This window comes from Paenibacillus sp. FSL M7-0420, from assembly GCF_038002345.1.
Classification (GTDB): Bacteria; Bacillota; Bacilli; order Paenibacillales; family Paenibacillaceae; genus Paenibacillus_AQ.
On record NZ_JBBOCJ010000001.1, the window covers coordinates 1,902,773 to 2,018,115 of the forward strand.

95 protein-coding genes (2 of these 95 running past the window's edge) are annotated in these 115,343 nt (G+C 51.1%); 78 read left to right on the plus strand and 17 right to left on the minus strand.

Annotated features, from left to right (window positions below; genetic code table 11):
• The 6 genes from MKX51_RS08005 to MKX51_RS08030 all read left to right on the plus strand — a co-directional run.
• Positions 1 to 169, plus strand: partial view of a sugar ABC transporter permease gene (locus MKX51_RS08005; protein ID WP_340942434.1) — the 3' end only. 680 nt of this gene lie to the left of the window's left edge; only the last 169 of its 849 coding nucleotides appear in the window; the start codon falls outside the window, past its left edge; its stop codon occupies positions 167 to 169.
• Between the two features lie 134 nt (positions 170 to 303).
• A complete protein-coding gene (locus MKX51_RS08010) occupies positions 304 to 2,472 on the plus strand; it encodes a methyl-accepting chemotaxis protein (protein WP_340991984.1) in 2,169 nt (722 codons plus the stop codon).
• Between the two features lie 120 nt (positions 2,473 to 2,592).
• Complete coding sequence (locus tag MKX51_RS08015; protein ID WP_340991985.1) at positions 2,593 to 3,246, plus strand: Type 1 glutamine amidotransferase-like domain-containing protein; 654 nt, start codon at positions 2,593 to 2,595, stop codon at positions 3,244 to 3,246.
• A gap of 483 nt (positions 3,247 to 3,729) precedes the next feature.
• Positions 3,730 to 4,626 carry an AraC family transcriptional regulator gene (locus tag MKX51_RS08020; protein WP_340995555.1) on the plus strand — a complete coding sequence of 299 codons (897 nt, stop codon included), beginning with the start codon at positions 3,730 to 3,732 and terminating at the stop codon, positions 4,624 to 4,626.
• A 152-nt stretch (positions 4,627 to 4,778) separates the two neighbouring features.
• Positions 4,779 to 6,284 carry an alpha-glucosidase/alpha-galactosidase gene (locus MKX51_RS08025; protein ID WP_340991986.1) on the plus strand — a complete coding sequence of 502 codons (1,506 nt, stop codon included), beginning with the start codon at positions 4,779 to 4,781 and terminating at the stop codon, positions 6,282 to 6,284.
• A 474-nt stretch (positions 6,285 to 6,758) separates the two neighbouring features.
• Positions 6,759 to 7,904: a stalk domain-containing protein gene (locus tag MKX51_RS08030; protein WP_340991987.1), complete on the plus strand. Its 1,146-nt coding sequence runs from the start codon at positions 6,759 to 6,761 to the stop codon at positions 7,902 to 7,904.
• 85 nt (positions 7,905 to 7,989) lie between these two features.
• On the opposite strand, the gene MKX51_RS08035 is transcribed toward MKX51_RS08030, so the two are convergent.
• From MKX51_RS08035 to MKX51_RS08060, 6 genes are all read right to left on the minus strand, one after another.
• Entirely contained in the window at positions 7,990 to 8,565 is a 576-nt protein-coding gene (locus tag MKX51_RS08035) for a DUF2812 domain-containing protein (RefSeq protein ID WP_340991988.1), read from the minus strand.
• Entirely contained in the window at positions 8,565 to 8,897 is a 333-nt protein-coding gene (locus tag MKX51_RS08040; RefSeq protein WP_340944645.1) for a PadR family transcriptional regulator, read from the minus strand. Before MKX51_RS08040 ends, MKX51_RS08035 begins: the two co-directional genes overlap by 1 nt.
• Positions 8,898 to 9,183: 286 nt before the next feature.
• Positions 9,184 to 10,344, minus strand: a complete 1,161-nt coding sequence (gene yhbH / locus MKX51_RS08045) for a sporulation protein YhbH (RefSeq protein WP_209872814.1) — start codon at positions 10,342 to 10,344, stop codon at positions 9,184 to 9,186.
• A gap of 114 nt (positions 10,345 to 10,458) precedes the next feature.
• Positions 10,459 to 12,144 carry a hypothetical protein gene (locus MKX51_RS08050; RefSeq protein WP_340991989.1) on the minus strand — a complete coding sequence of 562 codons (1,686 nt, stop codon included), beginning with the start codon at positions 12,142 to 12,144 and terminating at the stop codon, positions 10,459 to 10,461.
• Positions 12,141 to 18,860: a DUF7507 domain-containing protein gene (locus tag MKX51_RS08055; RefSeq protein WP_340991990.1), complete on the minus strand. Its 6,720-nt coding sequence runs from the start codon at positions 18,858 to 18,860 to the stop codon at positions 12,141 to 12,143. Before MKX51_RS08055 ends, MKX51_RS08050 begins: the two co-directional genes overlap by 4 nt.
• Positions 18,861 to 18,991: 131 nt before the next feature.
• Entirely contained in the window at positions 18,992 to 19,636 is a 645-nt protein-coding gene (locus MKX51_RS08060) for a methyltransferase domain-containing protein (protein WP_340942421.1), read from the minus strand.
• A 171-nt stretch (positions 19,637 to 19,807) separates the two neighbouring features.
• Here MKX51_RS08060 and MKX51_RS08065 point away from each other — a divergent pair, with 171 nt between their 5' ends.
• Entirely contained in the window at positions 19,808 to 20,236 is a 429-nt protein-coding gene (locus MKX51_RS08065; protein WP_340991991.1) for a hypothetical protein, read from the plus strand.
• 203 nt (positions 20,237 to 20,439) lie between these two features.
• Positions 20,440 to 22,716 carry a copper amine oxidase N-terminal domain-containing protein gene (locus MKX51_RS08070; protein WP_340991992.1) on the plus strand — a complete coding sequence of 759 codons (2,277 nt, stop codon included), beginning with the start codon at positions 20,440 to 20,442 and terminating at the stop codon, positions 22,714 to 22,716.
• A gap of 86 nt (positions 22,717 to 22,802) precedes the next feature.
• Here the strand turns inward: MKX51_RS08070 and MKX51_RS08075 are convergent, their stop codons facing one another.
• Positions 22,803 to 23,258: a hypothetical protein gene (locus tag MKX51_RS08075; protein ID WP_340991993.1), complete on the minus strand. Its 456-nt coding sequence runs from the start codon at positions 23,256 to 23,258 to the stop codon at positions 22,803 to 22,805.
• A gap of 167 nt (positions 23,259 to 23,425) precedes the next feature.
• Between MKX51_RS08075 and MKX51_RS08080 the strand changes: the two genes are divergently transcribed.
• Positions 23,426 to 23,803 (plus strand): DUF423 domain-containing protein, encoded by a 378-nt coding sequence (locus MKX51_RS08080; protein WP_036721421.1) that lies wholly within the window; start codon positions 23,426 to 23,428, stop codon positions 23,801 to 23,803.
• Positions 23,804 to 23,890: 87 nt separating this feature from the next.
• Here the strand turns inward: MKX51_RS08080 and MKX51_RS08085 are convergent, their stop codons facing one another.
• Complete coding sequence (locus MKX51_RS08085) at positions 23,891 to 24,424, minus strand: hypothetical protein (protein WP_339313361.1); 534 nt, start codon at positions 24,422 to 24,424, stop codon at positions 23,891 to 23,893.
• A 213-nt stretch (positions 24,425 to 24,637) separates the two neighbouring features.
• On the opposite strand from MKX51_RS08085, the gene MKX51_RS08090 reads away from it, so the two are divergent.
• Both MKX51_RS08090 and MKX51_RS08095 read left to right on the plus strand, forming a co-directional pair.
• On the plus strand, positions 24,638 to 24,940 hold the full coding sequence (locus MKX51_RS08090; protein WP_340942412.1) for a YunC family protein: 303 nt from the start codon (positions 24,638 to 24,640) through the stop codon (positions 24,938 to 24,940).
• A gap of 276 nt (positions 24,941 to 25,216) precedes the next feature.
• Complete coding sequence (locus tag MKX51_RS08095; protein WP_036692784.1) at positions 25,217 to 25,678, plus strand: Dps family protein; 462 nt, start codon at positions 25,217 to 25,219, stop codon at positions 25,676 to 25,678.
• Positions 25,679 to 25,809: 131 nt separating this feature from the next.
• On the opposite strand, the gene MKX51_RS08100 is transcribed toward MKX51_RS08095, so the two are convergent.
• Positions 25,810 to 26,319: a MarR family transcriptional regulator gene (locus tag MKX51_RS08100; protein WP_340991994.1), complete on the minus strand. Its 510-nt coding sequence runs from the start codon at positions 26,317 to 26,319 to the stop codon at positions 25,810 to 25,812.
• A 209-nt stretch (positions 26,320 to 26,528) separates the two neighbouring features.
• On the opposite strand from MKX51_RS08100, the gene MKX51_RS08105 reads away from it, so the two are divergent.
• The 8 genes from MKX51_RS08105 (at position 26,529) to MKX51_RS08140 (ending at position 37,053) form a co-directional block, all read left to right on the plus strand.
• Positions 26,529 to 27,557, plus strand: coding sequence for a nitroreductase family protein (locus MKX51_RS08105; protein WP_340991995.1), 1,029 nt, complete (start codon positions 26,529 to 26,531; stop codon positions 27,555 to 27,557).
• A gap of 173 nt (positions 27,558 to 27,730) precedes the next feature.
• On the plus strand, positions 27,731 to 28,513 hold the full coding sequence (sufC, locus tag MKX51_RS08110; protein ID WP_340942409.1) for a Fe-S cluster assembly ATPase SufC: 783 nt from the start codon (positions 27,731 to 27,733) through the stop codon (positions 28,511 to 28,513).
• A 25-nt stretch (positions 28,514 to 28,538) separates the two neighbouring features.
• The gene (gene sufD, locus MKX51_RS08115) at positions 28,539 to 29,840 is read left to right on the plus strand and encodes a Fe-S cluster assembly protein SufD (RefSeq protein WP_340991996.1); all 1,302 of its coding nucleotides are present in this window, start codon (positions 28,539 to 28,541) and stop codon (positions 29,838 to 29,840) included.
• A complete protein-coding gene (locus MKX51_RS08120) occupies positions 29,837 to 31,063 on the plus strand; it encodes a cysteine desulfurase (protein ID WP_340942405.1) in 1,227 nt (408 codons plus the stop codon). The genes sufD and MKX51_RS08120 overlap by 4 nt, the downstream gene beginning before the upstream one ends.
• Positions 31,050 to 31,478: a Fe-S cluster assembly sulfur transfer protein SufU gene (gene sufU, locus MKX51_RS08125; protein WP_036721441.1), complete on the plus strand. Its 429-nt coding sequence runs from the start codon at positions 31,050 to 31,052 to the stop codon at positions 31,476 to 31,478. Before MKX51_RS08120 ends, sufU begins: the two co-directional genes overlap by 14 nt.
• Positions 31,479 to 31,508: 30 nt before the next feature.
• On the plus strand, positions 31,509 to 32,906 hold the full coding sequence (sufB, locus tag MKX51_RS08130; protein WP_340942403.1) for a Fe-S cluster assembly protein SufB: 1,398 nt from the start codon (positions 31,509 to 31,511) through the stop codon (positions 32,904 to 32,906).
• Between the two features lie 512 nt (positions 32,907 to 33,418).
• Positions 33,419 to 35,188, plus strand: a complete 1,770-nt coding sequence (locus MKX51_RS08135) for an ABC transporter ATP-binding protein (RefSeq protein ID WP_340991997.1) — start codon at positions 33,419 to 33,421, stop codon at positions 35,186 to 35,188.
• The gene (locus MKX51_RS08140; RefSeq protein ID WP_340991998.1) at positions 35,185 to 37,053 is read left to right on the plus strand and encodes an ABC transporter ATP-binding protein; all 1,869 of its coding nucleotides are present in this window, start codon (positions 35,185 to 35,187) and stop codon (positions 37,051 to 37,053) included. The genes MKX51_RS08135 and MKX51_RS08140 overlap by 4 nt, the downstream gene beginning before the upstream one ends.
• Positions 37,054 to 37,146: 93 nt before the next feature.
• Here the strand turns inward: MKX51_RS08140 and MKX51_RS08145 are convergent, their stop codons facing one another.
• Complete coding sequence (locus MKX51_RS08145; RefSeq protein WP_340991999.1) at positions 37,147 to 37,392, minus strand: DUF7667 family protein; 246 nt, start codon at positions 37,390 to 37,392, stop codon at positions 37,147 to 37,149.
• A gap of 269 nt (positions 37,393 to 37,661) precedes the next feature.
• Between MKX51_RS08145 and licT the strand changes: the two genes are divergently transcribed.
• Both licT and MKX51_RS08155 read left to right on the plus strand, forming a co-directional pair.
• Positions 37,662 to 38,507 (plus strand): BglG family transcription antiterminator LicT, encoded by an 846-nt coding sequence (gene licT, locus MKX51_RS08150; protein WP_340992000.1) that lies wholly within the window; start codon positions 37,662 to 37,664, stop codon positions 38,505 to 38,507.
• Positions 38,508 to 38,736: 229 nt separating this feature from the next.
• Positions 38,737 to 40,599: a beta-glucoside-specific PTS transporter subunit IIABC gene (locus MKX51_RS08155; RefSeq protein ID WP_340992001.1), complete on the plus strand. Its 1,863-nt coding sequence runs from the start codon at positions 38,737 to 38,739 to the stop codon at positions 40,597 to 40,599.
• 113 nt (positions 40,600 to 40,712) lie between these two features.
• Here the strand turns inward: MKX51_RS08155 and MKX51_RS08160 are convergent, their stop codons facing one another.
• Positions 40,713 to 41,753, minus strand: a complete 1,041-nt coding sequence (locus MKX51_RS08160; RefSeq protein ID WP_340992002.1) for an HD-GYP domain-containing protein — start codon at positions 41,751 to 41,753, stop codon at positions 40,713 to 40,715.
• 159 nt (positions 41,754 to 41,912) lie between these two features.
• The gene (locus MKX51_RS08165; protein ID WP_036692939.1) at positions 41,913 to 42,161 is read right to left on the minus strand and encodes a MoaD/ThiS family protein; all 249 of its coding nucleotides are present in this window, start codon (positions 42,159 to 42,161) and stop codon (positions 41,913 to 41,915) included.
• 153 nt (positions 42,162 to 42,314) lie between these two features.
• Here MKX51_RS08165 and MKX51_RS08170 point away from each other — a divergent pair, with 153 nt between their 5' ends.
• From MKX51_RS08170 to MKX51_RS08240, 15 genes are all read left to right on the plus strand, one after another.
• Entirely contained in the window at positions 42,315 to 43,754 is a 1,440-nt protein-coding gene (locus MKX51_RS08170; protein WP_340992003.1) for a bifunctional metallophosphatase/5'-nucleotidase, read from the plus strand.
• A gap of 75 nt (positions 43,755 to 43,829) precedes the next feature.
• Positions 43,830 to 44,651, plus strand: coding sequence for an undecaprenyl-diphosphate phosphatase (locus MKX51_RS08175; RefSeq protein ID WP_036721455.1), 822 nt, complete (start codon positions 43,830 to 43,832; stop codon positions 44,649 to 44,651).
• Positions 44,652 to 44,709: 58 nt separating this feature from the next.
• The gene (locus MKX51_RS08180; protein WP_036721458.1) at positions 44,710 to 45,816 is read left to right on the plus strand and encodes an HD-GYP domain-containing protein; all 1,107 of its coding nucleotides are present in this window, start codon (positions 44,710 to 44,712) and stop codon (positions 45,814 to 45,816) included.
• Positions 45,817 to 45,985: 169 nt separating this feature from the next.
• Positions 45,986 to 47,125 carry a radical SAM/CxCxxxxC motif protein YfkAB gene (yfkAB, locus tag MKX51_RS08185; protein WP_340992004.1) on the plus strand — a complete coding sequence of 380 codons (1,140 nt, stop codon included), beginning with the start codon at positions 45,986 to 45,988 and terminating at the stop codon, positions 47,123 to 47,125.
• 18 nt (positions 47,126 to 47,143) lie between these two features.
• The gene (locus tag MKX51_RS08190) at positions 47,144 to 48,502 is read left to right on the plus strand and encodes a hemolysin family protein (RefSeq protein WP_445321990.1); all 1,359 of its coding nucleotides are present in this window, start codon (positions 47,144 to 47,146) and stop codon (positions 48,500 to 48,502) included.
• A gap of 289 nt (positions 48,503 to 48,791) precedes the next feature.
• Positions 48,792 to 49,007: a spore coat associated protein CotJA gene (locus MKX51_RS08195; RefSeq protein ID WP_036692819.1), complete on the plus strand. Its 216-nt coding sequence runs from the start codon at positions 48,792 to 48,794 to the stop codon at positions 49,005 to 49,007.
• Positions 49,008 to 49,010: 3 nt separating this feature from the next.
• Entirely contained in the window at positions 49,011 to 49,277 is a 267-nt protein-coding gene (locus tag MKX51_RS08200) for a spore coat protein CotJB (protein WP_036721463.1), read from the plus strand.
• 49 nt (positions 49,278 to 49,326) lie between these two features.
• The gene (locus MKX51_RS08205; RefSeq protein WP_036692823.1) at positions 49,327 to 49,896 is read left to right on the plus strand and encodes a manganese catalase family protein; all 570 of its coding nucleotides are present in this window, start codon (positions 49,327 to 49,329) and stop codon (positions 49,894 to 49,896) included.
• Between the two features lie 164 nt (positions 49,897 to 50,060).
• On the plus strand, positions 50,061 to 50,954 hold the full coding sequence (locus MKX51_RS08210) for an Rpn family recombination-promoting nuclease/putative transposase (protein WP_340995558.1): 894 nt from the start codon (positions 50,061 to 50,063) through the stop codon (positions 50,952 to 50,954).
• Between the two features lie 439 nt (positions 50,955 to 51,393).
• Complete coding sequence (locus MKX51_RS08215) at positions 51,394 to 52,578, plus strand: acetyl-CoA C-acetyltransferase (RefSeq protein WP_340992005.1); 1,185 nt, start codon at positions 51,394 to 51,396, stop codon at positions 52,576 to 52,578.
• 34 nt (positions 52,579 to 52,612) lie between these two features.
• The gene (locus MKX51_RS08220; protein ID WP_340992006.1) at positions 52,613 to 53,356 is read left to right on the plus strand and encodes an acetoacetate decarboxylase; all 744 of its coding nucleotides are present in this window, start codon (positions 52,613 to 52,615) and stop codon (positions 53,354 to 53,356) included.
• Positions 53,357 to 53,395: 39 nt separating this feature from the next.
• A complete protein-coding gene (locus tag MKX51_RS08225) occupies positions 53,396 to 54,064 on the plus strand; it encodes a CoA transferase subunit A (protein ID WP_340992007.1) in 669 nt (222 codons plus the stop codon).
• Complete coding sequence (locus MKX51_RS08230) at positions 54,057 to 54,713, plus strand: 3-oxoacid CoA-transferase subunit B (RefSeq protein ID WP_340992008.1); 657 nt, start codon at positions 54,057 to 54,059, stop codon at positions 54,711 to 54,713. Before MKX51_RS08225 ends, MKX51_RS08230 begins: the two co-directional genes overlap by 8 nt.
• 98 nt (positions 54,714 to 54,811) lie before the next feature.
• Positions 54,812 to 59,137 (plus strand): S-layer homology domain-containing protein, encoded by a 4,326-nt coding sequence (locus tag MKX51_RS08235; protein WP_340992009.1) that lies wholly within the window; start codon positions 54,812 to 54,814, stop codon positions 59,135 to 59,137.
• A 206-nt stretch (positions 59,138 to 59,343) separates the two neighbouring features.
• A complete protein-coding gene (locus MKX51_RS08240) occupies positions 59,344 to 60,261 on the plus strand; it encodes an Rpn family recombination-promoting nuclease/putative transposase (RefSeq protein ID WP_340995560.1) in 918 nt (305 codons plus the stop codon).
• 85 nt (positions 60,262 to 60,346) lie between these two features.
• Here the strand turns inward: MKX51_RS08240 and MKX51_RS08245 are convergent, their stop codons facing one another.
• Both MKX51_RS08245 and MKX51_RS08250 read right to left on the minus strand, forming a co-directional pair.
• Positions 60,347 to 61,108, minus strand: a complete 762-nt coding sequence (locus MKX51_RS08245; protein ID WP_340992010.1) for an SDR family oxidoreductase — start codon at positions 61,106 to 61,108, stop codon at positions 60,347 to 60,349.
• Positions 61,105 to 61,491: a MerR family transcriptional regulator gene (locus MKX51_RS08250; protein WP_340992011.1), complete on the minus strand. Its 387-nt coding sequence runs from the start codon at positions 61,489 to 61,491 to the stop codon at positions 61,105 to 61,107. Before MKX51_RS08250 ends, MKX51_RS08245 begins: the two co-directional genes overlap by 4 nt.
• Before the next feature lie 389 nt (positions 61,492 to 61,880).
• On the opposite strand from MKX51_RS08250, the gene essC reads away from it, so the two are divergent.
• The 24 genes from essC to MKX51_RS08370 all read left to right on the plus strand — a co-directional run bounded on the left by essC (position 61,881) and on the right by MKX51_RS08370 (position 88,339).
• Positions 61,881 to 65,870 (plus strand): type VII secretion protein EssC, encoded by a 3,990-nt coding sequence (gene essC, locus MKX51_RS08255; RefSeq protein WP_340992012.1) that lies wholly within the window; start codon positions 61,881 to 61,883, stop codon positions 65,868 to 65,870.
• Positions 65,871 to 65,889: 19 nt separating this feature from the next.
• On the plus strand, positions 65,890 to 66,600 hold the full coding sequence (locus tag MKX51_RS08260) for a hypothetical protein (protein WP_340992013.1): 711 nt from the start codon (positions 65,890 to 65,892) through the stop codon (positions 66,598 to 66,600).
• A 19-nt stretch (positions 66,601 to 66,619) separates the two neighbouring features.
• The gene (locus MKX51_RS08265; protein WP_340992014.1) at positions 66,620 to 66,871 is read left to right on the plus strand and encodes a hypothetical protein; all 252 of its coding nucleotides are present in this window, start codon (positions 66,620 to 66,622) and stop codon (positions 66,869 to 66,871) included.
• 27 nt (positions 66,872 to 66,898) lie between these two features.
• A complete protein-coding gene (locus tag MKX51_RS08270; protein WP_340992015.1) occupies positions 66,899 to 68,356 on the plus strand; it encodes a hypothetical protein in 1,458 nt (485 codons plus the stop codon).
• A gap of 45 nt (positions 68,357 to 68,401) precedes the next feature.
• Positions 68,402 to 68,707 (plus strand): hypothetical protein, encoded by a 306-nt coding sequence (locus tag MKX51_RS08275; protein WP_340942368.1) that lies wholly within the window; start codon positions 68,402 to 68,404, stop codon positions 68,705 to 68,707.
• Positions 68,708 to 68,728: 21 nt separating this feature from the next.
• Complete coding sequence (locus MKX51_RS08280) at positions 68,729 to 69,775, plus strand: SAF domain-containing protein (protein ID WP_340992016.1); 1,047 nt, start codon at positions 68,729 to 68,731, stop codon at positions 69,773 to 69,775.
• 5 nt (positions 69,776 to 69,780) lie between these two features.
• Positions 69,781 to 70,350: a hypothetical protein gene (locus MKX51_RS08285; RefSeq protein ID WP_340992017.1), complete on the plus strand. Its 570-nt coding sequence runs from the start codon at positions 69,781 to 69,783 to the stop codon at positions 70,348 to 70,350.
• Positions 70,351 to 70,356: 6 nt separating this feature from the next.
• The gene (locus tag MKX51_RS08290) at positions 70,357 to 71,190 is read left to right on the plus strand and encodes a hypothetical protein (protein WP_340992018.1); all 834 of its coding nucleotides are present in this window, start codon (positions 70,357 to 70,359) and stop codon (positions 71,188 to 71,190) included.
• Positions 71,183 to 73,030, plus strand: coding sequence for an ATPase, T2SS/T4P/T4SS family (locus MKX51_RS08295; protein WP_340992019.1), 1,848 nt, complete (start codon positions 71,183 to 71,185; stop codon positions 73,028 to 73,030). The genes MKX51_RS08290 and MKX51_RS08295 overlap by 8 nt, the downstream gene beginning before the upstream one ends.
• Positions 73,027 to 75,108 carry a hypothetical protein gene (locus MKX51_RS08300; RefSeq protein WP_340992020.1) on the plus strand — a complete coding sequence of 694 codons (2,082 nt, stop codon included), beginning with the start codon at positions 73,027 to 73,029 and terminating at the stop codon, positions 75,106 to 75,108. The genes MKX51_RS08295 and MKX51_RS08300 overlap by 4 nt, the downstream gene beginning before the upstream one ends.
• 13 nt (positions 75,109 to 75,121) lie before the next feature.
• Positions 75,122 to 75,634, plus strand: coding sequence for a hypothetical protein (locus tag MKX51_RS08305; RefSeq protein WP_340992021.1), 513 nt, complete (start codon positions 75,122 to 75,124; stop codon positions 75,632 to 75,634).
• Between the two features lie 11 nt (positions 75,635 to 75,645).
• Positions 75,646 to 76,140, plus strand: a complete 495-nt coding sequence (locus MKX51_RS08310) for a hypothetical protein (protein ID WP_340992022.1) — start codon at positions 75,646 to 75,648, stop codon at positions 76,138 to 76,140.
• 23 nt (positions 76,141 to 76,163) lie between these two features.
• Positions 76,164 to 76,691, plus strand: coding sequence for a hypothetical protein (locus MKX51_RS08315; protein ID WP_340942356.1), 528 nt, complete (start codon positions 76,164 to 76,166; stop codon positions 76,689 to 76,691).
• Entirely contained in the window at positions 76,688 to 77,053 is a 366-nt protein-coding gene (locus MKX51_RS08320; RefSeq protein ID WP_340992023.1) for a hypothetical protein, read from the plus strand. Before MKX51_RS08315 ends, MKX51_RS08320 begins: the two co-directional genes overlap by 4 nt.
• A gap of 15 nt (positions 77,054 to 77,068) precedes the next feature.
• Positions 77,069 to 77,620, plus strand: a complete 552-nt coding sequence (locus tag MKX51_RS08325; protein ID WP_340992024.1) for a hypothetical protein — start codon at positions 77,069 to 77,071, stop codon at positions 77,618 to 77,620.
• The gene (locus MKX51_RS08330) at positions 77,607 to 78,587 is read left to right on the plus strand and encodes a hypothetical protein (protein ID WP_340992025.1); all 981 of its coding nucleotides are present in this window, start codon (positions 77,607 to 77,609) and stop codon (positions 78,585 to 78,587) included. Before MKX51_RS08325 ends, MKX51_RS08330 begins: the two co-directional genes overlap by 14 nt.
• A gap of 34 nt (positions 78,588 to 78,621) precedes the next feature.
• Positions 78,622 to 79,842 carry an S-layer homology domain-containing protein gene (locus MKX51_RS08335; protein WP_340992026.1) on the plus strand — a complete coding sequence of 407 codons (1,221 nt, stop codon included), beginning with the start codon at positions 78,622 to 78,624 and terminating at the stop codon, positions 79,840 to 79,842.
• 19 nt (positions 79,843 to 79,861) lie between these two features.
• Positions 79,862 to 83,242: a DUF5704 domain-containing protein gene (locus MKX51_RS08340; protein WP_340992027.1), complete on the plus strand. Its 3,381-nt coding sequence runs from the start codon at positions 79,862 to 79,864 to the stop codon at positions 83,240 to 83,242.
• Positions 83,243 to 83,435: 193 nt separating this feature from the next.
• The gene (locus MKX51_RS08345; protein WP_076079049.1) at positions 83,436 to 83,735 is read left to right on the plus strand and encodes a WXG100 family type VII secretion target; all 300 of its coding nucleotides are present in this window, start codon (positions 83,436 to 83,438) and stop codon (positions 83,733 to 83,735) included.
• Between the two features lie 110 nt (positions 83,736 to 83,845).
• On the plus strand, positions 83,846 to 85,594 hold the full coding sequence (locus MKX51_RS08350; protein ID WP_340992028.1) for a deaminase domain-containing protein: 1,749 nt from the start codon (positions 83,846 to 83,848) through the stop codon (positions 85,592 to 85,594).
• A 16-nt stretch (positions 85,595 to 85,610) separates the two neighbouring features.
• Positions 85,611 to 85,943, plus strand: coding sequence for a hypothetical protein (locus MKX51_RS08355; RefSeq protein ID WP_340992029.1), 333 nt, complete (start codon positions 85,611 to 85,613; stop codon positions 85,941 to 85,943).
• A gap of 168 nt (positions 85,944 to 86,111) precedes the next feature.
• Entirely contained in the window at positions 86,112 to 86,525 is a 414-nt protein-coding gene (locus MKX51_RS08360; protein WP_340992030.1) for a hypothetical protein, read from the plus strand.
• A 256-nt stretch (positions 86,526 to 86,781) separates the two neighbouring features.
• On the plus strand, positions 86,782 to 87,630 hold the full coding sequence (locus MKX51_RS08365) for an Imm3 family immunity protein (RefSeq protein ID WP_340992031.1): 849 nt from the start codon (positions 86,782 to 86,784) through the stop codon (positions 87,628 to 87,630).
• A 103-nt stretch (positions 87,631 to 87,733) separates the two neighbouring features.
• Positions 87,734 to 88,339: a DUF1349 domain-containing protein gene (locus tag MKX51_RS08370; RefSeq protein WP_340992032.1), complete on the plus strand. Its 606-nt coding sequence runs from the start codon at positions 87,734 to 87,736 to the stop codon at positions 88,337 to 88,339.
• 40 nt (positions 88,340 to 88,379) lie between these two features.
• On the opposite strand, the gene MKX51_RS08375 is transcribed toward MKX51_RS08370, so the two are convergent.
• Entirely contained in the window at positions 88,380 to 88,925 is a 546-nt protein-coding gene (locus MKX51_RS08375) for a hypothetical protein (RefSeq protein ID WP_340992033.1), read from the minus strand.
• A 122-nt stretch (positions 88,926 to 89,047) separates the two neighbouring features.
• Between MKX51_RS08375 and MKX51_RS08380 the strand changes: the two genes are divergently transcribed.
• The 14 genes from MKX51_RS08380 (at position 89,048) to MKX51_RS08445 (ending at position 105,414) form a co-directional block, all read left to right on the plus strand.
• Positions 89,048 to 89,647 carry a TetR/AcrR family transcriptional regulator gene (locus MKX51_RS08380; RefSeq protein WP_340992034.1) on the plus strand — a complete coding sequence of 200 codons (600 nt, stop codon included), beginning with the start codon at positions 89,048 to 89,050 and terminating at the stop codon, positions 89,645 to 89,647.
• Positions 89,648 to 89,754: 107 nt separating this feature from the next.
• Positions 89,755 to 90,693, plus strand: a complete 939-nt coding sequence (locus MKX51_RS08385; protein WP_340992035.1) for an aldo/keto reductase family protein — start codon at positions 89,755 to 89,757, stop codon at positions 90,691 to 90,693.
• An 18-nt stretch (positions 90,694 to 90,711) separates the two neighbouring features.
• Positions 90,712 to 91,734, plus strand: coding sequence for an SDR family oxidoreductase (locus MKX51_RS08390; RefSeq protein ID WP_340992036.1), 1,023 nt, complete (start codon positions 90,712 to 90,714; stop codon positions 91,732 to 91,734).
• A 186-nt stretch (positions 91,735 to 91,920) separates the two neighbouring features.
• Positions 91,921 to 92,661 carry a MerR family transcriptional regulator gene (locus MKX51_RS08395; protein ID WP_340992037.1) on the plus strand — a complete coding sequence of 247 codons (741 nt, stop codon included), beginning with the start codon at positions 91,921 to 91,923 and terminating at the stop codon, positions 92,659 to 92,661.
• A 3-nt stretch (positions 92,662 to 92,664) separates the two neighbouring features.
• A complete protein-coding gene (locus tag MKX51_RS08400; RefSeq protein ID WP_340992038.1) occupies positions 92,665 to 93,273 on the plus strand; it encodes a CPBP family intramembrane glutamic endopeptidase in 609 nt (202 codons plus the stop codon).
• Between the two features lie 96 nt (positions 93,274 to 93,369).
• Positions 93,370 to 94,029, plus strand: coding sequence for a class I SAM-dependent methyltransferase (locus MKX51_RS08405; RefSeq protein WP_340942326.1), 660 nt, complete (start codon positions 93,370 to 93,372; stop codon positions 94,027 to 94,029).
• An 80-nt stretch (positions 94,030 to 94,109) separates the two neighbouring features.
• Entirely contained in the window at positions 94,110 to 94,574 is a 465-nt protein-coding gene (locus tag MKX51_RS08410; RefSeq protein ID WP_340992039.1) for a DUF1877 family protein, read from the plus strand.
• A 69-nt stretch (positions 94,575 to 94,643) separates the two neighbouring features.
• The gene (locus MKX51_RS08415; RefSeq protein ID WP_445322063.1) at positions 94,644 to 95,648 is read left to right on the plus strand and encodes a CapA family protein; all 1,005 of its coding nucleotides are present in this window, start codon (positions 94,644 to 94,646) and stop codon (positions 95,646 to 95,648) included.
• Between the two features lie 274 nt (positions 95,649 to 95,922).
• Positions 95,923 to 97,644 (plus strand): sensor histidine kinase, encoded by a 1,722-nt coding sequence (locus tag MKX51_RS08420; protein ID WP_340992041.1) that lies wholly within the window; start codon positions 95,923 to 95,925, stop codon positions 97,642 to 97,644.
• 37 nt (positions 97,645 to 97,681) lie between these two features.
• Positions 97,682 to 99,241 carry a response regulator gene (locus MKX51_RS08425; RefSeq protein WP_340942316.1) on the plus strand — a complete coding sequence of 520 codons (1,560 nt, stop codon included), beginning with the start codon at positions 97,682 to 97,684 and terminating at the stop codon, positions 99,239 to 99,241.
• 192 nt (positions 99,242 to 99,433) lie between these two features.
• On the plus strand, positions 99,434 to 100,360 hold the full coding sequence (locus tag MKX51_RS08430) for an ABC transporter permease (RefSeq protein WP_340942315.1): 927 nt from the start codon (positions 99,434 to 99,436) through the stop codon (positions 100,358 to 100,360).
• A gap of 19 nt (positions 100,361 to 100,379) precedes the next feature.
• Positions 100,380 to 101,309, plus strand: a complete 930-nt coding sequence (locus tag MKX51_RS08435) for a carbohydrate ABC transporter permease (protein WP_340942314.1) — start codon at positions 100,380 to 100,382, stop codon at positions 101,307 to 101,309.
• Positions 101,310 to 101,378: 69 nt separating this feature from the next.
• Positions 101,379 to 102,950, plus strand: a complete 1,572-nt coding sequence (locus MKX51_RS08440; RefSeq protein WP_445322064.1) for a DUF3502 domain-containing protein — start codon at positions 101,379 to 101,381, stop codon at positions 102,948 to 102,950.
• A 109-nt stretch (positions 102,951 to 103,059) separates the two neighbouring features.
• Positions 103,060 to 105,414 (plus strand): beta-galactosidase, encoded by a 2,355-nt coding sequence (locus tag MKX51_RS08445; protein ID WP_340992043.1) that lies wholly within the window; start codon positions 103,060 to 103,062, stop codon positions 105,412 to 105,414.
• Between the two features lie 712 nt (positions 105,415 to 106,126).
• Here MKX51_RS08445 and MKX51_RS08450 read toward each other — a convergent pair.
• Both MKX51_RS08450 and MKX51_RS08455 read right to left on the minus strand, forming a co-directional pair.
• Positions 106,127 to 106,963 (minus strand): carbohydrate ABC transporter permease, encoded by an 837-nt coding sequence (locus tag MKX51_RS08450; protein ID WP_076079033.1) that lies wholly within the window; start codon positions 106,961 to 106,963, stop codon positions 106,127 to 106,129.
• Entirely contained in the window at positions 106,963 to 107,853 is an 891-nt protein-coding gene (locus MKX51_RS08455; RefSeq protein ID WP_340992044.1) for a carbohydrate ABC transporter permease, read from the minus strand. Before MKX51_RS08455 ends, MKX51_RS08450 begins: the two co-directional genes overlap by 1 nt.
• A gap of 206 nt (positions 107,854 to 108,059) precedes the next feature.
• Here MKX51_RS08455 and MKX51_RS08460 point away from each other — a divergent pair, with 206 nt between their 5' ends.
• From MKX51_RS08460 to MKX51_RS08475, 4 genes are all read left to right on the plus strand, one after another.
• Positions 108,060 to 109,922 (plus strand): cache domain-containing sensor histidine kinase, encoded by a 1,863-nt coding sequence (locus tag MKX51_RS08460; RefSeq protein WP_340992045.1) that lies wholly within the window; start codon positions 108,060 to 108,062, stop codon positions 109,920 to 109,922.
• Positions 109,915 to 111,561, plus strand: coding sequence for a response regulator transcription factor (locus MKX51_RS08465; protein ID WP_340992046.1), 1,647 nt, complete (start codon positions 109,915 to 109,917; stop codon positions 111,559 to 111,561). Before MKX51_RS08460 ends, MKX51_RS08465 begins: the two co-directional genes overlap by 8 nt.
• A gap of 122 nt (positions 111,562 to 111,683) precedes the next feature.
• Positions 111,684 to 113,009, plus strand: coding sequence for an ABC transporter substrate-binding protein (locus MKX51_RS08470; protein ID WP_076079030.1), 1,326 nt, complete (start codon positions 111,684 to 111,686; stop codon positions 113,007 to 113,009).
• A 383-nt stretch (positions 113,010 to 113,392) separates the two neighbouring features.
• Positions 113,393 to 115,343, plus strand: partial view of a glycoside hydrolase family 36 protein gene (locus tag MKX51_RS08475; protein ID WP_340992047.1) — the 5' portion only. Its footprint extends 146 nt past the window's final position; only the first 1,951 of its 2,097 coding nucleotides appear in the window; it begins with the start codon at positions 113,393 to 113,395; its stop codon lies beyond the right edge, outside the window.

Consider the following 115,343-nt stretch of genomic DNA (forward strand, 5'->3'; position numbering starts at 1 on the left):
CTGGACGGTCGCCGTGGGGATGTGGGATATGGTCAATACGATGCAGAATTCCAACTTCACCCTGTTCGCGGCGGGAGCCGTGCTGATCTCTGTACCAATTATGATTCTCTTCGCCTTCCTGCAGCGTCTGCTGGTTGACGGTCTGACGGCGGGGGCAAGTAAGGGTTAGGAATTCAGGAAGTTAGAAATATAGGAAGTTGTCCATGTTTGTACGAATAACAGGTGCGGCCTTGAAGCAGTTCTGAGGGGCTGCACCTTTCTTTTGTCGGGAAATCGTGATCTGGATGATAAGGGGAGAATGTAATGCAACGGTGGCGATTCATTAATTTCAGCTCGGTTGGCGTCAAGTTATTCGTAATTCTGTTCTGTACTATTGTCCTGTTGTCCTCAGTTCTAGGCTTAACCTCCTATTATGCGGCAAAAGCGATCATTACCGATGAGGTGGCAGCAGCCTCCTCACAGTCTATTGTCCAGGCGGCAGACAAGCTGGATTTCCTGTTCGCTGAATATGAAGCGCTCTCCAGGCAATTCGCTGTAGATCCGGCGCTAAAGGCTGATATGGAGACGGTCAATCTTCCAACCGCCGGTACGGTTGCGCGGGCAGCCGCAGAGGACCGGATACGCCGCAAGCTGGACTCCGTCAGAGGATCGGATGAGCGGCTGCTTGGTGTCCGGCTGGTCTCAAGAAGCATGGTGGACGCCGAATCCTACAAATCGACGGGCATTAGCGGTGTGCGCAGTGATGAGGGCATCCTTGCCCGGATGAAGGAGATCGATAACGGTAAAGGCAATCCCGTCTGGTTCCCCGTCCGGGCTAAAGGTTTCTTCGACGCGTACAGCGAGTCCGCTATGACGATGGGCCGTCTGCTGCGGAATATTCAGAATCCGGCTGCCGAGTATTACATGCTGATTGAGGTGAAGGGCCAGGCGCTAACGGATGTGCTGTCCAACCTGCATATCGGGCTGGGTGGGGAGATCCGCATCCTCGATTCTTCGGGCCGGGTTGCATACAGTGCTGACGATGCACTGCTCGGGCAGGCTTCTTACATACATACCGGAGAGTTGAAGTCCGGAACGCAGAAGAGTGAGGAGCAGAAGCTGCCGGGGGCAGGGAAGAGTGAGGAGCGGGAAATGACCGGGCAACGGGAGAATGAGGGACAAGAGCCGGCCGGAGCACCGCAGGGGGAGAGCGGGAAGCGGTCCTTCACGGCCGGGGATGAGCAGGGGAGTCCGCAGCTGGTAGTCTACCAGCCGCTGAGCACAGCGGACTGGACGCTGCTGGGCTATGCGCCGGTGAGTGATTTTACCAAATCTGCCGACAGGCTGCTCTACATAACCTTGCTGGTAGTCTTGGCTGCAGCCTTGATTGCTCTCATCATCGGCTATGTTCTGGTGCGGCTGATCGGCCGTCCGCTTGGCAAGCTGGCCCGGCTGATGGAAGAGGGCGAGCGGGGCAATCTGCAGGTGCGGACCAACTTCAAGGGCCGGGATGAGATCGGGCGGGTGGGTCACAGCTTCAACCGGATGATGGAGCAGATCTCCCGGATGGCCGGGCAGAGCAGCAGTTCGGCTGCGGAGGTGCTGGCAACCTCGGAGCAGCTCGTTGCCGCTTCCGGCGCGATTAGCGGCCAGGCCAGTGAGGTCGCAACTGCCACCGGTGAAATTGCCGGGGGAGCCGCCAGTCTGGCGGCGGAGGCCGAGAGCAGCAATACCAAGGTGGAGCTGATGGGCGGCAAGACCAGCGAAGTGGCTGAGAAGAATGCAGTTATGGCAGCATCCGCAGAGAAGGTCATGGAGGTCAGTGACCAGGGAGCGGAGCGGATGAAGAAGCTGGTATCGCAGAGTGAGGGTGTGCTGAAGCTGATGGACCTGATTCAGGAGAATTCAGCCATGCTGCGGGATAGCACAGTGCTGATCCGCAGCATCCTCTCCCCGATGATTGCGATGAACAAGCAGACGAATATTCTGGCGCTGAATGCTTCAATTGAAGCCGTGCGCGCTGGCGCCGCCGGGAGAGGCTTCATTGTCATTGCCAATGAGATCAGAGGGCTGGCCAATCAGTCGAGCGAGTCGATTGCCTCCGTTTCCCGAATTACCGAGGAGATCAGCGGTCATATCGAGAACACGGTTAAGGTTGTGAGTGAGGCTGCGCCGATGTTTGGCAGCCAGCTGGCCTCGGTCCGGGAATCCTCGCTCATCTTCGGGAGTGTAAGGGCCGAGATGGAGGTGTTCAGCGGATACCTGGGCCAGTCTTCGGCGGCTGTCTCCGAGCTGGCCGAATACCAGCAGCAGCTGGGACAATCCATGGCAAGTGTGATCTCGGTAGTGCAGCAGACCAGCGCCTCTACGGAAGAGGTGGCGTCCATGTCCTCGCAGCAATTCACGGTCAGCAGGGAGCTGGTCGCCCTCTCTGGCAAGCTGGAGGAGCTGGCGGAGCAGCTGAAGCAGTCGATGATTTCTTTTCAGGGTTAGGGCTGAAGGGATAAAAGGATGAAGGGAGAGCGGTTGTGGAAGCGTATTGCGGGAACCTGCGCTTTTCTATAAGATGGATGAGGTTAGATGCAGGATATCTTGAATACTGAAGGTGATGTCATGGACAAGCATTTATTTCTGAACGGCGGCGGTCCGCCGTTTACCCGTGGTCTGGCACGGAGATTCGTAAGCGTAATGGCAGCAGGACCAGTCGCTGTGTTATTTGAAGAAAGGGAAGACTGGCCGGACTATATGCCTGCCTATATGCAGCCGCTGGCTGACGCGGGAATATCCGAATTCTGTTATCTGCCGCTGAAGTCTACTGAGGTGCATACTGCTATAGAGAGCCTCCAGGCCTGCGGCGGGATCATCATCGGGGGCGGGGATACGGATCTGTATGCCGACCTCATTGTGGATACCCCTATCGGTGAGGTGATCCGGCAGCGTTATGAGGCGGGAATACCGGTTGCGGGATTCTCGGCAGGAGCGTTGATTAGCCCGGAGCGGTGTGTAATTTCCGCCAAGGATAATGAGAGCAGACAATTCAAACACCGCAAGGGTCTCCATCTGATTCCTGATCTGCTGCTATCCGTCCATTTCACCCAGTGGCATGAGGAGGAGCATTTACGGACAGCGGTCCGTACCCTCGGCGAGCTGCCGAATTACGGAATAGACGAAGAGACCGGCATCTACCTGCTGAACGGACAGCCCGAAGAGATAGAGGGCGGCGGGGTGTATAGTCTGGTGAATGGAATATTGACAAGAATCCACTGAGGATGATGAACGGGAGCAGAGGGCGCGGGCCTTCTGCTCTTGTTTTTTGCGCCAGGATAAAATGGATAGGTCAGGGGTGTGTGCCGAATGTAATCGGAAACCGATCACAATCGGCTGGCGAGGGGTGCGTGGGCGGAATGTAATCGAAAAACCGATCACAATCGGCTGGTGAGGGGAGTGGTGGCAAAATGTAATCGAAAAACCGATCACATTTTGCTGGTGAGGGGAGCGTGGGCGAAATGTAATCGAAAAACCGATCACATTTTGCTGGTGAGGGGAGCGTGGGCGAAATGTAATCGAAAAACCGATCACATTTTGCTGGTGAGGGGAGCGTAGGCGGAATGTAATCGGAAAACCGATCACAATGTGTTGGGAGGAGGCATCCGGGCCGGAGGGGTTAACCCGCTGCTTGTCCTGCCTGCGCTCAAGCGATACACTTGTGCTATCGATACTGGCAGAGGGGAGGCGGGCGATGTGGCAGAGATGAACGGGAGTCTTTTTGAGCAGGGATTGCTGGAGAGGGATTACAGTCCGCACTTTCTGGCTTATTACTATAGGCAATGGAGCAATTACGCGATGCCTTACCATCATCACAACTCCACGGAGATCATGTATCTCATCTCAGGCAGCTGTGTGGTGGAGGTGCGGGATGAAGCGGGCGGTGATACGCCTTTCCGGCTGAAGCGGGGAGAGATGATTCTGCTGGATGCGGAGGTGCCGCACCGGCTGATTGTGGAAGAGGGCTCCTCCTGCCGGATGCTAAACGTGGAATTTGCTTTTACCGAATATGGGGGCGTAGTTCCGTCCATTGGCAGCTTGGCCCGGGAGGAAGAGGTGCTGGCAGAGCTGCTTCGGCATCCGTTCGATAGTCTGGTGTTGTCCGATCAGGAGGAGGTCTTCCATGTGTTGAAGGCGCTGGTGCTGGAGCTGGATCAACGCGGGCGGAAGGGGAGCAGCATGGTGCATCTGCTCTTTGCGGAGCTGCTGCTGCGTCTGGCCCGGCTGCGCATGGAGTCGCTCCCGTCCAGCCAGCAGCCCTCACAGCTCTATGTGCGGCGGGCGATCGAGTTCCTGCATCAGAATTATGACCGGAGCATTCAGGTTAAGGAGGTTGCGCTCTCCGTGAATGTTCACCCGGGTTATCTGCACCGCATCTTCCGGATGCACACGGGGCAGACCCTGACGGACTACTTGAACCAGCTGCGTATGGAGAAGGCCCGGATGCTGCTGGGTCAGGGGGAGATTCCGGTAGCGGAGATTGCCGACTATGTGGGGATCAGCAGCAGGCAGTATTTTCATCTGCTATTCAAGAAGTATTCAGGCTGTACTCCTATCGAATACCGCAACTCTATCGAACGCCACTACTGGAGTGAAGGATAGTTTCGTGTTCAACCCGGGAGGGGTATGGTATGCAGAAAGTTAGGATTGTTGACAGGTTACCCGCAAAATGGTCATGATATTGGTTACGCTTCCGGCAGTCCCCTTGTTACAATGGACAGGAGTCAATAATTCATTGCCGGAGGATGATTATTATGTCTTTTAAAGTAACTTTTGTCGGGGCAGGCAGTATCGGATTCACCCGCGGACTGCTGCGTGACCTGCTGACTGTGCCGGAATTCCGTAATATCGAAGTTTCGTTCATGGATATAAACAGCCATAACCTGGACATGGTCACTGAGCTGTGCCAGCGGGATATTAAGGAGAACGGTCTGGATATCACTATCTCTTCCACGACGGACCGCAGGGAAGCGCTCAAGGATGCCAAGTACGTATTTTGTACTATCCGTATGGGGGGCTTGGAGGCCTTCGCTGCCGATGTGGATATTCCACTTAAGTATGGCGTGGATCAGTGTGTAGGAGATACGCTGTGTGCAGGCGGGATTATGTACGGGCAGCGCGGGATTGCGGAGATGCTGGAGATCTGCCGTGATATCCGTGAGACAGCTGCTCCGGATGTGCTTCTGCTGAATTACTCGAATCCGATGGCTATGCTGACCTGGGCCTGCAATAAATACGGCGGTGTGCAGACCATCGGGCTGTGCCATGGCGTGCAGCATGGGCATTCGCAGATCGCTCAGGTGTACGGCCTGGAGAAGTCGCAGGTGGATATTATCTGTGCCGGAATCAATCACCAGACCTGGTACATCTCTGCGAAGCATGAGGGCAAGGATCTGACGGCGGGTCTGCTTGAGGCCTTCGAGAAGCATCCCGAGTACAGCCGCACCGAGAAGGTGCGGATCGATATGCTCCGCCGCTTCGGCTATTACAGCACGGAATCGAACGGACACCTGAGCGAATATGTGCCCTGGTACCGCAAGCGCCCGAGCGAGATCATGGACTGGATCGATCTGGGCGTGTGGATCAACGGGGAGACGGGCGGTTACCTGCGGGTCTGTACGGAAGGCCGCAACTGGTTCGAGACGGATTTCCCGAACTGGATGAAGGACCCGGCGATGGAGTATATCCCGGAGAAGCGGGGCGAGGAGCATGGCTCGTTCATCATCGAAGGGCTGGAGACAGGACGCGTCTACAGAGGTCACTTCAACATGGTGAATAACGGCGTAATCTCCAATCTGCCGGCTGATGCCATTATTGAAGCGCCGGGCTACGTGGACCGTAACGGCATCTCGATGCCGCTGGTCGGCGACCTGCCGCTCGGCCTGGCGGCCGTCTGCAACGTCAGCATTTCCGTGCAGCGCCTGGCGGTGGAAGCGGCTGTGCATGGCGACGATAAGCTGCTGCGCCAGGCGTTCATGATGGACCCGCTGGTCGGCGCCGTCTGCAATCCGAAGGAAATCTGGCAGATGGTTGACGAGATGCTGGTGGCCGGAGAACAGTGGCTGCCGCAGTACAGCGCAGCTATTGCAGAAGCGAAGGAACGCCTCGCCTCCGGTGATCTGATCCCGACGAATGCCGGCAACGAAGGTGCGGCCCGACTGAAGGTGAAGACGGTAGACGAGATGATGCAGGACCGCGAGGCCGCGAACAAGAACGCCGGGGAATCCGACAAGGGCAAGGACAGGGAGAAGGTGCAGTAAGCGGGCGTTAGCCTGATGTGAAGCGAGTGAATCATTGTAACAAGCCTCTCCCAATTCCGGGAGAGGCTTGTTTTTGCGATAGAGTATGAGCTTAGTCTGGTGGGGGAAAGGGAGGTGGCAGACAGCCGCTTCGGCTTTGGTGATGAGGGAATAGTTGGAATTTAGGCACCTGCTAATCAAACGTTGGGCAATTCTGCGTCAAGAGTTGGATAAACAACACTTAAATCTTCGAATATTCGCCAATAGTGTGGATTCCGGCATTAGCAGATGCTGTTTTTCCAATTGTTTCTCTATAACCGTCAGGAATTGAAGAATTAAGCTGCATTATTCCACTTGTTGCTACTGTGGTTGCGTTTATTCCCCATAGGATGATGTTGTTATGCGATAGATTGCAAATAAAGGGAATACAATGGAACGGAGCGAAATATAAACTTGGGAAATACAAACTATATCTATCGAAGGGGAATAAGGAAATTGAAGAAAAAAATACATATGGCTAATGTGTTGTTACTCCTGCTGATTACTCTGCTTGGGGTTGCAACGACTGCGAATACAGTATCCGCTGCAACAGCGGCGCAGACTGCAAAGGGAATGCGTGTATATGTGCAAAATAAGGAAATTCATCCGCGTGCGGCTACGGTAGTTCAAGGAGGAAGTGTGTATGTCGAATTCCGCAGTGTGGTGCAGGCTTTGGGCTTTAAGTTCAAGTATGATGCTGACAGCAAGCAAATTACAGCTACCTCAGAGGATGCTTCTTTTAAAGTTGATCTCAAAACGAAAAAAACATTCGTAAACGGTTCTCTGTACACCCATAATTCGAAAATTCCGATGGTCATTGGTTCGGGTGCGGATGCCCTGGTTGCGCTCTCTTTGTTCGAGGAGACTAACTATATCAATGCTGACTATGATAAGACCAATAAATTAGTTAAAGTATACGAGGATCTGCAAGGCAAGCCTAAAAAGGCGGATCTGAATAAAATACAGGCACTAATTAAAGCCCATTATCAGACTTTGGATGGCTTTAAGTCGATCGACAAATTTGAAATGAAATCGTGGGGAGAGTATACAGTAATGCTTGCTGATGTCTCCTTTCGTAAGACAGAAACTGAGCTCCTGGACCGGGTTGACCATGTAACCTTAGAAATGGAGCATAAGCCCGATGCCAGTTGGATGATACATAATATAGAAATCAATGATACAGACTATCTAAACTATACTTCATTGATTAATAAAGAGGTAAGTGTTTCGGCCGCAGATAAAATGGCCATTCGCGAGTTGCTCGCTGCGTATAGTAAAGCTATAAATGACAAAGATGTGGAGGCGGAACTGGCGCTGCAGGACCCTGCCAACAAGACTGCTGACTACGAACAGGAGATCAGAAAGCTCCGGGAATGGTCGAATCGAAAATATGATATAGAATATACGCAAGAACAGGTGGTCATTGTCTCTTTTTCGGCAAAGAAAGCAGTTGTCTATTCTATCTATACACTTCAAGCTAACAACGATCCATCGAAGTTTAAGGAGCGGTTCTACTCACTTACCTCTGTAGTTAAAAGTAAGGATAAATGGTATATTGATTCAAATGAAGGAGTTGCGCTTGGTAGAGAGGTTGTCAAGTAGCGTCTGAATCATAAAGAGGAGACCTTGCAGGAGCTATTACATGACCTGCGGGTCTCCTTTTGTATATTTATTCCTCGCTCCCGCCTCACTCCCGAATCAGCTTCTCCTGCTGCAGACGGAGGATCTTGCGGCGGACGGGTATGCTGAGCCAGACGAAGAACAGGCCCAGAATGATAACAGACACTCCCACGATGAGGTTGATTTTGTAGATGTTAGATGAAGTATTCAGCGTAATCAGCATGATATTTAAGGAGCCGATGATCAGCTCCATGAACGCGAGGGACAGATAGACTTTATAGATTCTCTGATAGTGCTTGATCTTGGAATCTGCATCGGTATAGATCTGGAAGGGGCCTTCCGAGGCCTTCCTTCTGAAGAACACCCAGCGTTGGTTCATAAAGGCACGATTGGCCTTGTTAGGGGTCCCGGACGGCACCCGCTCGGCTCCGGTCTCCTCCATGAATTGCAAGTAGCCTGCCGCCTCCTTCGGGTCCTTCTCCAGCAGCTCAATCCGGTAAATATACTCCCCCTTAGCGCTCTCTTCGAACACATAACGGGCCCAGGAATGCTCCACCAGGGCCAATCCCTTGGCCGACATTTCATTCAGCCACGCTTCTTCCTTCTCGTAATCCATGAAAAATTTGCGCACCACCTTACTCATTACGCTTCGCCTCCCATTAGCTTTCTTCCATTGGTGAGCAGCTCGTCAAGCCGGGTCATTTCATTCCGGACTATCGATTTGCCCAGCTCTGTAATCTGATACTCCTTCTTGCGGGAATCTTCTCCGCCAGCCAGCAGCGTGATCCATCCTCGTTCCACAAGTGTGCTTAACGCCCCGTATAACGTGCCTGCACCCAGCTCCACACGCTGATTGCTCAGCAGCTTCACGTTCTGCATAATCCCGTAGCCGTGCATTGGGGTGAGCAGTGACAAGAGGATATAATAGACGCCTTCGGTCAGCGCCCCGTATTCATTGTTGCCGGACAATGCCATCACCTTCCTTATCGCGCATCTTTAAATCTCATTTCACAGACCGGAAATTTCCTTTGTATCATTCGGCGTTATAGCATCTGACGTTATACCATCCATCGTTATATCGTTAACCGATACATTTAGTATATCGGCTGACGATATAATAGTCAATAGACTTTTGCGGCACAATTGGATTCCACGCATCAAAAATCCCCCGCCCGCCGTTCGCACGGTTTGCAGGGGATCGTCATTACAATATGAATCTGCGCGTAACGCTCGCTCTACGGTCAGTCCGGAGAGCAGGCGCTCAGGCTTCGATTGCCTTTTTGCCGAAAAAAGCCTTCAGCGCCAGATACACTTCCTTCTTATCCTTAATCACATAATGCATGAACTGCTCCTGCTTCAGGTGGCGGTAGGCGGACATCAGGGTGCTGCTGCGGTTGTACTGGTTCACCTCGCCGTAGCCGAACATGTTGCTGCGCTTCAGCAGCTCGCCGATCAGCTTGACGCAGCGCTCATTGTCGGAGGTCAGATTGTCGCCATCCGAGAAGTGGAAGGGATAGATGTTGTACTTGGCAGGCGGATAGCGGCTGTCGATAATCTCCAGTGCTTTCTGATACGCCGAGGAGCAGATCGTCCCCCCGCTCTCCCCCCGGGTGAAGAAGTCATGCTCGCTGACCTCCTTAGCTTCCGTATGATGGGCCAGGAACACAATATCCACCTTCTCATACTGGCGGCGCAGGAAGCGGGTCATCCAGAAGAAGAAGCTGCGGGCGCAGTATTTTTCAAAAGTGCCCATACTGCCCGAGGTGTCCATCATGGCAATAATCACGGCATTCGAGTGGGGGACCGTGATGTCATCCCAGGTTTTGTAACGCAGATCATCGGGGCTGATGCTGTGTATTCCAGGGTTGCCGCTGCTGGCATTGCGCCGCAGATTCTCAAGTAACGTACGTTTTTTGTCGATGTTCGACATCATGCCTTTTTTGCGGATATCGTTGAAGACAATCGATTTGACCTCAATCTCTTCCTTATCCTTCGGCTTCAGATGGGGAAGCTCCATGTCCTGGAACAGTATATCCTCCAGATCCTCCAGATCGACTTCGGCCTCAACGGTATCTGCGCCGGGCTGATCTCCCGCTTTATCCCCTTTGCCCGGCTGGGCCGACTGGGAATCGCGGCCAAGTACATCCCCCACCTGGCTGTCCCCGTCCCCCTGGCCGACATGCTTCTGCTTGCGGAAATTATAGATAATCCGGTATTCATCCAGACTGCGGATCGGCACCTTCACAATCTGCTTGCCGCCCGACAAAATAATATTCTCTTCAGTAACCAGATCGGGCAGGTTGCCCTTGATGGCTTCTCTGACCTTTTGCTGGTGACGCTCCTGATCCTGATGGCCTTTGCGGTGAAGGGACCAGTCTTCTTTGGATACGACAAATGCGTATGGACCGGACGGCTGGGACAAGGATGACCACCTCCCATGGACTGTATTCTTCGGTATTGTCACTACGGAGACTGAGACGAAGCAGCAGGTTGTAACTAAAGTATATTCAGGGAGATGGGGGATATGTGAGCAGTATTATTCACTGATTTCTTCAATGAGCAGCCGATAGCTGTTAGAACGGGCTTCACCGGAGTACCGGCGTCCGTCGATGGTGAACAGATATAGGGCGGCCGTAGAGCCTTGAAGATCCTTGCCCATATAATCCGCATTTATTCTGACAAAATAAGTGAGTGTGACGGTCTGCCCCGCTTCCAGCGTTCCCAGAGCAACTGTTCCGCTATACGGCGTACCGGGCACGGCGATAGCGCTTATGGTAACGATATCGGGATCAATGACGGTACCCTGCGGTACAATTCGGATCACCGAGACCTCAGCCGGATAATTCCCGCTGTTGGACACGTAAATGTTGAATTCAGCTATGCCTCCAGCCTCGACAACGGGCGGCTCTCCCTGAATCTGAATGGAAATGATGGGCGTGAACAGCAACGTGGTCACCGCATTGGAGCGGGAGAGCTGCCCGACATTGCGCCCGTCCGGCAGGGAGAACGTATACTGGACCACTCCCTGATTCTGAATGGCCGGCGTCTGGCGGATATCGGTGGCACCTGGAATAGATACGAGAAAATCTACTGCCACAACAGCACCTGCCCGTAAGGTGCCCAGCGGAATTCCGTCCCCGGGGCGAACGCCCCTCTGGGGAACCCCGTCAATACGGACGCTGTCCCAGACGAACAGTACGCTTGGCGGAATGGCGTCCGTCAGCAGCGCGTTCACCGCCAGATTGCCGCTGTTCTGTACAGTGAACTCGTACCGCAGGTTGTCGCCGGGCGCTGCGCTGTAGAGATCAACCTTCAGCGTTACCGATAATCCGGGCTGGATGACCGTAATCTGAACCGTGTTGCTTGTGGTGGAGGTTCTGTTGTCGTTAGCCTCATAAGAGATCTGTGCATTCGCCAGAATCACCGATCCTGGAGGATTCGAGGTCACCCTAGCGCGGTAGGAGACCTCGGCGGCTGCGCCTGCTGGGAGCGAACCCAGCCCGATGCCTGAAGCCGGGTCGGCCTCAGGCTGATAAATCCCGGCTGCGGTAACACTTCCGGGAAGGAATGAGGTGCCTTCCGGCAGGGGAAGCACAGCAAGGACTCCGGTCAGCGGCAGGGTGCCTTCATTCCTGAGCTGAAGGGTATAGGTGACGACATCCCCAATGAAGGTAGTGGGAGTGCTGGTCGAGAGCAGTGAGGATAACTGGTAAGACAGCAGGGAGACACTGACCGGATTGGAGCGGATCTCCCCGTTCACCGTTCTTCCTTCAGGTGTACTGAAGGAATACGTGCCAACCGCCCTGTTATGCAGCGCGAGTGAAGGCGGAAGCGAGATGACAATGACCTGGAAGGCGATACTGACTCCCGAATGGGGGGCGAGTATGCCCAGAGGAATGCCGGAAGACGGAGTGACCCCCGGAAGGGGGACTCCGTCTCTAAGCACACTATTGGCAATGAACGAGACGCCTGGGGGAAGCACATCCGTGATGGTGACAACCGCCCCGGTATTGCCGCTATTCCTGGCGGTCACAGTGTAGACGAGCGTCTCTCCCAGGGAGGCGCTCAGGCGGTCTGCTTGCTTCTGCAGCGATAGTACCGGACCTACGACAAGCGTATTGACGGTATTGGAATAGGTAACCGATTCAGTGCCCTCTGCCGAGCTGTACAGAACCATGGACTGATTACTTACGACAGGCTGGAGCTGTGAGCCGTCTGTCATATGACGATGACCTGAACCTGGAAGGTTACCGTTGTGGTCGCTCCCGGGGCGATCGTTCCGATCACGATACCGGTGCCCGGATTGGCTCCGGGACGCGGAGTACCGTCCACAGTTACGCTGCCAGCAACGAACTGGCTGCCGGCCGGGATCGGGTCAACAAGGACCACATTGTTGACGGGAACAATGCCGTTGTTGGTTACGGCAATCGTGTAGGTGATGATATCGCCGACAACCGCGTCGACAGCCGGTGTGCTCTTCACTGCTGTTACATCCGGTGAGGAGACCGGGATGACGAGTGTATTCGATAGTGTAGAGCCTGAGAGCAGACGTCCATCAGGCGGCGTGAAGGTGAAGGTTGCCGCCGCCTGGTTCACCAGCTGCTGCGGTGAAGGCAGGGAAGCGACAGTTACCTGCAGGGTGACTGTCATGGTGACGGTAGCTCCGGCAGCAACGGTGCCAAGATTGATGCCGGTAGTCGGATCTGCACCCGGAACAGGCTGGCCGTTGATCAGGACGCTGTTCGGAATGAATACAGCTCCTGCCGGAATGGAGTCTGTTAAGGTAACAACCGCTGCAAGATTGCCCGTATTCGTCACACTGAGGAAATAAGTGACGGTATCTCCAACCGTGGCATTAGTAGTATCCGCAGATTTCAGGACACCGATAATCGGCTGGAATACCGGGGTAATCAGATTATTGGAATAAGAGGCGCCGGAGAATGCCCCGGAGGTGAAGCTGACCGAAGCCTGATTGTTGAGTGTAGCCGGATTAGGAAGACTATTGACGAGAATATTGAAGGTGACCTGGACCACTGCGCCAGGGGCGATAGTGCCGAGCGAGATCCCGTTCGCAGGGTTCCCTCCCGGCAGCGGAGTGCCGTCCACGACCACGCTGCCGGCTACAAAGGAAGAACCAGCCGGAATCGGATCACTCAGCACCACATTGCTGACCGGGGCAATGCCGCTGTTGGTAACTGTAATACTATACGGAACGGTATCGGTCACTACGGCATCGGTAACAGTGGTGCTCTTGACCACAAGTACATTCGGCGAAGATACAGAAATCTGGTTGATGTTCGAGCTGGCCGACTGGTTGAAGACGCGTCCGTCAGGCAGCGTATAGTTGAAGGCGATAATGGCCTGATTGCTGAGCTGCTGGCTGGCTGGCAGCGTGTCGATCACCACAGAGAATAGTACGGTCAGTGATGCACCGGCTGGAACACTGCCCAGAGGGATTCCGGTAGCGGGATCTGCACCCGGAGCAGGGAAGCCGTTAATCAGCACACTGTTCGGAACCAGAGTTGTACCTGCGGGAATGGTATCAGTCAGCGTGGCCGATGCCGCATAGTTCCCTGAATTGCTGACATTGACGGTATAGACAATGGTATCGCCTACCGTTGCATTCTGAGAGCTGGAGCTCTTGGCTGCAGCGATAACGGGCTGGAAGACCGGAGTGGTCACAATGTTCGAGAAGGCTACACTGGACAGGGCGCCGGAAGTGAAGCTGACGGATGACTGATTGTTCAGTACTCCTGAAGACGGCAGAGACGTAACCGTTACGTTAAAGGCCACCGTTACAGAAGCGCCCGGAGCGATGCTGCCTATGGTCACCCCGGTAGCCGGTGAAGAAGCAGGGCGGGACACGCCGTCTACGAGCACACTGCCCGGAACAAAGGCGGTACCGGCAGGCAGAGCATCTGTGAATACCACATTATTAACCGTAGCAATACCGTTATTGGTCAGGGTCACGGAATAAGTGATGGTGTCGCCCACATGGGTTGCGGTGGTTGCGGTGGTTTTGACGACAGCCAGATTCGGGTTCGAGACAGGGATGGTCAGGGTGTTGGTGAGCACCGACCCTCCCAGGGTTCTTCCGTCAGGCAAGGTGGAGCTGTAAGCAACCGTTCCCTGATTCACCAGCAGCTGCGGCGATGGCAGTGAAGTGATCACCACCGAGAACGAGACAGCTACAGTCGCCCCCGGAGCGATAGTTCCGGCAGCAATTCCTGTGGAAGGATTAGCCTGCGGCAGAGGCAGCCCGCCAATCAGCACGCTATTGTCTACAAAGGTGGTGCCGGCCGGAATATTGTCCGTAACCGTCAGGCTTGCTCCATAGTTGCCTGTATTGGTGACATTTATGGTGTAGGTTACGGTATCGCCGACCGTTGCATTTGCAGTATTTGCCGTTTTGGAAGCAGCGATATTCGGCTGGAAGACGGGGACTGCGACCGGATTCGAGAAGGTGGAGCCGGTAAAGACGCCGGAGGTGTAAGTGACAGTCGCCTGATTATCGATCGCGGCATCCAGAGGCACCGAGGTTACCGTAACGCTGTAGGAGACCACCGTAGAGGCGCCGGAGGCAAGTGTGCCGATAGTGATCCCCGAGGCCGGATTGGCACCCGGGAACAGCACACCGTTCACCGATACACTGCCCGGTACGAAGGTAGCCCCGTCCGGTGTTGGATCACTGAGCACGACATTGTTGACAGGGTCCATCCCGTTATTAGTGATGTTCACGGAGTAGGAAATCGTATCCCCAAGGGCAACGGAAGTGGAAGTTGTGCTCTTCACCACCGCCAGATTGGGGGCGGAGACTGCGATGGTTACGGTGTTGGAGACGGCGCTGCCGCTCAGCAGCCGTCCGTCGGGCGGAGTGAAGGTATAGGTGGAAGTGGCCTGATTGACAAGCTGCTGCGGTGAAGGCAGAGATACGATGAAGACGGTGAAGCTGACGGATACACTTGCCCCGGGAGCGACGGTTCCGACTGTGATTCCGGTATCCGGTGCAGCCCCCGGCTGAGGAAAACCGCCGACAATGACGCTGTTGGGGTCAAAGGTGGTACCGGCCGGAATATTGTCGGTTAACGTGACATTGGCCGCAACATTACCGGTATTGCTGACCAGAATGGTATATATGACCGTATCACCGACTGTAGCGTTCAGGTCATTGGCGCTTTTGACAAGGGAGATCTGCGGCTGTGTGACCGGAGTGGTGGTGACGTTGGACGATGAAGAGCCGGAGAAGACCCCGGAGGTGAAGCTGACGGTGGACTGGTTATTCACCTGTGAAGGAATCGGCATGGTTATTCTCACCTCGAATGTGACGGCAACGGAGGCTCCAGGCCCCAGGCTGCCGATTGGGATGCCGGCGGACGGAACTGACAACGGCTGGGAGACGCCGCCGACAATTACGGTTCCGGGAAGGAAAGCTGTATTCTCTGGCAAGGGATCGCTGAGAATGATGTTGCTGACAGAAGTAATACTGTTATTCGTCAGCACAGAGGTGAAGGTAAGAATGTCTCCGGTGACCGCATCAATGGCATTGACGCTTTTGACAACACTGACATTCGGAGCCGAGACGGGAACCGTAAGTGTGTTCGACACTGTGTTACCGCCGAGCTGACGGCCATCCGGCAGTGTGAAGGTGAATGAGGCGGCGGCCGAATTAAGCAGCTGCTGGTTTGGGGGAAGCGAAGTAACCGTAACAAGGAAGCTGACTACGACGCTGTCTCCGGGAGCAAGCGGCCCCACCGGAATGCCAGTTAATGGGCTATACCCGGGCAGGGGGGTCCCGCCTATACTTACGCTGTTGGTCTCGAATACCGTCTGCGGCGGCAGGGCATCGGTCAGATTCAGCATTGCCGCGATATTGCCAGTGTTGCTGGCCAGGATGGAGAAGGAGAGCAGACTGCCGACAGAGGCCTGCGCAGGGCTAGAGCTTTTGACAAGTCCAATGACTGGAATGAAGACCGGGGTAGACACTGTATTGGACAGGGCTGCTCCGCTGAATGATCCGGCCGTAAAGGATGCGCTGGCCCGGTTGCTCAGTTGAGGCGGGCTTGGAATAGAGTTCGCATTAACCTGAAAGGCAACGATGCTTGTGGCGCCCGCAGCAAGTGTTCCGAGAGCAATTCCGGCATTTGGATTGGCAGAGGGTACGGCCGTTCCGTTCACCGTAACAGTTCCTGCTACAAAGGCACTGCCTGCCGGAGCCGGATCAGACAGCACTACATTGTTAACAGCTACGCCGCTGGGGTTGGATACAGAGACGGTGTAGGTAAGATATTCGCCTACAGCCACTGAGGTGAGATTGGCGTTTTTGAGAATCGTGATGTTGGGGGCAGAGACTGGAATAGTTACCGTATTGGATACACTTCCGCCGGACAGAGAGCGTCCGCTGGGCAACTGATAGGTATAGCTGCTGCTGCCCTGGTCCGTCAAGGTTGCCGGAGACGGAAGGGATTGGACAGCGGTCAGGAAGGTTACGGTCAAGGCGGCTCCCGGTGCTGCGGACCCGAGCGGGATTCCGCTTACCGGAGAATCTGACGGACGGACCACACCGTTTACTGTGACGCTTCCGGCGACGAAGGCAGACCCGGCAGGGATCGTGTCAGTTAAGGTCACCGTTGCTGCGAGGTTGCCAGTATTTTGTACTTGCAGGGTATACAGAACATTTCCTCCAACCGTGGCGCTGCTTGGGCTGGAGCTTTTGACGATACCGATTATTGGCTGGTACACAGGAGTGAGGATTGTATTGGACTGTGTGATGGCGTTAAATGTCCCCGAGCTGTAAGAGGCTGATGACTGGTTGGCAAGCTGGCCGTTTCCCGGCACAGAGGTGACACTAACCTGGAAGGTTACCGTTACGCTGGTGCCCGGAGCGATAGTACCCACAGATATCCCTGAAGCCGGATCAGCCGAAGGCCGGGCGGTACCCGCCACCACCACGCTTCCGGGCACTAGAGTGCTGCCTGCGGGTATCGGATCAGAGAGCACAACGTTCGTGATGGCGACGATTCCGTTATTAGTAACCACAGACGTATACTGCAGGGTATCGCCTACGGCGACATCCGGGAAGCTGGCGCTTTTGACAAGGGCAACATTCGGCAGTCTGACCGGTATGGTGAGCGTATTGGAGGCAGCCGTACCGTTCACGGTCCGCCCGTCAGGAACCTGGAAGGTATAGGCGGCTGTAGCCTGGTCCACCAGCTGCGGGGGAGAAGGCAGACTGTTCACCAGTACACGGAACTGGACCGTAGAGCTTCCTCCCGCCGCGATGGTGCCGATGGCGATCCCGGCGGCGGGATTACCCGCCACAGGCGTGCCGTTTACCGTGAAGCTTCCCGGAATATAGGAGCTGCCGGCAGGAATGTTATCCGTGAGCGTAGTAGTGGCGCCGATATTGCCGGTGTTGGAGATTTGCAGGGTGTAGAGAATCTGGTCTCCGACAGTTGCGTTGGTCGTATTGGCGCTTTTGACAATGCCGAGAACGGGAGAATATACCGGCAGTGATTGTGTATTGGATGGAATGACTCCGCTGACAATCGGGCCTCCGGCTACACTCTGGAAGGTGAAGGCAGCGTTAGCCGTGTTGGGCACAAATTGCGGATTCGGCAAGGAAGTCACCCTGGCTTGATAAGTCACCGTTATGGAAGTGCCCAGAGCAAGTGAACCCAGCGGGATGCCGGAGGTTATATCATAAGTCGGTCTGGCAACACCGGCTACCACCACGCTTCCTGTGACAAAAGTAAGGCCTGCCGGTAATGCGTCCGACAATACAACACTGGCTGCGCTTGCCGTACCGGTATTGTTGACCGTTACAGTGTAGGTGACCAGATCACCAACGATGGTACCGGCGACATTTGCGCTTTTGGTCAAGGAGATCTTGGGCGCATTAATATCTATTTGCAGCCCGTTGGCGTTAACGACATACGCATCGCCCGATGTAGTCAAGGTCAGGAGAGCCGAGGACTGGTTATTGACCAGACGTGCAGAGACATCCACATTTGTAATATCCCAGCCCTGCCGCCCGCCGATAATGTTGGAGCCCGGACTGCCGTTGGTCTGGTTACGGGTGCCGAACGTGCCGGTCGTATTCAGATTGCCGGTATCATTGTTAATCTGCGAGGCGAAGAAGTTGCCCGCAAAATTGTTAGGCCCGGAGAGGGCGACTTGAGTGGTGGAGGTAGGGCCGAATAGTGCCTGGTCGCCCGAGCGGTTGGCATCTCCTTCCTGGGCGCTGAACTGGATACGTCCGCCCAGCGCACCGGTGACGGGGGTGGCGAACCCGGTAATCGTCGTAACTACCGGTGCCGAGGAGGCTTGGACAAGGACAGCACCTGCGCGCAGAGACATGTTGCGGAAGGGCAGCGACGGATTCTGGTAGATAACGGCAAGTGTCCAGCCGGCATGGTTGGCAGTGGAATCACCGGGAATTACGATAGTCCCAACTACACCGCCAGTGACATAGGTTCCGGCACCGGAGGCTTGAATGGTGCTGGTGACATTGGCGGAACGGACATATGCGAGTGCACCGCCGCCCAGATCCACCGAATTGGCTGTGGCTGAATCGGGGGTTACACTGACCGTGTTCCCGAGCGGTGTAGTGAAGGATACAGGGTTGTTGATTGCCGCAGTGAGATTGACGGTACCGTTAACATAGGAGCCGCCCCAGATCAGCTCGGCATACAGAACTGTGCTTCCGGCAGGGAGAACCAGAATGGCTGCTGAACTATTGTTCTGATATAGACTGGTAGTGCCGGCAGGGTAAGTGCCGTATACAGAAGCTGTATTAATCGTAGAGAAGCCTCCGATACTGTCCTGTGTACCCGGTACACCGGCAGTTTCAGAGCGGCTTAGTCCCAGCGTGTTGCCAGTGAAAGTGATGGCGCCTGTTGCATTAACCGTAGACCTAACGACTAGAGGAATAATTTTCACCTCCTTTTGAGTAGAAGCTCAGACAGTCAAAAAAAAGCAGACCGGCTCCTGTGTGAGCCGATATGCCATCTTGCTTGTGTTGTATTAGCCTATGTTCCGTTTTGGGCAATCTTGTATGTCCACCCCGAATTTTATAACATATATTTCCTGTTCTGCAGCCGGAGCCGGCGCTCTAGCAGTGCCTGTGGTTCAGGCAGCACCTTCCGGCTCATCGCCTCCAGTTCCTCATCGGTAATCTCCCGCTTAATGACGGCGAAGTGGTACATAATTTCGTGAATGACATTGGACTGCAGCGTCTTCAGAACCTCGAGCTCTTCCGCATCATACAGATTGTCGTCATACGGATATTGATAGAACAGCTCCATCCGGAGCAGTCTGAAGTCAAACGGCGGCAGCGGCACGGGATAATCCGGGATCTCCGGGCACAGCGGGCTTTGATAGGGCTGGAAGAAGCAGCCGGTGAAATACCGTGGGGTATACTCATCGAACTTTTGCTTAAACATAGGGTTGGAGGCATGCGGGAAGCTATGGGCATAGGGTGAGAGAATACACACGACCGCTTGGTGCGTGCTTATTCTATAAATCTCTGACATCGCTGCAAACAGATCGTTCACGTAAGGCATCACCCGGCTGGCCATAACGAATTCAGCCGTATTGTCGGGCAGGGGGATTCCTTCGCAAATATCGCAGACGATATCCACTCCGGGGTACTGGGTGCGGTCGATTCCCAGATACCCGGACTCTTTGCCGGGGCCGCAGCCGATATCGATTCTCAAGGATACCACTCCTTCAAATGCTGAATAAGGCTCTTCATGTATTGTATTAGTCTGGCGCTTCTGTGCGTACGGCTGATGCCCAGCCCGTAACGGCAAGTTTACACTACCCGGCTTGCTGGGTAATCCTTAGGTAAGGTAAGCAGCACACAACCAACAGAGGAGGTACACATCATGAGACTAGAGCGTACGCTACCCGCTATGACAGCAATCGCTGTATTAATGCTCACCCTGACGGCTTGCGGCGGAAACAGCCCTGCGGAAGCCCCCGGACAATCATCCTCAGCAGGCTCATCGGGAATCCCTGTACAGACAGCGGCGGTACCTCTCGCCAGTCCGGTGCTGAAGCCTGGTCCTTCCGCAGCCGCAGAATCCGAGAAGATTCAGGGCTCCGGCACCTATGTCGGGCAGATGGATCCCCATTCCGTGGAGATTGTGACAGAAGAAGGGCCGACGGCCTTTGAACTCGGTGCAGGCACAGCGGATGCGCCGGAAGGGCTTGAGATGGATGATCCTGTAGTATTTACTTTTGTGGAAAAAATAGTCGGAAAAGATCCTCTAGTGATTCAGCGGGTATTGTCCAGTCTGACAAAAGCGGACTGATTCGGCAGAGTGCCCTGAACCGGACCCGGGCTGCAATGGAGGAATATCCCATGGGTATCCGCCATTGCAGTTCTTTTTGCCGCCTTTGGAATCGGCTCCAAAGGTTATTTTTTTGTAACCGGTTCAGAGAGAAACTTTTTCCGCCCGGCTTGCGTCAAAGAGATAGAAATTGAGAATGGTTTCCTATCCGGGAGGGTGAGCTTGTGAAAAAGTTATGGATTTCGATTGTAGCAGGATTATTGGTGTTCCCGATGTTGTTTCAGGCTCCGGCACAGGCAGCAGCAAAACCCATCAGAGTTATTATTGACGGGGTGACCTTGTCCACAGATCAGCCGCCGATAATGGTGAACGGACGGACTATGGTTCCCCTGCGGGCTATCTTTGAAGCCTTCAATGCCGACATCAAGTGGAATCAGAAGACACAGACAGTAACAGCTTCCCAGAACGATACAACGATTGTACTGAAGATTGGCTCCAAGATCGCAACCATCAACAACAAGGCAGTCAGCCTGGATGTGCCGGGCCAGAATCTGAAGGGCCGCACAATGGTGCCTACCCGCTTCGTAAGTGAAGCGCTCGGCCGCGAGGTCGGCTGGAATCCAGCTGCGCAGATTGTCACGATCACCACTCCGGTTCCGGTAGGCGGGAATGCGGCTCCGGTATCGGGAGTAACCGCCCAGGATATCAGCGATTATGGAGACGGCCGGGATCTGCAGATTAGCTTCAACCGTGCGGCTGACGAATCGCTGGTGGATCAATACCGAGTGCTTGTCGCCAAGACCGGTACTTCACTGAATCTGTCGTCTGCACTGGCAGTAGGTTCCTCTAACTATTCCGTTGCTCTGGTAACAGGAGCCAATCCTGTTGTGAAGCTGAACGCTGCCGCCAGAACGATCGACGGTGACCTGATTAAGAATAATCAGGGATATAGCGTATATGTAGTGACAGTCGGCAAAGGCAATAATACCAGTGCCCTCTCCAGTGCAGCTGCCGTTATTACATTGCAGAATAAGGCAGTTCCGGCACTGGGCACCGTCCAGGCAACGGATACCAGTGATTACGGGGATGGCCGGGATCTCTCCGTCAGCTTCAACAAGCTGGCCGATGAGAGTAAGATAAGCTCTTACCGGATCTTCGTAGTCAAAGCGTCCAATTCCACGGTGTTTGACCTGGGCAGAGCCAATGCGGTCTCCAGCAGCAATTACACGCAGATCAACAAGACGGGGAACAACATCAGTATGAACCTCTCCTCCGGCTCCAGAGATACAGATGGAGCGCTGATCAAGACGGGTGTCAGCTACCGGGTATACGTACTGGCGGTTGACAGCAGCAATGCTGCGAATAATGTGCTGTCACCTGCTTCGGCGGCCCTTACACTGGCCAATGCAGGGGTATCCAACCTGAATGTGACCGATGTGAACGATTATAATGACGGGCGGGACTTGAAGGTTACCTTCAACCATGCCTCAGACGAGACCAATATCAGCCAGTACCGCATTCTGGTTGTGCCAACGAACTTTTACAGCAGCTTCAGCTTAAATGATGCGAATAATGTATCCAGTGCGAATTATACGGCGGTAAACACATCAGGAACCTATACCGAGCAGATCCTGAATTCCTCCAGCAGAGATGTGCGCGGTTCCCTGATCAGGAACGGAACCAGCTACAAAGTGTATGTGCTCGCGGCAGGCAACTGGAACAATTCGGGCTCGAATGTGCTTTCCGCTGCTTCTCCGGCGATTACGCTGGTGAATACCTCCGGTCTCAGTGCTATATCGAATCTAAGTGTGAGTGATGTGAACGATTATGGAGACGGCCGTGATCTGAGAGTATCGTTCAATCATGCCGGAGACGAATCCTACATCAGCCATTACCGGATTCTGGTGGTGCCTATGAATTATTACAACAGCTTCAGCTTGTCGGATGCGAATAATGCGGGGAATTATACAACCGCAGGTACATCCGGGGACAGCACCAATCAGGTGCTCGATGCTTCAGCCAAAGACGTACGCGGTGCAGCCATCAAGCCGGGAGTCAGCTACCGGGTATATGTATTGACGGTTAGAAACGGCAGCTACCAGGGAGCTAATGTATTATCGGAGGGATCGGCAGCCATTACCTTATCGGCTAAGCTTCCCGTCACCTCCGTGACGAATGTGACCTACGGCATGGATAACGGCAAACTTGCGGTTAACTTCACCAAGTCTGCCCGTGAGTCGAATATTTCCGAATACCGGGTATTCGTTGTCCCTTCCAAGCAGAGCTTCGGTACTGCAGAAGCCCTTAGCGTGCAATCGTCTTACTACAGATCAGCAGTCCCTAACGGAAGCAATCTCTCGATAGCGGCTGCAGCCAGAGATATTAACGGTAACCCGATAGTAAAAGGAACCAAGTATAAGGTATACGTGCTTGCGGTAGCCAACAGCTCTGGAGTGCAGAACGGCGGACTGTCCGATTCAAGCGAAGAGTTCGAGATCTAAGCGTCCAGCTCTGTATATAAGGCTCCACAACAAAACACAGCATGTCCCGGTTAGGGGATATGCTGTGTTTGCTGTAGAGCGGGCTATCAGGACGCTCCGGCATTCACCAGAACAACGGATAGCAGAAGCATGAACAGAAGCAGGAAGCCGGCGTTGATGATGGTGCCAACGACAGCAAAAACCTTGCGCCTTCTTCGCAGGGTCAGACCGATAATACCGGTAACCGCCCCGATGATATTCACTGCGACCAGGATCAGCATCGTCAGGCCCAGATACATGATCGTTTCTGCCGAACCGGCAATCAGCATTTTATTCTCATTCATTAGAGAAGCTGCTTGGGCTCCTACATACACGAAAGTAATGGCGTAACAGACCAAGGTAATCAGAGCGATTACGAACGAAGCGATACCGGGGCCCGAGTGTTTATAATCGCGTTTGTTCTCCTGGTAAGCATAATCCGGGTTCATGTCTTGTTCCGAAGAGCCCCATCTTGCAGGCTCGGTTGCGGCGGTGTCCGGTTTGGGAGGTGAATGATAGTCCATTTGGCTGCACTCCTTGGGGTGTAATAGGTTATTACTACCACTTCATCATAACAGCGCTCTAAATGCAAGTCCTCAGGACATACAGCTACAGAATGATGCGGCTGGCAAAAGGCGAAGCTGATTGTTAAGATAGGAGAAGTTCAACTCAGGGAAGGAGCTGTATATCCATGCAACGAAGATTGGTAGGCTGGGGAGCCTTGCTGGGTATGCTGTCTGTTGCCATTGGCGCGTTCGGATCGCATATCCTTAAGCCTGTAATCAGTGAGCACTATCTGCAGGTGTACGAGACGGGCGTACAGTATCATATGTTTCATGCGCTGGCCCTGATACTTATCGGGCTTACCGCTGGGCAGTGGGGCGAAAGTGTCCGTCTGCGCTGGGCAGGGCGGCTGATGGTTGCCGGGGTTGTCCTGTTCTCGGGCAGCCTGTACATCCTTAGTATATCCGGTGTCAAGGTTCTCGGAGCAATCACTCCGCTGGGAGGCGTATGCTTCATTGCGGGCTGGATCTGCCTGGCCTTGGAGGCCTTCTCGCGCAAGAAGTGAAGTGAGGCAAGAGCTGCGTATTCGCCAAAATAATCGTAAGAGAAAGAAGCACCCGCCCCCGGAACCCGGAGCGGGTGCTTCTGTGTCTTACAGAAATTCATCGATTTCATTAAGCTTGAACGTGTAGACCTGCTTCTCGTCTACATGGTATACACTCAGCGAATTCTCCGTTTCGTCTAAGTTCAGAATACGGCAGGGCATGGATACCTGTTTGCCATGCCGGTTCGCACGCAGCCGGACGAGCTGGTTATTCTGAATGTACTGTCTGATTTTGCCGAATACATCTGCTGGAGTTTCTGCCGGTGCTGCTGCAGGCTTCTTAGCTGCGGGCTTCTCCGCAGGCTTCGCTGCCTGAGGGTCTGCCGGCTTCTCCGGCAATTTCACTGGCACCGGAGCAGGTGTGAAGCTGTCATTCTTCAGAGCCATTTTTGCGGACTTCAGCAGATGATCAATGGCTCTTCCAAGCTCCAGCCCGGAGTTGATGTTGAAATCAGTGACTTTGTCGCTTGAATTCAACATTTCAAGCAGGAACTGCAGCGCAAGCGGGTTGGTGCGGGCATTAATCAGGATGTCGACATTGAAAAGATAATTGCCGTCGGTGTGTTGTAGTTTCTTATCCATTAATCCCCCAGCTTAATCGTTAGTCACGATTTCTTTAATTTAAATTAGTGTATAAACTATACCACTAAATAAGCGGAAATTATATACCCTCCTGCATAGAAATAAGGACTTCTGACCCTCCGATTTCTCCATGAACTAGGACCATCGTCCACACGCGCTCCGAAATGAAAGCATAACCTACAACGTGAGTGTGAAAAGAAGGAGGTGCTGCAAATGGTAACGTTAGAGCCAATGCAGGTCGGCGGTCATGTCCTGGTGGGAGTTGAGGTGAAGCTGCCCAAAACTACGCTGCTCAGCATAAGTACAGACAAGGGGTATATCATGTGCGGGGCGCTGGATATAGGACTGCTGAACGAGGTGCTGAGCGACCGGCAGATTATTGCGGCAAGGGCTGTCGGGGTGCGCACGCTTCAACAGCTGCTGGCCGCGCCGCTGGAGTCTGTAACTATAGAAGCAGAGAAGCTGGGAATCGTTCCGGGCATGTCCGGTGCAGAGGCCCTGCTGCTAATGATGTAAGGCACATAGCGATGTGTAGTCAGCCAAGGAGCTTCCCGGCCCCTTGGCTGACTTTATTCTGTCTTGAACCGCCTCATTTAGCATAACCGGCGCTTGCTTGGTTCATCCTACGGGTGAAGACACAAGCTTGCAGCCAGCGGGCGGGGAAGAGGGCTTGTCCGGGGTCAGACTTGTTTCGCTCTCCAGGCAAAAGGGTAAATGGAGAATAGACAACTGCAAGGCCGGACAATGGACAAGCAGCCGGCTAAATTCAATGGATAAGGAAGGGATCATCTCATGGCTAAAGCATCAAACAAAGTGAACACCGCTTCATTGGAACAGGTACTGAACCGTCAGGTTGCCAACCTGAACGTATTGTATGTGAAGGTGCATAACTATCACTGGTATGTGAAGGGTGAGCAGTTCTTCGCCTTGCATGTGAAGTTCGAAGAGCTGTACGATGATATTACACTCAAAATGGACGAGGTGGCTGAGCGCCTGCTGAGCATCAAAGGCAGTCCTGCAGCAACTATGAAAGAATATCTGGAGCTGGCTACCATTCAGGAAGCCACAGGCAAAGAAGATGCCCGCGGTATGGTTCAGGCGCTGATTGAAGACTTCGCTACAGTGGCTGAAGAACTGACAGAGGGCATCGAGCTGGCGGAAGAAATCAGCGACCAGCCGACAGCAGACCTTTTCATCAAGATCCGCACGGATCTGGAGAAGAACCAGTGGATGCTGCGCGCTTTCCTGGGCTGATTGCCGGATAAATAGCACAATGAATTGAATATAGGAATAAAGTCTCCCTTCGGGAGGCTTTATTTATTTTTCAAAATATAAGGATTCATGTGCTTCATACACACCCCTTTAAAAAGACAGCGTAGCCGTTTTTACTTGTCGAATTGACTAAGATTTAAGGGAAGCATTGTATTCTCATCAATCATCGTTTGAATGAATTTCAGTGAAGCCTGCAGCTCCGGTTCCGAGAATTCACCCATTTTCTCGATGAATTTCTCCTCCAGGTTCTCGTGCATCCGCGCGTGGAGTTCAAAGAGCTGTCTGCCTTTAGGAGTAAGGCTGAAGTAGATTTCTTTCTTGTTGTCATTCATCCGGCTCCGCTTAATGCAGCCATCCTGGAGAAGCTTGGTGCTGATCTTAGTGATGCTCGCCTTGGACAATTTCATGGCCTCCGCGATGGTGGTGCTGTTGACAGGCTCGTGATGGCCGATGCAGTCGATGACATGAATACTGGTCAAGCTGGTTGAAGTGAGAGTAATCCCGTATTTCCGTGTGAGATCAGTAAATACATCCATTTCGGTTACAAAAGTCTCTTCAACTAAATGGGATAGATGGAGAAAACGGTCATACAGCAGCCGCTTAAGTCCTTCAGAGGAATGCATAGGGGTTAGCATCTCCTTTCTGCAAAGTACCTTTATTCTAACTTAAAATTATTAACGTGTAAACTAACTGTTCAGATAAGTTATTTATAATATATTAAATGATATTAAATTTAATAATACAGATTGACATCGTGTTTCTTTCAAAATATAGTTAACTGGTAAACAATATTAATTATTGATTGCCAAACGATATTTTGGGGGGGATGAAGATGAAGGATGTGTTCACAACGGTTAGAGAACGGCGGACCATTCGGAGATTCAGCGCTGCACCGGTTGAACAAGAACGGATTATTTCGTTGGTGAATGAGGCGGCTGGCTTATACGAAGCCAAAGGAACGCCGCACTGGCGCTGTCTTTACTTTGGCACTCCCGAGTCCCGTGAAGAGCTGGCTGAATCCATGATGGCGAAGGTGACGGGCACACGGCTCGGGAAGCTCCTTCCTGCTCCAATGACAGATCTTCTAAAAAAGCAAATCACGGGTACTCCCGCTCATATGATCTTCATTGCCGAGTCTGCCGGTACGGAGCTGGAGCGGGACGAGAATTACGCCGCGGTCTGCAGCATCATGCAAACGGTACAGCTTCTGGGCTGGGAACAAGGGCTGGGGATGCTGTGGTTCTCAGATCCCATAATTCTGAGCGAATCGTTCTATGAGCTTATCGGTTGGCGTGAAGGTGAGAGGTTTGCCGGAATGCTGGAAATCGGCTACTTTGACAAAGCGCCGCGAGGACGAAAAAGAACACCGGCAGAACGAAAATGGACGATTATCGGCGAAGACAGCAGCCAGCTTGCGGATGCCGCCCCTTTCTCCGCATACAATGTCCTGAGGCTGCTGAACGAGGCGGTCTGGGCGCCGAATGACGGCATGCGGGAGCCTTGGCGGTTCATCTATGTGACGGGCGATCAGACAGAGGCCTCAGGCAAACGTCGGTTCTCTGAAGAGGCACCTTCTCCGCCGTTCCTTCTAGTCGTAGCCAGAGAAGAGACAGATCCGCACAAGCAGAACGAGGATTATGCCGCGGTGTGCAGCTTGATACAGAATTTTCAACTGCTGGCCCAGTCCGAAGGGCGGCACATTCGCCGCAGGATTCCGGGATGGGTCTATGACCGGAAGCAGTGTGAGTCCTTCGGGCTTCGTCCGCTGGAGAGGATCGTCGCAGTGCTTGAAGCGGGGGAACCTAAGCGATATTCAAATTCCGGGTTTCGTTCTCCCGCAGTGAAGATAACCATTAATTAATTTGATAAAAAAGGGCCGTTGTAATAAAATTAGTGAGAATCATTGATAATCATCCTGATTCACTTTATAATAATTATAATGTGATATAAAATCTAATTGCTTGTAATCAGGGTTAACCTGTGACAATACAACTTTCTGATTTCGCAAATCGATCAATGGAGGGAATATTAATTATGGCAGCAGAATTTGTCATTGAGGGACTGAAAGCGACGATTGAAGGAAAAGAAATTCTGAAGGGGATCAACCTTCAGATGAAGGGCGGGGAAATTCACGCCGTAATGGGACCGAACGGTACTGGTAAAAGTACTCTGGCCTCCGCGTTGATGGGTCACCCGAAATATGTTGTTACAGAAGGCACAGCTGTGCTTGAAGGTGAGGATCTGCTGGAGATGGCCGTGGATGAACGTGCCCGTGCCGGACTATTCCTGGGGATGCAATATCCAAGCGAAATCAGCGGAGTGACCAACTCCGACTTCCTGCGCAGTGCGATTAATTCCCGCCGTGAAGAGGGCAGTGAAATCTCGCTGATCAAGTTCATCCGTCTGATGGAAGCCAAGATGAAGGAGCTGGATATGAACCCTGAATTCCTGCACCGTTATCTGAATGAAGGCTTCTCCGGCGGGGAAAAGAAACGTAATGAAATCCTGCAAATGATGATGCTGGACCCTAAGATCGTCATCCTTGACGAGATTGACTCGGGCCTTGACATCGATGCGCTCAAAATTGTCGCCGATGGTGTGAACTCCATGCGCAGCCCGGAACGCGGCTTCCTGGTTATTACCCACTATCAGCGTTTGTTGAATTATATCAAGCCTGACTATGTTCATGTCATGATGCAGGGACGGATTGTGAAATCGGGCGGTCCTGAGCTGGCACAGAAACTGGAAGCAGAAGGCTACGAATGGATCAAGGAAGAGCTCGGCATTGAAGACGAAACCGTAGGACAAGACGCTTAGAAACGCTGGAAGGAGGAAACCACTTATGACGACGCAAACCATACTTCCCGTGGACGCCCAGCAGCTCAGCGCACAGTCGCAGAGTAGCGGCGAACCGGGCTGGCTGAAGGACAGCCGCTTGAAGGCACTGGAGCTTGCTGCTGAGCTTGAACTGCCGAAGCTGGAGAAGACACGGATCGACCGCTGGAATATCAACAACTATGGCGAATTTAAGGCGAGCCAGGCGCTGGCCTCCCTTAACGAGGCTCCTGCCTCTATCGCCGGACTGATCAAGGGCCAGGAGGAAGGCAGCCTGATTATTCAACGGAATTCAGGGGCTGTATATGCCCGCCTGGCTCCGGAGCTGGCTGCGCAAGGCGTAATCTTCACCGATTTGCAGAGTGCTGTCAAAGAGCATGGAGACCTGGTCCAGCGTTATCTGCACAAGGCAGTCCTGCCGCAAGAGCACTCGATTGCAGCACTGCATGCAGCGCTGTGGAACGGCGGGGTGTTCCTCTATGTTCCGAAGAATGTGGTCATTGAGACTCCGTTGCAGGCGGTGCTGCTCGCTGATGACGCCGAAGCTGCTTTTGCTCCGCATATTCTGATTGTGGCTGATTCTAATAGCTCTGTAACCTATGTAGACAACTATGTATCTGATAAATCCGAAGCGGGGCTGCACAACGGAGCCGCTGAAGTATTCGTCGGCGCTGGTGCGACGGTGCGTTACGCCACTGTACATCAACTGGGACAGGATACAACGGATGTGACTTACCGCCGTGCCGTTGTGGAGAATGACGGTACTATCGAATGGATCATCGGTGAGATGAACTATGGAGATACAGCCAGCGATACCAAATCAGTGCTCAAAGGCAACGGTTCAAGCTCAGATGCGAAGGTCATTGCTGTAGGCTCCGGCTCGCAGAAGCTGAGCTACACTACACAGGCGCAGCATTTCGGACGGAATACACCGAGTGACATGATCACCCGTGCTGTTATGCGGGATTCAGCAACCTCGATTATTAACGGAATTACGAAGATTGAGAAGGGCGCTACCAGAGCTGACGGACAGCAGACAGAGAAGGTTCTGATGCTAAGCCCCAAAGCACGCGGAGACGCCAACCCGATCCTCCTTATAGATGAAGATGATGTAACCGCAGGCCATGCCGCTTCCGTAGGACAGGTCAATTACGAGCAGGTCTATTACCTGATGTCCCGGGGATTATCGCGGCATGACGCAGAAACACTGATCATATACGGCTTCCTTGCACCTGTTGTGTCGCAAATTCCACTGGAGGGACTGCGCAATCAGCTCCAATCTCTTGTGGAAAGGAAGTTAGGCCAATGATTAGCAGTCAGATCCGGGAGCAGTTTCCCATCCTGAACCAGAAGATCAACGGCCATCCGCTGGTCTACCTGGACAGTGCGGCAACTTCCCAGAAGCCGCGTCAAGTCATTGAGGCGGTCAAGTCTTACTACGAATGGGATAATGCCAATGTACACCGCGGGGTGCATACCCTGGGGAGCCGGGCAACCGATGCGTATGAAGGCGCCCGCGAGAAGCTGAAGAACTTCATTAATGCCCGCAGTGTGAAGGAAATTATCTTCACACGCGGGACAACGACCGCGCTCAATATTGTAGCTTCCTCTTACGGTCCTTCCGTCCTGAAGGAAGGGGATGAGATCGTGATTACCCAGATGGAGCATCACAGCAATTTCATTCCCTGGCAGCAGCTGGCCAAGAACACCGGGGCTACCCTGAAATTCCTGCCGCTGCAGAAGGACGGTACGATCACGCTGGAGGATGCTGAGCAGACGATTACTGCACGGACCAAGATCGTAGCCATAGCGTATGTATCTAATGTCATGGGCGTTACTCATCCTATCAAAGAGCTTGCAGCGATTGCCCACCGGAACGGTGCAGTAATCGTGGTGGACGGTGCACAGAGCACACCGCATCTGAAGGTGGATGTGCAAGACCTGGATTGCGATTTCTACGCCTTGTCCGGGCACAAGATGCTTGCGCCTACTGGTATCGGTGCTCTCTACGGCAAGAAGGCGCTGCTGGAAGCTATGGAGCCGGTTGAATTCGGCGGCGAGATGATCGATGACGTCGGGCTGTATGAGTCTACCTGGAAGGAGCTGCCATGGAAGTTCGAAGGCGGAACACCGATTATTGCTGGTGCCGTCGGCTTAGGAGCAGCGATTGATTTCCTGCAGGAGGTCGGGATGGATGAGATCCACCGCCACGAAATGCAGCTTGCAGCATATGCGGAACAGCGGCTGTCGGAGGTCAGTGATCTGACGATCTATGGTCCCCGCAACCGTCAGGTGGGGGTAGTCACCTTCAACCTGGGTGATGTTCATCCGCATGATGTGGCCACCGTGCTGGATGCGGAAGGCGTAGCTGTCCGCGCGGGGCATCATTGCTGCCAGCCGCTCATGCGCTGGCTGGAGGTTAGCTCCACCGCCCGGGCGAGCTTCTACCTGTACAACACTGAACAGGATGTAGATGCGCTGGTTCAAGCCTTAATTAAGGCAAAGGAGTATTTCAGCTATGAACTTGGATGATTTATATAGACGCGTAATTATGGATCATTACAAAAATCCCCGGAATCGCGGCTCATTTGAAGATGATGCACTTAAGATTGAGCTCAATAACCCTACCTGCGGCGACCGCATTACGCTTCAGCTTAAGGTGGAGGATGGCGTCGTCCAGGACGCCCGTTTCAGCGGCGAAGGGTGTTCAATCAGCATGTCGTCGGCTTCGATGATGACGGAAGCGGTCAAAGGCCAATCGATAGCGCATGCGCTTGAGATGGCCGACAGCTTCTCCTCTCTAATGAAGGGTGAGGAAGCAGATTTCGGTGACTACGAAGATATTGAAGCCCTGTCCGGTGTTAATAAATTTCCGGCGCGGATCAAATGTGCCACTCTGGCCTGGAACGCGCTGCGCAAAGGCATAGATACGCAAAGAAGCTTGTAAAATAATATTACACTCAAGGAGGCTGACACCATGGCTAAGAAAGCGCCTGATATGGAGGAATACCAGTACGGATTCCGTGACGAGCACAAGTCGATATTTCAGTCTGGTAAAGGACTCACGGAAGAAATCGTCCGGGAAATCTCCGCAATTAAAAACGAGCCGGATTGGATGCTGGAATTCCGGCTGAAATCCCTGGAGCAGTTCCGTAAGATGCCAATGCCGAAGTGGGGCGGCAATCTGGATGATCTGGATTTCGAGGATATCCAATATTATGTTAGACCTTCCGAGAAGCAGGGCAAGACTTGGGAGGAGGTTCCTTCCGAGATCAAAGAGACCTTCGACAAGCTGGGAATTCCGGAAGCGGAGCAGAAGTTCCTTGCCGGTGTCTCTGCACAGTATGAATCTGAGGTAGTCTATCACAGCATGCAGCAGAACCTGGAGGATCAGGGTGTAATCTTCACAGATACGGATTCCGCACTGCGTGATCATCCTGAGCTGTTCAAGAAGTTCTTCGGCACAATCATTCCGCCTGCTGACAACAAGTTCGCCGCACTTAACAGTGCCGTTTGGTCAGGAGGCAGCTTCATCTATGTTCCGAAGGGTGTGAAGTGTGAAGTTCCTTTGCAGGCATACTTCCGCATCAACTCCGAGAATATGGGACAATTCGAGCGTACGCTGATTCTGGCAGACGAAGACAGCTTCGTGCATTACGTTGAAGGCTGTACTGCCCCGATCTACAGCACGAACTCTCTGCATAGTGCAGTAGTTGAGATTCTCTGCATGAAGAACGCCCGTGTCCGTTATACCACCATTCAGAACTGGGCACCGAACATCTATAACCTCGTTACCAAACGTGCGGTTGCCGAAGAGAATGCTACGATGGAATGGGTAGACGGCAACATCGGCTCCAAGCTGACTATGAAATATCCAGCGGTTGTTCTTAAAGGCCGTGGAGCCAAGGGTTCGGTCTTGTCCATCGCGGTAGCGGGCAAGAATCAGCATCAGGATGCAGGCGCCAAAATGATCCACTTGGCACCGGATACCACCTCAACCATCGTATCCAAGTCGATCAGCAAGCACGGCGGCAAGGTCACTTACCGTGGACTCGCTTCCTTCGGCCGCAAGGCAGAAGGCGCGAAATCCAATATCAAATGCGATACGCTCATTCTGGATAACGAGTCCACCTCGGACACGATTCCTTACAATGAGATCATGAACGATAACATTGTGCTTGAGCACGAAGCGACGGTCTCCAAGGTATCTGAGGAGCAGCTATTCTACCTCATGAGCCGCGGTCTCTCCGAAGCTGATGCCACGCAGATGATTATCATGGGCTTCATCGAGCCGTTCACCAAGGAGCTGCCGATGGAATATGCGGTCGAGATGAATCGTCTCATTAAGTTTGAAATGGAAGGGTCAATCGGTTAACCGAAACCTCATCCATGAGCCAGGCAATAACCTAGACGTGTTCCTTGAATCTTAATGGCCTAAGGCCGGAGATTCGGGGGCACGTTTTTTTGTATGGGGACTCAGAAGCGCTTATTTCATCATAAGAGCTGCAATTGGTGTTGGGAATAATACATAAAATTCCTATTATCAGGCTGGCAAAAAGCCCCTTCGCCCAGTTGAATCTTGCTATATCTTAATTGAGCAGTATTTGCGAGGAAATAGCAGCATTTAAAACGACGGGCGTCCTTTAGCCCCTGCTTAAGCCCGGTTTATTCCGGAAAAAGAGGGAAAACGGTGGTTTCTCCCCTTTGCCGCATTAAATTAGGGATGATAAACTGCTTAAAGTCACTAAATTGGAAGCGCTAAAAAAGCTAGCTTACGGTGCGATATTTAGAGACCAAGTTCTTGCTTACGGAGGCAAGTTACTTCGTAAAGCTAAGTTTATGCTTACGGAGCCAGCTTTACTTCGTAAAGCTTTAAGGAGGAGAGATATGGATGTTCTCAGGCAACTGCGGGGCTTTTATCGGGAGAAGCTGCACTATCTGATTCTGTCGATTGTATGTTTGGCGGCCGCAACTGCAGTGGGGCTTATTACCCCCAATTTGTTAAGGAGATTGATCGATGATGTTATTGTTCCCCTAAAGTTTACTGAGGTGCCCGTACTCGCTCTCAGTGTGCTTGCTGTCATTATTGTTAAGGCGTGCCTGCAGTTTGCCCATGGATTTTTCGGCGGACGGCTGGGGAATTTCCTGGCCTACCGGCTGCGCAATGCCTGCTATGAGAAGCTGCAATTTCTGTCCTTCCGTTATTATGATACGGCGAAGACAGGTGACCTGATGTCCCGGCTGACCGGGGATTTGGAAGCAATCCGGATGTTCATTGGCTTCGGATTCGCCCAATTGCTGAATGTGTTCTTCATGGTTCTGTTCGGCTCCATTATGATGTTCACCATCAATTGGCAGCTGACGCTGGTTACTCTGATCACAATGCCGTTTCTGGCGGTAGTCGCACTCAGATTTGAATCCAAGATTCATCCGGCCTTTCAGGAGATGCGCCTGGCGTTAAGTTCCCTGACAACGGCTGTACAGGAGAATGTCACCGGGGTAAGAACGGTCAAATCGTTTGCCAGAGAGGCCTACGAAGTTGATAAATTCTCACACCGTAATGAACGTTATAAAGATAATCAGATTTTTGCAGCTGAGCTGTGGAGTAAATTCTTCCCGTTCATGGAGCTGCTGGCTTCGGTCAGTGTAGCGATCCTGCTGGGTGTAGGCGGTACGCTGGTAATCAACGGGAAGATGTCGCTGGGTGAGCTGGTTGCCTTCTTCAGCCTGATCTGGTACATCATCGGTCCGGTATGGGGGCTAGGGTTCCACATCAACAACTATACCCAGTCGAAGGCCTCCGGCGAACGTGTGCTGGAAGTGCTGAATCAGCAGATTGATGTCCGGGATAAAGAGAATGCCCGCGAGCTTGTTGCAGCTGAAGTGAAGGGAGAGGTGGAGTTCGACCATGTTACCTTCGCTTACGGCAACAAAATGCCGGCAGTCAAGGATATTCATTTCCATGCCGAGCCCGGCGCGGTCATTGGCTTCCTTGGCGGAACGGGGTCCGGTAAATCCACGATTACCCAGCTGATGATGCGTGCTTATGATGTGAATCAGGGCAGTATTAAGCTCGACGGTGTGGATATCCGTGAGTTCCAGGTCCGCAGTCTGCGCTCGCAAATATCGACGGTGTTCCAGGAGACCTTCCTGTTCTCCTCATCGATCCGCAATAATATCTCTTATGGACTGAAGAATGTCAGCATGGATGAGATTATCCGTGCCGCCGAGCTGGCGAAGGCGCATGACTTCATTATGGAGATGCCGGAAGGCTATGATACCGTAGTCGGTGAGCGGGGAATGGGTCTCTCGGGCGGCCAAAAGCAGCGGATTGCCATTGCCCGCGCACTGCTCAAGAATCCGCGGATTCTTATTCTGGATGATGCCACCAGTGCGGTGGACATGGAGACGGAGCATGAGATTCAGGCCGGGTTCCAGGAGGTTATGCGCGGACGGACCACCCTGATTATTGCCCACCGGATCTCCTCCCTGCGTCATGCCGATCAGATCATTGTCATGAATGAAGGGAGAATGGTCCAGCAAGGAACCCATCAGGAATTGATTGCGGTCCCGGGACCTTACCAGGATGTGTACCGGATTCAGTACGCCGATTATTTAGCCAGGGATAACAAGCGAGAGGCGGGTGATCCGGCATGAGTCTTGAGACCTCCAAGCAGACCGCTGAAGGCGTATTAAATACCGACAACAGTAAGGTTGAAGAACAGACGCTTGAAGAACGTTTTATCTATAAAGACGATGATGTGATCGACAAGGCTTTTGACTGGAAGCAGTTCACCCGCTTATTCGGCTATATGAAGCCATATGCGAAGCAGATGCTGCCGCTGGTCTCGATCATGATGATTCTGGGCACGATTACCAAGCTGACGGTTCCATTCCTGACCAGTATGGCGATTGATAAAGCGATTGCTCCAAAAGAGGGAAGCACCAGCTTGACGCTGCTCTACACGCTCACAGCCAGTGTAATCGTGCTGTATCTGATTCAATGGATCGCCGGCGTATACCGGATCAAATATACGAATGTGATCGGCCAACGGGTGATCTATGACCTGCGCTCGGACCTGTTCCGGCATATCCAGAAGCTGTCCTTCAACTTCTTCGATAAACGTCCGGCCGGATCAGTCCTTGTCCGGGTGACCAATGATATCAACTCGCTGCAGGATTTGTTCACCAACGGGGTGGTCAATCTGATGATTGACTGTGTGCAGCTGCTGGGCATTATGATTATTCTGCTGCTGATCAACTGGAAGCTGGGGCTGGCGGTGATGATTACCGTTCCAATCATGTTCCTGATCTCTACCAAGCTGCGGCAGAGAATCCGCATCGCCTGGCAGGATGTGCGCATGAAGAATTCCCGGATCAACTCCCATCTAAATGAGTCGATACAGGGGATTCGCGTCACCCAGGCCTACACACAGGAAGAAGAGAACATGCATTATTTCGATGCCATGAATATGGACAGCCGGAAGTCGTGGAACAAGGCCTCAGCCATGAACCAGGCATTCGGTCCGATCATTGAAGTCACCGGCGGCTTCGGGACGATGATTCTCTTCTGGTTCGGGGCATACCTGATCCAGTCTGGAGAGCTTACGGTCGGCTTCCTGGTCGCCTTCAGCAGTTATGTCAGCAACTTCTGGGACCCGATTAACCGGCTGGGGCAGATGTACAATCAGCTGCTGGTGGCGATGGCTTCCTCCGAGCGGATCTTCGAGTATCTCGACGAACAGCCTGCGGTTCAGGATAAGCCGGGAGCAACGCCGCTGTCCAAGATTCAAGGGGATATTCACTTTAATAACGTAGTGTTTGAATATGAGAAAGGCCGTGCGGCACTCAAAGGCATCAATCTGGATGTCAAAGCAGGCCAGTCCATCGCCCTTGTAGGACATACCGGCTCCGGCAAAAGCACGATCATCAACCTGATTGGCCGGTTCTATGATATTAAGAGTGGTCACATCACCATTGATGGCCGGGATATCCGCGAGGTTACACTCCAGAGTCTGCGCGAACAGATCGGGATTGTACTGCAGGATACCTTCATCTTCTCGGGAACGATCCGCGACAACATCCGCTTCGGGCGGCTGGACGCCACGGACGAAGAGATTGAAGCGGCTGCCAAGGCCGTAGACGCCCATGATTTCATCATCAAGCTGCCTGCCGGCTATGATACCGAGGTGGAGGAGCGGGGAAGCGCACTGTCCATGGGACAGCGCCAGCTGCTGTCCTTCGCCCGGGCGCTGCTGGCCGATCCGCGGATTCTGATTCTGGATGAAGCGACCGCCAGCATTGATACGGAGACGGAGATCAAGATTCAGGAAGCGCTGAAGCTGCTGCTTCAGGGCCGGACCTCCTTCATCGTCGCCCACCGCCTCTCGACCATCCGCCATGCGGATAAGATCGTGGTGCTGGATCACGGCGAGATCAAGGAAGAAGGCAACCATGCCGAGCTGACCAAGCACGACGGTATTTATAACGGATTAATAGAAGCACAGTTCCGCTTCTTATAGAAGCACATGCAGCAGCCTGGCCCCGATGTGGGGGAGGGGCTGCTGTTTTTTTGCGTCTGGAATAATAAGGGGAAAGTGTAGAGTTCCTTCCCGTTAAGGCCGTTTCCCCGGCTTCCCGCTTACCCGGACCTCCAGCAGCTGCACACTGATCTCCTGCTGCCATCCGGTATCTTGAGTATCCTCTGCCAACAGAGCTTCGATATGGAGGCGGGCCATTTCCCAGCAGTAGACGGTGTTGACATGCAGGCAGTGCTGAAGCTCGTCTTGCTCCGCCGGAGCCAGCGGACGCTTCAGACTAAGGGTATATAGCTCAGCAAGGCGCTGATGAACCGCAAGCATCCTATCTCCTCCTTGTATTACTGTCTTCTATTAGCGTGACCCTGGAAATACAGTTTCAAACCGGAATGAAGCCTAATATAAATATTCAGATCTTTAGGATAAAAAAAGTTCTTGAAATCGCTTTTATTTATGCTACAATAACAGTAATACAGGATTGTGACCGGTAACGCGGGCAATGCCTAAGCTGATGCGAGTATCATTTTATGAATGATATTGGGATCAACTTAGGCTTTTTTTGTACAAACTATGCGTCAGGAGGTGAATTTGAGATGATTATCGAGAAGGTGCTGAACAATAATGTGCTCCTGACCAAGAACCAGAAGGGCAAGGAGGTTATTGTGATGGGCAGAGGAATTTCCTTCAATAAGGTGGCGGGTGATTATGTGGACCCTGCCAAGGTGGATAAGATTTTTCTGCTGAACGAGAATGAATTCACTGCCCGGCTGACTGAACTGCTGAATGATATTCCGGTAGCTCACCTGGAGCTGGCCAGCGGCATCGTCACCTACGCGAGTGGAGTGCTGCACACAGAGCTGAACGATAATCTCTATCTGACGCTGACGGATCATATTCATTTCGCGCTGGAGCGTTTTGAGAAGGGGATTCAGCTGAAGAATGCGATGCTGTTTGAGATCAAGCGCTTTTACCAGAAGGAATTCGGAATCGGGCTGGATGCCCTGAAGATGATTGAACAGACCACCGGCCTCTCGCTGGGTGAGGATGAAGCCGGCTTCATTGCCCTTCACCTGGTCAACGCCAGAATGGATGGCACGGAGGTAAGATCTACGATCAAGATGACGGAGATCGTTCAGAATATCCTGAACATCGTTACCTATCATTATAAGGTTGTGCTGGACGAGACCTCGCTTAATTATTCGCGGTTCCTGACCCATCTGCAGTATTTTTCCATGCGGGTGCTGAAGAAGGAGACCAACAACAGCGGGGAAGAGTTCCTGTACAATCAGGTGAGGCTAACCTATGTCAAGGCTTTCGAATGCGTAGGCAAGATTAATGAATATCTGGAGAAATCCCATGGCCAGAGCCTCAGCAAGGATGAATATGTCTATTTGACGATTCACATTCAGCGTGTAACTGAACGCAATAACCTGGAGTAACACGTAACTACGTAAGACTACAATATTTCATATATTTTCATATCATCTGTCAGGGTGTAACTGGTCATGCAGGCAAAACCTGAGCTGATGGCAAAATAGCGTGTGTTCTACGCCTTTTTTGCCTTGAGTTCAGGTTTTTCTTGTTTGCAGAGGGGAAAGATAGAAGGGCTGGCACAACTCCCCTCTGCAGCGATGCTTATATTACAGATTTCAAAAGGAGCAAACCCAAATGAGCAATAAAGACTTATCCAAACAAATTATCACACTCGTTGGCGGAGAAGAGAATGTGAATTCCGTCTTCCATTGTGCCACGCGCTTAAGATTCAAGCTGAAGGATAACAGCAAAGCCAATAAAGCAGCGCTGGAGAAGACTCCGGGAGTCATCACAGTTGTTGAGAACAGCGGACAATTTCAGGTGGTCATCGGCAACAATGTCAGCCAGGTGTTCGAGCAGATTATGAAGGAAACCTCGCTTCAGGATGCGGAGAAAAGCGGCAGTGACGAAAGCTCGGAAAGCACCGGAGTTCTGGGTAAAGCGGTGGACATCATTTCGAGTATTTTCTCGCCGATTCTGGGTGCACTGGCTGGGGCCGGGATTCTCAAGGGCTTGCTGGCCCTGATTCTGTCACTGGACTGGATTAGTGCTGCCAGCGGCACCTACATGATCCTCAATGCGGCTGCCGACAGCGTGTTCTATTTCCTGCCTGTCTTCCTGGCGGTTACGGCAGCGCGCAAATTCAAGGCAAATCAATTTGTGTCCATTGCCATAGCTGGAGCCTTGATCTATCCCGCAGTCATTGCGGCTGTAGGCTCACCTGACCCGCTGCACTTCCTGGGGATCAAGATCGTACTGATCAACTATTCCTCCAGCGTGATCCCGATTATTCTGGCGGTATGGGTGCAGTCGTATGTGGAACGCTGGTTCCGTTCCTTCATTCATGAGTCCGTGCGGAATATTCTTGTTCCCATGTTCGCACTGCTCATTGTTATTCCGCTTACGTTCCTGGCCTTCGGACCTGTCGGCTCCCTGATCAGTGACGGCTTGGCCTCTGGCTATACCTGGCTCTACAATCTAAGTCCGCTTGTGGCCGGAGCCATAGCCGGGGCGTTCTGGCAAGTGTTCGTAATCTTCGGTGTACACTGGGGCTTCGTACCGATCATGCTCAGCAATATTGCTACACTGGGACAGGATACCATGCTGCCTATTCTCAGTGCAGCCGTTCTGTCGCAGGCCGGGGCTGTATTCGGTGTATTCCTGAAATCGCGGAACCCTCAGCTTAAGGCACTCGCCGGTTCTTCTACACTATCTGCGGTCTTCGGGATTACTGAACCAACCATTTATGGAGTCACCCTGAAGCTCAAAAAACCGTTCATCTATGCGTGTATCTCCGGCGCTATCGGCGGTGCAATTATTGCAACAGGCGGCGCAAGAGCATTATCCTTCTCACTGCCGGGTCTGCTGGCGCTGCCGACCTATTTCGGCACCGGATTTGTCTGGGTAGTCATTGGTATACTGGTAGCATTTGTACTGGCCGCCGTACTGGTGCTGGTGTTTGGCTACGAGGAGCCTGAGACAGATGCTGCGGCATCAGTTAACTTAAGTGCAACCTCGGGTACGACTACACCGACGCTGATTGATAAAGAACTGGTTGTAAGCCCGCTGGCAGGAACGCTGCAGCCGCTTGACACCCTGCCTGACGAAGCTTTTGCTTCCGGCGCGATGGGCAAGGGCATTGTAATCGAGCCTTCTTCCGGCATCTTAACCAGCCCTGTGAACGGAACGGTAACTACTGTATTCCCCACAGGACATGCCATCGGCATTACTTCGGAGGGCGGTGCGGAGCTGCTGATTCATGTCGGTGTCAATACCGTGAAGCTTAAGGGTCAGCATTTTACCAAAAAAGTGAAGGAAGGCGAGAAGGTGGTCAAGGGTCAGCTATTGCTTGAATTTGACCTCGAAGCCATCCGTGCAGCCGGATTTGTAACCGCGACACCGGTGATTGTCACCAACTCGTCACAATACCTTGATGTGCTTAAGAGCACAGGGACAGAAGTGCCTAGCGGCGAGATACTGTTTACACTTATTCGATAAAAGGATAGCCTCCCCCGGCCGGGGGAGGCTATCTAGTTGGTATTCAACTTCAAGCAGCACTTCTGCGGCAACGCAGGGGGCTGCTTGATTTATTTTGCGTAGAGGAAATCTCTCTACTCCATGTAAATCTCAACGACGGCAATTGTGCGTTCGCGGGACAGGTCAAGGAACTTGCCTTCGCTCTGTACAAGCGGACGGAAGACATCCAGCGGGTTGTTCATCACGATAACACCCATATCACCGGTGCTCAGCAGAACGCGCTTGCCGATAAAGTTCGGCATCAGGTGATTGATGAAGGCCTGAACCGGTTTGCCGTTCAGCTTCCCGAAGCTGAGGGAGTTGATCTCACGCAGAACGGAAATCAGCTCCTGCTTGGACTGGTAGACCCGGTGAGTGGTCATGGCGCTGTAAATATCCGCAACGGCTGCAATCTGGGCGTAAGGATGAATGTCTGTCTTGGTCAGCTGCTTGGGATAACCGGAGCCGTCCTCGCGTTCATGATGCTGCAGGGCAACCAGAGCTGTGAAAGGATCGTTCATGGAATTCTGTATGATTTCGTACCCGTAAACCGTATGTAATTTGATCTCTTCGTATTCATCAGGGGTTAACTTGCCGGGCTTGTTCAGAATCGCGGGGGAGATGCGGCATTTGCCGATATCGATCAGGTATCCCGCACGCCCGATCTCATAGCATTCTGTCTTGGAATATCCAAGCCAAGAGGCAAGATAATAGGAGAGCATGCCTACCTGCAGGGAATGGTTGTAGGTATAATTATCTTCCCGGTCCAGCAGCAGCAGGAGTGTTACTACGTCCTTATGTTTGTCCAGCGTGGACAAGGTCGGCTGCAGAATATCGTCCACTACGGACTGATTGAAGCTGCCTTTGCTGAGCGCTTCCATATATAGAGACTCAAAACCGTCAATCGTGGTATCGAAGCTGCTGGCTGCTGCCTGAATGATTGAGGTGCGGCTGGAAGGGGCAGGCTCTTCCTGTACCGTTTCAATATCTACATAATCAACGCCGTGCTGTATCAGCTTGGCGATTTCCTCCAGTTGCAGCCGTGATCCCTTAGGGAGTACATGCAGCCCGCGGGAGCTGAAGGTATCCATCCGCAGATGATCACCCGGTTTAAGATCCATCACGTGTACTCTCAATGAATAGGCCACCTTACTATAGCAATTTTTTACAGCATAGCAACAAAGTCTGCAATATTCAATGGTGTAAGAGTACTGATTGTAGCTTGCAGATTGTGCAAACCGCTGGTCCTACCCTGTTGTGTATCTGTGCAGATTCGCGGAAGGGAAACGGTCCGGTTAACCGCCGGACACGGGCGGAATGAAGGCCACCTCTGAGCCTTCGGTAATATCCGTATCATCGGGCGCATATTCCTGATCAACGGCTACCAGGGATACACCGATCTGCGGCGCGGCGTCAGGATAGGAGGCGGAGAGGAGTTCCTTCAGCCGGCCTGCTGTCACAGGGGACTCATGGGCGTGGAAGACCAGCGTGGAGGAGCCGATGATTTCGGCCAGACCGGCGAACAGCCGGATGGAGATATGCATGCTTTCTTCACCCTTTCTGGACTTAAGCTTAGGACAGCTTATAATGATTACAATATACCATATTGAGTCTGAAAATGTTATGCTAACTCTAGAACTGAACAAGCCTGCCGCTTACTTTATAAACGGCTGTACAAGTGGGAGGGAAGCCAGCTTATGAAGCCTGGGCCGCAAAGATTAACCATTATTCATACCAATGATATACATAGCCACTTTGAAATGATGAGTCCGCTCGCGGCAGTGATATCCGTGATGAAGGCAGAGGCGGGCGGGGAGCCGGTACTGCTGCTTGATATCGGCGATCATATGGACCGCGCTGCTGTAGAGACGGAAGGCACGATGGGTCAGGCCAACATAGACATTATGAATCTGACCGGATACGATGCGGTTACCATCGGCAACAACGAGGGTCTCACCTTCTCCAAGGAGATGCTCTCAGCCATATTTACAGGTATCCAGTGTCCTGTGGTATGCTGCAATTTCCTGGAGTCCGCCACCGGTGAGCCGCCGCACTGGATGCAGCGCCGCGCGGTTCTGGAGAAGGATGGCATCAAGATTGGGCTGACCGGTGCGACGGCGGCATTCACCTCCTTCTATTCCTTGCTCGGCTGGGATGTGCTGGACCCGGAAGAGGCGCTGCGCGAGCAGGTTCAGCTGCTTGCCCCGCAGGTGGATATCGTGATCATTCTGTCTCATCTGGGGCTGCCCGCAGACCAGAGGCTGGCAGAGAAGCTGGAAGGCGTGCATGCCATTCTGGGCGGGCATACCCACCATATGCTGGAGCAGCCGCAGATGATTAACGGGACAGCCGTATGCGGCGCCGGCAAATTCGGCCGGTACGCAGGACGGCTGGTCTTCGAGCGGGAGCAGCCGGACGGAGGGTTTCACTTGGCCGAAGGAGGCTGCACGGAAGTTGATCCTGCCTTGACAGAGGAGCTTATTGCTCCGGCGGCAGCGATCCATCTGCAGCGCGGGCGTGAGGCCCTGGAGGAGACGGTTGCCATCAGCGACCGCATGCTGCCGCTGGATCTGCAGGGGGAGTCTCCTTTTGGCAACCTGCTGGCACAAGCGGTCCGCCAGTTCACAGGCAGTCCCATCTCGCTCGTTAATACAGGCCAGCTGCTCGGCCCGCTGCCGGAGGGTAACATTACCGCAGGCATGCTGCATGCCTTATGTCCTTCTCCGATTAATCCCTGTATTGTACAGCTGACAGGCAAGGATATCCGCACTGCACTGGAACAGAGTCTGATGGCAGAGTTCCGGAATAAGGTCATCTACGGATATGGCTTCCGGGGAGAGGTACTGGGCACCCTGGCCGTGGACGGATTAAAAATCTTGTACGATCCAAGGGTCATGCCTTATGATAACGGTATTGCGATTTTTGCCGGCGGGGAGCAGCTGGAGGATACCAAGGTATATAGTGTCGGCACGCTGGATATGTTTACATTCCGTACAGGCTACGAGAGTATAGCCAATGGCCGGGAGGCGGTATATTTGCTGCCTCATTTCCTCCGCGATCTGCTGCGGATGGAGCTGCAGCGGCCGGGGAGTCTGGATGAGTGTGAAGCGGTTCGCTGGGAGAGGCAATCCACCTGATGATCCACACCATTTTTTGTAAAATTGATAGTTCACGCAGTACCAGGTTTCATTGACTAGATCAGGAGGAGTAATATGGATACAATTACAGCCATTATTCTGGCAATTGTGGAAGGAATTACGGAGTTCATTCCGGTTTCTTCGACGGGACACATGATTCTAACGACTAAGCTTCTGGGATTCAATGAGCAGGATTCGATTATGAAGACGTATGAAATTGTGATTCAGCTGGGGGCTATACTGGCGATTGCGCTGGTCTACCGCCAGCGGATTGTGGATCTGCTCGGATTCGGCCGCAGAGACAGAGGGGGCGTAATGCCGGCAGCCCGATTGAACCTGATTCATGTGCTGCTGGGTATCGTGCCTGCGCTCGCTGTAGCTTTTTTTGCCCGGGACTTCATCAAAAGCCTCTTCGGGGCATCCACCGTCCTCTGGGCGCTGGTCGCAGGCGGTATTCTGATGATCATTGCCGAATGGGTTAACAAACGCAAGATCCGCGTGACCGCGCATGATCTGGATGATCTCTCCTACGGGCAGGCACTCTCGATCGGACTGTTCCAGATTATTTCCGTCCTCTGGCCCGGGTTCTCCCGCTCCGGCTCGACGATTTCCGGGGGGATGCTGAGCGGGGTGAGCTACAAGGCCTCGGCCGACTTCTCCTTCCTCATCGCAATTCCGATTATGTGCGCGGCCTCGGGGTATGAGCTGCTGGATTCCTACAAGAATTTCACGAGTGAGACGATCGGATATTTTGTCATCGGCTTCATTATTTCCTTCATCGTGGCTTATGTGGTGGTGGTTCTGTTCATGAGAATGATCCAGAAGATCAGACCGACGCATTTTGCTATCTACCGCTTTATCCTTGCAGCCGTCTTCTGGCTGTTTATTATGCGTTGATTCTCAGCTTGGCATCACAGCAAAGCAATTTTACCGTTAAAGGCAGGAGTGAGCCAAGGTGCGTCTAGTATCCGTTAACCGGCTTCAGGCGGGAATGAAGCTGGGTAAAAAAATATATAATGATGAAGGGCTGGTTCTGCTTGCGGACGGAGTGGAGCTTACCGATTCCCTGATCAAGCGGCTCGCCAGAATCGATATCGGCTATATCTATATTGAGGATTCGCTCACGGAGGATATTGTGATCCCCGGAATGCTGCAGGATGAGACGCGTAATCAGGCGCTCAAGGTGATCCGGAACCAGTTCCAGCAGATGTCCGGTGCCTCGGGGATCACCAAAGGCTTTTATCATCTGGATAAGAAGTTCTCCAAGGTGATGGACTCCATCCTCGACGACATGTCCCTGCAGGAGGACCCGATGATCATGCTGCTTGACATGCACACGGCTGACAATTACCTGTACGTCCATTCCCTGAACGTATGCCTGTATACGCTGGTGCTGGGCATTGCCCATGGCTACAGCAAAGAAGAGCTGCGGGTCATCGGGCTTGGTGCGCTGCTGCATGATATCGGCAAGACGCAGATTCCTGTCAAAATTGTTCAAAAGCCCGGCATGCTCAGCGAGGAGGAGTTCCGGCATATGCAGGCGCATACCGAGATCGGATACCGCATTCTTAAGGAAGAGCCGAATATTCCTCTGCTGGCGGCCCACTGTGCCCTGCAGCATCATGAACGGATTGACGGCTCCGGCTATCCGCGCGGACTGACCGGCCCGCAGATCCATGAATATGCGAAATGGCTGGGGGTCGCAGATTCCTATGATGCGATGACCTCCAACCGGATCTACAAAAAAGCCATGCTGCCCCATCAGGCGGTAGAAGCGCTGTATGTCGGCTCTGGAACCCTGTACGAGCAGAAGCAGCTGGAGTTATTCAGAGACCGTGTGGCCATCTATCCGCTGGGGCTTACGGTGAAGCTCAGCTCCGGCGAGAGCGGTGTGGTGGTCAAGATTGATCCCAGCACACCGCATCGGCCTGTTGTCCGGGTGCTGAATGGACCTGAAGGCGAAACGGTTACCCCCTATGAGCGTGATCTCAGCAAAGCCCTCTCTGTAGTCATTGTGGATGTGACGGATGGGGGAGAACCTGTAGTGAAAAGTACCGGATAGGTGTTCTGCGCAGCGAGGAGAGAATAGGGTATCTGCAGGAATTGCGGAGCTGTATTCTCCGCCTTGCTGTTTTTTTGAGTAGTCGTGGTATGATATAGCTTAAGTTATCGTTCTTTTTCTTTTGTTTTGGGTTAATAATAAGGAATAAGCATTAAAGGAGCATTAAGAAATGAGTATATTAGAGCCATCATCTATAATTCCTGTAAAAGAGCTGTCGCCGGAGTATGATCCGTGGGACCCGATTACTTCACTCCGCGAGTACGGACAGCATGTGCTGACCAGTGTAGAGATGACGGTGACGAATCTATGCAATATGCGCTGCGAGCATTGCGCCGTCGGCGACAGTCTTACGATGAAAGAGGGAGAACTGCTGCCTTTAACCAAGATGCTGAAGCGTCTGGACGAGGTAGAGCACCTGCAGACTATCAGCATTACGGGCGGGGAGCCGATGTTCCGTGCCGGGACGGTGGAGAATACCATCGTACCGCTGCTGAAATATGCACGGGAGCGCGGCATCCGTTCACAGATCAACTCGAATCTGACCATGCCGTATTCCCGTTATGAGCAGCTGCTCCCTTACCTGGACGTCATGCATATCTCGTTCAATTATGTGAACGGCGATGATTTCCACGAGGTGGGCTTCGCGAACAGCGGGCACCCGGTCTCGAAGGAGGCCGCCTACCGGCTCTACGACACGATGCTGGAGAATTCCCGCCGGCTGAGCAGCGATGGTATGCTGATCTCTGCCGAGTCGATGATCAACTACCGTACACACACCAAGCTTCCCGAGATTCACCGGCTGATTGGGGACATGGGGGCAAGACGGCATGAGGTACACCCGATGTACGCATCCAGCTTCGCCTCGAAGCTGCCTGTGCTGTCGCTCCGGGAGATGAATACTGCCATTCATTCCCTGCTGGATCATCGTGACCCGGAGATGTGGATGCTGTTCGGCACGCTGCCGTTCTTCGCCTGCAGCTTCCTGGAGGAAGACCAGAAGCTGCTGAGCAGACTGCGCAGCGAGAAGAATGTAACGCTGCGCAATGATCCGGACGGAAGAAACCGGGTCAATGTCAATCTGTTCACGGGCGATGTCTTTGTAACGGACTTCGCCGATATATCCGCCTTTGGCAATATCAGCGACGCGAAGCTGGATGACATTTTCACTGAGTGGCAGACTAAGCATCCCTTGAATCAGCAAGTGAACTGTTATTGTGATGCAGCAGGCTGCTGCGGGCCTAACCTGCTCGTGGCCGATATGTATTATCCCGGGGTCGATTTCAAAACCAGAAAAGCGATCACCTTGTAGAAATGGGGCGTTATTATAGTGCATACGGAATTTGAAATAGGAAGATTAGTGCTTAATCTTTTGCTCGTTCTGGTGCTCGTATTATTAAATGGTGTATTTGTTGCGGCGGAATTCTCGCTGGTTAAGGTCAGACAGTCCCGTCTGACCCAGCTGGTCAGCGAAGGGAATAAAATGGCGGGATATGCGCTAAAGGTCAACAAGCGGCTGGATTCGTATCTGTCGGCCACCCAGTTCGGGATCACACTCGCTTCCCTTGGACTCGGCTGGGTCGGGGAACCGGCGATCTCGGAGCTGCTGGTGGAGCCTCTGATGTACCAGATCGGTGTTACTGACCAGACGCTAATCTCAACGGTATCTGTGATTATCGGCTTCTCGATTATTACCTTTTTACATATTGTGCTGGGGGAACTGGCACCGAAATCTCTGGCTATTCAAAAAACAGAAGGCTCAGCACTGCTGCTGTCCGCTCCGCTGATGTTCTTCTATAATCTGTTTCTGCCCTTCATCTGGGTGCTGAATGCATCAGCGAACGCTCTGCTGAGACTGTTCGGCGTGGAGCCGGCCAGTGAAGCCGAGGCTGCCCATTCGGAGGAAGAAATCCGCATTCTGATGAATCAGAGCGCGAAGAGCGGGGTAATCGATCAGGATGAGATGAAGCTGATGGATAACATCTTCGAATTCTCGGACCTGCTGGCCCGTGAAGTCATGCTGCCGCGTACGGATATGGATGTACTCTACAGCAATCTTCCGCTGGAGGAGAACATGCGGATCATCACGGAAACGAAGCATTCGCGTTATCCGGTGGCCTTCGAGGACAAGGACCGGATTATCGGCTTCATCCATATCACGGATCTGCTGTTCGCCCCGCCGGAGCAGCAGAATGATCTGGCTTCCCTGGTCCGGCCGATTCTGAACGTGCCGGAATCGATGGAGATCAGCCATGCGCTGCGGCTGATGCAGAAGAACAAGGCCCAGCTGACGCTGGTCGTTGACGAGTACGGCGGAACGGCGGGGCTGCTGACCGCTGAAGAGATTCTGGAAGAGATCGTCGGCGATCTGCATGACGAGTTCGAGGATGAACGCCCCAGCGTAGAGCGTAACGGCGATTACATCTCCGTAGAGGGCCGGATGCTGATTGAAGACGTTAACGATCTCACAGGCGTCGTGATTGAGGATGACGAGGTGGATTCCATCGGCGGCTGGCTGTTCAAGGAGCTGGAGGGCAACCCGTCCAAGGGCAAGAAAGTTGTGGTTGGCGATGTCACCTTCGAGGTGGAGGAGTCCACCCGGCTGCGGATTACCCGGATTAATATCCACCGCGAGCCTGCGCCAGAGCCTGAAGAGGATGCGGAAGGCGGGGAAGAGGAGAAGGAGTAAATGTAGTGAGTGGAAGGGGAAGCGTAAGATAAGCGGGATGCTTAAGCGAATGCGGCTATCCCCCGCCCTTATATTTTCCAATATAGCAGGGTACTTCAGAAGCCGGTTTACAAGGTTTTTGGGGTCCCTGTTTTTTTGTTGTGCAGGAATGATGATTATCGGCGGCGATTTTATTGGGCAGTTGTTCTTTTCCACCCTTGGACCGTCATAAGTTAGTTACGAAGGTAATGATCAGAGATCTGGACATCCATCAGGCAATACTGTCAAACCCAAAGAGGAGGAATGATCATTGAACTCCCAGGATCGCGTATGGACACCGTACAGGGGACCGTTTGATCCTTGTCCGCCGGTGCCGTTCAAGACGTATGTTGTGCCGCCGAATCAATTCGTCACGTTTCAGCCCCCGAATCTGCCGCAGTTCTCCCTGCCGGAGGCGCTCAAGCATGGAACGTTATGGCCATCGCTATACAGCCCTTATGAATCCAAGTTCAAAGGAGGGAAGTAGGCTATGGAAGCTAATCCTTGCGAGCCCCGTTATTACGAGATGCTGGAGCAGCTGCAGGTACTTGATTTTGCACTCGTAGAGCTGAATCTGTACCTGGACACTCATCCGCAGGATGTGAAGGCGATTGAGCAGTTCAATCAGCTGACGTATGAGCGCACCAAGCTGGCGAACCAGTTCCAGGAGCTATACGGACCGCTGCAGAATTTCGGCCGCGCCTATTCCAAGGCTCCATGGCAATGGAGCGAGAGTCCCTGGCCTTGGCAAGTCTAAGGCATGAAGCCGGGAATGAAATAAGTCTTAAGGAGGGGGAAGTTCACGAATGTGGATCTATGAGAAAAAGCTGCAATACCCGGTGCGTGTCGGCAAATGTGATGTGCGGATGGCCCGGTATCTGATGGAGCAATACGGCGGTGCGGACGGCGAGCTGGCTGCGGCGCTGCGCTATATGAACCAGCGGTATGCAATACCGGATAAAGTGATAGGGGTGCTGACAGATATTTCGACTGAGGAATTTGCCCATCTCGAGATGATTGCCACCATGATCTACAAGCTGACCAAGGACGCCTCGGTGCAGGAGCTGGAAGCCGCAGGCTTAGGCCCGAACTATGCGCAGCGGGATCATGCGTTGTTCTATAACAACTCTGCCGGTGTTCCGTTCACAGCTGCCTACATCGCTGCGAAGGGAGATCCGATCGCTGACCTGTATGAAGACATTGCCGCAGAAGAGAAGGCCCGGGCTACATACCAGTGGCTGATTGACATGACCGACGATGTGGATCTGCAGGACAGCCTCAAGTTCCTGCGCGAGCGGGAGATCATTCATGCGATCCGGTTCAAGGAATCGGTGCAGATTTTGATTGAGGAGAAGGATAAGAAGCGGGTGTTTTGAGCGCTGATGCATATACAAATAGTTTAAAAAGAAGAGCCACAGGAGCAACATCTGCGGCTCTTCTTGCATCAAATGCGAACGTGTGTGCTTTTTGTTATATTGAATTCCACTAAAATGGAATATACTCACAAGAAACAGGCAGGATATAACAGGAGGCGACTAAAATACCCTTACCACATGATGAGGCTTTTAAGAAGCTGCTGGAGACGTTTTTTCAGGAATTTATTGAGTTGTTTTTTCCTGAGCTTGATTCCATGCTGGACTATAGTGAAACCCGGTTCCTCATGCAGGAATTGCTGGTGGATATTGTTGGCGAGGAAGCGCGGGAGCTGGATCTGCTGCTAGAAATCCGTTACAGAGGGTTGGACGGTTATATTCTGATACACCTGGAGCCGCAGTCGTATAGAGATACACGGTTCCATGAACGGATGTTTATTTACTTCAGCCGTCTGTTTGAACGCTACCGTAAAGAGCATAAGTTGATTATTCCGATTGCCATCTTCACTTCAGATGAGATCAGGGAAGAGCAGGACACCTTGGAGATGGTTATTCCTGAGCATCAGATCCTGCGCTTTCAGTTTCTCAAGGTAGAATTGCGTAAGCAGAACTGGCGAAGATTTATTGATTCAGACAATGCAGTGGCTGCTGCGTTACTGGCCAAGATGGGGTATACTACAAGAGAAGCGAGAGATGTGCGCCGGGAGTTCCTGCGCATGTTCATGAAGCTGAAGACACGACTGGATCAAGGTCGGCTGGCGCTTGTGATGTCAGTGGCAGATTTATATTTCAAGCCGGACCGGGCCCAGGATGAAGAGATTATAAAAGAATTAATGATACAATATCCGGAGGAGGGTGAAGCGATTATGGAACTCATGCCAGCCTGGAAGCGTTGGGGATATGAAGAAGGTATAGCTGAAGGAATAGAACAAGGAATAGAACAAGGCATAGAAAAGGGCCAAGCCGAGATTATCCGTAAGTTACTGCTTCATGGATTTACCCCGGAAGAGGTGTCCAAAGCTGTGGAGTTACCGGTGGACGAGATTAAGAAGCTGGTGTAAGCAGGGCTGCTTCAAATAACGGAATAATATGCTAAGAGAGCTGCAAAAAACGCCTCCAGACCCAAGTAAGGGCCGGAGGCGTTTTAAATATGAACTCTTTTGGTATGTTTTCATGGGTTTTTCTGAAATAATCATTAATAACTAGAATATCAAAGGAAATGATAGCATGACCTTGTTGGGGGAGTGTACAAGGGCCTAGAGGTATTCGTATGTAAAATTATGTATATTTTTGAGTGTTGAGGAAAGCGAAGTTTAGGCTTACACTGAATATGTAAATAAATACCAAATATTCAGATGGAGGAAGGCGATCAAGGCGGCATAGCAGATCAAGCTAATCAAGCTGATTAAGCCGATCTAAGCCGTAACGCATACTCTCTCATACATCGTGATCATACCCGCACGTAAGTCCCAATACCATCAGAAAGGAATGTGAGATTTTGTGAACAGAGTTGCATTGGTAAGTCCTTTACGGACTGCAGTTGGTTCATTTAACAACGGACTTTCGACACTTAGTGCTACAGAATTAGGAGCAAATGTGATGACGGCCTGTCTTCAGCAAAGTCATGTAGAGCCTGCGCTAGTGGAGCAGATTTATTTGGGCAATGTTCTACAGGCGGGTGAGGGTCAGAATCCTGCCAGACAGGCGGCACTGCAAGCCGGTATCCCGATTGAAGTGCCTGCAACAACCATTAACACCGTTTGTGGTTCAGGGCTTCATGCCGTCGCTTTAGCTTACAACTCTATTCGGGCTGAACAAGGGAGTGTCCTTCTGGCCGGGGGGATGGAGAGTATGTCGAACGCCCCATATGTGCTGAGGAATGCAAGAAACGGCTACAAGCTTGGGAACAGCGAGCTGATTGATACCGTGGTAGCTGACGGCCTGACCTGTCCTATTAATAAATATCATATGGGCATTACTGCCGAGAATATTGCCGAGAAATATCATATTTCACGACTGGAGCAGGATGAATTTGCCTATGACAGCCAGATCAAGGCCGCCGAAGCTAAACGGAACCAGGTTTTTGCAGAGCAGATTGTGCCCGTGATGACTAAAATCAAAAAAGAGACAGTCTGGTTTGCGGAGGACGAGCATGTAAGAGGAGAGGTCAGCAAAGAGAAGCTTGCTCATCTTAAGCCTGCTTTTAAAGAAAACGGGTCGGTTACTGCCGGAAATGCCTCGGGGATCAATGATGGAGCGGCGGCTGTGCTGGTCATGTCGGAAGATAAATGCAAGGCGCTTGAGGTAGAGCCTTTAGCCTATATTAAGGGTTATTCACTGGTTGGCGTAGATCCTGCCTACATGGGAATGGGTCCGGTAAGAGCTATTAAGTCGCTGCTTAAGAACCAGGATATCCCTCTAGAAGCTATCGATCTGTTCGAGATTAATGAAGCCTTCGCGGCACAGGCCATAGCGGTATTGCATGAGCTGGAGATTAACCCGGAGAAGGTGAATGTCAATGGCGGCGCGATTGCGATTGGACATCCTGTCGGGGCAAGCGGAGCCAGGGTACTTGTTACGCTGGTCCATGAAATGGTCCGAAGCTCTAAGCATTACGGTATAGCCAGCTTGTGCATCGGAACGGGGATGGGCATTGCCATGCTGGTTGAGAACGCACACTATTAACACAACGCTGACAGAAAGGGAGTTTAAGATCATTATGAATGCAAAAGAGGTTCTAGCGCTGCAATCCATGCCTGCGGCCAGTCCGGGTTACGGACGTCCGCCTTACCGCTTCATCAACCGTGAATTTATGGTCATCACTTATGAATCTGACCCTGCTGCGATCAGACAGGCGGTCCCGGAACCCTTACAGCCGGATGGAAGCAATACCGTGTCTTATGAATGGATCAAGATGCCCGATTCGTCGGGCCTGGGAAGTTATGAGGAGAGCGGGATCGTGATTCCGTGTACCTTTCAGGGGGAGCCGTGCAATTTTGTAGCCCAGATGTATCTGGATAATGCGCCTGCCATTCTGGGGGGACGGGAAATCTGGGGGTTCCCCAAAAAGTGGGCCTCTCCCCGCCTGACCGTTGCAGGCACAGAGACGCTGACCGGTACGCTGCATTATAACGATGTCCTGGTAGCCGTGGGAACCATGCTTTACAAGCATAATGTGATGGATACAGAGGACACTGCTAGAGCTATCGCCAAAACCCAAGTGAATCTGAAGCTGATTCCCGATGTGGATGGGACCCCTAAGATTGCGCAGCTGGTTGCCTACACTCTTGAAGATGTTCATGTGAAAGGCGCCTGGACCGGGCCAGCCCGCTTAAGCCTGATTCCCCATGTGAATGCCCCTGTGGCCGATTTGCCGGTGAAGACGTACCTCGGGGGAAAGCATTTCATTGCCGATCTAACGCTGCCTTATGGCAAAGTCATTCATGACTATATCATCCAGTAGCCAGCTTTTCTCCAATAATAAACAAGGAGCCTGAAATCTATGATAAACAAATTAATCTCCGCCGAAGACGTCGTGAAGAGGGTGAAGGATGGAGATACCGTGATGGTCGGCGGTTTTCTGGCTGGAGGCCACCCCGAAGAGCTGGTGCGTGCGCTTGTCGAGACGCAGTCAGCCGGTCAGCTCACGCTTATTTCCAATGATACGGGCACCCCGGAATTATCTATCTATAAGCTGGTCAAAAGCGGCCGGGTCAAGCGGATCTATGCTTCTTACATCGGTGCAAACCCGGAAACCGGAAGACTGCTGATGACCAGAGAAGCTGAGGTGAACCTCTATCCGCAAGGCACATTAGCTGAGAAAATCCGGGCCGGTGGAGCGGGGCTGGGCGGTGTGTTAACCCCTGTAGGAGTAGGAACGATTGTAGAGGAGGGCAAAAGGAAGCTTGATATCGACGGAAAAGAATATCTGTTAGAGCTGCCTCTCCATGCAAATGTGGCGCTGATCCGGGCCCATAAGGCGGACGAGGCGGGGAATCTGGTGATCGACGGCTCTTCCCGGAACTTTAATTTCGTCATGGCGATGGCGGCGAATTATGTAATCGCTGAGGTAGATGACTATGTGAAGCTCGGGGAGATTGATCCCAATCATGTCAACGTCCCGGGAATTTTGATCGATGCCATTGTAAAGGGGGGGAATACGCATGAATAACCGGGAATTCATTGTGAGAAGAATCGCCCAGGAGTTCAAGGACGGCGATGTGGTGAATCTGGGGATTGGTATGCCGACCCTGGCGGTAGACTATATTCCTGATCATGTCCAGATTATGCTACAGGCGGAGAACGGAATACTCGGAGTAGGCCCCAAGGCGGCGAAGTCAGAGGAAAACATCGACTGTATCGATTCTGGCGGGAGCTTCGTGACCACGATGGCCGGAGCCTGCTATTTTGACAGTGCGGTCTCCTTCTCGATCATCCGTGGCGGGCATGTGGACATCACCGTGCTGGGCGCGCTTGAAGTCGATGAGCAGGGCAATCTGGCCAGCTGGATGATTCCGGGGAAAAAGGTGCCGGGCATGGGCGGAGCCATGGATCTGGTGGTCGGGGCTAAGCGGGTCATTATCGCCATGGATCATGTGAGCAAGGACGGGCAGCCGAAAATAGTGAAAGACTGCAAGCTCCCCCTGACGGCGGTACATGTCGTAAATACGATTGTCACTGAAATGGCGGTCATCGAGGTGATCCCGGGCCAGGGGCTGATGCTGATGGAAATCGCACCGGGTCTGACGGTGGAAGAGGTTCAGCAGGCAACGGGGGCCGAGCTATGGATCTCCCCGGACCTTAAGGCGATTGCTGTCTAATACAATAAAATTTAATATGCTTACATTGCGATGATTCTACGAACATATTACGCCGTTATGCTGTCTACTAGAACAGACAACAAGGAGCGTGAAAGTTCGTGAGTAATCATCCATTTGTAAAGAGAGTCTTGAGCGGAATTCTGGCAGTAACAGTTCTGCTTCCGCTCATGCCACCCTCTCTATCCCAGTCACCCACCGTCTATGGAGAAGCAGGGGAACCTAGCGGGGTCGTGAAGGTAGAGGATTTTGAACAGGTACGCTTAGCGGATCTAACCTTTGACAGTGCCCGCATTCATAGCGGCAGTATGGCGCTTGAGACGAATCCGAAATACGTACATAGCGGAGCGAAGTCCCTGCGGATTGATTATGACTTCATTGGCATCACCGATAACCCCTCTCAGGTTGCCGTGGGTCCGGCGACTCAGCTCCCCTTGACAGACCGAACCCCTAAAAGAATCGGGATGTGGGTATATGCCAATCAGGAAGGCCATGGCCTGACCTCCAAGTTCTATGTGTCTTCCAACGGTAAATCCAAAACGTATGAAATCCGGAGTGAAGAGACCGGGATCGACTGGAGCGGCTGGAAGTATGTGGAGGCTGAAATAGGGTCAGATCTGACCATGCCGGGTACACTGGCCTTCTACTTCCAGATGAAAGAAAGACAAATGAGCAAAAAGAATAAAGGCTCGATCTGGATTGATGACGTCAGGCTGATCTATGATGAGCCGGTTAATGAAGATATGGATGTACCTGTGCTGACTCCAGCGGCACCGGCTTCGAATCAAACCTTGAGCTCTCCTGTCTCTGACATTATTCTGTCAGCGGAGGATGCCCAGTCGGGCATTGATCCGGATTCCATCCGGTTAACGGTGGATGGTCAGCCTGCGGCACCGTCAACTTATGTCTATGATCTGAATCATAAGCAGATTACCTATCACCCGGCGCTTCCGCTGGCTGGAGGTTATCATCAAGTGCTGGCAAAAGTGAAGGATAGGGCCGGCAATCCGGCAGCGGCAGAATATGCTTTTCAGATTGAGCATGGAGCCAGATTTACCTTGGAAGCCCCGGAGGAGGCTGTCAGTAATGAGACCTACCGGCTGCAGCTGAAGGCGACGGACGTAGGCGAAGCCAAGAGCTTCCATGCCAGAATCAAGTTCGATCCAGAGACATTGCAGGCCAATGTGATTACTGCACGCTCCGGCTTGAGCCAGGTAGAGACCCAACTTGATAATACAGGCGGCTATGTTGAAGTCAGTGCCGAGGGATTGCAAGGGGATCAGGCGGATGCGCTGGCAAGTATTGATTTTGAGGTGAACCGGTCTGCGAAAATGGAGCGCGGCGAGACAGCTAAGCATATAGAGATGGTGGAGGGCGGATTCGGGTATGAAAGCGGGACGCCAGTTCCTTCCTTAGCCTCCCCGCTTAGGTATAAGATCGGGTTTCCTTACAAGCTCAGCATCAAGGGATCAGGCCTGCACACTCAAAGTATCATCACGGTTACCTCTCGCGCAGGAGCGCCGGTTGAAGGAGCCGGGATTGATTTTACCGATACCAGCGGTCCTCAGACTTATGTGCGTGTAACCGCCGACGGGTCCAAAGTATATGCCAAAGCCGATCCATCGTCCGCAGTGTTGCTTGCTGTAGAGAAGAACGCGCGAATGTTCGCTACCGCAGGCAGTGCCAGCGGATTCATCAAGGTGTATTTGCCGGATGGCAGTAAGGCAGGGTACATCTCATCCGCAGATGTGGAGCAGAGTGATCTTAGCAAAGGAATGGGCTTGACGGATGCCAAGGGAGAGATTCATACGACCCTGACTAACCTTGCCATTGGCACCTGGAGCGTGCAGGCTGTCAAGGATGGCGGTACCAGTGAGAGTATCCGTATGAATGTTGTAGCTCCGTTTGGCGGGGCAGATCCGCAATATGTGCAGACCTTTGTGACCGAAGATATGAAGACGATGATGAGTGTAGGGTGGCAGAGCGCGCCAAGTGTTCAAGAAGCTTACATCCAGTATATGAAAGATAGTGATTGGGTGGATAGTGATCTGACGAATGCTCCGGCAAAAGCAGCTATGCAGCGTGCACTCTCCGAGGTGGAGGTTATTCCTGAGGTGGCAGGCGGACCTATGGGCGAAATCAAGCTTCATAACGCATTAGTCACGGGTCTTGAGCCAGGTACGGGCTATCATTACAGAGTTGGCTACGAAGGCCATTGGAGCGATTGGTCCAATTATAAGACGGTGGAGGCTGCGCCGGACAAGCCCGTTTCTTTTGTATTTGTAACCGATTCGCATACCAAAGGGGATAACGGGCTGGAGACCTATCAACAATTGATCAAGAATGCGCTCACTAATTATCCCGGTACCCAGTTCGTTATGCATGGCGGTGATATGGTCGATGATGGGGCGGTTTTGAATGAATGGAACCAATTCTGGCAAGCCTCGTCGGTCTATTCCTCCTCGATTCCTTCAGCGTATGCCATGGGGAATCATGATGTAAAAGGGGGAGGGAAGTACATTTTCGCCAAAGGCCTGGGACTTCCTGTTAATGGGCCTGAGATTCAGAAGGAATATGCCTATTCGTTCGATTCAGGAGAGGTGCATTTCGTGGTGCTGAACTCTGAAGCAGACGAAGTCACGATGGGCAAGCAAGCGGAGTGGCTTCGGCAGGATCTTCAAGCCAGCAATAAAAAATGGAAGATTGTCATGTTCCACAAACCTGCTTATCATACCGAAGATGGACGCGGCAATCTGATTGAATACACTCAGACTTATTTTGCCCCTATTCTCGAAGAATTGAAGGTAGATCTGGTGCTGGAAGGCCATGACCATGTATATGCGCGCACCTATCCGATGAGCAAAGGCAAGCCACTGCCAAGCGGAGAGCAAGGAACAGTCTATCTGGACGGCGGGGCGTCGGGCTGGAAGTTCTACGATGGAAGCAAATACGAGTATATTGATTTCATGTTTGACGAGGATGTTCCCGTCTATTCTGCCATTCAGGTAAGCCATGATAAGATCATCATCCAAGCCCGCACTACGCAGAGCGCCGAATTAATTGACAACTATACGATTATGAAAAAGGATGAGCGGACAGTGACTTCCGTGGCCGTAGCCCCGGCCGAATTGAAGCTGAATGTCGGCGACACGCACGCGACGGTGCTTACGGCTACCTATAGCGATAACTCCACTGCCGATGTCACGAATCAAGCGGTATGGACATCTTCTAATGAGCGGGCAGCTACGGTAGACGCCCAGGGTATCATTCATGCCGTTGAAGTGGGAGAAGCTACCATCCAGGCGAACTACGGTAACATGCCGCCGGTGAAGCTATCGGTAACGGTTCAGACAGAAGGTACGGTGCCTAAGCTGCTGAAGCTGACCGCCGAGCCTGGCACACACACCTTACAGGTGAACAAGCAAGCGGCTTCCGTGATTACAGCGGTATATGACAATGGAGCAAATATAGTGGTTACGGATCAGGCTCGTTGGACAACTTCAGATCCTGCGGTCGCCTCGGTGTCGGACAAGGGGATCATTACGGGTATTGCAGCGGGGGACGGGGTAACGATTACTGCTTCCTTCGGCGGCTTAACCATTGCGATTCCCATCGTGGTTGAGGGCGGAACGGTACCGGTGGCAACGCCGACGCCGACACCAACGCCAACGCCACAATCGGGAGGAACACCGGCAGCAACGCCAACACCAAAGCCGGCGGTAACACCGACAGCAACACCGTCACCAACAGCAACGTCGACACCGGCACCGGCACCAACACCAGCTATAACTGCCGGTCCCGCAAAGCCAACGGTAACCAGGCCTGTCCTGAAAGACACCTTGGACTTAGATGTGCTTAAATCTATCGTTGCAAAAGGCCGGACGGCTGCAGTTGTCAAGTTCCAGGATGTACCTGCCGTTCTGTGGAGTGCATCGTTCATTGAACGTGCAGCCCGGATGGGGATCATAACGGGTTATGCGGATGGTTCATTCCATCCTGCGGCCAAAGTCACACGCGCTGAGTTTGCTGCCATGCTTGCAAAAGCTTTTGGCCTGACGGGCTCGCAAGGGGCCGGATTCTCCGATACACAGGGGCATTGGGCTTCGGAGGCACTTGCGGCGCTTAAAGAGCATGGTGTGATCCAGGGTTACGCCGATGGTTCATTCCGCCCCAAACAGCAGGTCACCCGTGCGGAAGCTGTAGCTATGCTGGCGCGTCTTACGAACTATGTTCCCGGTGCACCGGCGCCATTCTCTGACCTCACAGCAAGCTGGGCTGCGGAGCCGATCAATGCCTTCGCTAATGCGGGGATTATCTCAGGGAAAGGCAACGGAGCCTTTAAACCGGAGGAATCTGCTTCCCGCGCTGAAGCCGTAGTGATGATCATCCGGCTCATGGATAAGCTTGTTGAACCGGGTGAGGAGTAGGATAAGTAGACAAAGCTAAAGCTGCTGAGCAGACAAGGGCAGCCCCATTTAATCGGGGCTGCTATTTTTTTTAGCAAGGTAAAGCGGAGGGTAAGGCAGTTGTCTACGACTAAAATGAGAACGCATGTGCTTTTTATTATATTATATTCCATTGAAATGGAATATAATCACAAGAAATAAGCAGGATATAACAGGAGGCGACTAAAATACCCTTACCACATGATGAGGCTTTTAAGAAGCTGCTGGAGACGTTTTTTCAGGAATTTATTGAGTTGTTTTTTCCTGAGCTTGATTCCATGCTGGATTATAGTGAGACCCGGTTTCTGATGCAGGAATTGCTGGTGGATATTGTTGGCGAGGAAGCGCGGGAGCTGGATCTGCTGCTGGAAATCCGCTATAAAGGACTGGACGGTTATATTTTGATTCACCTGGAACCGCAGTCGTATAGAGATACACGGTTCCATGAACGGATGTTTATTTACTTCAGCCGTCTGTTTGAGCGCTACCGCAAAGAGCATAAGCTGATTATTCCGATTGCCATCTTCACTTCAGATGAGATCAGGGAAGAGCAGGACACCTTGGAGATGGTTATTCCTGAGCATCAGATCCTGCGCTTCCAGTTTCTCAAGGTAGAATTGCGTAAGCAGAACTGGCGCCGGTTTATTGATTCGGATAATGCAGTAGCTGCTGCGTTACTAGCCAAGATGGGGTATACTACAAGAGAAGCGAGAGATGTGCGCCGGGAGTTTCTGCGCATGTTCATGAAGCTGAAGACACGTCTCGATCAAGGTCGGCTGGCACTTGTGATGTCTGTGGCAGATTTATATTTCAAGCCGGACCGGGCCCAGGATGAAGAGATTATAAAAGAATTGATGATACAATACCCGGAGGAGGGTGAAGCGATTATGGAACTCATGCCAGCCTGGAAGCGTTGGGGATATGAAGAGGGCATAGCTGAAGGAATAGAACAGGGAATTGAGAAAGGGATAGAGCAAGGAATAGAACAAGGGATAGAAAAAGGCCAGGCGGAGATTATTCGCAAGTTACTGCTTCACGGATTCACTCCGGAAGAGGTGTCCAAAGCCGTGGAGTTACCGGTGGAAAAGATTAAGAAGCTGATGTAAGCAGGCTTTCTTCAAATAACGCATACGCCCAAAGTAGACCGTCTACCCTAAGACGGTCTCTTTGGTGCGTTCTGATCCAAATCTTTTATTCAATATAGCCCTTCGTCGCCTCATACATCTGGGCTGCATATTCGTCAATCCGGTCCCGTGACATGCGCAGCCGTTCCGCCGAACTGCCGTATCCGATCTCCTGGAGTCCCTCAGCGAATCCCTGGAAAATTCCATCCGTGAACGCATCTAACGGCTCGCCATGTACATGCAGCCCTGATCCGCCGAGATCTGTATTTACGGCCGGCGGGGCCACCTCGATGACCTCAACGCGGGTCCCGGAGAGCTGGAGTCTCAGACTCATGGTGAACGAATGAAGGGCAGCTTTTGTTGCTGAATAGATGGGTGCGATGGCAAACGGAGTAAAGGCCAGACCTGAAGTCACATTCATGATCGTTGCAGCCTCCTGCGCTGTGAAGAATGGGGCAAACAGCATAGCCAGATGAAGAGGGGCTTCAAGGTTGGTGGTGATTTCCTGATTGAAATCAGCCCAATGATTCCTCACATCCGCTGTCTGTATATTGAAGCGCTGCTGAATCCCCGCATTGTTCACCAGGACATTGACTCCGGGATAGTTTGCAGTTACCCAGTCGAACAAAGCGAGACGTTCAGACTCTGCTTTTAAATCACATACATGGGTAATTAGATTCGGGAATCTGTCCTGTGCAGCCTGCAATACCTGCTCACGCCGTCCGGTAATGATGACTGTGTTCCCCATACGGATGAACCGTTCCGCCATAGCCAGTCCGATGCCGGAGCCTCCGCCTGTAATCAGAAGAGTGTTTCCTGAGAGCTTCATGATAAAACCTCTTTCCCGTTAGTCTCTAAATAATTCGTATAACGTTCTATTTTCTTCTCAATACCCTGCAAGGCTTCGGTCATGAGCGCGATTTGTGCCAATACAGCCTGCTTATGTTCTTGAAACATGGCAAGCCGCAATGCAATCGTGCTGTCCCCCTCCGCCATCCAGTCTACATATTGCCTGATCTGGCTTATGGGCATCTGTGTGTTTTTCAGATAGAGGATGATCTTAAGGAAAAAGAGGTAATCCTCCGTGAAAATCCGCCTGCCCGCTTCATCCCGCTCCATCCGGGGCAGTAGCCCTTTCTTCTCATAATAACGTATGGTAGATTCCGGAATCCCTAACCGCGTTGCCGCTTCACCAATGGAATAATAGTTCATCTGGAGGCCTCCAAGTGTTTGTTGTGATGTCGACAGTTATAGGATACGGCTTAAACCAAGGTTTAAGTCAAGACACTTTTTAGATTGAAGTATAGATGAAACGTAAATCCGACAAAATCCTTATATCTAAATTCGTTTCGACAAAAAAATATGACTAAGGAACTATAACTTTCTCCTCTGTTAACTTTAATAGAGTAAAGATAAAAAACGCTCATAAGGGATCAATGAACTATTTTAGCAGAAAATGTTATGTAAAATATAAACTATTCACTTACTGATCCGATAAAAAATAAAGCCCGTCCCAATTTAATGAAAATATACAATAATTGTTTAAAAATTAAATTATCTGCTCTGTAATCCAAAATTCCTATCCAGTGGTGATGAAAAGAATGAACATTCAAGAAATGACAACCAATCAGGTACAAAGAACCCCCCGGATTAAACCAAACTACCCGGCAGGAGTGCTGGAGCTGGAAGATCCCGCCAGGCCTTCGGAGAAACCTTCCTTCTCCTGGTTAACCATTATCGTCCCGCCGCTGGGAATGCTGATCATATCTATTTTTATGTCAACCCTAACCAGGTCCTATATTATGCTTGTCTCCACGATGGGGATGACGGCGCTCACGGTTATGGTCTCGATCATGAATTATAGAGCCAGTGTGAACAAGCACCAGGAGCACAACAAGAAATTAGAAAAGAAATATCTCAATTATTTATTTCAGGTTCGCAATGATCTGCAAGGAGCTGCCAGTACGCAGCGTGAGGCCCATACATATATTCATCCAAGTATTCAAAGCTGTACAGAAATCGCCCGTAGCCGGAGTAAACAGCTCTGGGAGAGAACAGCTATTGAGGACGATTTTTTACACATACGGATTGGTGTCGGGGTTCAGCCGATCTCTCTCGTACCTACATACACCCCGACCACCAAGGCTATCGATGATGAGAATCCGCTCGAAGAGATTGCCAGTAAGATCTGCGAGGAGATGTATTACGTAAAAGATATCCCGGTCTATATCCCGCTAAGCAGTATCAGCACGCTCGGGTTATACGGTAGACGGCCTGAGGTCCGCCATTTCCTGAATGCTGCAATCGTTCATCTCACCACACACCAGGGATACGATGATTTAAGAATAGTGTGTGTCATGCAGCCCGAAGATCTGGAGCACTGGGAGTGGCTGAAATGGCTGCCGCATACCTGGAATAAGGACCGGAGTCAAAGAACTCTGGCCACGACAGCCTACGAGGCTTCTGCGATTGCCGATGAGCTGCTGGCGGATCTCAGGAAGAGAGAAGAGGGTAACAAAGGAAGCTATGGCCTGCAGAATTTGCAGACACCGCATTATGTTTTTTTGGTTTTTGCTCCTGAACTGTGGGACAGTACGGAAATGATGAAATACTTGCTGTCAGGTGATTCGATGCTTGGAATGACAAGTATTTTTATATCGGAGAAAATCGACGTTGCTTTGCCGCTGAATTGCCAGGTCATTCTGGAGATGAAGGACGGGCAAGGACTGGTCCGTAAGGATACTCATAATCTGCTGGGCCATTTGGCTGATTTTTTCACAACAGATTCAATGGATAACACTCAAGCAGAGTATTTCGCCCGGTCTTTGGCACCGCTCCGCATTAAGGCCGCACAGAATAACAGCTACATTCCACCGGTGGTTACTTTTCTGGAGAGCTTTGAGGTGGAGCAGGTCGAGGAGCTGAAGGTACTGGAACGCTGGTCCAAAAACCAGGCCAACCGTACGCTGTCCACTCCCCTTGGGCTGGGTGCAGGCGGAAAGTCCCTTGTCTTCGACATGCATGAGAAAAGCTATGGTCCCCATGGACTGGTAGCCGGTACAACCGGATCAGGGAAAAGTGAGCTGCTTCAATCTCTGCTGCTCGGTCTGGCAGTGAATTATCATCCGCATGAAATTGCGTTTGTGCTGATTGACTATAAGGGGGGCGGGATGGCCAATGCCTTCACCGGACTTCCGCATCTGGTGGGAACGATCACCAACCTCGGCGGCAATCAGATTAACCGGGCGCTGGCCTCAATCAAAAGTGAGCTGATGCGCAGGCAAAGACTCTTCAGTGAAGCCGGTGTGACCAGTATTGACAGCTATATTGTTCTTTACCGGAATAAAGAGGTACGGCTGCCCCTGCCGCACTTGATTATCGTGGTGGATGAGTTCGCAGAGCTGAAATCGGATCAGCCGGAGTTCATGAAGGAGCTGGTCAGTGCGGCGCGGGTCGGAAGAAGTTTGGGCATTCACTTAATACTGGCAACTCAGAAGCCGTCCGGTGTGGTGGACGATCAAATCTGGAGTAACTCCAGATTCAAGCTGTGCCTGAAGGTGCAGACTCCCTCTGACAGTAATGAGATGCTGAAACGTCCGGAGGCTGCCGAGATCAAAGAAAAGGGCCGCGGCTATCTGCAGGTGGGCAATAATGAGCTGTTCACCTTGTTCCAGTCTTCCTGGAGCGGGGCGCCTTACCATACAGGTGAAGCTGAAGGTGAGGGGCTGCCCAAGCTGGACATCGTTTCATTAAGCGGAGAGCGCAGAGCGCTGCTTCCGAAGCAGCAACAGGGTGACAATGACTTGGCGTTAAGTGAACTGCAGGCTGTAGTTCAACACATTGCCGAACTTTCAGCAAAGGAATCCATTGGAGAGGCTTTCCAGCTGTGGCTTCCTCCGCTTCCGGAGACTTTGGCGCTGTCGGAAGTGCTTGATCAGGAACAGATATGGGATGGACAACAGTGGCAGGAGCCAAGGGATCAGCTGGTGGCAAGCGTTGGGCGGGTAGACAATCCTTCAGATCAGGAGCAGTACAATCTGGACATTAATTTTAATCTGAATGGACATTTGCTGGTCTATGGAGCGCCTAGCAGCGGGAAGACCACTCTACTGAAGACAATGATCATGTCGCTTGCCATGAAGTATGATCCGGGGTATGTGAATTTTTATATTCTGGATTTCGGTACACGAACTTTGGGCGTCTATCATGATCTTCCGCATTTGGGGGATGTCATTTATCCGGAGGATGAACAAAAGCTTGGGAAGCTGATTAGCTGGCTGCTCGCCCAACTCAATGAGCGTAAACGTAAATTTTCTCAGCTTGGCATCAGCAATCTGGTCTCCTACTGTAATGCAACTGGAGAAAAGGTCCCTTATATCGTTATTATGCTGGATAATTTCACAGGCTTCGCAGAGGCGTACGATGACTATGTTATGGATCTGGCCAAGCTTGTGCGCGAAGGGGGAGGCTACGGAATTTACTTTGTGTTTACGGCCAATACAGTCAGCTCCTATCCTTACCGGATTAGCCAGAATATTAAGCAGTCGCTTGTATTTCAAATGTCTGACAGGCTGGATTACTCCAGCGTTCTGGGCAGGACAGACGGAATGGAGCCAACGAATACCGTAGGCCGTGGCTTGCTAAAAGAAAAAGGGATTCTGGAATTCCATATTGCGCAGCCGGCCGAAGGCGGCTCGGATGATCAAATAGCGGCCTCCATCCGCCGGATCAGCTCAGAGATGAGGGCGGTAGCAGGAGACACTAGTCCTGCCGAGATTTCTGTAATACCGGATAAGCTTTCCCTTGCAGAGCTTCTGGAGCGTGCAGTGAAGAACCGGCCGGAAGGAACCGGGGGAACGCTGGTGCCGCTTGGACTGGAACAGGCCACGACGCTGCCGGTAGAGCTCAATCTGAAGGAAATCAGCAGCTTTGTAGTCTCTTATACCGGGCAGCAGGATGCAGAGTTAACCTTACCTTCGATCCTGAAGGCGTTTGAAGCCTCTGCCGATTCCATAACCAAGGAGCTGTATGTATTCGACAGCAACATTTCGAAATGGACTGGCCTGAAATCCATGACCTCCCTAAAGGTTATGGATACAGCAGAGGAGTTTCTGCAGCTCACCCATTCCTTCATAGAGCAATTGCAGCTTAGAAAAAACGATGCCCGACAAGCTTTGGCTGACAGCTCCACACCTGGAGAATTCGATGAAACGGATTATATTTTGTCCAAGTATCCGCTCCTTGTCATGGTAATGCCGCATTTCAAGTCGGCCTTCGACCGGATGGAGAATGATTCACTGGATCATCTGGAGCGGATTGCCCGCTTTGGCGGCGGACTGGGCGTGCTGCTCATGGTTGGCAGTGATGTGCATGAGCTTAACCAGCTGCAGCTGATCACGAATCTGGCCGGAGAGATGATTAATAGCGGCAACGCGCTGCTGACCGGAGGAAGGTTGAACGATCATATGGCTTATGCCCACTTACTGGAGAGTATGGAGTATAACGAGCTTAATCAAATGATGGAGCCGGCTGAGGCTATGCTGCTGATTGCAGGCTCCAGAACGCAAATTAGAATGGTCACAGATTTATAGATGGCAGGTGAATGAAGCGATGGAACCGGCACGTGAGATTTTTGAATTACAGGCTCTCGAAATTATATATTTAGCTGCATTAACCGGGGAGACGGGTTTTCCGGGGTTAGCCATAGATTTGGAAGCAGAAACGGAGAGCAGGCAGCGTGCCTTGATGAATGCCCAGATGAGAACGCTTGAAGCGAAGGGATATCTGGAGATCGACTTCATGGGGGTTGCCAAAGTAAATGAAGTGCTTCATCAATGTATTGCTGCAGGTGCCAATAGTACTTCTTACCTCTGCCAGCTCGTACAGAACGGGGATATCCCTTCTACAATCTATTATTTTCATCAGGGGAACAAGCGGTTTCAGCTGGAGCATCTGTCTGAGACCAATACATATATCCTGCAGGAACTCTATGCACAGCATGAAATGATGTTCCAGGTTATAGAGCGGATTCCACTGCTCCAGAGCCTGGAGGACGAAGGGGATGTTGAACAAGCATTCTTCGATGAACCGGACCTTAAGCGTTGGACAGAGGGACTTCTTCACGCTGGAGCATCGCTATACGCACTGGCGGAAATTGGGTGCATCGACAAGGAAGCTCAGGTCATTCGTGAACTGAACCTAGTGATTCATAAGGATCTGATGTGGGTGCTGAAGCGTGAACCGGAAGAGGAATTCACCCGAGATAAAGTAGCATTGTCAGCGGCTATTGAGGAGTTATGCCTATGGCTGCAAGCCGTGTAATGATCAGGGAGGTCAGGAGATGTCAACAGCCGTTACCACAATAATATTTAATGGAGCACACAAGAAAACAATGGATTTGGATATCACCCTCTCAATGACCGCAGGGCAATGTCTTGAATGGCTGAAGCAGGCCGGCTGGCTCCCCGGTGACTGGGAATTCAAATGTGAGGTTAGCAGCACGGGAGAGCATTGGACAGAGCTTGGCCAACAAGTGGTTTTGGCGGATGTGATTCAGGGGGACGGGGCGCTTATCCGGATTTGGCCCTATTGAACGGGAGGATTATAGAGGAGGTTACATATGAAAAGCGTACATCTGGTCTGCTCGCCTGATCTCATCATGCTTTTGTCACGGTCACTGGAGCATGAAGGGTATGTGATCTCAGGCAAACATTCTACACTTCACAGCTTTATACGGGGCTTCAGCAGTAAAGAGGTAGATTCTTCTTCCATAGTCATTATAGAAGGCGGAGCAGGTCTTAGCACACCTGTGAAGTCAGCCGAAATTGCCTCGCTCATGACACTGATCCGGAAGTATCTCAAAACTACCCGGCTGATTGTTCAATTAGATCCGGCGCTGAAAACGGATATTGAGTTCATCCGGACGATGGTCAATATGAATATTCACGATTTGCAGTTCACCACGGAATTCCGGGGCGAGGAGCTTCTGAACTGGATCAGGGAGAAAAAAACGACAAGAGATTATTATAGCATCCTTGGCAAAAAGAAGCGCCTGTTCTCATTCAAGGGCTCAACCGCAGCCCCTGCTCCTGTTCAGCCTGTGGAAGAATCTGAACAAGCTGCTGCAAGAACCGTAGATTCGCTTGCCCGTCCACAGCCGGCTGCAAGTCCAAGAACAGCAGCGGCACCGGCTGGTGTCAGGCAGGCTCCTTCCTCAGGCGCTGGCGGAGGAGGGGTAACTCCCCGGCCGAGACCATCAGCCAGGACTGAAGCACCGGCAACGGATGCTGGAACGTTAGAGAGTCTGGAACGGTCTATACCAGTAGAAAGCCAGCAACAACCTTCCTTAGCAGGGAATGAGAGAATACTAGGCAGCCATGTGCCGCTGGTGATTGGCATCTGCGGTGCCGGGGGAGAAGAAGATGTTGGTGCTGCGGCCTTTTTGCTGGCTGCTGGTCTGGCAGATCTCGGCTGGAAGCCGCTGGTATGCGGAGATAACCGGCCGGAGATCAGCTCGCTGGAGCAGATTGTATTTGAGGGCGAGCAAGAGGATTCCACATCGACCATGTTTGAATATGAGGGGGTTACCTTCTATCGCAGGGGTTATACGTGGGATATCTCAGAGCTCTTGGCCAGTGAGTTCACCCATATTATTCTATGGCTGGATATTCATCAGGAGCGTAAGGGAATTAGCGGACTGGAGCTGTGGTGGAATTCGCAGATTCCCATCCTGATCGGTAATGGAGCCATGTGGAAATACGAGCTGCTCAAAGAGAAGCTGAACACGCTTAACCCGTATGAACGCAAGCGCTGCAGACTGCTGCTGGAGAACGGGCATCAGGAGGTGCTGCACATGCTGAAGAAGGACTTCCCGGAGATCCAGGCGATGCTGATGCCTGCACATCAAGATCCGCTATACCCGGATAAGGCGGCTGTGGAATGGGTCATGAAGCTGCTGAGTGTCCAGAAAAAACTCATCCGCAAGCAAACCATGCTCTGGGCCATTGCAGGCACTGTTCTGCTTGTGACTTTACTATTAATAGGCATTGGATTTTCGTTTGTTCCGCAGAGCCGCTAGATTTGCAACAGCAGGATACCTTACCAACTTATAAGGAGGCTGAATATGGATTCAGGTACGGTTAGAGGGCTCGCATTCAATTGTCACCGGCTGTTGTCTCCTGCCCAGGAATGCAAGGATAAAATGACCGCTGCCATAACCGGACTTCCGGGTTATTGGGTGGATCTGGGCGGGGAAGAGTTCAAGAATCACTGCACAGACTGGATCAGAAAGATGGAGACCTTCAAGCAGGCGATTAGCAGCCTGGAGACGGATATGCTGAGATATGCGGATACCCTTCAGGCAGAAGAAAAGGCCGCTGCTGACAGGGCTAAAGAAGCCGCAACAAAGATGACGGGGAAAATGAAATAGCCTTAGAAAAGAGGTCATGAAGTGGCAGTACGCAAACGCAAAAAGATTCTACGATACACGATGATTTCAGGTTCTCTTGTTGCCGTTATTACATCGGGCGTATGGTTTGCAACCTATCGCCACTATAATGCCAAGCTGATTGATGAACGGGCCGCTTATGAGCAGCAGCTGCTGGATAAGGATCAGGTCTTGCAGCGTTACATGGATCAGTCCCAGACCGCTTACGTGCTGATGACCCCTAAGCTGGCGGGTGAAGTTATTGCTGAGGAGGATGTAATACAGGAGAAGCTCCCGAAGTTCTCCTCGCCGGATAATCTGATCGGTGAGTCCAAGGCGATTGTCGGTAAATATATGAAGATTGATGTGATGCCGGGTACAGCTGTAACGACGGAGATGGTCCGTGATGAGGCAAGACTCGACCCGTCAGAGCGTAAAGAAGAGACGGAATATATTAAGCTTCCGCTCCGTCTTACCAAGAAAGACGTTGTAGATATCCGGATTGTATTTCCTAACGGTGAAGATTACATAGTAGTGGGCAAGAAATCTCTTAAGGACGTTGATTTGGCTAACCAGTATACCTTCTTCAATGACAATGAAGAAGAAGCGCAATTGCTTAATTCGGCTCTGGTAGATGCTTATATTAACAATGCAGAGCTGTATATGAAGCAGTATGTAGAGCCGGAGCTCCAGCCTGAACCCGTGATTAACTATGTGCCCAATCTGGATGTACTGGGCGTGATCAAGAGTAATCCGTCCATTATTGAACAGGCCAAGTGGGGACTTGCCGAGAAGCTTCGTACAGAGCTGGATAAACGCCTTAAGGCTATTGACGATGGCAACCGAATCCGTATAGGGGCACAGGAACCAAGCGGAAGCGGAGTCAGCAAGCGGAAGTCTGAGCAGGGAGCGGCACAGGAGCAGGCTGCCCCGGTAGATAATTCCCAATCGGTGAACGGAATTATAGACCAGACCCATCAGGCGCCAATCGACTCAAGTACAGATCAGAATTCAGTGGGCTTAACGGAGGATGCACCGGCAACTGAGAATCAACTGCTCGAAGGAGAGTGACAGCTATGAATATCGTTGTGGCAGGAGATTGTGAGAAGCATGATTTCATACTTGCAGCAGCCATACTGCTGAAGAACTATTTTAACAATGAGGTCATGGTCATCACGGATAACAACAGGCATTATCAGTATTTAGATGGAGAGGTGTCCGGTATAACGATCACAGATTCCTTTGTTACTGAGAAGCCGGATATAGTGCTGTACGACTGGCATCAGGGTTACCCGGAAGGTCTGGTGGATGAGGTTACTGTCTTTGCCACCACCTATGAACGTCACGCTATGGAGAACGTAGATGCGCTGCTTAATCAGAAGCATATCCCGGTTGTATTGCTGGTTATCGAAGAAGAGTGCGGGCTGGGCCTGAAGTATATAGATCATTACTATCCGGTAATTAATTCAAAGATTAGCTACATTAGCAGTCCGGGCAGAAGAATTGACTGGATTCATGATGGAAGAGTGAACCTGAAGGTTGACAAGGATTTCGCTGAGGCTGTGAATGACTTCTTGATTGAAGTTTGTAATATTCCAAAGCATGAAATTAAGAAGCTGTGGCAGTATGCACGGAAACGGGGGTAGTTCATTGTGCTTGTAGCTTTCTGGGGGCCTGCCCAAGGGCAGGGGAGAACGACCTCGAATATGGCCGCTGTCGCGGCAACCATCGCGCTGGATCACCATATCCGGGTGCTGATGACCCATACAGATTCCGGGCAAGGCATGCTTGAGTATGTCTTCGCACAGACAAGATCACTGGGTCAGCCCGTAAGCGGATCAGGCGGGCTGGATGCGATTCAGCGGCTGGTGCAGTGCGGGATGCTTACTCCTGAAGGGATACGCGATCATGCAGAATCTATTCTAAAGAACCGCCTGGAGCTGCTAAGAGGGTCGGTGACTACGGAGAAGCATGAGCCTGAGCTGTTTCTTCCGCATATTTTTAAAGACTATAGACGCTTTTATGAATTGCTGTTTGTAGAGATTGCTTCCGGTGAAGACCCGGAGGTGGTTCAGATGGTGATGAAGCAGGCAGATTTAATTGTAGTGAACCTGAATCAGAGCCAGTCCAGTCTCAATGCCTATTTCGCGCAGAAGGGCAGAGCTCCAGTGCCGGACAACAAACCGGTCCTTTATTGTCTGGGTTCTTATGAGCGTAAAGCCAGATTGAATAAAGAAAAAATTATAAAGCAATACGGATTACATAAAAATGAAGTCGGCTTTATTCCACATCATATCAATTATATGGATGCTCTGAACGAACAACGCATCATTCAGTTCCTGCTCAAGACACGGGAGGCCAGGAAGCGGTTTCTGGATTTCAACGAGGATGTCTACTTCAATGATGCGGCACGCCAAATGGGGAAGCTGATCCTGCAGACCCTGGAGATTTTCCCTGTAATGGAATTGGACGCTGCCAATGATTAATATCATTCTAATCATCGTTGTGTTGGCTGCTATTGGAGTGTTCCTGTACTTATGGGTAGGCAAAAGCAAGAAATCAGCGCCGCCTGCCGTTCAATTGAAATATGATATGAACGAAATTGTGCAGTTTCTGAGGAGAGCCTTCGAGGAGATTATTGCTTCTTCCCTCTACGAAGGAAGCCCGAGTGAGGAAGAATACAACCGCCGTAAGGCACGGCGCAGAGAATTACAGAAGGCGCTGCGCTCTTGTATGCACGGGGATTTATCGGCGAAGAGATATGTGAAGCTCTATATGAAGGATCTGCTTTTGCAGACCTATGGGCTGGATGAAGGGAACGCGGATAAAATAATCCCCTTCGGTCATGCCAACCGGCTCACTTCTCAGGACTGCTTCGACATTCTGCTCTATACCTTCAAGAAAGACTACGGGCAGGATGCCTTCAATGAAATGGTTGGCAAATACAATCTGGATACGCTGCATAGATTACCTGACGGTTCTAGGGGCTACAAGGTCACCGAAGAGCAAATTTGCAGCATTTACAGCGCAGAGCAGCCGGGATTATCCTTTCAGGATAAGGTTGAGGTCATTGTGCAGAGAGCGTACCAAATCTATAAAGGTCTGGGTGTGATCGATGAGCTTCGGGACCAGAATATTGACGGTGTTAACGGGGGGACAAGCGGGATGCCGCCGGATGTTGTCCAGACCACAGACTTTCTGGAGTATACGAAGCAGCAGCATTTCCTTCCTCAATCCTATGATGCTGTCTGGACCTTTTACCGCGGAAAGTCACTCCATCTGGAATTCTTAAGCTTCGGATCGGAGAAGGAGCTTAAACGGGTCTGTCAGAATATTTACGGCTTCGGGAATCCGGGACAGCTGAATGAATCCAAGGGATACATTATTAACGACATGGCGGATGGAAGCAGAGTGGTGGTGGTCCGCCCCAAAATGGCGGAGAGCTGGGCTTTTTTTGTCCGCAAATTCAATGACTCTCTGGTAGAGCTGGAGCAGCAGATCAAAGATGAAGGGGCACCGCTGGCTATAGAAATGCTGGAGTTCCTGATTCTGGGTCACCAGGTTACTGCAATTACCGGCCGGCAGGGCTCCGGGAAAACCACCTTGCTGAAGGCGCTGATCAAGTACATTGATGCGAAGAACATCCGGATTCAGGAGACGTCCTTTGAGATCTGGGCGAGAAAAATGTATCCGGGCAAAAATATTCTGTCCTTCCGGGAGACTCCTTCTGTCAGCGGACAGGACGGGCTGGATGTGCAGAAGAAAACAGATGGTGCGGTGAATATCGTTGGTGAAGCGGCCACGCACAGCGTTGTCAGTTATGTCATTCAGGCAGCCCAGGTGGCTTCCGAATATACGCTTTTTACGCATCACGGCAAAACATTACCCAATCTGATCAGCGCTTTGCGCAACAGTCTTGTCGCTTCGGGAGCCTTCAGCAATGAGAAGATTGCCGAGGTCCAGGTCGTTGAGGCGCTCGGCTTCAATGTTCATCTGGTATTGCGTGCCGGCAAACGGTATATCGAGCGCATTACTGAGATCATTCCGGCAGATTCACAGTACGAGTATCCTCAGGAATATAAGAACCAGGAGACTCCTATGGAGAAGCTGGATGCATTCATGGATACCATGTCCGAATATTTCGGACGGATGACAGACCGGCGTGCTTACAGCTATACAGATATTATCGTGTGGGAAGCCGGGGAGTACGTAGCGAAGCAACCGATCAGCAGCCGGAAAAGGGAAGAGATGCTGAAGAATATGGATAAAGATGAGGCGGGACGTTTCGAAGCCTTTATCGAACAATATTGGGGGCAGTCCGCATGAATCTGCAAATGGTAATGCCCATTGTCCTGATCTCGCTGGGCCTTCTGCTGGCTATTCTGCTCATTCTGCTCAGTATCGTGCAGCGCAAATTAAAAGGAACACAGTATCAGGAGCAAAGACGCCTGAAGGCACTGCTGCCAACACGAACCAAGGAGAAAAAATGGCTCGAGCAAGCACATAAAGCCTATCCGGTATTGGATGAGCTGCCGGTGGTGAAGAAGCTTCTGCACCGGATCCGTTCACGCCTGATGATCATCCATGCCGGGAATGAGATCATGGTCAGAAGCCGTTCGGCTGCATTGACGGTCATGATCCTTGCCTGCATCCTGCTGATCTCGCTGCTGTCCTTCTTCTGGACTACCTCTTGGGTAAGCCGGGTGACCATTATGCTGGTCTCCATCTACATGGGAGGGATACTGAGTGATCTCTTCATCGGACGGTTAGTGAAGCAGATGCTGTATGACCAGTCCTCGATGATTCTGGACATCCGGCATGAATATCATCAGACGCATATGGTACAAGTCAGCCTGGAGAATTCGGCGGAGCGTTCTAAGCCGATGGTTGCTGTTCACGCCCGGCAGATTGCCGGAATTCTCGCGGCAGTAGACCCGGAGGATGAGCTGCAGAAATATTATGAAGTGGCGCCGAACCGGTACATGAAGCAATTGGCCGGAGTCAGCTACAAGATAGGCGAATACGGCGATGCGGATATTCATAAAGGAGAACGTTCCATTTACTTATCCATGCTCGGTAACATCAGAGAAGAGATCCATATGGATATTAACCGCCGGGAGCGGATTGACCGGCTGCTGTACGGCATCGTATTTGTGGCGATTTCACCAGTCTTCATGCTGGACCCGATCCGTAACTGGGCGGAGAATATGTTTCCGGTGGTATCTAATTACTATAATTCTGCGTGGGGGCTGTACTCATTAATCCTGCTGTATATCACTTTTATTGTATCTTTTATTGCATTGCGGATTCTCAAGGGTGTGGATGAAGATACCCAGGCGATCAAGGATGAAGGGAAATGGCTGAACCGGCTGCTGAAACGGAAATGGGTCTTCCGGGCAGCAGACCGGATTACTCCGGCAGAGCATGAGCCTGTTCATTTCAAGGTTGCCCGGCGATTGAAGGATGCCAACTCGGGGTTGTCCCAGCATGCTTATTATCTGCAGAAAAGCTTAACGGCAGCAGCGGTTTTCCTGCTGGTTCTGGTGCTTCAATTCTCTATTCACGGGAGCATCAGGCATAACCTGCTGCATCCTAATGTGCAGATTACGACAGGCGGCAATCAGACCGAATCGCAAAGGATGCTCAGCGAGGAACGGTATGCTTTTGAACAATCTTTAATGGGCGAACTGATAGCTAAGGATATTACACCGGATGAGATGCTGATCTATATTCAGGAGAAAGCGGAGAACAAGCATTTTTTGCAGTTCAATACGGATCAGAATGCGTATGCGCAGCAATTGATTCACCGGGTAGACCAATATCATCAGGAGTATTTCAAATGGTACGAGCTTCTGCTGGCCTTTACACTAGCTTTTGCCGGCTTCTATGTGCCCGATCTGTTCCTGCTCATCCGCACACAGCTCCGGAAATGGGAAATGCAGAATGAGGTGGACGGCTTCAATACCCTCTCCATGATGTTATCCCAATTTCCCAATATCAGTGTGTATGAAATGATAGAGTGGCTGCACCGGTACAGCTATATCTTTGAGCGGCAGCTGCTGCGGTGCATGCTGGATTATGAGGCAGGTGGCTGGGATGCCATAGACCGGCTGAAGGAGGATGCACGGTTCGTACCCCTCGAACGTCTGGCCGACCGCTTGCAGGTTGCTGCAGATCTGATTCCGGTGAAGAAGGCGTTCGATGACATGGATGCAGAGCGGGCGTTCGCCATGGATCAGCGCAAGGAGCACTATGAGAAGGTAATCAGCAGGAAAAACACACTGGGTAAAATGTTCGGGTTCTTGCCGATGCAGGCAACGTTCACCTTATATTTACTGCTTCCCTTCGTCTATATGGCCTTCCAGCAGCTGGGTGACCTGACTGTTGTAACTGGCAAAATGTGAAGGAGATACAGGCATGGAGAATATAGCAAGCTTCTTGAAGACCACGATATCCATTCTGATTACACTAGCCATCATCTCAGCGGGGCTGTTCCTCTGGGGGAAGACACAGCCAGTAGTCGAGCTGGCCAACAGCCAGGCGGCCGTACAGGCCAGGGAGCTCTCCGAGCAGCAATATGCCGCCTTCGACAATCAGCTGGTCAGCGGATCACAGATTCTGACCGCTTACCGGCGGTATGAATCGGAGCAGAACTTCTGTCTATATGTGGAGCGGCCTTATGTCTATGGTCAGCCTGATGCTAATAGATACATTAGTATGAATCCAAGCGAATCCGGCTACTGCCGTGCGTTTGATTATTCATGGGGAGCTTTTAAAGAAGGAACGGGGAATGATTCTAACACAGTGAATGACAAGATGATTACGGATGCTTCTGGAGGATTCTATATCAGTCCCCAGTCCAGGTTCAGGGCGACGCTAATCAAAGACCACAATGAGCGGATTGCCGCTATCTACTTCAGGGCTAATTAAAGGAGGGCACTATGGAAAATATCTCAACAGGACTCAAATGGGTCATCGGGATCATCGTTACCATTCTGATTATCGCAGCCGGAGTCAGCATCTATCTGGTGATTAACAACTACTTCATCCGCGCCCAAGAGCAGACGCTGGCTCAGACCCAGATGATTAACCAGGCAGAGTTCAACAGCTACGATAACAAGGATGTCTCCGGCCAGGATGTAATTAATGCGGCGATGCGTTATAAAGGGCGTCCGCAGTTCGCGATAAAGATTTATACAGGGGAGAACCAGACTAAAGGATTTTATGCTGAGAATACGTATGGAGTTAATTATAAAGATTTGGATTCTGGAGTGGTGGAGTTGGATCAGACAGAAAGTGGAGACGTCAGAAGTGTTTCTGCAATGCTGGATATAAAAAATGATGATTGTAACGTGAATACGCTGGGACGCTTCCACGCTCAAGTATACAGAGACAAGAACCAAGAAGTCAGACTCATTGTGTTTAGACAGCCTTAAAATAACGTGAGAGGAGAGCAACTATGGAGAATATATCAACTGGACTTAAATGGGTGATTGGAATTATAGTAACTATTCTAATTGTTGCGGCGGGTGTAAGTATTTACCTGGTGATTAATAATTATTTCATCCGCGCCCAGGAGCAGACGCTGGCTCAGACCCAGATGATCAATCAGGCAGAGTTCAACAGCTATGATAATAAGGTGGTTTCCGGCCAGGATGTAATTAATGCAGCAATGAAGTTTAGAGGACGTCCGCAATTCTCCATTCTAATTAAAACCGGAGTGAATTTGGCGGGCTTCTACGCAGAGAATACTTATGCAACTTATTATGGTATTCCCGCAGTGTCAGAAGATAACCCCACTGCTAGTTTTAAGGAAAATTCTTCGGCAAAACCGCACAGTGTCTCAGAAATGCTGGATCAGAGTATAAAATTGGGAGATTCAGATAACTACAATGTAAATACGCTTTCACTATTTAAAGCCACCGTATTTAGAGATAAGAATGATGAGGTCAGATTAATCGAATTTGATCAAAATGAAGTTAAATGAAAAACGGGATCCAGTTCCTCCTAACCCTCTTTGCCTGGATTTTGTTCGCTATGGGCGGCTTTACGTTTCTGCGGCTGGAAGGGGAGAACTCTGCTGCGGAACTCCGGCAGCCGGAGCAGCGAACAGTTGCATCGGCGCTATACACAGGAACAGGTGATTTGAAGCGGATAAGCGGAGAGCAAGTGCTGGGCATGATCCCTGCGGCGCTCGAGGGGGACTATATTTTATATATCGACGGCATGGTTATTAATGAAGCTACAGACCTTACAGCAATTGATTTACGTGGAGTGCCGGATGCGGCTTATCAGTTAGAGGTTACCCGGACGGATGAGATGATTAAGCAAATCTCTGCCACCCGTTGAGAAAGGAGAGCCTGTATGGCAGATGCACTGAAAGGTGTAATTATCGTAATTCTACTGGCCTTCGTGTTCGGGGTGTATCCGGCATTCCGCCAATCTGAAGTTGTCGAGAGGAATACTAAGCTTGCAGCCAATGCAGCAGTAGTGGAATTCGTCGATACGGTTCGCAGTAAGGGGTATGTGGACGTAGGCGATTATGAGCTGTTCCTTCATTCGCTCGATGCTTCCTACGGTGTATTTGACGTCAAGCTGGAATATTACAAAAAGAATCTGCAGCCCTTATACGGTAACCCGGATGATTACTCCACATTCCAGAACAGCTTCAGTGTACGGTTCGATGGCTATTTCACCAAAGATATACTGAATGTCTTGTATCCGGCTTCAAGCGCTTCAATCCCAGCGGATAATCCCCAGAGAAGATTCACTATGCATGTGGGCGACTTATTCAATGTCCGGCTGGAATCCGAAGGTACAACGCTGGCCTCACGGATGCGCTCTCTGCTGTTTCATAGTGAACTGATTCCGGTCAATCTGAAGTACGGGGGGATGGTACGTAGTGAAGCCCCTTAGTGTGGTGCTTATTTTTCTGATTCTGATCATCCCGCTGGTGCTTATGAATGACACGCGGGCGGAGCTTCAGTTATCCAATCAGGAGATGTATAAACGCTACTCGGATGACTTTCAGTCTGCGGTGGATGATGCGGGCGGCTATCTGGCACGGCTGGAGAAGCAGCCAACCACCACAGCGGTGCATTACGGGAGGGAACGGCAGCTGCAGATGGATCAGGATGTGCTCAGTGTATTTTACAGTAATCTGGCCATGAAGTTTGGACTGGAGAACAATCAGAGCGCAATCAATAATCTGAAAATACATATACCTGCACTGGTGATGTTCGGTTATAGCGGATACACCTTAGTGACTCTGGACGACACAGCCAGCTACAGCGGAGATAAAGAGTTGACACCCGTCAGTTGGCCTGAACGGCCCTATTACTATAAGCTGAGGAACGGTAATTTGCTCTATTTTACCTTGGATGATCACGCACGGGTGTATGATACGGGCTCTAATGAATTCTATGAAGGTGAGTATGCAGCACTGACTGCGGAGACCAATCTTGACCCGCTTACTTCGATCGATAGATTTCGTGAGGTGAGGCAGAGTACGATCACTTCACTGGTGGAAAAGGATTTGGCCACAGCCATTAACAGGCATCTGGAATTGGTGAGACGGATGGGATTATCCGTGCAGTTCACCCTCCCGCGCGGCTTACACGAGCAGTCCATACAGGACACCGGTATTATGGCATTTATCCAGGGATATCCGCTTCCGGGCGGAGAGTTGCTGGATGCTTACTCCTTAGGCAGCGGGGCGGTCATGCATCGGAAGGGTCTGGTCGGAACCCGGAATGCCGCAGGCAGGCATATCGCTTACGGAGAAAGCTGTCTACCAGCTGGAGCTACTGTGATAGAAAGCCTATTCGATCCGGAGGAGGCTGTGCGGAAAGGGTATTTTATAGAGGATTGTTCGGTTAGGTGAGTCTAATATTTTTTGAAACGAGAGGGTGTTATCTATGAATAATAATCTAGTGAAAAGCATCAAAAAAATAATGCTGGTTCTCGTACTGCTGGCTACAGGCCTAGCTTCATTTCCAACCTCCGGAGTAAGGGCAGATTCTGTTCAATTCAGTGATATTCCGGCTAATCATTGGGCGAAAGGCGGAATTGACTCAGCAGTAAAAAAAGGCATTGTAGTTGGATATCCCAGCGGACTATTTATGCCGAACGCGAATGTAAGCCGTGCAGAATTTATTAAGATGATCGTGACTGCCACTGGTCAAAATGTGGAGACGACGGAAGGTAAATGGTATGAAGGCTACGTTAATGCTGCGGAACAGGCCAAGCTGTACGTTACCAGTGACTTTGCTAATTCGGAGCTGGAATGGAATGCGAAAATAACTCGTAAGGAGATGGCACGTATTGCTGCACGTGCGACTGGATTAGAGACAAAAGAAGATGACAAGTGGATGTATCTGGCTACGAAGACGGGCTTAATCTCTGGACTGGGCGCAGGCAAGCTTGGAGAAAAGGAAAATACCACTAGAGCCCAAGCAGTAGTTACTGTGGAGCGCGTATTGACTGTTAAAGGCGGAGGTAAGCTGCCTATAGATAAGTATGCCGTGGGAAGCGCAGAATTGGTCTGGCACAAAACGAATATTTTTACGGTAATGCCCGAGATTATGACAACTGGTGATCCTGTGAAGGATTTAACCGTGGCAGATCTTTGGAAAGAAGATAAGATGAAAATCACTTCTAAGGATGGTCTTTATAGCGCAGAAATTGATGAATTGATTGTAATAGACTTAGCTGACAAAAATGATCCGAATTTAGCTCAAATTCCTGATTTAGCTACTTTGAAATGGAAAAACACTTCTGATGGTACATCAGATGGAATGAGAATCCTCGGAAAATACATGAATAGTTACTTGCTCTATTCTAAAAGCCATGTGAACTTCAATAAAGATACTACAAGATATTCACCCTACAGTCATTATACAGTTTATTTTTCAGGTCTTGATAATTCTGATCGAATGGCCTTCGTCAATGGGGATTTAAATTCTCAAGCATTTGTATTTCAAAAAAAACCATTCGATTTACCAATAACTATAATACCCAAAAGTGGGTGGGTGAATAAGAGAGGCATATCTGTATCTATTGATGTCCCGTCCTATGCTGCTTACTATTCCTTACGAAATGAAATTATAAGAATTGCAGGCCCTAATCGTATTCAATAACAAGAGAGGTGGAGAAGCATTGATATTAAAACGATCAAAAATCATAACAATGATAAATATAGTATTCTTTATCCTCGTTATTTTTTTGATCTTGTTCCTACAATTCAAACCGGTACCAATGAATGCTGCGGGTACAGACGAGGTTTTGTTGCAAACAAAGGATCTGCAGTATCAGGCGAATAATGAAAATCTGAAACGTGCCTATCAATCCGTCTTCAATAATAATAAAGAATTAAAAACAGTTCCATTCACGCTTAATGTAGGGGCAGGTAAAATAATCACAAAGATTATATTGAAAAAAGATAATCAGATCTTACAGACAATTAGCGTAAATGCTCAATCGTATAATCAAACTTTAACATTGAATGGAGAACCCGTTGCAGTAAAATCTGTAGGAAATGTAGCAAATGGGAGCTGGTTTGCCTGGAATAGGAGTATTGCAGGGACATCCTGGGAACCAGGTCTAGGGGGGACTTGGCATTATGACACCCCAGAGAATAGTACTAAAGGTGTTGAAGTAATTGGGGGTATAGCAAGAGATAAATGGCCCGGAAAACGGATTATTATGGACAATGTCCCCTTTCAAAGAGATAAAGCCTTCTATAGTGTCGGTGCAGTAGATTATGGAAGTTTTGCTACTTCATTAATAGATAATGATTCTGATAGGCTAACAGCAGCTAACCCTATGCAGATTGGTACCAATGTTAAAATTGTCGATGACAAATTAATAGAAGGGCCTGGTGGCGTAAAAGGAAAAACTGATCCAAGCACCGTGATCAAAGATTACAAAGTAACAGATTTAGAGCATGGACTTGTAACCTATGGGCAAGATTTTGGCCATGAGGGATACAGAGTTAATATTGCCAGCAATGGCTCCTCGGCCATGATGTATTATTTCGCGAATTATGAATTTGATATCAAATCCTTTACTTACCGTTACCCTAATATCTTTGAAGTATATGTGAAAGAGGGACCTGGAACATCGCCCACCCCTACCCCTGGGCCCACCCCTGGTAACTCGTCAGTAAATTGCACTGAGCCTGTTCCAGCCTCAGTGATCCCGGGTGAGTATCTAGAACCTGGAGTGACTGCCGAGATCCGGGCGGATCAGCGCGGGAATGAGCAGTTTGATGTTCTGCAGGGTATTCCAAGCTCAGAAAGTTTGTATGGGCACACTTCTACCCGAGATTATCTGTATAAGAATAACTTTGTTCAGATGAAAGGAACATGTACTTATGAAATTAAAATCAAAAAAACATATACCTTAAAATGGGACCCTACTAAACCTGCTCCTTCCGGGACAGGGACTGTACCCGCTCCAACCAGTGAACCGAAGGAAGTTGAATACTCCTACAGTATCAATCGTCCGTATTCTTATTGGACGATTGATACTCTGGAAGTCTACTCTCTGGCCAAAGCGGTATTAATGAATGATGCTTTTTCCGGCGGGAAAATCATTTTGGAGCCTAATGGCTATACTGCTCCGGTTTTTTCAACGGAAACCACAGGCAAGTATTTTCCTCCTGAGGTTCCCCCCGCTATTTCTGTACCAGGCTCTACTGTGGATGGGGGGACTACCCGGCCGCAACCAAGTGATGAAAAAGAAACATTCCGGTCAAAAGCCGAGGAAGCTGCAAAGAAAATCAAAGTGAAAAATGACAGTCTTATCTTCACCGGTCAAACAATAATGAATGGAAACGAAGCTGTTGAAGAGGGGATTCCGCCTACGACGATCCCGAACCCTCTGCCTATTGGGGACAATTTGTTATTTAGTCCAGGGCACATCATTGAGCCCACTCATTTGAATGCTCCAAATCTTATCAGTTCGGGGGAAGTAACCTACACTCCAATGGACGGGAATATTAAGGGGGGGACTGAGGATAAGGTATATTCCATAAGTGGCATTAACTCCGTGACTGTCCATACCCCAGTCGTCAATTACTCCCAGCTTCCTGATGACAACCGGCCGTTCGACCAGCGGATGGTGCCGGACATGATACGGACGGTGCTGATCCTGGACCGGCCCTTCACTGTATATTTTACGGAGAGCGGTCAGCATCTGGGGATTCCGGGGTATGGCAACCGGGACTACGCTAAATATACGAAGGACAAACGCATTCAATTTCCGTTCGGGGTGTTCCAGGGCAGTCAATACTATCCGGACAATACCTGGATATCCATCCCGGTGGGCACTCCCGCTATGACTTTTACCCTGCCGACCTGGGTGAACGAAGGGGACTATACGGTGCGTACTCAGTCCTGGGCGATTAATGCCCCGTCAGACGGTGAATATCTGTGTCAACAGAACCTGAATGGAGATCTTGTCAATTACTGTGCAGCGGAAAGCTTCAATGTGGGTGTGGTGGGTCGGCTGTTTGATTTTAGAATCTGGGATATTGGAGATTTCCGGTTTGAAAAGGTATTTCGCACCGGAACAGGCACTCTTGCGCATAGTACTGCAATGTACTACACCGGCGGCAATGATGAGAACGGAATTCCCACAGCTTTGAGCGGACAGCCACAATGGCAGCTGCCGATCCGCAAGGGTTCTCATCCCACGGAGCAATTGACGGTACCGCATAACGGGTATTCCTTTCTGTTTGATTTTCGCACCATCGGGAATCTGTGGCAGCCGGGCGAGGGGATAAGGATTGAACCCAGCTTCTACTTCATCCCCAAGACTGGAGGTGCTGCGGCCCCTGTAGATCTGTACTATGACATTTCCGGGTCGCAGAATAAGCTGATTGGAGTAGGCTCTTCCAAGGACAAGCTTAGCTATAGCCGTACTTACCGCCTGGCAGATGGCTTGCGGAATATTGCGGATGGTGAGCTATCCACTTCAGCCAGCTACGAGTATAACTATATACTCACTCAGGAAGAGCGGGAGAAGAAGCCTTGGATCAAATTCTACCCGCAATATCTGAAGCGCAAAACCAACATCGGAGCAGGCTATAATCTCGAAGTATTGTCCTACAAATCCCGTACCCTAGTGGGTCCAACGGACATCCCGGCAGTCGTAGATCCAATCACGGCAGTCCGCAGTGTTCAGCACTGGTATGGCGAATATAACCTGCCCATTGCCCCATATATCCTGCCGAAAGGAACGAATCTGCTCAACCTTGCTAATCAATACGGGGGCACACTGGATGGGCATGAGCCAGAATTCATTACCGGCGGCTACATCCTTGTGAAGTTTGAAATCTACACCCTCAAGAACGGAGATGCAGATACGCGGATACTTGGCTACAAGGCGCCGATTGCGAATATGTGGGCGATCGAGGGACAGATGACAGGCGCAACAGATGAACAGGGACAGACCTTTTACTTTTCATCCGGGGATATCATGCTCTTCGAATCGGATTTCTCGGTGCGTAATGACTATCTGGGGCAGGGCAGATAAGATATTGAATTAAATTCCTTAGTAGTTAAAAATAATATTTAAAGGGATTATATATAAGATTATTGAGTCCATTGACCGATAATAATGGAAGAGCACACGGATGCTATATTAATGAATTTGGAATTTCTCATAGAGTTACAGGACTTTCCGGATTCATTTTTATATAAAACATTAATCAAAGGAGCGGTTAATTATGGCAAGCCCTAAAGTAACATTGGACTATGAAGGATTGAAGAAGCAGGCAAGCGTTATCCTGAAGCAAAAGGCGGATTTCGACACCTTAATTAAAAACGTAAAAACTACCACGCAGAATCTTAATCAGGTATGGGATGACGCTGCTGCCAAGAATTTCACAGAAAAGGTTAATGCTATGGACAAAACGTTCAAGCAATTCTCCGAGGCACTGAAGGGTTTAGGAGATCACATGAACAATGTATCCGATAAGTACAAAGAGCTGTCGCAGGCAGTCATTAAGGCACAATCCGGCTTCTAAAAAGGTTTCGTTAATACCCATACTCCATGAGCTTTACTACATAAGAAGACAATTAGCTATGCAGAACGCTGCATAGCTAATTTTATGAGCTGCAAGCGGGGAGGAAGCATATGGCTTCAGCAAAGCTTATATTCGATACCGATCAAGTCCGGCGACTGCAGACGAAAATAGGACAGGTGAGCCAGGATACGAACCGGCTGTATCTGCAGTTGAAAGGCCAGTCTAGCGGCTGGAGCGGTATTCCAGTGGGAGACCACCTGATGAAAGCCCAGGTGCTGATAAACGAATTAACCGTAGAAGCAGAGAAGCTGGAGGATATTATCCGAACTGCCCTTAGGGGTGTCGAAGGACTTCAGGAGGAGAATACACGAAATGCGGCCCAGTTGACCCAGCAGTTTAGTTTATTTGCAGGGATGCTTGGAAGGGATGGAGCACAAGAGGTGGGGGGACGGAGTTCAATCCCGCCTTTTGTGCAAAATGCGGCTACGAATCTAATCCGTTCGTTCGCTGTCCTGCCGGGACGGGATGAGCTGGATAGCGATCCTGCGGTGAGACAGCTCCGGTTGACCCTCCAAGCCTCAGGGCCGGGAAGCCTCGGAGCTATTACTGCTGAGAGTAAGCTAAAGGATATCTTCACAGCGCGGGATCAGATTGCGCAGGCACAAATGGCTTTTAAAGTCTACGAGAGCTTTGGGAACAAGAGTCAGATGAATGCAGTGCATCTGAAGGCAGAAGAAGCGCGCCAGACACTGGCTTCGCTGGGGATAGATGAAGTGCACTATACAGCGGGTAAAGACCTGAGTATGTACTTCAAGCAACCGGCGCTTCAGGCATGTGACTACGATCCGTCCATCCTAACAAAGAATGTGCCGCTGCCGAAGAATGAATCTTATCTGCTGCTGCTGCGGATGGCTATGGAGCCTGGAGATAAAGGCGGGTGGGCGAAAGGACAGTTGCAGGCTATTCATGCAGGAGGTATCATGCCAGACTTGACGAATTGGGAGAGCCAGCCGGCCAAAAAGGATTTTATAGATAAATACCTGGTGGACCCGCTCATTGAACTATTTACAGGAGAGAAACCGCAGCCCAAGACGCAACTGGAGCAAGTCCTCTCCGCCCAATTCTATGGTATGCAAATCGAGCAGCAATTCGTACTCAGTGATCTATCCAGCGAGTTCGAATCCGTCTTGCGTGGAGCAGCCAGTGCAGACCGGATTAGTGAAGTCTTCGGGACGGGAACCGTTAATGTGAAGACCGGAACGCCAAAGAACAGACAAATAGAACCTGAGGCTGGAATAACTGGAAACTCTTTTGGTAAGATAAAAGCGTTGGATGAGTTAGAAGTTAAAAACCCCGCGAAATCTTTGCTGGATGATTTCGATCCTGGGTTTAAAGGGGTTGGGGATTTTGCTTACGTTCAAAAAGTTGAACTGTTCCAAGTGAGAACACAGGCAATTCGAAATACATTGTCAAATAAATATAAGAATTACGGTAATGTTGCGGTGGCGGATGTGAATATAACCGGGCTTAAAACAGAGTTTAAAGCACATAGTAGGATTCATCAGGATAATCATGATGGATTTTCTTCAGTAACAGGGGAAGGCCAATTTCCTGCAAAATCAGTGAACCAAAAAGGAGAAGTAGACGGGGAAGGAGCTTTTCCAAGGAATAATGATACAGAGCGAAAAATTTTAGAAGATATAGCACATCAATTAGGGAATAACAAGCAAACTAAAGGTCAAATTGATTTATACACAGAATTACCAGCTTGTAGAAGTTGTTCCGATATTATTATAAAATTCAGACAAGAGTACCCTAATATTAAATTGAATGTTTACTCTGGTGAATTTAAAAATTAGATGGGGAGCGGGATCGATGTTAAGTAATTATAAAGAACTTGAACAGTTTATTACAGAAGATTTTGAAGAATTTTTGGAGGAAGGTTTATCATTATCGCAAGTAACAGAAAAATTGCTTGTTGAATATCATCGTGGAATCGTAAGGAGTAACGTTGAAAAACTAGTTGTTTATTTGACAGTTGCTCTTCTTTCTCTTGAAAAAAATTATCTTAGAGAAGATATACAAAGTGAATTAAATAGTATTATTGATATTTCCTCCACAACATTAAAGCAAGAATTAGCAACTGAGGATGCTAAGAAGGTTTTGCAGGATATCGAAAAATATAAACAGAGATCGATGAATGGGTAGAGGAAGGGAAACACATGAAAGATTGGAGTTACAAAGAACTCAGAGAATACATTTGGAAATTGATGTAATCAAAGTTGGTGATAATCTTACAAGCGGTTACCCAACAGGCAAGATAAAAGCATCACGCCCATCAGGTTTTTAATTTATAAATTAATTGGAGACATCAAAATGTACAAAGAACTAGATAACCTTTTATGTGCTGATACAACAGTAGATTCTTGGTACGATGATGGCTGTGTCATTACAAGCGAGATACTCTCGGATTTTGATCCAAGGGATTGGGATGAATTGTCTAATCAAGTGCTTAGTAAACCAATAGATTGGCAGAGGAAATTAGCATACTGTTTGGATAATGAATGCAATGTATATGAACTTAATATTCTACTGTCATTGCTCGCTATAAATGATGAGGAATTATTCGAGATATGCATTGATACACTGCGGAGTTATACAGATCAAGACGGTAAAAAAATGATATTGGATAACCAGGAGATATTTAAACGGGTGAACGATCTATTACTCACTGCTAACCTACCAGTAAAAAAAATCCTTCAAGATTTTCTTGCAAAAATTCATTTGTGATTTTATGATAATCTGCCTATTTTTGTTGTCTTTGCAATAATCGCCTCCCAGCAAGATCACAAGCTATTTAAATTCTATGTGAAGAATTATTAATCAAATACAATCCCAATGAGTTATCAGGATTGGTCAAGAGGAGGTTCAATAGTTATCCGCTTTAAAATTTGTAAATGAGCGAGGTGACGTTAGGCAAGTTGATTATAATTCAAAGATTGAGAGTTAAAGATATGCTTGAGAGTAAGACTTTGAGGTGGAAAATTTGAAAACCAATCTTGAACAAGCCAAAGAAAGAATTTTGGGAATTGACTGGAAAATTGTGTCAGTAGATAAACCGTCACATGTGATCCTGGTAACGGAATTTATCAGAAGAGGTAATATGTTTTTGGATTTTAACTCCAAAGATAATAATAGACGTGCTGTATTTAATGCTTCCGAAATCATTGATTTTAGGATGCCTGATAGCATAAAAGAGGAAAATAGTAGATTGTTAAGTGTTCAGTTAGACTGGACTACAGAATATCTTTGCGATTTTTACCTTGAATGGGCATATGCGATGGACAAAGAAGTACTTATCGCTCATCAATTTCATGATCTTTATGACCCAATTATTAAGTTGTTTGAGAGAGGGGGAAGAATTAGTTATCATCATAATGAGTTAATATGTGGAAATCATGCATGGGGGCGTAGCTCTGGAGCAATAACGCGGGATATTCCTCCACAAGACATAAGTGATGAAGCTTTAGACAGAATTGACGATGATAACGGTGAACATATGAAAGAATGGAATTATACAGAACTTAGTGAATACATACGTGAAGTTTTTAATAATTCAATAAGTGATGGACTAAATACTCTCCAAGCAGGAGGGAGATGCTTGTATGAGTTATCCAATGTTATAGAGGAGGGAGAAGTTGAGAAAATTATATTTTATGTTTGCCTAGCAGATTTACAAATTGATAAAGGTGTAGTCTCACAACGAATCCTCGATGAAGTGAATAATATTATTAAGGATTTTAATATTGATAAATTCGCCAATGAGTTAGAGACGGAAGATATTGAGGATTTGAGCAGACTTGCTCATAAAGTGAAGGGTAAGCTATGTATTTAATTGATGCAAAAAAACGAATAAATAGTATAAACTAGGATTTAGCTTAGGATAGAAATATAATAGAAATATATTTTGAATTTCCCAAAAACAGGAGGACTACCAAATGACCAAGACTGATTTCGCAACGTATCAATGGATGAATGAGGGGAACATCCGGTTTGAGGATGACAGTATTATATTACAAGCCACTGCTAACAGTGATTTTTTCTGCAACAACGGGGCGGTTGCGGAAGAAGGGCTGACGCCTGAGAGTCTGACCAACGCGCCGTTCTTTTATACAGAAGTATCCGGGGATTTCGTGCTGCGGGTGAAGGTGAGTCATGACTTCCGGGACACGTACGATTCTTCTTCCATTATGGTGATGCAGGACCTGTCGGTCTGGGCCAAAGCTTGTTTTGAACTGACGGATTTCGATACCCACGCAGTGGTCAGCGTAGTTACGAACCAGACCTCGGATGATGCGAATGGCTGTAACATTGACGGCAATGAGGTATGGCTGCAAGCCGCCAGATCCGGGAATGCCTTTGCTTTTCATTATTCGATTGACGGCGTACGGTTTGATATGATGCGGTTCTTTACTCTTCCGGTGGGAGACACAGTCAAGGTTGGGTTATTGGCGCAGGCCCCTACTGGCGATGGCGGGGATAGAATATACAAGCATTTCTCACTGGAACAGCGGACGGTGAAAAATATAAGAGCCGGCGTATAAGCCGGCTTTCTTCCGTTGAACCAGCCGCTCCGGCCGGAGCTTAGCTCGAACCTTTGGCCTGTCTGGGCCAGATGAAATAGGTAACAGTGATGATCAGGTCAATGCCGACCACGACGGACCATACGGTCAGGATACTTAACAGCGCCTTCGTGCGGGCGGCATCGTCGATCCACAATATCAATCCATACAGAATACCAGCAGCGAGCACAAAAGAGAGCAAGTGCTTCACCCAGCCCTTGAAATAATGCCTGGCATGGTCCATGCCGTAACGCTTGGCCGGCTTCGCCCCTTGCTTGGTAACATAGTAGCGGAAGCGTTCGTCGGCCCAAGCGATCATGCTTTTACCGAATATAAGGGAAATGGAAATATACACGGCTGCAAGCGCATGTGCTGTCGTAGCAGTAGCGCCTCGTGCCAAATCCACGCCGGAGATCATTAACAGCAGGATATCGAGGACCGGAGTCATCGCCAGGAAAATCAGCCCCAGTGTAGGACGCTTGAAGATATAACGCGCTGTAAAGCCTGCAAGAATAACCACCCAGAACAATACCTCACAGGTAACAATCGCCCATGCAACCAGATTCATATCGCACCCCTTGTTATAGTTGATAGTAAGTATAGCCTAGTCGAAGTATAACAGCGGATTTTAAATAATACAACCGTATTATTTAAATTGTGCTATCATTTCGGGTATGCTACAATGTGGTCATGCCAAAAATTGTAGATCATTCCGAACGAAAATCGAATATTGCCGAAGCCACCTGGCGGGTCATTATCCGGCAGGGAATCAAAGGGGCAACAGTGCGAAATATTGCTGCCGAGGCGGGCGTATCCTTGGGCGCGCTGCGCCATTATTTCTCTACCCAGCAGGAATTACTGGAGTTTGCTATGAATCTGGTGAAGGAGCGCGTAACAGCGAGAATTGTGGACATTATGCAGTCGGAGCTTCCTCTACGGGAGCAGATTATGCGGGTGCTGCTGGAACTGATCCCCACCGACGACAGCAGCATGGCTGAGATGGAGGTATGGTTCGCCTTTACCTTCCATCTCAAGACTGCCGGGGAGATGCCTGCTGAGCTTAATGATGCGATCTATCCGCTGACTGTCCAAATTATTGACTATCTGAATCAGCAGGGGCTCCTCAAGCCGGGGCTGGATAAGGACGATGAGGCCGAGCGGCTGTATGCCCTGATTGACGGCCTGGCCCTTCATGCCATGCTTGAGCCTGACCGGATGAATAAACAACGTGTGACCCGGGTGCTGAATGTTCACCTGGAGTCTATCTGCAGAAGTGGAGTGGAACGGTAGATCCGTCCGCTCCACTTTCTATTTCTACCAATTTGTTCTAGAATGAATAGGTGCATATAGCAACCGGTTGGCGGGACCCGCCGGATTCAGAGAGGAGCAAGGGATTAATGAAATACCGCAGATTAGGTGGAACCGGACTGAAGGTCAGTGAGATCAGCCTGGGAAGCTGGTTGACCTACGGAGGATATGTGGAACAGGACAATGCCGTTAAGGCCATTGAAACCGCTTACTCCCTGGGCATTAATTTTTTTGATACCGCGAATGTCTATGAGAAGGGGGCGGCGGAAAAGGTGCTGGGAGCTACCCTAAGCAGCTATCCGCGCGAATCCTACGTGCTGGCGACCAAGGTGTTCGGGGTAATGGGCGACGGTCCCAATGACCGCGGCCTGTCCCGGAAGCATATTACCGAGCAATGCCACGCCAGCCTGAAGCGGCTGGGTGCTGAATATGTAGATTTGCTCTACTGTCACCGGTATGATTCGGAGACCCCGATCGAAGAGACACTGCGGGCGCTGGATGATCTGGTCCGTCAGGGCAAGGTGCTCTATGTGGGAGTCAGTGAATGGACGGCGGCGCAGATGACCGAAGCTCTTGCGGTTGCCGACCGTTATCTGCTGGATCATATCGTGGTCAATCAGCCGGTCTATAATATGTTTGAACGTTATATCGAGAAGGAGATTATCCCGCTTGGGCAGCGCAAGGGAATCGGACAAGTCGTATTCTCCCCGCTTGCTCAAGGTCTGCTGACCGGCAAATACAGCTCGGTCTCCGAGATTCCGGCAGACAGCCGGGCTGCCCGGATCGACTGGATGCGCAAAGGAATTACGGAGGAGAAGCTTACGAAGGTTCAGGAGCTGGGCAAGATTGCGGCTGAACTGGATATCTCTGTAGGCAATCTGGCGCTGGCCTGGATTCTGCGCCAGCCTAATGTATCGAGTGCCCTGGTCGGTGCTAGCCGCCCTGAGCAGGTGGAGGAGAATGTGAAGGCTTCCGGCATCGAGCTGAATGAGGGTATACTGACACGGATTGATGAAATTATCGGTTAAGAGAGAGGGAGGATACAGATGAAGGTTCTATTTATCGGAGGTACGGGGCTTATCAGTCAGGCGGTTTCCCGGCTGGCAGTGGAACGGGGAATAGAACTGTATCTGTTCAACCGTGGAGAGCGCAGCAGCTTCGTGCCGCAGGGCGCACAGGTGATACACGGTGATATCCGGGACAAGGAGCAGGCCGCCGAGGCGTTGAAGGGGTATGACTTCGATGTTGTAGTCGACTGGATTGCCTTCACGTCGGAGCATGTGCAGACGGATATTGACCTGTTCACAGGCAAGACGCGGCAATATATCTATATCAGCTCGGCTTCCGCGTATCAGAAGCCGCAGCGTAATTATCTGATTACCGAAGAGACTCCGCTGGTGAACCCCTACTGGCAGTATTCCCGGGACAAGATTGCTTCCGAGGAGCTGCTTCTGGAAGCGTACCAGAGCAGCGGCTTCCCGGTGACGATTGTCCGTCCCTCCCATACTTACGGAGATACAGCCATTCCGGCGGCGCTGACCAGCTGGAGCCATCCATGGTCCCTGGTAGAACGCATCCGCAAGGGACAGCCGCTCGTCATTCATGGCGATGGCACCTCGCTTTGGACATTGACGCATAATACGGATTTTGCCAAAGGCTTCGTTGGTCTCCTGGGACTCCAGGAGGCGATTGGAGAAGCGGTTCATATTACCTCGGATGAGGTGCTGAACTGGAATCAGATCTATGCGGCCATCGGGGAGGCAGCCGGCCGTGAGCCGAAGGTTGTACACATGTCTACGGACTTCATCGCTGCGAATACTCCGGCCGGAACCGCAGACGGGCTGATCGGGGATCAGGCGGTCAGCAGTGTGTTCGACAACAGCAAGATCAAACGACTGGTGCCTGACTTCCAGGCTACCCTGCCGTTCGCGGAAGGGGTGAAGCGGTCGGTGGCCTGGTTCGAAGCCAGGCCGGAACGCTGCACCTCAGACCATGACTGGTCCAAGATGCTGGACGGATTGATCGCTAAGCACGGAGTTGATGCGAAGCTTCTCAGCTATTATGTATAAGTAGATATTACAGATACAAGTCCTATAGATTACGCTGAGCAGGTGCTGTCCGTTAACGGATAGCGCCTGTTTCGCTTGCGGATCAATTAACCCTGAATATTAGGGATTGAGTAGGACGTTACGTCACAGTTTATAATAAAAACACGGTGCTTATAAATTTAGAACGGTAATACCTGGGGGGATTATATGGAGCTTACGGTGGGCAAATTCGCCAGCGCAGTCAACACGACGATAAGGACACTTAGATATTATGAGAAAATCGGGCTTCTTGTTCCTGCAAAGAAAAACGACGCTAATCAGAAAATTTATGCCAGAGATGACCTCAAGAAATTCTATAACATACAGTTGCTCAAGAGTATGGGCTGGCCGCTAATCGAAATCAAACAAATGCTTGAAGAGACCGCATATTCTTTTGGAGAAATCGTTGGAATGCAGGAGGCTGTGCTTCTGGATAAGCGAAATACAATAAACGAATCCTTGAAAATGATAGCCCGAATTAAGAATGTAATGAATGAAACGGGCGATTTAAGCAATGAAGATCTGATGTTGCTCATGAATACGATCCGGTTAGAAGAAGATCAAAGAATGATTTTACAACAATACTTCTCTGCAACCACGGTAGATAAAATCATCCCCCAAAACAAACGGCAACAGCAAGCCTTCGATCGATTAAACAAGAGGTTATTGTCTTTTTTTCAGGCTTCCCTTCACAGCGGACTGCGTCCTGATAGTCAAGAGGTACAACGAGAGCTAGAGGAACTGTTTGCCCTTATTCCGGTATCTAGGAACGAGCTTTTTCATTTAGACCGGCCCTTGGACAAACCATCGGAGGTTTTTAATGCTTTGTTGCCTGATGATATGGCTGAATTTTTCGGTGAAGCGATTCAGGTCTTTTATAACAACCAGTTTGAGGGAATGGGGGAATAGAAATTGGGTGAATTCAATGCCCGGCAGCATAATCAATGGTTGGTCCAAATGGTGTTAGGTTTAGTGCCGTTTCTGGTTTTAGGCTTAGCACTCATTGCAATTTTCCGGTGGGGTGAAATCACTCCCTATGTGAAATCCTTATTTGTTCCAAGCGGGATGTCTTTTCTTGAAGTTACCTTGCTGGGTCTGATCGTCGGTACGATTGTAGTGCTTATCTCTGTGGGACTTATCATAAAAACCAAAACGGTGCTTCCGCAGTCGGAAAGTACGGAGCATATACGTAATATCATGAGAACTCCAAGCGGCATTGCCGTCAGTTCACTGGGGGGAGGAATGGTTGAAGAGTTTTTCTTCAGAGGAGTATTAATCGGATTGTTTATCGGTTATAGTCCTATCCTTGATGGAATTGTAATCTGCATAAGTACTTTTTTATTTTGGATTATTCATATCCCGCAGTATAAAGGAGTGTATTTGGCTTACGGATTAGTATTTATCAATGGCCTAGTATTTGCTGTATTGTTCTATTTTACGGATTCATTGATTTCTTCCATCCTCGCCCATGCTATTTATAATCTGGGTATAGGGATCTACTTTACGCAGCTTACCAAATAATCTGTATGTCAGGCTGCTGCGAGGTTATAGCATGAAACCGGGATTCGTGAATATACTCTGACTACCGAAATCCCCACGAGTAAAGGAGTCCTGGCCATGCCGACACATCCTTACGTCTCCCGTTTTTTTGTGAATACCGATGCACGCCGTGACAAGCTGGTTTATGATTTGCCGGAAGCCTGGTGGAGCCGTCCGTATGAATACGAATGGTGTACCCATTTCATCTCACCGCATGATGTGGTACTGGACGCAGCCTGCGGAATTTCACACCCGCTCAAATTCTATCTTGCCGAGCATAGCGCTGAGGTCTATGCCTGTGATAAGGATGCCCGGATTCTGTCGCATGAAGCGATGATGCAGAATATCGCCGAGGATATCGGAGCAGCTGCAGCCCGTCAGGTGGAGGCCGGACCTGTGAACAGGCTACACTTGGCCCAGGCTGATCTGACCTCACTGCCTTATGAGGATGAGAGCTTTGATACGGTTTTTTGTATCTCGGTGCTGGAGCATCTGTCTGTGCAGGAAGCGGTCCTGGCCGTCCGTGAGTTTCATAGAACGCTTAACGGAGAAGGACTGCTGGTGCTGACCTTTGATCATCCGACGGTCAACCTGCCGCGGATGAATGAGATTCTGCTCCAGGCTGGATTTCAGTATTGGGGCGAGACGGATTTCAATCTTCCGGCAGATGCCGTGCGTACAGACCAGTGGGGCGGCCTGAGCTGCTTCCGGGCAGTGCTGAAGAAGGCGCAAATCTAGCAAAATTCATCCATCATTTGGTTGTTTCCTTCCCTTGTAGTAGAATAGCTTCAAGGCAGAAGAAAGAAGGAGACAATCTCATGGGGATGATCGGCAATTACCTGGATGTACATGCTGAATTGCTTCAGTCGATCCGGACGGAAGAAGTGAGCCTGCACGAAATCGGGCCCAAGCTGGATATCGATAAGTCCTGGCAAGCCCTGCATTATATACTGAATGGCGGACAGGAAGGCAATTCTTCGCCCCTGGGCGCTGCTGTCCCTCTGACCAGTCATTATATCGGTCACTATTCGGATGCCGAGGTGTTCGCCCTGGAACCGGATGAGGTGAAGCTGACTGCAGAGGCTCTGGAGGGAATAGAAGAAGCCTGGCTAAGGGAACACTACCCTTTCCGGCAGATGATGGAGGAAGGAGTCTACCCCCTTATGGAGGAGGATGAGGCGGAAGAATTCTTTGATTATATCTATACGTATTTCAAGGCCATCCGAGAGTTCTACCAGCAGGCAAGCGCGAGTGCATCCTGCGTTGTGTTCTATATTTCCTAGTCACAGTCATTATTATATTACATTAGAAAAAGGAGCTAGAGAACTTTGCGCAGATATGCTGTTATATTCATGATTCTGCTTCTGCTGGTCCCTGCCGCGGGGATAAGCGCCAAGGGGGCTGCCCCGCAGGAGGAGATCCGCCTTACGTTTGCCGGGGATATTCTGCTGGACGGCTTTGTCGGCGACCAGATTGCCAAGTATGGCGTAGATTTCCCGTTCGCCAAGGTAGCACCTATGCTACAGAAGGCCGATCTTGCTTTTGCCAATCTGGAGACTCCAGTCTCGGTGCGCGGGACTGCAGCCAGCAAGACGTTCGCCTTCCGTTCCAAGCCGGCAGCACTCGCGGGATTAAGCAAAGCGGGGATTGACGGTGTCACCATAGCTAATAACCATATTCTGGATTACGGCCGGACCGCGATGCTGGACACGCTGATTCATCTGGATAAGAACAATATTGGACACACCGGTGCAGGTGCCAATATGGATGAAGCCTTCAAACCTTATGTCAAGACCGTCAAGGGCAAGCGGATCGCCGTTCTGGGTACAAGCCGTGTGCTGTCTGACCCTTCCTGGTATGCAGGCAAGAACAGCCCGGGAGCTGCCTCAGCCTATACGGCAGAGCCGCTGCTGAGTGCGATTAAGAAGTCTGCCAAGGATAATGATTATACGGTTGTATATATTCACTGGAATCAGGAATTCAAGGATTACCCGGAAGCGTATGCCCGGAAGCTGGCCAAGCAGATGATCGACAGCGGGGCAGATATCATCCTTGGCGCGCACAGTCATTGTCTGATGGGTATTGAATATTACAAGCATAAGCCGATCTATTATTCACTGGGTAACTTTGTATTCAACCGTTCTACACGGGGCGGAGACAAGACCCTGCATTCCATGCTGGTTAATTTCACCATTAACCCGTCAGGGGTGACCAGCAGCATTACTCCGGTCAAAATCATTGGCGGCCAGCCGAATTTCATGGGGGATGCCTACAATAAAGAGACCATCAAGAAGCTGAACCAGCTCTCCTTCAATGCGAAGATTGCAGCGAGCGGGGCAGTCAGTGAGAAGCTGTGAAATAAGCCGCGTAACAGTTCTTATCAATGAATCTGTATGATCGATCTCTTACAGCCCGGGGAGCCGCTTCCTAATCCTCCTTGGGCTGTTTTGCGTTTTCCCGGTATTCTTCATTTTGTGCTATTCATTCTTAGCATTGTGCTAACAGCGCGGAGTGAATCTGCTCTACAATATGAATATTAGTTCTGCCAAGAGGGATGACGCAGAAGTGGTGCTGCGGTCCGTTTCGGAATAGAATAGCTATAACGAATTCCATGCAGAGGATGTCCAGTGAATGATGCCCAAGCTTAAGAAGTACATGCCTTTCACCTATAAAATGATGATTCCTTATCTGCTGCTGGTTCTCCTCACGGATGTGTTCATCGGCTATATCTCCTATTCCATGCTGACGGATTCCAGGACAGAGATGGCCGAGTCCAACATCCGCACAGGCATGGAGCAGTCGAGGAACAATATCCGCTATCAGATGGATGAAATACAGCGGATGTCGGACAACCTGTTCGGCAGCCAGCCGTTCCAGCGTGCGCTTGAGCTGAAGGGGACGCCGTTTGAGATCTATCTGACGATGCTTGACGAGATTATACCCCAGATTACCGCGCCGCTGCAGTTGTTCGGGAACAAGATCCGCTTCATGCTCTACACCCCGAACCCAGATCTGAACATTGTGTCCGGGGATAATCTGGATGAGCCGATCATTACCAGCGATTACTATATACTGCCACTGAATGATATTGCCGGCAGTGAATGGTACCGGTCGCTCAAGGATTCCAAGCGTGATAATCTGTGGCTGCAGATTGATACGGACCAGAAGCTGGGCAACCTCTCACATGTGCGCAGACTCGTCAACTTCAGTGATTACAAGTCGCTGATCGGTTATGTGCGGATTACGGTATCGCTGGAGGACCTGTTCGGCGGCTTCGACACCTTCCCGCTGGAGGAAGGAATTACGCTGCGGCTGGTGGAGGAGAGCACCGGGGACGTTCTGTTCCAGCGGGGGCCTGCCAATAACAGCAGCGGAGAGGAGAATTTCCTCAGGCTGCAGGAACAGATTCCGGGCAGTAACTTCATGATTGAAGCGATGGTTCCGCATAAATATCTGACCCAGGATGCCGGACGCCTGCGCCGTGTGATTATCGCGGTCTGCAGTCTGAGCTTCCTGGTGATGACCTTGATCGGTTATGTTGTGGCACGGATATCGGGACGCAAAATGAGCCGGATCGTAGGTCTGGTGCGTTCCTTCCAGGACGGGAACTTCCAGAAGCGCATCCGCTTCTCCGGCAATGATGAATTCGTGCAGATCGCAGATTCCTTCAATGATATGGCCTCCAACATCCAGGGGCTGATCAACAGCGTGTATGTGCAGGGAATCCAGAAGAAGCAGGCGGAGCTGGAAGCCCTGCAGGCACAGATCAATCCGCATTTTCTATATAATACGCTCTCTACGATCAGCAGCTTGGCCAATCTTGGCGAGATCGGCAAGGTCACGGAGATGGTCCAGGGGCTGTCCCGGTTCTACCGGCTGACGCTCAATCAGGGCAATGTCTATATTGAACTGGAGAAGGAGCTGGACCAGGTGGCTACTTACTTGGAGATCCAGCGGGTCAAATATGCGGATGCCTTCACGCTGCACGTGGATGTGGACGAGGAGATTCTGCATATGCAGGTGATTAAGCTGCTGCTTCAGCCTTTTGTCGAGAATATATTCAAGCACGCCTGGTTCGGGGAGACCATCGCCATCCGGCTGACCGGCAAGCGGGTGGGGGACAATATTGAGCTCAAGGTAATCGATAACGGGATTGGCATGCGTCCTGAAGTGGTTAAGCGTATGATGCAGGGGCCGGGCCAGTCAGGCGGTTACGGTGTGAAAAATGTGGATGAGCGGATCAAGCTCAGATACGGCGATGCTTACGGGGTGAGCATTGCCAGCTTCTATGGAGGCGGGACAACCGTGCGGCTGCTGCTTCCCGCCGGACTTCAGGGACATGAAGAGCTGTAAGACAGACGCTGTATAAGTACAGGAGGACAAGATTGCGATGAGTATCAATGTATTGCTGGTTGACGATGAAGCGATTGATCTGGAATGGCTGCGGCGCAGAGTGCTGGCCAGCCCGCTGGATCTTGCAGTGGTAGGAACGGCGAACAGCGGCTTCAATGCGCTTAAGATCATGGAACAGGAGCGGGTGGATATCATCCTGTCCGATATACGGATGCCCATTATGACGGGGACGGAATTCGCGCGCCGGGCGAAGGTAATCCATCCAAAGGTCAAAATTGTCTTCATCAGCGGCCATGAGGATTTCAGCTATGCCAAGGAAGCGATTGAGATCAATGCCTCAGGTTATTTATTGAAGCCTGTGGAAGACAAGGATCTCTACGACATGCTGGAATCTCTGTCTGCTGCTCTGGAGCAGGAACGGGAGAAGAACCGCTCCTTCACAGAGGCACTGTCTCTGGTGAACAAGGAGCTGATTCTGCGCTGGTTCGAGGATGCATCACCTGAGCCGGCGGAGCAGCATCTGCGCAGTGCCCTGAATCCGCTGCTCATGAAGGGGGCGGCTGCAGCAATTATTGAGATCGATGATCTGGAATGGAAAATGCGCGACCTGTCTGAGGAGGATGCGCGTGTCAAGACGCGGCAGATGGCCGGACTGATTAGAGCATTCGTAGAGAGCACCCAGCTGGGAACACTGATCCCCGTCCATCATCACCGGTTCGTCATTCTGTGCAGCCTTCCGCAGGACAGCTTCCTCAGTCTGCTGGACGAGCTGATTAAGCAGATGGCCGGGAGCTCACCCTGCACCTTAACCATCGGGGTCGGGCGCTACGCCCAGGATGAGGCGGGGCTGCATGAATCCTATCAGCAGGCAACGGCTGCACTCAGTGCGAAGTGGCTGCTGGGCAAGAACCGGCTGATCCGCGATAATCTGGAGTCCTCCCCGCGCGGGACGCCGGGGGCAAGGATTGAACAGACCGTTGTGCAGCTGCTGGAGGCTATCATCCAGTACGATCTGGTGGCGATTGACGATCATCTGCTGGAGCTGTTCACGAATGCCGGCAAGAAGGATGTCTATGAGCTGATTATCCGGATCACCTCCAAGCTGCATGCGGACCTGCAGCAGCAGAATGAGAATCTGTATGAGCTGCTCCAGTGGGAGTCCCATCAGCCGGACATCCTGTTCCAGTTCGAGACAATTCACGATATCCTGTCGTGGATGAGGCGGAGATTCTTCGAGCTGTCGGAGCTGCTGTATGTGAAGCGGCAGCGGCAGAAGCGCAAGCTGATCGACGAGATTATGAATTATGTGGAGGAGAATCTGGAGAAGAAGATCACGCTGAAGGAGGTAGCCGCCCACTTCGACTTCACCCCGAATTATCTGGGCTTCCTGTTCAAGGAAGAGTATGGGGTTCCCTTCAGCGAGTATGTTAACGAACGCAAGACAGGCAGAGTGTTCGAGCTGCTCGGTGATCCAACGCTTAAGATCTATGAGATAGCCGAACGGATGGGCTATAAGAATATTATCTATTTCAACCGGCAGTTCAAGCAGATCACCGGCATGACGCCTGGGGAATACCGCAAGAAGCAGAAAATCTAAGTTGATGATTACCAAACGTTGCCAGTCCTGATTTCCAAATCAGAGGCAACGTTTTTTGTTTTTTTGGAAAGTATATATTTAAACGGATCGTTGAAAAAGTATTACTTTTAGTTGATAGCCCTAATCCACACCGGAAGGACGCTTATTTATAATAAGGCTATAGAGAAATGGGAATGGGAAAGGGGATTCAAGATGAAACAGAAACAACACGGATTCTGGGATGACGTCAAGAAATACAGATCCTTGCTTCTTATGCTGACACCGGCAGTATTGTTCTTTCTGCTATTTGCTTATCTGCCCATGTCGGGCATAGTGCTGGCATTCAAGCAATTTGATTATACGGGCGGGGTATTCGGCAGTCCGTGGAACGGGCTGGATAACTTCAAATTCTTCATAGATTCCGGTGACGCCTGGCGCGTAACCCGAAATACAGCGCTATATAATATCGCATTCATCGTTGTGAACAACGTCCTTCAGATCTTCGCAGCGATCCTGCTGTTCGAGGTAGCGGGCAAATGGTTCCGCAAGCTGACCCAAACGGTATTGTTCCTGCCTTATTTCATCTCCTGGGTTGTTGTGGGCGCGATTGCGTACAATCTGTTCAACTTCGATGTAGGTACGGTCAATGTGCTGCTGAAGGGACTGGGGATGCAGCCAATCGATATTTATAATACGGCAGCCTACTGGCCGTTCATTCTGGTCGTCGTATCTGCGTGGAAGACACTGGGTTACGGAACGATCATGTATCTGGCCGCGATTACCAGCATTGACACCGAGATGTATGAAGCCGCTGAAATTGACGGCGCGAATATATTCCAGCGTATTATGAAAATTACGGTTCCGAACCTGATGCCGACCGTCATCATTCTGGTGCTGCTGGCGATCGGTAATATCTTCCGCGGAGACTTCGGGATGTTCTACAATATGGTCGGCAACAACGGCCTGCTGTTCTCATCCACAGACGTAATCGACACCTTCGTCTTCCGCTCGCTGACCACATCCAATGAAATCGGAATGTCTGCGGCAGCCGGCTTCTACCAATCTCTGCTCGGCTTCGCAACTATCATGCTGGCCAACTATGCAGTACGCCGATACGACAAGGATCGCGCTCTATTCTAGGACAAGGAGGTAATGCCCGATGAGTTCAACCACTGCTAATATTCAATCACCGGAAGTACGCAGAAAGTCTGCAGGCCGGGACAAAATGGTACTATCCATAATCGGATACGTAACCCTAACGGTACTGGCTATCTTCTGTATCTTCCCGTTCATTCTGGTGATCTCTTCCTCTCTGAGTGAAGAGAGCGCGATTATCGAGAAAGGGTTCCAGATCTTCCCGACCGCCTTCTCGACAGAGGCGTACAGCCTGCTGTTCAAGTATCCGGCTGAGATGCTCAGAGCGTATGGCGTGACGATCTCCGTTACAGCCATCGGTACTATTGTCGGATTGTTCCTGACGTCAATGACAGCCTACGTGCTGTCCCGGAGAGATTTCAAATGGCGCAGCCGCTTCTCCTTCTTCTTCTTCTTCACTACATTGTTCAGCGGCGGTCTGGTTCCATGGTATCTGATGATCATCAACTATCTGCATCTGAAGGATACGCTTCTGGTACTGATTCTGCCGATGATGATGAACGTCTTCTATATTATTGTCATGAAGTCCTTCATGAGCAGCATCCCGGATGCGATTACAGAATCTGCCAAAATTGACGGAGCCGGCGATTTCCGGATCTTCATGCAGCTGATTGTGCCGTTGTCCAAGCCCGCCCTGGCGACCATTGGTCTGTTCATTGCCTTGGCCTACTGGAATGACTGGTATAACGCATTGCTCTTCATCTCCAAGTCGGAGCTGATGCCGCTGCAGTATTATCTCTACAAAATGTTAGGCAATATGGATGGAATGCGTAAGGCGATGATGGCTTCCGGTGCGGTGGTCAACACGGACCTGCCAACCGAAAGTCTGAAGATGGCCATGACGATTGTGGCTACAGGGCCGATCCTGCTGGCGTATCCGTTCATCCAGAAGTATTTTGTAACAGGACTTACGATTGGCGCAGTCAAAGGATGATCACAGGGTAACCTGGTTATCAATAAAAGACTTAAGCAACTATTACTTAAGGGGGAAATATCGGTCATGATGAACAAGAAAAAGAAACTGACAGTAACGCTTGCAACAATGATGGCGCTTGGAACGGTCCTCAGTGCCTGCGGCGGCAATAATAACGCTAACACAGGAGCGGAGGCCACTAAGGCTCCGGCGGCATCGGAAGGCGCAACAAATTCCGGCGCTCCGGACACCTCCAAAGAAGTGAAGCTCAAAATGATTCTGCTTGGGCCACAGCCCGGGGATTATGACAAGGTCTTCGGAGAGCTGAACACCAAGCTAAAGGAAAAAATCAATGCTACTGTAGAAACCGAATTCCTCGACTGGTCTGACTGGACCCAGAAATACCCGCTGAAATTCGCAGCGAATGAAGACTTCGATCTCGTATATACAGCGAACTGGGCCTTCTATAACGATCAGGCGCTGAAGGGCGGATTCCTGGAGCTAACGGATGATATGCTGACCAAATACATGCCACAGACCTGGGAAGCGATGCCGAAAGTGAACTGGCAGCAAGCCAAGGTGGACGGCAAACTCTACATGGTTCCTAACAACAATGTTGAAGTAACCGACAAAGTGGTGCTGTACCGTGAGGATCTGCGCAAAAAGCATAACCTGCCGGAAATCAACAGTCCTGAATCGTACGCGACTTACTTGAAGGCGATTGCCAAGGACGAAAAAGGGATTACTGCCTATGGAGCCAAGCCGGCGGACGGCTGGAAATTCCATGAGCTGGATCAGACGCTGCTGGAGCAGAACAACAACTTCAACCTGGTAGATGCAAGTCTGCTGCCGCTGGCGTACAAGCTGGATGATGCATCCGGTAAAGTCTTCAATATCTATGACACACCGGAATTCACTTCCCTGCTTCAATATTACAAAGACCTGGCCGATAACGGTGCGTGGTCGAAGAACGTAGTCAGCAACAAAAACGATGTATGGCAGGATGTGAAAGCAGGCAAGGTATCCTCCTATGCACACAATCTGGGTACTGTAGCTGCTAACCTGGCTGAAATGCGCCGTGACAAACCGGATGTGGAGCTGGGCATTGCCGACCTTACGCCGGACAAGAAGAAAATTGCTGCGATCTCGACGCAGAACGGGATGTCGGTTCATGCAACCTCCAAGAATCCTGAGCGCGCACTGATGCTGCTCGATCTGCTGCAGAATGACAAGGAAATTCACGACTTGACTATGTACGGCATCGCCGGAAGCAACTACAATCCGGAAGGTGACAAGAAATTCACAGCTGGTCCTGCTGCTGCTAACTACACGGGCTTCTCGAACTGGGGCTGGAACTCCCCGCTGAACCGTCAGGATGCAGCGTATCCTAAGGAAGCGGACGATATGTTCAACACTTGGCAGTCCAGCATCTATCACTTCCCGCTGGAAACCTTCGTCTTCGACACTACGCCAGTGAAGAACGAAGTGGCTAACATCGGTAACGTGATGCTGCGTTATGCGATTCCGCTGGAGTATGGACTGATCGATGATCTGGCGAAAGGCCAGGCAGACCTGATCAAGCAGCTGAAATCAGCTGGTCTGGATAAGGTGCAGACTGAAATGCAGAAACAAATCGATGATTTCCTTGCAGCGCAAAAATAACAGAATAAGCTTACGGGCTGCTCCAAAGCAATAGCTTTGGGGCAGTTTTTGTGAAATTATAGGTATAGGTTATATACGGATCATACATTATGGCAAAGGAGCAATTTCAATGAAATATACGATTCAGGCCCTAAGGGCCGCCAAAGAGATCTACCCATCCACCCTGCGTCTGGGCGGGAGCAATCCCCAAGGGGATGAGATCCGCTTCACGAATTATTATATGGAGATCAGCGGCAAGCCTTATTTCGCCATCTGCGGTGAATTCCATTATTCACGGTATCCCGAAGCGGATTGGGGGAGTGAAATCGCCAAGATGAAGCTGTCCGGCATCAATGTGGTGGCGACCTATATCTTCTGGAATCATCATGAAGAGGTGGAAGGGGAATTCGAATGGGCGGGCAACCGCAATCTCCGGAGATTCGTGGAGCTGTGCCGGGATAATGGCCTATACGTCATCCTGCGTGTCGGTCCGTTCTGTCATGGCGAGGTCCGTAACGGCGGACTGCCGGACTGGCTGTTCGGCCGGGAATTCGATGTGCGCTCCAATGACGAGGGCTACCTGAAGTATGTGAACCGCCTGTTCAAGGAGATCGGCAATCAGGCCGATGGGCTGATGTTCAAGGATGGCGGACCGGTGATTGGAATTCAGCTGGAGAATGAGCTGAATGCTGCGGCCGCTCTCTGGGAAGAGACCGCCAAGCAGGGTGACGAATATCTCAGCGGCGGAGCGAGCGGTGAAGCGGGATCAGAGCATATGCGTCTGCTTAAGCAGTATGCGGTGGATTCCGGTCTGATCGCTCCGATCTATACCAGCACCGGCTGGGGCGAGGCGCCGTTCCTGGAGGATGAGGTGCTTCCGCTCTACGGAGGGTATGCCTATACTCCGTGGAGCATCAGTGACCCGAATCAGGTACAGAAGCCGACGCCGGAATACGTATTCGTGAACTTCCATGATGACAAGGCGCCGGGCGGCGAATTCAATCCGCCGTATGCGCGGACGAAATACCCGTTCGCCTGCTGTGAGATGGGCGGCGGGATGCAGACCTGGTATCTGTCCCGGTTCCAGGTGGAGCCGGAAAGTGTCATCGCCATGACCTTAATGAAGCTTGCCGGAGGCTGCAACTTCATCGGGTATTATATGTTCCATGGCGGAACCAATCCGGTGGGAAGAACGGGATACCTGAATGAAAGCACTACGCCGAAGCTGACCTATGACTTCCAGGCGCCGATTGGTGAATTCGGCCAGATCCGTGAGTCAAATCACCTGCTTCGTCCGCTTCATTATTTCCTGCGCCGGTTCGCAGACCGGCTTGCACCGATGGCAACTGTGCTTCCTGAAGGGGCAGAAGCAGTTACGCCGGAGGATGCGCACACACTGCGTTATGCAGTCCGCACGGACGGCAAGGCTGGCTTCCTGTTCGTCAATAATTATCAGGACCATGTGGAGATGGATACGCACGAGGAGGTTGTGTTTGCGGTAGAACTGGGAGAGGAGACGCTACGCTTCCCGCAGCGCAGCAAGCTGACGGTTCAGCCCAAGGCTTCCTTCCTGCTGCCGTTCAACTTCGCGCTGGATGGTCTTAATCTTAAGGCTGCCACGGCCCAGCCTGTTACGGCTATTGAAACGGAGGAAGCAGCCACCTACTTCTTCTCTATGCCAGAGGGCGTCGACGCTGAGTTCCAGATTGACGCAGATGCCGGTATTCTGGAGGTGAGCGCGGAGACCGGAGACGTAGCAGAGAATGGCGGCTATAATGTGCTGATTCCGCATGACCAATCCTCCATGATCGTAATCAGACGAGACGGAGCGCGAGAAGTCCGTATCTACGCAATGAGTGCCTCTGAAGCCGCGACTCTGTGGGAGCTTGAGGAGAACGGCTGCAGCCGCATCATCTTCTCACCGGCTCCTCCGGTTCAGACCCCGGGCGGATTGGAATTCATCAGCCAGGGACATCATGCATTCACATTCCGTGAATACACAGGCGGAGCAGAGACGGCAACGCAGTGGAATACGGCACAGGCTGATGCTACGGTCAGCGGACGTAAAGAGGACTGGTTCCAGGCTTATGAGGTACAGGTACCGCAGAAGGAAATCACGGTTACGATGCGCCGGATTCAGGACCACAAGGTTGTCCTCCAGTTACCTGAGGAAATCCTGGAGAGCACGGAAGAAGTCCTGCTGAGCATTGATTATACAGGGAATGTGGGCTATGCCTTCGCTGCCGGGCAGCTGTTCCACGACCATTTCTATAACGGCTTGCCGTGGGAGATCGGCCTATCCCGGTTCCGGGAGGTACTGCGCCGGGGCGAGATCGTTCTGGAAACGACACCTCGCCGGACAGGTGCTGTTAAGCTGGCCGACGATGCCGCCATGGCTGTGGAGAAGGTATTCGAGGGCGAAGCCGTTGCCGTGTTCCATAGTGTGACCGCTACGCCGGTGTACCGGATCGGGCTTAGACGGTAAAGAAGTAACTAAGTAACTTCATCGCCCCATGGCCCATTCGCCCCCGTGGACCATCCGCCCCGTGGACCATCGTCCCATGGACATCGCCCCATTGCTTTCGCAGGGAGGCTGGTGCGGTACTTCGCGGTTCTATGCGGACTGGGAGGCCCTTATTAGTCCTGAAAAGGCTGGATTCGCCGAACTTGCGGACTCAGAAGACCTTAAGCTGCTTATTTGCAGTCATTGCAGGCCCGAAATTGCAAAATAAGTGCTTCTGAGTCCGCAGGCGCGAAAAACAGGGCAATATCAGCGAAATAAGGTCATCTGAGTCCGCATCTCCTGGGGGAATCCGGGATGGGTGGCAGGTGGTGCGTAGATTTTGCTAATTCAGAAGTGACTGCGAACGTCTAATTTTTAAGTTGGTTGGAAATTTTTTTGAATTTGGTTGTGAACTACTTATTGTTTTATAAAACGATTCAAGGGTGAAGGAGCGGAGGGGATTTTGGAACTGGAGGAGCGAATAGCGTCCGCCTTTAGGTTTGATTTCTACTGCGGCCAGCAGTTTGAATCGGGAAATCCAAACCTAACACAGCGGCCGGAAGTCCAAAATCACCGCAGTGACGTTTAGACCCGCAATCAAAACAGAAACAGGCACGGCCCAAGCGAATTCGCTCAGGCCGTGCCTTTCTTTATTTCCAGCTGGTAAAAGAGAAGGGAGAGGCGCAGGTTAGCATCACCCCTTAACCGCCCCAGCTACAACGCCCTTCACAATGTATTTCTGCAGGAAGATGAATACCACGATCGAAGGAAGCACTGCCATTACCATAGCGGTCATGGCATACTGCCAGTCCGAGGTATACTGGCCCACGAAGGTGTAAGCCGCCAGCGTTAACGTCTTCGTCTCCGGCGAACCATTGACCATCAATAGCGGGAGCAGGAAGTCATTCCAGATCCACATGACATCGATGATGACAATAGTCGTGGTGACCGATTTCAGCAGCGGGAAGATCACGCTGAAGAACAGGCGGAAGCCGGAAGCGCCGTCAATCGTCGCACTCTCGTCAATCTCTGTCGGGATACCCTTCACGAAGCCGTGATAGATGAACACCGCCAGCGGAGCGCCGAAGCCCCAATACAGCAGACCCAGTCCCCAGGTGCTCTCCGACAGGTTGAGGTTCTTGGCGGTCTGGAGGACCGTGAGCATGATCGACTGGAACGGGATCAGCATCGGCATAATGCACAGGAAGTACAGGACACCGCTCCATCTGGTCTTGGTCCGGGCCAGCTTATAGGCGGCGATGGAGGAGATGAATACAATACCGAGCAGGCCGACACCGGTAATGATGAAGTTGTTCAGGAACAGACGCGGATAGTTGATGAACTCCCAGACATAGGCGTAGTTGCTGAAGGTCAGCTTCTGCGGGAGGGCGATGACATCGGTCATGACCTCGCCGAAGCTTTTGAGCGAATTGATGATGGTTAGAAACAGCGGATACAGGAATAGCAGAGACAAGAGGACCAGAATAACCTCCAGGATGATCTTGCCTGCCTTGTTGTGTTTGGTTGTCATTAGGCCTCTACCTCTCTCCGTTTGAAGACGGTCAGCTGGATGATCGTCACGACAAGCACAGCCAGGAACAGGATAAGCGCTTTCGCCGTGCCGTAGCCGTACAGATTGTTCTGGAACGTATCCCTGTAGATATCATAAGCAATACTGTAAGTAGTTCCGCCGGGACCGCCGCCGGTCAGCGACAGGATGACGTCGAACACCTTGATTGAATTGGTGAGCGCCATGAACACAGAGATCGTGATCGATGGGGCAAGCAGCGGCAGCGTAATGCTGAAGAATCGTCTCAGCGGTCCGGCACCGTCTACTGTAGCGGCTTCCTTGAGATCCTCAGGCACGGACTGCAGACCGGCAATGTAGATGACCAGATAGAACCCGATCGACTGCCAGATGGATACACCCAGGATGGAGATGAAGGCCAGTCCCGGTGTCCCGAGCCAGCTTAAGTCGAAGATCGCCCAGCCGGTACTCTCGCCCAGCGAGTTGAAGCCCTGCATGAAGATGAATTTCCAAATGAAGCCGACAATGACCAGACTGAGGATATAAGGGATGAAGAAGGCCGCTCTCAGCCAGGAGGTGCTTCTCAGCTTCATGTCCAGCAGCACGGCCAGCAGAATCGCCAGCACATTGACTATGACAATGTAGAGTACTGCATATTTAATCGTGAACCAGGCGGCATCGGAGAAGTTGGTATCGCCCGAGAAGATCTGCTTGAAATTATCCAGCCCGACGAACTTGGGGTGCTTGGAGATCCCGTTCCACTTGGTCATCGAATAGCGGATGGTCATGGCGAAGGGGATATAGAAGGCAACAGCGATACAGATCAGAACCGGGAGAGTAAAGATTCCGAATTCGAATTTCTCACGCCATTGTTTTCCGAGTGTTTTTAACATGGATGCACCTCTTCTTGAGTTATAGGGTGGGAGTATTAGGCCTGGCTTGCCACACTTAACCATTCCGGTTAGTCTATATTGTGTATTATAGAGCAGACCCGGATCGTCAAAAATGGATTTAAGAGTACAGTTAAGGGTAAAAAGGTGAACGGACTGCGGAGGCCGGAAAAGTCCCCAAACCGGCAGCGGGGAGAGCGGAGAGCATCATGAGAAAAGTGTGGAGTAAGCTGATAGAGCCACTGCTTGCGCGGGTATCCCGCCGTCTGGCTAACAAGCTGATTCTGTTGTTTACGATTATTATCATCCTGGTGGTCAGTTCACTCACCTACATATCCTATAGCATGCTGCAGCGGGAATCGGTCGATAACAGCATTGCCAGTACGGGCAATAACCTGCTCCTGGTCGGACGGAATCTGGAGAGTTACCTGAGCGGGGTGGAGCAATTGTCTCTGCCGCAGATCTCCTACGATGAGTTCAATTATGCGCTTCTGCATGAATCGGAAGATTACAGCTCCCGGATGTACGTGGAGGATTATCTGCGGAATTTGTATTTTTCGCGCAATGATCTGGAGGCTGTATATCTCTATGTAATCAAGGAGCAGAAGTATTATTATGTCACCAAGGAGAACTATAACATCACCGTCCGCGTATCCGAGCATCCGCCTATTGATGACCTGCCGTGGTATAAGCGGGCGCTGAAGAGTCCGTATAACCGTTCCTATCAGTCGTTCGTAGAGGAGCAGCCGGCCAGCGTGAACAGCGCCGATTACCCTGTTAACCATAACAAGGTGTTCATGGGCTACCACCGGCTGATCCGCTCCATCGTGTCACGCGAGCCGCAGGCGGTATTGTCGCTATATTTGAACGCTTCTGTGACCGATGAGATTATGCGGGATATCCCGTTCAGCACCGGAGAGCATCTGATGTATATCAGCCCGGACGGGGAGCCCTTCAAGGTGGATGATACGGAATTCTACCGGGAGAGCAAGGAGGCGGGACTGGCGAAGCTGCTGACACCGGAGCAGAAGGGGCGCGTAACCTGGTCTGATAAGGAGCAGAAGTACCTGGTAATCTATGATATCAGCCAAAAGGAAGGCTGGAAGCTCGTTAAGCCGATTCCCTACACTCAAATCTATGAAGCAGCTACAACGACGCGTACGTTAAGTGTGGCGATTGGCCTGCTGTTCCTGATCGTCTCTGTGGTGCTGGTCAGCTTCACCTCGAACCGGATTACCCATCCGCTGAAGAATCTGTCGCTCCAGATGCAGCGTTTCAGTACCGGGAGCTTCGATGCGCAGGCTTATGTTGCAGGCAAGGATGAGATCGCCTACCTGTCGCGCCATTTCAACAAGATGGTCGAGAAGACGAATGAGCTGATCAATGAACGCTATAAAATGAAAATCGTAGAAAAGAACGCCGTCCTTAAGGCCCTGGAGGCTGAAATTAATCCCCATTTCCTGTACAATGCGCTCCAGGCGATCTCTACCAAGGCACTCAAGAACAACAATGACGATATTGTCGAGATGGTGGACAACCTGGCTCTGACCCTGCGATACTGCATTAGCGGCAAGGATGTTGTGCAGGCAAGGGAGGAGCTGCGGCATATTGAGCGGTATCTGGCGCTGCAGAAGGCGCGGTTCGGGAGCCGGATGCAGGTGGTGTACGACTGGGATGAGAGCCTGATGGAGCTGCGGATTCCCAAGCTGTCGATCCAGACACTGGTGGAGAACTGCATCAAGCATGCGCTGGAAAAGGTATCGAGTACGGTTACCATCACCATTGAGGCGCGTATCACCGGCACACACAGCGTCATCTCTGTGCTGGACGATGGTCCGGGCATCAGCGGAGAACGGCTGGAGCAGGTGCTGAGCTCCCTTCAGATGCAGTGGGAGGACCGGGCAGCGGACACGGCCGAAGAGGACGGTATGGAGAGTATCGGGCTGAAGAATCTGAATACCCGGCTGAAGCTTTTGTATGGGGAAGAGTCGGGTCTGGTCATTCATAGCACGGAGCAGGGAACACGAATGGATATGCGGCTGCCGCGGGGAGGAGTAGGACAACATGTATAGAGTGCTGATTATTGATGATGAGGAGCCGCTGCGCGAAGCGATTCACATTCTGGGGGATTGGGAGGGTCTCGGGGTCAGCGAGGTGCGGGAGGCGACAGACGGGAAGGCGGGACTTGAGCTGCTGCGCCGTGAGCGGTTCGATCTGGTGCTGGTGGATATGAAAATGCCGGAGCTGAGCGGAGCCGAGCTGCTGCAGATTGCCGAGCAGGAATTCCCTGACCTGCTGCTGATTGTGATCAGCGGCTATAATGATTTCGAGTATACGCGCCAGGCCATCCGCTCGAAGGTGGTGGATTACCTGCTGAAGCCGGTGAACCGCACAGATCTTAACCATGCGCTGCGCAAGGCGGTGGGGGTGCTGGAGGCCAAGCGGAAGCGGGAGAGCGAGTTCATAAGCCGCAATATTACACTCAATATGTCGCTGCCGAAGCTGAAGGAGAAGATGTATCTGTCCATCATTGACCGGAGCTTCAAGACCCAGTCCAATGAGGCTTTTCTCCCACTGATCGGGGCGGATGGGGCGGCCAGCCACTTCGTTGTCGGCCTGCTGCGGATGCTTAATCTGGAGCAGGTGCGTAAGGAAAGATTCCATGGGGACCGGGATCTGCTGCATTTTGCCGTAACGAATGTGATGAACGAGAACACGGACGGGCAGTTCGAGTCGTTCAGCTTCGCCAGCCCCAAGGGGGAGCGCGAGTTCATTGCCATCTTCACCATGAAGGGCGGGTATGAAGCGGATGCAGCCTTCCTGTCGCTGCACCATATGAAGAAAGCAGCCTCTACCTTGAAGGAGCTGTTCGGGATCATCTGTGCAGGCGGAATCGGGGAGCCTTACAGTGATTCGCTCAGCATTGCCGCTTCTTATGAGCAGGCCAAAGCATCACTGGATACGATTGACCTGCTCAGCCTGAGGGGCAGTCTGATTGTGCAGGGCATCGTGATGAATCCCGTAGCGAAGGATATTCCCTCCCTGACCGGGCGGATGCCGCAGATCCGCAGTGCGCTGGAGGGCGGGAATGTGAATCATGCCCGCAGCATCCTCAGCGAATTCATCCGCAACTGCCAGGAGACGGAAGGCTTCACGCTCGGGGAAGCGGACCGGACCCTGCAGGGCTTTCTCTTGCTGCTGGGCGAGATTGCTGCCCAGCTGGATGCCATGCCGCCGCAGATCCGCAGCGGGAAGGACAGCAGCCTGGCATCTCTGGGCATCCTCAGCGACTTCTCTTCCTTTGAGCAGTTTGCGGGCGTGCTTAACAATATCTTCGACCGTTATGCGGGCGAGATCAGCCGGACAGTGGCCGGAGACCGCAGCAGCGTGCTGGAGAATATCAAGGCGTATATTGATAACCATTATTTCGAGGACATTAAAATATCGATGTTCACGGAACAATATTTCCTCAGCAGAGAGTATCTGATGAAGCTGTTCAAGGGACAATACGGCTACGGCATTCACGAGTATGTGCAAAAGGTAAGGATGGACAAGGCCAAAGCGCTGCTACGCGACCCTGCCCTCAAAATTCAGGATATCTCTGAAATGCTGGGATACAAGGACAAGAACTATTTCAGCAAGGCTTTCCGCAATTACTATGATTGCTCCCCTTCTGAATTCCGGCTGCAGCTGCCAGGGGTAGAAAAGTGAAACGGTTACATGTACACTTTTTTACCCTCATCAGTTCACTTATGTACATTCTTATCCTTTTTCTTTTTATTTAGAATGATGAGCAAGACCACAAGATGCATAAGGAAAAAGGGGGCAACATCATGTTAAAACGATTCATGGCATTATCTGCGAGTCTGCTGCTGGTGGGCGGACTGCTGGCCGGCTGCGGCGGAAATAACACCAATAATGCCGCTAACAACACGGGTGGAGCAGCGGGTTCAGGCAATACACCAACGGATTCTGCTAAGCCCGTCACGATTAATATGTTCACCGCCTCTCCCGAATACACGGATGCCTTCAATGCTTATATTGCGGAATACAAGAAGGTTAAGCCGAATGTTACGATTAATCTGGAAATCATGCAGGCAGACTACAATACGGTGCTGAAGTCCAAAATTGCCGCCGGCAGCACACCGGATGTGTTCCAGACCACGGCGGGCGGGGATATCGATACTTTTGCCGAATACAGTGCCGATCTTACCAATGAACCGCTGGCCGCAGCGATGACGGATGCCGTCCGCTCCAATATGAGCTCTACCGATGGCAAAGTCCTCGGCCTGCCGGTGAAGGGCAACCTGTTCGTCCTGATGTACAACAAGAAGCTGCTGGCCGATGCCGGCATCACTGAAGTGCCTAAGACAACTGCTGAAATGGACGATGCGATTACCAAGCTTGAAGCTAAGGGCATCACCCCCTTCGCCAACGCCTACAAAGAGTGGTGGGTATGGAAGCATATCTTCCAGCACTTCGTAGACGCCGCAGCGACCGATGCCGGAACGGATGCCAAGACGCTCGTAGCGGACTTCATCGCCGGGAAGACGACCTTCAAGGATCATCCGGTGCTGAGCGATAACTTCTTCAGCTTCATTGATACAACGGTTAAACACGGAACAGACAAGCCGCTTGAACGCGACAGCAATGCTGAGGTCAGTGATTTCGCCCTGGGCAAAACAGCCTTCATGACCGGTAAAGGGGCGTGGGATGAAGAAGCGATTAAGAAAATCACCCCTGACTTCGACCTCGGCATCGCCGGGTATCCTGTCAGTGACAAACCGGAGCAGTCCCAGATCATCACTGGTGCTGACCAGGCACTGCGGATCAACAAGGATTCTGCGGTAGCGGCAGAGACGATTGAGTTCTTCAACTGGCTGTATACTTCCGACTACGGGAAGAGCTGGTTCTCTAACGTAGCCAAGGTCATTCCTCCAATCAAGGATGCGCCGATGCCTGACCTGCAAATGCCTAAGGAAATGGAAGAAATCCTGAAGACGGAGAAATCCGGCGACCTGTCGGTCAACTACTCGCTGGATACGTTCCACCAGAAATTCGGTGAGCTGATGCAGGCTTATATCGGCGGCAGCAAGACGAAGGATCAGGCGATGGATGAAATTCAGAAGGCCTGGATTCAATTCGGGTCTGCGGAATAAAATTAAGGATTAAAGATGGCCTCTGAGGATTGCTGAGAGGCCATCTTTCTATGTAACACGGATTATTCGGCGGGGGAGGGGGTGTAAGTGGCTGGATGTAACTGCGTGAGCTTTGGATTTCCGGCCGCTGTTATGTTTGGATTTCCCGATTTAAACTGCTGGCCGCAGTAGAAATCCAAACATAAAGGCGGGCGCTGTCGCTCCTCCAATTCCAAACCTCCCTCCGTTACTTCGCCACCTACACGAGCACCGCAGGAAAATTAGGAGTTACGAATAGAAGAGAAGATCTCAATATCGGGAGAAGCAGGAAGAGCGGAGATATTAAGGGATAAGAGATTAAGAGATTAAGAGTCACGAATATTTGCAAGGAGGCCAAATTAGACATGGACAGCAGGCTCATAGACATAGCCGAGAACGGGCTTTATCTTACAATAGAAATTACAGCGGAGCAGGATGTGCGGCTGCTGCATTTCGGCGCAGCGCCGCTGGAAGCAGGGAGCATAGAAGACAAGCACAAGGCAAGCTTCCGGCTGCTGGAGCTGCAGCTGTCGGGGGAAGACCGGGCGGAATATCACGGGCGGACACACCGCGCTTCCTATCCGGGATTGCGCATGGTGTATGACGGGCATAGGGACACGGTGAATCCGCTGGGACGGAAGCTGGAGCTAACGCTGGCTGACCCGCTGACGGGTGTGAAGGCAGTACAGCATTATCAGTTCTATACTGGTGTGCAGATTGTCCGTTCCTGGACAGTGGTTCGAAATGAAGGCAGTGCAGAAGCGGCTGTAGAGTATATCTCTTCATTCGCACTCACTGGAGTGGACAAAGAGGGCAGCGGAGACCGCAATGACAAAATCGAAGTGAGTATTGCTCACAGCGGGTGGCAGAGTGAGCTGCAGTGGAAAAGCTACAGCCTGCCCGAGCTGGGCATGTCCCATCTCGCCGATCGTGGCTCGAAGCGGGTTGCCGCCAGCAATACCGGCTCCTGGTCAGCGGCGGAGCTGCTGCCAATGGCTGTGCTGCGCAACAAGGAGAGCGGGACAAGCTTGTTCTGGCAGATTGAACACAACGGCTCCTGGCACTGGGAGCTGACGGATCAGGCAGATCAGCTTACACTGCTGGTCAGCGGACCTACGGAACATGACAACCACTGGTGGTTGAAGCTTGCCCCTGGCGAAGCGTTCACCTCTGTGCCGGTGGCCGCAGGTGTAGTAGAGGGCGGGTTCGGAGAGGCGGCAGAGCAGCTTACCGCGTACCGGCGGCTGATCCGCAGACCGAATGAGGATAATGAGCTGCTGCGGGTGATTTTCAACGACTACATGAACTGCCTGTGGGGAAGCCCGACAACGGAGAAGCTGCTGCCGCTGATTGATGCTGCTGCCGAGGTTGGCTGTGAATACTTCTGCATCGACGCGGGCTGGTATGCTCCCGGCGAATGGTGGGACGGGGTCGGGGAATGGGAGCCTTCGGCTGAACGCTTCCCGGAAGGCATCAAATACGTGCTGGATGTGATCCGCAGCAAGGGGATGATTCCGGGTCTGTGGCTGGAGCTTGAGGTGATGGGTATCAACAGCCCGAAGCTTGCGGAGACCGATGACAGCTGGTTCTTCATGCGCCACGGCAAGCGGGTAAAGGACCGCAGCCGCTATCAGCTCGATTACCGTAATCCTGCGGTTATTAAGCATGCCGACAGCGTGATTGCCCGGCTGGTCGGGGAATACGGCGTCGGGTATATCAAGATGGACTATAATATCAATGCAGGCATTGGCACGGAGACGGCGGCGGACAGCTTCGGGGACGGTCTATTGCAGCATAACCGCGCTTATCTGGCCTGGCTGGACAGCATCTTCGCCCGTTATCCGCAGCTCGTCATCGAGAACTGCTCCAGCGGCGGGATGCGGATGGATTACGCCATGCTCAGCCGCCACAGCATCCAGTCTACCAGTGACCAGGAGGATTATGTGAAGTATGCTGCCATTGCTGCAGGCTCTCCGGCTGCACTGACTCCCGAGCAATCGGCAGTCTGGTCGTATCCGCTGCGCGAAGGCGACGATGAAGAGGTCATTTTCAATATGGTTAACTCGCTGCTGCTTCGCGTTCATCAGAGCGGCCATCTGGCCGAGCTGACACCAAGACGCCGGGCGCTGGTGAAGGAGGCGCTGGATTATTACAAGTCTATCCGCGCCTGCATTCCGCAAGCCTTCGCCTTCTGGCCGCTCGGTCTGCCTGACAGTGGAGGGGAATGGGTCAGCTTCGGCCTCCGTCATGGAGACATCCGCTATATTGCTGTATGGCGGATTGCCGGAGAAGCGGCTGCGGTTACGCTGCCCGTTC

Coding starts and splice junctions, on each gene's coding strand:
- MKX51_RS08010 (WP_340991984.1), top strand. CDS start 304: ATGCAACGGTGGCGATTCATTAATTTCAGCTCGGTTGGCGTCAAGTTA.
- MKX51_RS08015 (WP_340991985.1), top strand. CDS start 2,593: ATGGACAAGCATTTATTTCTGAACGGCGGCGGTCCGCCGTTTACCCGT.
- MKX51_RS08020 (WP_340995555.1), top strand. CDS start 3,730: ATGAACGGGAGTCTTTTTGAGCAGGGATTGCTGGAGAGGGATTACAGT.
- MKX51_RS08025 (WP_340991986.1), top strand. CDS start 4,779: ATGTCTTTTAAAGTAACTTTTGTCGGGGCAGGCAGTATCGGATTCACC.
- MKX51_RS08035 (WP_340991988.1), bottom strand. CDS start 8,565: ATGAGTAAGGTGGTGCGCAAATTTTTCATGGATTACGAGAAGGAAGAA.
- MKX51_RS08040 (WP_340944645.1), bottom strand. CDS start 8,897: ATGGCATTGTCCGGCAACAATGAATACGGGGCGCTGACCGAAGGCGTC.
- MKX51_RS08050 (WP_340991989.1), bottom strand. CDS start 12,144: ATGACAGACGGCTCACAGCTCCAGCCTGTCGTAAGTAATCAGTCCATG.
- MKX51_RS08065 (WP_340991991.1), top strand. CDS start 19,808: ATGAGACTAGAGCGTACGCTACCCGCTATGACAGCAATCGCTGTATTA.
- MKX51_RS08075 (WP_340991993.1), bottom strand. CDS start 23,258: ATGGACTATCATTCACCTCCCAAACCGGACACCGCCGCAACCGAGCCT.
- MKX51_RS08080 (WP_036721421.1), top strand. CDS start 23,426: ATGCAACGAAGATTGGTAGGCTGGGGAGCCTTGCTGGGTATGCTGTCT.
- MKX51_RS08085 (WP_339313361.1), bottom strand. CDS start 24,424: ATGGATAAGAAACTACAACACACCGACGGCAATTATCTTTTCAATGTC.
- MKX51_RS08090 (WP_340942412.1), top strand. CDS start 24,638: ATGGTAACGTTAGAGCCAATGCAGGTCGGCGGTCATGTCCTGGTGGGA.
- MKX51_RS08095 (WP_036692784.1), top strand. CDS start 25,217: ATGGCTAAAGCATCAAACAAAGTGAACACCGCTTCATTGGAACAGGTA.
- MKX51_RS08100 (WP_340991994.1), bottom strand. CDS start 26,319: ATGCATTCCTCTGAAGGACTTAAGCGGCTGCTGTATGACCGTTTTCTC.
- MKX51_RS08105 (WP_340991995.1), top strand. CDS start 26,529: ATGAAGGATGTGTTCACAACGGTTAGAGAACGGCGGACCATTCGGAGA.
- sufC (WP_340942409.1), top strand. CDS start 27,731: ATGGCAGCAGAATTTGTCATTGAGGGACTGAAAGCGACGATTGAAGGA.
- sufD (WP_340991996.1), top strand. CDS start 28,539: ATGACGACGCAAACCATACTTCCCGTGGACGCCCAGCAGCTCAGCGCA.
- MKX51_RS08120 (WP_340942405.1), top strand. CDS start 29,837: ATGATTAGCAGTCAGATCCGGGAGCAGTTTCCCATCCTGAACCAGAAG.
- sufU (WP_036721441.1), top strand. CDS start 31,050: ATGAACTTGGATGATTTATATAGACGCGTAATTATGGATCATTACAAA.
- sufB (WP_340942403.1), top strand. CDS start 31,509: ATGGCTAAGAAAGCGCCTGATATGGAGGAATACCAGTACGGATTCCGT.
- MKX51_RS08135 (WP_340991997.1), top strand. CDS start 33,419: ATGGATGTTCTCAGGCAACTGCGGGGCTTTTATCGGGAGAAGCTGCAC.
- MKX51_RS08140 (WP_340991998.1), top strand. CDS start 35,185: ATGAGTCTTGAGACCTCCAAGCAGACCGCTGAAGGCGTATTAAATACC.
- MKX51_RS08145 (WP_340991999.1), bottom strand. CDS start 37,392: ATGCTTGCGGTTCATCAGCGCCTTGCTGAGCTATATACCCTTAGTCTG.
- licT (WP_340992000.1), top strand. CDS start 37,662: ATGATTATCGAGAAGGTGCTGAACAATAATGTGCTCCTGACCAAGAAC.
- MKX51_RS08155 (WP_340992001.1), top strand. CDS start 38,737: ATGAGCAATAAAGACTTATCCAAACAAATTATCACACTCGTTGGCGGA.
- MKX51_RS08165 (WP_036692939.1), bottom strand. CDS start 42,161: ATGCATATCTCCATCCGGCTGTTCGCCGGTCTGGCCGAAATCATCGGC.
- MKX51_RS08170 (WP_340992003.1), top strand. CDS start 42,315: ATGAAGCCTGGGCCGCAAAGATTAACCATTATTCATACCAATGATATA.
- MKX51_RS08175 (WP_036721455.1), top strand. CDS start 43,830: ATGGATACAATTACAGCCATTATTCTGGCAATTGTGGAAGGAATTACG.
- yfkAB (WP_340992004.1), top strand. CDS start 45,986: ATGAGTATATTAGAGCCATCATCTATAATTCCTGTAAAAGAGCTGTCG.
- MKX51_RS08200 (WP_036721463.1), top strand. CDS start 49,011: ATGGAAGCTAATCCTTGCGAGCCCCGTTATTACGAGATGCTGGAGCAG.
- MKX51_RS08205 (WP_036692823.1), top strand. CDS start 49,327: ATGTGGATCTATGAGAAAAAGCTGCAATACCCGGTGCGTGTCGGCAAA.
- MKX51_RS08220 (WP_340992006.1), top strand. CDS start 52,613: ATGAATGCAAAAGAGGTTCTAGCGCTGCAATCCATGCCTGCGGCCAGT.
- MKX51_RS08225 (WP_340992007.1), top strand. CDS start 53,396: ATGATAAACAAATTAATCTCCGCCGAAGACGTCGTGAAGAGGGTGAAG.
- MKX51_RS08230 (WP_340992008.1), top strand. CDS start 54,057: ATGAATAACCGGGAATTCATTGTGAGAAGAATCGCCCAGGAGTTCAAG.
- MKX51_RS08245 (WP_340992010.1), bottom strand. CDS start 61,108: ATGAAGCTCTCAGGAAACACTCTTCTGATTACAGGCGGAGGCTCCGGC.
- MKX51_RS08250 (WP_340992011.1), bottom strand. CDS start 61,491: ATGAACTATTATTCCATTGGTGAAGCGGCAACGCGGTTAGGGATTCCG.
- essC (WP_340992012.1), top strand. CDS start 61,881: ATGAACATTCAAGAAATGACAACCAATCAGGTACAAAGAACCCCCCGG.
- MKX51_RS08260 (WP_340992013.1), top strand. CDS start 65,890: ATGGAACCGGCACGTGAGATTTTTGAATTACAGGCTCTCGAAATTATA.
- MKX51_RS08265 (WP_340992014.1), top strand. CDS start 66,620: ATGTCAACAGCCGTTACCACAATAATATTTAATGGAGCACACAAGAAA.
- MKX51_RS08270 (WP_340992015.1), top strand. CDS start 66,899: ATGAAAAGCGTACATCTGGTCTGCTCGCCTGATCTCATCATGCTTTTG.
- MKX51_RS08275 (WP_340942368.1), top strand. CDS start 68,402: ATGGATTCAGGTACGGTTAGAGGGCTCGCATTCAATTGTCACCGGCTG.
- MKX51_RS08285 (WP_340992017.1), top strand. CDS start 69,781: ATGAATATCGTTGTGGCAGGAGATTGTGAGAAGCATGATTTCATACTT.
- MKX51_RS08295 (WP_340992019.1), top strand. CDS start 71,183: ATGATTAATATCATTCTAATCATCGTTGTGTTGGCTGCTATTGGAGTG.
- MKX51_RS08300 (WP_340992020.1), top strand. CDS start 73,027: ATGAATCTGCAAATGGTAATGCCCATTGTCCTGATCTCGCTGGGCCTT.
- MKX51_RS08305 (WP_340992021.1), top strand. CDS start 75,122: ATGGAGAATATAGCAAGCTTCTTGAAGACCACGATATCCATTCTGATT.
- MKX51_RS08310 (WP_340992022.1), top strand. CDS start 75,646: ATGGAAAATATCTCAACAGGACTCAAATGGGTCATCGGGATCATCGTT.
- MKX51_RS08315 (WP_340942356.1), top strand. CDS start 76,164: ATGGAGAATATATCAACTGGACTTAAATGGGTGATTGGAATTATAGTA.
- MKX51_RS08320 (WP_340992023.1), top strand. CDS start 76,688: ATGAAAAACGGGATCCAGTTCCTCCTAACCCTCTTTGCCTGGATTTTG.
- MKX51_RS08325 (WP_340992024.1), top strand. CDS start 77,069: ATGGCAGATGCACTGAAAGGTGTAATTATCGTAATTCTACTGGCCTTC.
- MKX51_RS08335 (WP_340992026.1), top strand. CDS start 78,622: ATGAATAATAATCTAGTGAAAAGCATCAAAAAAATAATGCTGGTTCTC.
- MKX51_RS08345 (WP_076079049.1), top strand. CDS start 83,436: ATGGCAAGCCCTAAAGTAACATTGGACTATGAAGGATTGAAGAAGCAG.
- MKX51_RS08350 (WP_340992028.1), top strand. CDS start 83,846: ATGGCTTCAGCAAAGCTTATATTCGATACCGATCAAGTCCGGCGACTG.
- MKX51_RS08355 (WP_340992029.1), top strand. CDS start 85,611: ATGTTAAGTAATTATAAAGAACTTGAACAGTTTATTACAGAAGATTTT.
- MKX51_RS08360 (WP_340992030.1), top strand. CDS start 86,112: ATGTACAAAGAACTAGATAACCTTTTATGTGCTGATACAACAGTAGAT.
- MKX51_RS08370 (WP_340992032.1), top strand. CDS start 87,734: ATGACCAAGACTGATTTCGCAACGTATCAATGGATGAATGAGGGGAAC.
- MKX51_RS08375 (WP_340992033.1), bottom strand. CDS start 88,925: ATGAATCTGGTTGCATGGGCGATTGTTACCTGTGAGGTATTGTTCTGG.
- MKX51_RS08380 (WP_340992034.1), top strand. CDS start 89,048: ATGCCAAAAATTGTAGATCATTCCGAACGAAAATCGAATATTGCCGAA.
- MKX51_RS08385 (WP_340992035.1), top strand. CDS start 89,755: ATGAAATACCGCAGATTAGGTGGAACCGGACTGAAGGTCAGTGAGATC.
- MKX51_RS08390 (WP_340992036.1), top strand. CDS start 90,712: ATGAAGGTTCTATTTATCGGAGGTACGGGGCTTATCAGTCAGGCGGTT.
- MKX51_RS08395 (WP_340992037.1), top strand. CDS start 91,921: ATGGAGCTTACGGTGGGCAAATTCGCCAGCGCAGTCAACACGACGATA.
- MKX51_RS08405 (WP_340942326.1), top strand. CDS start 93,370: ATGCCGACACATCCTTACGTCTCCCGTTTTTTTGTGAATACCGATGCA.
- MKX51_RS08410 (WP_340992039.1), top strand. CDS start 94,110: ATGGGGATGATCGGCAATTACCTGGATGTACATGCTGAATTGCTTCAG.
- MKX51_RS08415 (WP_445322063.1), top strand. CDS start 94,644: ATGATTCTGCTTCTGCTGGTCCCTGCCGCGGGGATAAGCGCCAAGGGG.
- MKX51_RS08420 (WP_340992041.1), top strand. CDS start 95,923: ATGATGCCCAAGCTTAAGAAGTACATGCCTTTCACCTATAAAATGATG.
- MKX51_RS08425 (WP_340942316.1), top strand. CDS start 97,682: ATGAGTATCAATGTATTGCTGGTTGACGATGAAGCGATTGATCTGGAA.
- MKX51_RS08430 (WP_340942315.1), top strand. CDS start 99,434: ATGAAACAGAAACAACACGGATTCTGGGATGACGTCAAGAAATACAGA.
- MKX51_RS08435 (WP_340942314.1), top strand. CDS start 100,380: ATGAGTTCAACCACTGCTAATATTCAATCACCGGAAGTACGCAGAAAG.
- MKX51_RS08440 (WP_445322064.1), top strand. CDS start 101,379: ATGAACAAGAAAAAGAAACTGACAGTAACGCTTGCAACAATGATGGCG.
- MKX51_RS08445 (WP_340992043.1), top strand. CDS start 103,060: ATGAAATATACGATTCAGGCCCTAAGGGCCGCCAAAGAGATCTACCCA.
- MKX51_RS08450 (WP_076079033.1), bottom strand. CDS start 106,963: ATGACAACCAAACACAACAAGGCAGGCAAGATCATCCTGGAGGTTATT.
- MKX51_RS08455 (WP_340992044.1), bottom strand. CDS start 107,853: ATGTTAAAAACACTCGGAAAACAATGGCGTGAGAAATTCGAATTCGGA.
- MKX51_RS08460 (WP_340992045.1), top strand. CDS start 108,060: ATGAGAAAAGTGTGGAGTAAGCTGATAGAGCCACTGCTTGCGCGGGTA.
- MKX51_RS08465 (WP_340992046.1), top strand. CDS start 109,915: ATGTATAGAGTGCTGATTATTGATGATGAGGAGCCGCTGCGCGAAGCG.
- MKX51_RS08470 (WP_076079030.1), top strand. CDS start 111,684: ATGTTAAAACGATTCATGGCATTATCTGCGAGTCTGCTGCTGGTGGGC.